Source organism: Bartonella eidoli (genome assembly GCF_036576145.1).
Classification (GTDB): Bacteria; Pseudomonadota; Alphaproteobacteria; order Rhizobiales; family Rhizobiaceae; genus Bartonella.
Window position 1 is genome coordinate 1 of sequence record NZ_JBAFWX010000006.1, and the last position, 115,343, is coordinate 115,343.

Annotated in this window: 94 protein-coding genes and 5 pseudogenes (1 of these 99 running past the window's edge); 58 read left to right on the forward strand and 41 right to left on the reverse strand. The window is 36.1% G+C overall.

Annotated features, from left to right (window positions below; translation table 11 throughout):
• Positions 1-342 precede the first annotated feature (342 nt).
• Positions 343-1,182 (forward strand): outer membrane protein, encoded by an 840-nt coding sequence (locus V5N68_RS04835; RefSeq protein ID WP_332066057.1) that lies wholly within the window; start codon positions 343-345, stop codon positions 1,180-1,182.
• A 271-nt stretch (positions 1,183-1,453) separates the two neighbouring features.
• On the opposite strand, the gene V5N68_RS04840 is transcribed toward V5N68_RS04835, so the two are convergent.
• From V5N68_RS04840 to thiC, 9 genes are all read right to left on the reverse strand, one after another.
• Positions 1,454-3,781: a PAS domain-containing sensor histidine kinase gene (locus tag V5N68_RS04840; protein WP_332066058.1), complete on the reverse strand. Its 2,328-nt coding sequence runs from the start codon at positions 3,779-3,781 to the stop codon at positions 1,454-1,456.
• 257 nt (positions 3,782-4,038) lie between these two features.
• Positions 4,039-6,666, reverse strand: coding sequence for an aminopeptidase N (gene pepN, locus V5N68_RS04845; protein WP_332066059.1), 2,628 nt, complete (start codon positions 6,664-6,666; stop codon positions 4,039-4,041).
• A 70-nt stretch (positions 6,667-6,736) separates the two neighbouring features.
• Complete coding sequence (locus V5N68_RS04850) at positions 6,737-7,558, reverse strand: uracil-DNA glycosylase (protein ID WP_332066060.1); 822 nt, start codon at positions 7,556-7,558, stop codon at positions 6,737-6,739.
• A 123-nt stretch (positions 7,559-7,681) separates the two neighbouring features.
• Positions 7,682-8,431 carry a hydroxymethylpyrimidine/phosphomethylpyrimidine kinase gene (locus V5N68_RS04855; RefSeq protein ID WP_332066061.1) on the reverse strand — a complete coding sequence of 250 codons (750 nt, stop codon included), beginning with the start codon at positions 8,429-8,431 and terminating at the stop codon, positions 7,682-7,684.
• On the reverse strand, positions 8,422-9,027 hold the full coding sequence (locus V5N68_RS04860) for a thiamine phosphate synthase (RefSeq protein WP_332066062.1): 606 nt from the start codon (positions 9,025-9,027) through the stop codon (positions 8,422-8,424). Before V5N68_RS04860 ends, V5N68_RS04855 begins: the two co-directional genes overlap by 10 nt.
• Positions 9,024-9,797 carry a thiazole synthase gene (locus V5N68_RS04865; protein ID WP_332066063.1) on the reverse strand — a complete coding sequence of 258 codons (774 nt, stop codon included), beginning with the start codon at positions 9,795-9,797 and terminating at the stop codon, positions 9,024-9,026. Before V5N68_RS04865 ends, V5N68_RS04860 begins: the two co-directional genes overlap by 4 nt.
• A gap of 4 nt (positions 9,798-9,801) precedes the next feature.
• A complete protein-coding gene (thiS, locus tag V5N68_RS04870; protein ID WP_332066064.1) occupies positions 9,802-9,999 on the reverse strand; it encodes a sulfur carrier protein ThiS in 198 nt (65 codons plus the stop codon).
• 3 nt (positions 10,000-10,002) lie between these two features.
• Positions 10,003-10,953 (reverse strand): FAD-dependent oxidoreductase, encoded by a 951-nt coding sequence (locus tag V5N68_RS04875; RefSeq protein WP_332066065.1) that lies wholly within the window; start codon positions 10,951-10,953, stop codon positions 10,003-10,005.
• Positions 10,950-12,785, reverse strand: coding sequence for a phosphomethylpyrimidine synthase ThiC (thiC, locus tag V5N68_RS04880; RefSeq protein WP_332066066.1), 1,836 nt, complete (start codon positions 12,783-12,785; stop codon positions 10,950-10,952). Before thiC ends, V5N68_RS04875 begins: the two co-directional genes overlap by 4 nt.
• Before the next feature lie 2,092 nt (positions 12,786-14,877).
• Between thiC and bgtC the strand changes: the two genes are divergently transcribed.
• Positions 14,878-15,858, forward strand: a complete 981-nt coding sequence (bgtC, locus tag V5N68_RS04885) for a gene transfer agent tail collar protein BgtC (protein WP_332066067.1) — start codon at positions 14,878-14,880, stop codon at positions 15,856-15,858.
• Positions 15,859-16,225: 367 nt separating this feature from the next.
• On the opposite strand, the gene V5N68_RS04890 is transcribed toward bgtC, so the two are convergent.
• The 5 genes from V5N68_RS04890 to V5N68_RS04910 all read right to left on the reverse strand — a co-directional run bounded on the left by V5N68_RS04890 (position 16,226) and on the right by V5N68_RS04910 (position 22,524).
• A complete protein-coding gene (locus tag V5N68_RS04890) occupies positions 16,226-17,020 on the reverse strand; it encodes a heme ABC transporter ATP-binding protein (protein ID WP_332066068.1) in 795 nt (264 codons plus the stop codon).
• The gene (locus V5N68_RS04895; protein ID WP_332066069.1) at positions 17,017-18,114 is read right to left on the reverse strand and encodes a FecCD family ABC transporter permease; all 1,098 of its coding nucleotides are present in this window, start codon (positions 18,112-18,114) and stop codon (positions 17,017-17,019) included. Before V5N68_RS04895 ends, V5N68_RS04890 begins: the two co-directional genes overlap by 4 nt.
• Before the next feature lies 1 nt (position 18,115).
• On the reverse strand, positions 18,116-19,021 hold the full coding sequence (locus V5N68_RS04900) for a heme/hemin ABC transporter substrate-binding protein (protein ID WP_332066070.1): 906 nt from the start codon (positions 19,019-19,021) through the stop codon (positions 18,116-18,118).
• A gap of 15 nt (positions 19,022-19,036) precedes the next feature.
• Positions 19,037-20,083: a hemin-degrading factor gene (locus V5N68_RS04905; protein WP_332066071.1), complete on the reverse strand. Its 1,047-nt coding sequence runs from the start codon at positions 20,081-20,083 to the stop codon at positions 19,037-19,039.
• Between the two features lie 269 nt (positions 20,084-20,352).
• A complete protein-coding gene (locus V5N68_RS04910) occupies positions 20,353-22,524 on the reverse strand; it encodes a TonB-dependent hemoglobin/transferrin/lactoferrin family receptor (RefSeq protein WP_332066072.1) in 2,172 nt (723 codons plus the stop codon).
• A gap of 242 nt (positions 22,525-22,766) precedes the next feature.
• Between V5N68_RS04910 and V5N68_RS04915 the strand changes: the two genes are divergently transcribed.
• Positions 22,767-23,528 (forward strand): TonB family protein, encoded by a 762-nt coding sequence (locus V5N68_RS04915; protein WP_332066073.1) that lies wholly within the window; start codon positions 22,767-22,769, stop codon positions 23,526-23,528.
• 109 nt (positions 23,529-23,637) lie between these two features.
• Here V5N68_RS04915 and V5N68_RS04920 read toward each other — a convergent pair whose 3' ends face one another.
• The gene (locus V5N68_RS04920) at positions 23,638-25,743 is read right to left on the reverse strand and encodes a lytic transglycosylase domain-containing protein (RefSeq protein WP_332066074.1); all 2,106 of its coding nucleotides are present in this window, start codon (positions 25,741-25,743) and stop codon (positions 23,638-23,640) included.
• A 271-nt stretch (positions 25,744-26,014) separates the two neighbouring features.
• Here V5N68_RS04920 and dapA point away from each other — a divergent pair, with 271 nt between their 5' ends.
• Positions 26,015-26,899: a 4-hydroxy-tetrahydrodipicolinate synthase gene (dapA, locus tag V5N68_RS04925; protein WP_332066075.1), complete on the forward strand. Its 885-nt coding sequence runs from the start codon at positions 26,015-26,017 to the stop codon at positions 26,897-26,899.
• A 19-nt stretch (positions 26,900-26,918) separates the two neighbouring features.
• The gene (gene smpB, locus V5N68_RS04930) at positions 26,919-27,392 is read left to right on the forward strand and encodes an SsrA-binding protein SmpB (RefSeq protein ID WP_332066076.1); all 474 of its coding nucleotides are present in this window, start codon (positions 26,919-26,921) and stop codon (positions 27,390-27,392) included.
• A 35-nt stretch (positions 27,393-27,427) separates the two neighbouring features.
• On the opposite strand, the gene V5N68_RS04935 is transcribed toward smpB, so the two are convergent.
• Entirely contained in the window at positions 27,428-28,096 is a 669-nt protein-coding gene (locus V5N68_RS04935) for a uracil-DNA glycosylase (protein ID WP_332066077.1), read from the reverse strand.
• A 473-nt stretch (positions 28,097-28,569) separates the two neighbouring features.
• Here V5N68_RS04935 and rpoZ point away from each other — a divergent pair, with 473 nt between their 5' ends.
• The 11 genes from rpoZ to panB all read left to right on the forward strand — a co-directional run bounded on the left by rpoZ (position 28,570) and on the right by panB (position 37,956).
• Positions 28,570-28,968 (forward strand): DNA-directed RNA polymerase subunit omega, encoded by a 399-nt coding sequence (gene rpoZ, locus V5N68_RS04940; protein WP_332066078.1) that lies wholly within the window; start codon positions 28,570-28,572, stop codon positions 28,966-28,968.
• 130 nt (positions 28,969-29,098) lie between these two features.
• Positions 29,099-31,324 (forward strand): RelA/SpoT family protein, encoded by a 2,226-nt coding sequence (locus tag V5N68_RS04945; RefSeq protein ID WP_332066079.1) that lies wholly within the window; start codon positions 29,099-29,101, stop codon positions 31,322-31,324.
• A gap of 15 nt (positions 31,325-31,339) precedes the next feature.
• Positions 31,340-31,918: an orotate phosphoribosyltransferase gene (gene pyrE, locus V5N68_RS04950; RefSeq protein WP_332066080.1), complete on the forward strand. Its 579-nt coding sequence runs from the start codon at positions 31,340-31,342 to the stop codon at positions 31,916-31,918.
• A 107-nt stretch (positions 31,919-32,025) separates the two neighbouring features.
• Positions 32,026-32,628 carry a DUF2062 domain-containing protein gene (locus V5N68_RS04955; protein WP_332066081.1) on the forward strand — a complete coding sequence of 201 codons (603 nt, stop codon included), beginning with the start codon at positions 32,026-32,028 and terminating at the stop codon, positions 32,626-32,628.
• The gene (gene acpS / locus V5N68_RS04960; RefSeq protein WP_332066082.1) at positions 32,625-33,026 is read left to right on the forward strand and encodes a holo-ACP synthase; all 402 of its coding nucleotides are present in this window, start codon (positions 32,625-32,627) and stop codon (positions 33,024-33,026) included. The genes V5N68_RS04955 and acpS overlap by 4 nt, the downstream gene beginning before the upstream one ends.
• 79 nt (positions 33,027-33,105) lie before the next feature.
• Positions 33,106-33,918 (forward strand): signal peptidase I, encoded by an 813-nt coding sequence (gene lepB, locus V5N68_RS04965; protein ID WP_332066083.1) that lies wholly within the window; start codon positions 33,106-33,108, stop codon positions 33,916-33,918.
• A complete protein-coding gene (gene rnc / locus V5N68_RS04970) occupies positions 33,899-34,606 on the forward strand; it encodes a ribonuclease III (protein WP_332066084.1) in 708 nt (235 codons plus the stop codon). The genes lepB and rnc overlap by 20 nt, the downstream gene beginning before the upstream one ends.
• Positions 34,599-35,513, forward strand: coding sequence for a GTPase Era (era, locus tag V5N68_RS04975; RefSeq protein WP_332066085.1), 915 nt, complete (start codon positions 34,599-34,601; stop codon positions 35,511-35,513). The genes rnc and era overlap by 8 nt, the downstream gene beginning before the upstream one ends.
• On the forward strand, positions 35,510-36,241 hold the full coding sequence (gene recO / locus V5N68_RS04980; protein WP_332066086.1) for a DNA repair protein RecO: 732 nt from the start codon (positions 35,510-35,512) through the stop codon (positions 36,239-36,241). The genes era and recO overlap by 4 nt, the downstream gene beginning before the upstream one ends.
• Before the next feature lie 41 nt (positions 36,242-36,282).
• Positions 36,283-37,128, forward strand: a complete 846-nt coding sequence (gene panC, locus V5N68_RS04985; RefSeq protein WP_332066087.1) for a pantoate--beta-alanine ligase — start codon at positions 36,283-36,285, stop codon at positions 37,126-37,128.
• 12 nt (positions 37,129-37,140) lie between these two features.
• Positions 37,141-37,956, forward strand: coding sequence for a 3-methyl-2-oxobutanoate hydroxymethyltransferase (panB, locus tag V5N68_RS04990; protein ID WP_332066088.1), 816 nt, complete (start codon positions 37,141-37,143; stop codon positions 37,954-37,956).
• Positions 37,957-38,297: 341 nt separating this feature from the next.
• On the opposite strand, the gene V5N68_RS04995 is transcribed toward panB, so the two are convergent.
• Together V5N68_RS04995 and ygfZ are read right to left on the reverse strand one after the other, a co-directional pair.
• A complete protein-coding gene (locus V5N68_RS04995; protein WP_332066089.1) occupies positions 38,298-38,921 on the reverse strand; it encodes a YfbR-like 5'-deoxynucleotidase in 624 nt (207 codons plus the stop codon).
• The gene (gene ygfZ / locus V5N68_RS05000) at positions 38,921-39,787 is read right to left on the reverse strand and encodes a CAF17-like 4Fe-4S cluster assembly/insertion protein YgfZ (RefSeq protein WP_332066090.1); all 867 of its coding nucleotides are present in this window, start codon (positions 39,785-39,787) and stop codon (positions 38,921-38,923) included. The genes V5N68_RS04995 and ygfZ overlap by 1 nt, the downstream gene beginning before the upstream one ends.
• 64 nt (positions 39,788-39,851) lie before the next feature.
• Here ygfZ and V5N68_RS05005 point away from each other — a divergent pair, with 64 nt between their 5' ends.
• On the forward strand, positions 39,852-41,180 hold the full coding sequence (locus V5N68_RS05005) for a dihydroorotase (RefSeq protein WP_332066091.1): 1,329 nt from the start codon (positions 39,852-39,854) through the stop codon (positions 41,178-41,180).
• A 172-nt stretch (positions 41,181-41,352) separates the two neighbouring features.
• Here V5N68_RS05005 and V5N68_RS05010 read toward each other — a convergent pair whose 3' ends face one another.
• Positions 41,353-41,727 (reverse strand): TIGR02301 family protein, encoded by a 375-nt coding sequence (locus V5N68_RS05010; protein ID WP_442879694.1) that lies wholly within the window; start codon positions 41,725-41,727, stop codon positions 41,353-41,355.
• Between the two features lie 526 nt (positions 41,728-42,253).
• Here V5N68_RS05010 and cysS point away from each other — a divergent pair.
• The 4 genes from cysS (at position 42,254) to pssA (ending at position 48,116) form a co-directional block, all read left to right on the forward strand.
• On the forward strand, positions 42,254-43,762 hold the full coding sequence (gene cysS, locus V5N68_RS05015) for a cysteine--tRNA ligase (RefSeq protein WP_332066092.1): 1,509 nt from the start codon (positions 42,254-42,256) through the stop codon (positions 43,760-43,762).
• A gap of 810 nt (positions 43,763-44,572) precedes the next feature.
• Entirely contained in the window at positions 44,573-46,456 is a 1,884-nt protein-coding gene (locus V5N68_RS05020) for an ABCB family ABC transporter ATP-binding protein/permease (protein WP_332066093.1), read from the forward strand.
• Between the two features lie 113 nt (positions 46,457-46,569).
• Positions 46,570-47,268: a phosphatidylserine decarboxylase gene (locus V5N68_RS05025; protein ID WP_332066094.1), complete on the forward strand. Its 699-nt coding sequence runs from the start codon at positions 46,570-46,572 to the stop codon at positions 47,266-47,268.
• Between the two features lie 8 nt (positions 47,269-47,276).
• A complete protein-coding gene (gene pssA, locus V5N68_RS05030) occupies positions 47,277-48,116 on the forward strand; it encodes a CDP-diacylglycerol--serine O-phosphatidyltransferase (RefSeq protein WP_332066095.1) in 840 nt (279 codons plus the stop codon).
• A 68-nt stretch (positions 48,117-48,184) separates the two neighbouring features.
• Here the strand turns inward: pssA and V5N68_RS05035 are convergent, their stop codons facing one another.
• From V5N68_RS05035 to rpsF, 9 genes are all read right to left on the reverse strand, one after another.
• Positions 48,185-48,937: an SDR family NAD(P)-dependent oxidoreductase gene (locus V5N68_RS05035; RefSeq protein WP_332066096.1), complete on the reverse strand. Its 753-nt coding sequence runs from the start codon at positions 48,935-48,937 to the stop codon at positions 48,185-48,187.
• Between the two features lie 3 nt (positions 48,938-48,940).
• Positions 48,941-50,431, reverse strand: coding sequence for an amidophosphoribosyltransferase (purF, locus tag V5N68_RS05040; protein ID WP_332066097.1), 1,491 nt, complete (start codon positions 50,429-50,431; stop codon positions 48,941-48,943).
• Positions 50,432-50,502: 71 nt separating this feature from the next.
• The gene (locus V5N68_RS05045) at positions 50,503-51,084 is read right to left on the reverse strand and encodes a CvpA family protein (RefSeq protein ID WP_332066098.1); all 582 of its coding nucleotides are present in this window, start codon (positions 51,082-51,084) and stop codon (positions 50,503-50,505) included.
• Positions 51,085-51,225: 141 nt separating this feature from the next.
• Positions 51,226-52,602 (reverse strand): DNA repair protein RadA, encoded by a 1,377-nt coding sequence (radA, locus tag V5N68_RS05050; RefSeq protein WP_332066099.1) that lies wholly within the window; start codon positions 52,600-52,602, stop codon positions 51,226-51,228.
• A gap of 7 nt (positions 52,603-52,609) precedes the next feature.
• Positions 52,610-54,115, reverse strand: a complete 1,506-nt coding sequence (locus V5N68_RS05055; protein ID WP_332066100.1) for a replicative DNA helicase — start codon at positions 54,113-54,115, stop codon at positions 52,610-52,612.
• A gap of 392 nt (positions 54,116-54,507) precedes the next feature.
• Positions 54,508-55,104 (reverse strand): 50S ribosomal protein L9, encoded by a 597-nt coding sequence (gene rplI, locus V5N68_RS05060; RefSeq protein ID WP_332066101.1) that lies wholly within the window; start codon positions 55,102-55,104, stop codon positions 54,508-54,510.
• A gap of 23 nt (positions 55,105-55,127) precedes the next feature.
• A complete protein-coding gene (locus V5N68_RS05065; RefSeq protein ID WP_332066102.1) occupies positions 55,128-56,102 on the reverse strand; it encodes a hypothetical protein in 975 nt (324 codons plus the stop codon).
• Between the two features lie 150 nt (positions 56,103-56,252).
• A complete protein-coding gene (rpsR, locus tag V5N68_RS05070; RefSeq protein ID WP_332066162.1) occupies positions 56,253-56,501 on the reverse strand; it encodes a 30S ribosomal protein S18 in 249 nt (82 codons plus the stop codon).
• Complete coding sequence (rpsF, locus tag V5N68_RS05075; RefSeq protein ID WP_332066103.1) at positions 56,501-56,908, reverse strand: 30S ribosomal protein S6; 408 nt, start codon at positions 56,906-56,908, stop codon at positions 56,501-56,503. Before rpsF ends, rpsR begins: the two co-directional genes overlap by 1 nt.
• Before the next feature lie 350 nt (positions 56,909-57,258).
• Here rpsF and V5N68_RS05080 point away from each other — a divergent pair, with 350 nt between their 5' ends.
• The 7 genes and pseudogenes from V5N68_RS05080 to gmk all read left to right on the forward strand — a co-directional run bounded on the left by V5N68_RS05080 (position 57,259) and on the right by gmk (position 63,403).
• A complete protein-coding gene (locus tag V5N68_RS05080; RefSeq protein ID WP_332066104.1) occupies positions 57,259-57,846 on the forward strand; it encodes an undecaprenyl-diphosphatase in 588 nt (195 codons plus the stop codon).
• 71 nt (positions 57,847-57,917) lie between these two features.
• Positions 57,918-58,862: an ACP S-malonyltransferase gene (gene fabD, locus V5N68_RS05085; RefSeq protein ID WP_332066105.1), complete on the forward strand. Its 945-nt coding sequence runs from the start codon at positions 57,918-57,920 to the stop codon at positions 58,860-58,862.
• 18 nt (positions 58,863-58,880) lie between these two features.
• On the forward strand, positions 58,881-59,618 hold the full coding sequence (fabG, locus tag V5N68_RS05090; RefSeq protein ID WP_332066106.1) for a 3-oxoacyl-[acyl-carrier-protein] reductase: 738 nt from the start codon (positions 58,881-58,883) through the stop codon (positions 59,616-59,618).
• Positions 59,619-59,881: 263 nt separating this feature from the next.
• A complete protein-coding gene (locus tag V5N68_RS05095; protein WP_317993046.1) occupies positions 59,882-60,118 on the forward strand; it encodes an acyl carrier protein in 237 nt (78 codons plus the stop codon).
• Positions 60,119-60,221: 103 nt separating this feature from the next.
• Positions 60,222-61,487, forward strand: coding sequence for a beta-ketoacyl-ACP synthase II (gene fabF, locus V5N68_RS05100; RefSeq protein WP_332066107.1), 1,266 nt, complete (start codon positions 60,222-60,224; stop codon positions 61,485-61,487).
• Between the two features lie 135 nt (positions 61,488-61,622).
• Positions 61,623-62,669 (forward strand): annotated as a pseudogene (mltG, locus tag V5N68_RS05105) (endolytic transglycosylase MltG); the annotation flags it as partial.
• A 68-nt stretch (positions 62,670-62,737) separates the two neighbouring features.
• The gene (gene gmk / locus V5N68_RS05110; protein WP_332066108.1) at positions 62,738-63,403 is read left to right on the forward strand and encodes a guanylate kinase; all 666 of its coding nucleotides are present in this window, start codon (positions 62,738-62,740) and stop codon (positions 63,401-63,403) included.
• Between the two features lie 43 nt (positions 63,404-63,446).
• Here gmk and rsmA read toward each other — a convergent pair whose 3' ends face one another.
• The 6 genes from rsmA to lptF form a co-directional block, all read right to left on the reverse strand.
• Positions 63,447-64,277: a 16S rRNA (adenine(1518)-N(6)/adenine(1519)-N(6))-dimethyltransferase RsmA gene (rsmA, locus tag V5N68_RS05115; protein ID WP_332066109.1), complete on the reverse strand. Its 831-nt coding sequence runs from the start codon at positions 64,275-64,277 to the stop codon at positions 63,447-63,449.
• Entirely contained in the window at positions 64,268-65,284 is a 1,017-nt protein-coding gene (pdxA, locus tag V5N68_RS05120; RefSeq protein ID WP_332066110.1) for a 4-hydroxythreonine-4-phosphate dehydrogenase PdxA, read from the reverse strand. Before pdxA ends, rsmA begins: the two co-directional genes overlap by 10 nt.
• Complete coding sequence (locus V5N68_RS05125) at positions 65,284-66,240, reverse strand: SurA N-terminal domain-containing protein (RefSeq protein ID WP_332066111.1); 957 nt, start codon at positions 66,238-66,240, stop codon at positions 65,284-65,286. The genes pdxA and V5N68_RS05125 overlap by 1 nt, the downstream gene beginning before the upstream one ends.
• A gap of 80 nt (positions 66,241-66,320) precedes the next feature.
• Positions 66,321-68,699, reverse strand: a complete 2,379-nt coding sequence (locus tag V5N68_RS05130; RefSeq protein ID WP_332066112.1) for an LPS-assembly protein LptD — start codon at positions 68,697-68,699, stop codon at positions 66,321-66,323.
• Positions 68,700-69,791, reverse strand: a complete 1,092-nt coding sequence (lptG, locus tag V5N68_RS05135; protein ID WP_332066113.1) for an LPS export ABC transporter permease LptG — start codon at positions 69,789-69,791, stop codon at positions 68,700-68,702.
• Positions 69,788-70,966, reverse strand: coding sequence for an LPS export ABC transporter permease LptF (gene lptF, locus V5N68_RS05140; RefSeq protein WP_332066114.1), 1,179 nt, complete (start codon positions 70,964-70,966; stop codon positions 69,788-69,790). Before lptF ends, lptG begins: the two co-directional genes overlap by 4 nt.
• A gap of 352 nt (positions 70,967-71,318) precedes the next feature.
• Here lptF and V5N68_RS05145 point away from each other — a divergent pair, with 352 nt between their 5' ends.
• Positions 71,319-71,768: a DNA polymerase III subunit chi gene (locus V5N68_RS05145; RefSeq protein WP_332066115.1), complete on the forward strand. Its 450-nt coding sequence runs from the start codon at positions 71,319-71,321 to the stop codon at positions 71,766-71,768.
• Between the two features lie 157 nt (positions 71,769-71,925).
• On the forward strand, positions 71,926-72,189 hold the full coding sequence (locus V5N68_RS05150) for a hypothetical protein (RefSeq protein ID WP_332066116.1): 264 nt from the start codon (positions 71,926-71,928) through the stop codon (positions 72,187-72,189).
• On the opposite strand, the gene V5N68_RS05155 is transcribed toward V5N68_RS05150, so the two are convergent.
• Positions 72,186-73,475 carry an MFS transporter gene (locus V5N68_RS05155; protein WP_332066117.1) on the reverse strand — a complete coding sequence of 430 codons (1,290 nt, stop codon included), beginning with the start codon at positions 73,473-73,475 and terminating at the stop codon, positions 72,186-72,188. The two genes, V5N68_RS05150 and V5N68_RS05155, sit on opposite strands and share 4 nt — an antisense overlap.
• 964 nt (positions 73,476-74,439) lie before the next feature.
• On the opposite strand from V5N68_RS05155, the pseudogene V5N68_RS05160 reads away from it, so the two are divergent.
• From V5N68_RS05160 to ndk, 4 genes and pseudogenes are all read left to right on the forward strand, one after another.
• A pseudogene (locus V5N68_RS05160) lies at positions 74,440-75,204 on the forward strand (autotransporter outer membrane beta-barrel domain-containing protein); the annotation flags it as partial.
• A gap of 642 nt (positions 75,205-75,846) precedes the next feature.
• Positions 75,847-77,472, forward strand: a pseudogene (gene bafA, locus V5N68_RS05165) (BafA family autotransporter); the annotation flags it as partial.
• A 387-nt stretch (positions 77,473-77,859) separates the two neighbouring features.
• The gene (gene bafA / locus V5N68_RS05170) at positions 77,860-80,466 is read left to right on the forward strand and encodes a BafA family autotransporter (protein ID WP_332066119.1); all 2,607 of its coding nucleotides are present in this window, start codon (positions 77,860-77,862) and stop codon (positions 80,464-80,466) included.
• A 368-nt stretch (positions 80,467-80,834) separates the two neighbouring features.
• Complete coding sequence (ndk, locus tag V5N68_RS05175; RefSeq protein WP_332066120.1) at positions 80,835-81,257, forward strand: nucleoside-diphosphate kinase; 423 nt, start codon at positions 80,835-80,837, stop codon at positions 81,255-81,257.
• 100 nt (positions 81,258-81,357) lie between these two features.
• On the opposite strand, the gene pgsA is transcribed toward ndk, so the two are convergent.
• Complete coding sequence (pgsA, locus tag V5N68_RS05180; protein WP_332066121.1) at positions 81,358-81,939, reverse strand: CDP-diacylglycerol--glycerol-3-phosphate 3-phosphatidyltransferase; 582 nt, start codon at positions 81,937-81,939, stop codon at positions 81,358-81,360.
• A gap of 74 nt (positions 81,940-82,013) precedes the next feature.
• Complete coding sequence (gene uvrC, locus V5N68_RS05185) at positions 82,014-84,011, reverse strand: excinuclease ABC subunit UvrC (protein WP_332066122.1); 1,998 nt, start codon at positions 84,009-84,011, stop codon at positions 82,014-82,016.
• Positions 84,012-85,047: 1,036 nt separating this feature from the next.
• Here uvrC and V5N68_RS05190 point away from each other — a divergent pair.
• From V5N68_RS05190 to V5N68_RS05235, 10 genes and pseudogenes are all read left to right on the forward strand, one after another.
• Positions 85,048-86,075, forward strand: a pseudogene (locus V5N68_RS05190) (glycoside hydrolase family 3 N-terminal domain-containing protein).
• A gap of 111 nt (positions 86,076-86,186) precedes the next feature.
• The gene (locus V5N68_RS05195; protein WP_332066123.1) at positions 86,187-86,450 is read left to right on the forward strand and encodes a twin-arginine translocase TatA/TatE family subunit; all 264 of its coding nucleotides are present in this window, start codon (positions 86,187-86,189) and stop codon (positions 86,448-86,450) included.
• A gap of 70 nt (positions 86,451-86,520) precedes the next feature.
• Positions 86,521-86,961 carry a Sec-independent protein translocase protein TatB gene (gene tatB, locus V5N68_RS05200; RefSeq protein ID WP_332066124.1) on the forward strand — a complete coding sequence of 147 codons (441 nt, stop codon included), beginning with the start codon at positions 86,521-86,523 and terminating at the stop codon, positions 86,959-86,961.
• Positions 86,958-87,749: a twin-arginine translocase subunit TatC gene (tatC, locus tag V5N68_RS05205; protein ID WP_332066125.1), complete on the forward strand. Its 792-nt coding sequence runs from the start codon at positions 86,958-86,960 to the stop codon at positions 87,747-87,749. Before tatB ends, tatC begins: the two co-directional genes overlap by 4 nt.
• A 50-nt stretch (positions 87,750-87,799) precedes the next feature.
• Positions 87,800-89,077, forward strand: coding sequence for a serine--tRNA ligase (gene serS, locus V5N68_RS05210; protein ID WP_332066126.1), 1,278 nt, complete (start codon positions 87,800-87,802; stop codon positions 89,075-89,077).
• A 129-nt stretch (positions 89,078-89,206) separates the two neighbouring features.
• Positions 89,207-89,866, forward strand: a complete 660-nt coding sequence (locus V5N68_RS05215) for a protein-L-isoaspartate(D-aspartate) O-methyltransferase (protein WP_332066127.1) — start codon at positions 89,207-89,209, stop codon at positions 89,864-89,866.
• Positions 89,867-90,023: 157 nt separating this feature from the next.
• Positions 90,024-91,181: a peptidoglycan DD-metalloendopeptidase family protein gene (locus tag V5N68_RS05220; RefSeq protein ID WP_332066128.1), complete on the forward strand. Its 1,158-nt coding sequence runs from the start codon at positions 90,024-90,026 to the stop codon at positions 91,179-91,181.
• Positions 91,182-91,559: 378 nt separating this feature from the next.
• A complete protein-coding gene (yajC, locus tag V5N68_RS05225; RefSeq protein ID WP_332066129.1) occupies positions 91,560-91,922 on the forward strand; it encodes a preprotein translocase subunit YajC in 363 nt (120 codons plus the stop codon).
• Positions 91,923-92,570: 648 nt separating this feature from the next.
• Positions 92,571-92,957 (forward strand): Mth938-like domain-containing protein, encoded by a 387-nt coding sequence (locus tag V5N68_RS05230; protein WP_332066130.1) that lies wholly within the window; start codon positions 92,571-92,573, stop codon positions 92,955-92,957.
• Positions 92,954-93,835, forward strand: coding sequence for a phytoene/squalene synthase family protein (locus V5N68_RS05235; protein ID WP_332066131.1), 882 nt, complete (start codon positions 92,954-92,956; stop codon positions 93,833-93,835). The genes V5N68_RS05230 and V5N68_RS05235 overlap by 4 nt, the downstream gene beginning before the upstream one ends.
• Positions 93,836-94,281: 446 nt before the next feature.
• Here V5N68_RS05235 and V5N68_RS05240 read toward each other — a convergent pair whose 3' ends face one another.
• Positions 94,282-96,171, reverse strand: coding sequence for a peptidylprolyl isomerase (locus V5N68_RS05240; RefSeq protein WP_332066132.1), 1,890 nt, complete (start codon positions 96,169-96,171; stop codon positions 94,282-94,284).
• A gap of 139 nt (positions 96,172-96,310) precedes the next feature.
• Between V5N68_RS05240 and tpiA the strand changes: the two genes are divergently transcribed.
• From tpiA to V5N68_RS05305, 13 genes and pseudogenes are all read left to right on the forward strand, one after another.
• A complete protein-coding gene (gene tpiA / locus V5N68_RS05245; protein WP_332066133.1) occupies positions 96,311-97,078 on the forward strand; it encodes a triose-phosphate isomerase in 768 nt (255 codons plus the stop codon).
• Positions 97,079-97,156: 78 nt separating this feature from the next.
• Positions 97,157-97,591 (forward strand): annotated as a pseudogene (gene secG, locus V5N68_RS05250) (preprotein translocase subunit SecG); the annotation flags it as partial.
• A 284-nt stretch (positions 97,592-97,875) separates the two neighbouring features.
• Positions 97,876-99,504, forward strand: a complete 1,629-nt coding sequence (pyrG, locus tag V5N68_RS05255) for a CTP synthase (RefSeq protein WP_332066135.1) — start codon at positions 97,876-97,878, stop codon at positions 99,502-99,504.
• 33 nt (positions 99,505-99,537) lie between these two features.
• On the forward strand, positions 99,538-100,404 hold the full coding sequence (gene kdsA / locus V5N68_RS05260; protein ID WP_332066136.1) for a 3-deoxy-8-phosphooctulonate synthase: 867 nt from the start codon (positions 99,538-99,540) through the stop codon (positions 100,402-100,404).
• A 36-nt stretch (positions 100,405-100,440) separates the two neighbouring features.
• On the forward strand, positions 100,441-101,709 hold the full coding sequence (gene eno, locus V5N68_RS05265) for a phosphopyruvate hydratase (RefSeq protein ID WP_332066137.1): 1,269 nt from the start codon (positions 100,441-100,443) through the stop codon (positions 101,707-101,709).
• 148 nt (positions 101,710-101,857) lie between these two features.
• Positions 101,858-102,265 carry a TM2 domain-containing protein gene (locus V5N68_RS05270; protein WP_332066138.1) on the forward strand — a complete coding sequence of 136 codons (408 nt, stop codon included), beginning with the start codon at positions 101,858-101,860 and terminating at the stop codon, positions 102,263-102,265.
• A gap of 128 nt (positions 102,266-102,393) precedes the next feature.
• Complete coding sequence (locus V5N68_RS05275; protein WP_332066139.1) at positions 102,394-102,717, forward strand: FtsB family cell division protein; 324 nt, start codon at positions 102,394-102,396, stop codon at positions 102,715-102,717.
• Between the two features lie 118 nt (positions 102,718-102,835).
• Entirely contained in the window at positions 102,836-103,876 is a 1,041-nt protein-coding gene (gene pdhA, locus V5N68_RS05280) for a pyruvate dehydrogenase (acetyl-transferring) E1 component subunit alpha (RefSeq protein WP_332066140.1), read from the forward strand.
• A gap of 16 nt (positions 103,877-103,892) precedes the next feature.
• Positions 103,893-105,272 (forward strand): pyruvate dehydrogenase complex E1 component subunit beta, encoded by a 1,380-nt coding sequence (locus V5N68_RS05285; protein ID WP_332066141.1) that lies wholly within the window; start codon positions 103,893-103,895, stop codon positions 105,270-105,272.
• Positions 105,273-105,286: 14 nt separating this feature from the next.
• Positions 105,287-106,615: a pyruvate dehydrogenase complex dihydrolipoamide acetyltransferase gene (locus V5N68_RS05290; protein ID WP_332066142.1), complete on the forward strand. Its 1,329-nt coding sequence runs from the start codon at positions 105,287-105,289 to the stop codon at positions 106,613-106,615.
• A gap of 204 nt (positions 106,616-106,819) precedes the next feature.
• Entirely contained in the window at positions 106,820-108,280 is a 1,461-nt protein-coding gene (lpdA, locus tag V5N68_RS05295; RefSeq protein ID WP_332066143.1) for a dihydrolipoyl dehydrogenase, read from the forward strand.
• 73 nt (positions 108,281-108,353) lie between these two features.
• Positions 108,354-109,316: a lipoyl synthase gene (gene lipA / locus V5N68_RS05300; protein ID WP_332066144.1), complete on the forward strand. Its 963-nt coding sequence runs from the start codon at positions 108,354-108,356 to the stop codon at positions 109,314-109,316.
• 2 nt (positions 109,317-109,318) lie between these two features.
• Positions 109,319-109,780, forward strand: coding sequence for a type II toxin-antitoxin system RatA family toxin (locus tag V5N68_RS05305; RefSeq protein ID WP_332066145.1), 462 nt, complete (start codon positions 109,319-109,321; stop codon positions 109,778-109,780).
• Between the two features lie 1,176 nt (positions 109,781-110,956).
• Here the strand turns inward: V5N68_RS05305 and V5N68_RS05310 are convergent.
• From V5N68_RS05310 to rirA, 3 genes are read right to left on the reverse strand one after another with little or no spacing between them, the layout of a single operon-like run.
• Positions 110,957-111,445 carry a CinA family protein gene (locus V5N68_RS05310; RefSeq protein ID WP_332066146.1) on the reverse strand — a complete coding sequence of 163 codons (489 nt, stop codon included), beginning with the start codon at positions 111,443-111,445 and terminating at the stop codon, positions 110,957-110,959.
• Positions 111,442-112,635: a bifunctional 2-C-methyl-D-erythritol 4-phosphate cytidylyltransferase/2-C-methyl-D-erythritol 2,4-cyclodiphosphate synthase gene (locus tag V5N68_RS05315; RefSeq protein ID WP_332066163.1), complete on the reverse strand. Its 1,194-nt coding sequence runs from the start codon at positions 112,633-112,635 to the stop codon at positions 111,442-111,444. Before V5N68_RS05315 ends, V5N68_RS05310 begins: the two co-directional genes overlap by 4 nt.
• Positions 112,636-112,665: 30 nt before the next feature.
• Positions 112,666-113,094: an iron-responsive transcriptional regulator RirA gene (gene rirA, locus V5N68_RS05320; protein WP_332066147.1), complete on the reverse strand. Its 429-nt coding sequence runs from the start codon at positions 113,092-113,094 to the stop codon at positions 112,666-112,668.
• Positions 113,095-113,265: 171 nt separating this feature from the next.
• Between rirA and V5N68_RS05325 the strand changes: the two genes are divergently transcribed.
• Positions 113,266-115,343 carry the 5' portion of a sensor histidine kinase NtrY-like gene (locus V5N68_RS05325; RefSeq protein WP_332066148.1) on the forward strand. 187 nt of this gene lie beyond the right edge of the window, so the window shows 2,078 of its 2,265 coding nt (coding positions 1-2,078); the start codon lies at positions 113,266-113,268; its stop codon lies beyond the right edge, outside the window.

Below are 115,343 nucleotides of genomic sequence, written 5' to 3' on the forward strand. Positions count from 1 at the left end.
GTAATAAAATATATTACTAATGTGATTACATAGTATATTATTTTTACAATATTAAATTATATTGTTTTTTATAAATTTTATTTATTATAATACTTAATAAAAATAACACGATAGCTATTTTTATATAATATTATTAAATGATTATAAATATAAAATATTATAAAAATTGATAAGGTAATTATTGATTTAGAAAGTTAAATAATCAGCAATGCCTATTAAAATCTATTTTGGATTTTAATTATATTTTATTTTTTTCATAACTGTACCATTTTTGCTACAGATTTTTTATAAAATATGATTTATTCTTTTAACGTTTATTAGCTATGCTATTGGGGAGCAGTTATGATAAAATACTTAATCACAACATCTATTTTTTCTTTATTTGTAGTTTCTGCAGCACAAGCAGCGGATATTGCGGTTCCTGAACGGTCAGCGCCTGTATCAGCGCCTGTATCAGCGCCTGTGGTTGTGGCTCCAAATTTTTCTTGGACAGGGTTTTATCTTGGGGGTCAATTTGGTGGTTTTTCAAGTAGGACTGCTATAAATTACTTAGATAATGATGAAAAATGGCATCAAGCAAAAAAGGGAGTTGTACCTAAACCTTCCGGTGTCATAGGTGGTATTTATGCAGGGTCTAATATTGATATAGATAACGGATTTATTATAGGTGTCGATACAGATATAATATGGTCCGATAAAAAAGATACAAAAGATATTAATTTTTTTGAAAGAAACGTAATGGTGCGAGAAGGTGAGGGGGATGACAATCCAGGAGAAGGACCTAGTACTGCTGAAGTACCAGCTGCTACAGTAAATTTAGGAGCTGTGCATCATACTTTAAAACAAAAATGGTTCGGTGCAACACGGGTACGGCTTGGCTTTGTTGCTGATCGTATGATGCCTTATCTTGCAGGCGGTGTTACTTATGCGCAGCTTCAGAATATTTATGAAGCTAAGTTTGATGCAGTACACGATGATTTCTCTGACTTATTGCAGGATGAGAATAAAACAATGGTAGGTTATACTATTGGAGGGGGTATTGATTTTGCAATGACTGATAATGTCATTTTACGTGCGGAATATCGTTACTCAGACCTTGGTAAGAAAAAATTTGCGCATGAAAAAGTAAAAATTGGCTATAAAACTAACGATTTTCGTCTTGGTGTAGCTTATAAATTTTAATTATTTTTGCGATTAAGCTTTTTAAAAGCCTCATTTTAAAATGAGGCTTTTATTTTGGGAGTCATATTTATTAAGCATCATTTTTTGAAGTTGTAAAAAGATGTTGAACTTTTTATAAAAAAGTTAATTTTTCTTTTATTTACAATGTATAATGAGTATTCCAAGTACACTTTTAAAATAAATAGAAATTTTGAATAAGTTAACTCAATATAAATTATCATTTTGACGTTAAGATAATAGATATTATTATGGTGAAAGTGCAGTATATTTTTTAAGATTTATTTTGTCGAATTGGCATTGTAATGGTTACAGTTGTACCTTTCATTTCTTTAGAGGTAATTTCAAGATTTCCTTTGTGTAATTCTAACAGAGAGCGTGAGATTGCTAGACCAAGACCTGAACCGGTATGAGTTTTAGTAAACTGATTTTCAACTTGCTCAAAAGGCTGTCCAAGCTTTTTGATTGCTGATTGAGGGATGCCAACACCTGTATCTTTAATTATAAAAATAAGATCATTTTCTTTTTGGAACGCACAAACATCAATACTACCACCGGAAGGTGTAAATTTAACAGCATTAGAAATGAGGTTGAGGAAAATTTGTCTTATAGCGCGGTTGTCAACTTCAGCATGCAGTTCTGAAGTAATATTGGTTGTGATCGCAATATTTTTATCTTGAGCTTGAGGCATAAGTGTTCGCACTGTTTCACTAATGATAGGTTCAATATCGGTATTTTTACAATCAAGAGTAAATCTTCCCGCTTCTATTTTTGACATATCAAGAATATCATTTATTAGAGTTAAAAGGTGGGTTCCCGAACTGTAAATATCATGTACATATTCTTTATAACGTTGTGAGCCAAGAGGACCAAAAGTGGATTGTAACATGATGTCTGAAAAACCAAGAATAGCATTAAGTGGGGTACGTAATTCATGGGACATATTAGCTAAAAATTCTGATTTTGCTTTGTTAGCACTTTCTGCACGCTCTTTTTCTTCTTTCAAACTTTTGTTAAGCTTTTCTACTTCTGTTGCACGTTGCTGAGCGTTTCCTCTTGCACGTTTGAGCTCTTGAATAAAAGAAAAAAGACGTTTTTCACTGTCTTCAAATTTTTCTTGTTGTTGTTTTAACTCAGAAATATCAGTTCCAATACAAACAAGTCCCCCATCTTGGGTACGCCGTTCATTAATTTTGAGCCAATAACCATCTGCTGTTTGGCGAATACTGGTTAAATTCCCTGCGCCATCATCTTTAAGGAGGTGCTCACTGATTGCAGGGCGTGCCATAGCTTCAACAGTTGCACGTTGGATGCCTGATTGTAAATTCTGTTTAGGGATAGAGGCATATTCGCAAAATTTGCTATTGGACATGACTAAACGTCTTTCTGAATCCCATAATACAAAAGATTCTGAAATATTTTCAATGGCATCACGAATACGAAGGTCAGCTTGTGCTGTTTGTTCGGCTAATTGACGTTGTTCACTAATATCAAAGGAAATTCCAACTAAATGTGGTTCTTCTTCTTCAGTAACTTCTGCACGAATGCGCATCCATACATAATGGCCGTCAGCATGACGCATGGGGACGTTAATATCGATATGTCTTTTTTTACCACTCATTAATTCTTGAGCAAGGTCAAAAAAGTCAGCATCATTTGGATCAATAATGGCGGTAATTTGGGATATTGAAAGTAGCGCATCTTGAGGAACATAACCAAGCATTTCATACATTGCTCTAGACCAGTAGACACGCCCACTTGCCATATTCCAATCCCACAGTCCACAGCGGCCACGCATCATTGCCATGTCAATACGGTTTTGAATTTTTTCTGAAATTGTGTCTGTATTGCGTGCTCGCACAATTTGATTATAGTAAGCATAAAGGAGTGATAAAATAATACCAGCAGTCGCTATGAACAGAGTCATGTTTAATGAAAAAGCTTTCTGCCATTCCATATAGGTATGTTGCATCTTTTCACTAACTAATACACCGTATTGTCCGTTGTTTGTTTGGCTGAATGAGGCGAAGGCTGGGTCGTCTCTACCTACTGTGATTTTCAGTATACCAGCATTCTTTTTCAGAGGGTGTAAAGTAATATTCTCAGATATAAAATTTTGTAAAGGTTTTCCTACTGTGATCTCTGAATTTGATGATGCTAAAACGATTCCTTGTTTATCTACTATAGTGATAGTAATGCTGGAATTAATAAGACCTTGATTATAAAAATTGGTAAGGATATTTTGTAAATGACCATGAGAAAGAGAAGCCGTTTTTTCTAATCGAGTAGAAGCAAGTAAATCACTGTCGATTATATTTGCAACATGGGTGGTTAAGAGAGTAATCGTCGAATGCGTATTTTTATCAATGGTATGGCGCCAATCGTAGATTAGAACGAAACGAATAGCTGCCAATACAATGAGGAATATAATAATTATAATTGGAATAGAACGCCGCAGCCAAGGTTCAACAAATAAAAGCTTTTTATAAACTGAACCAAAAAGCATAGCGACATACGTTGTCCGCGTCTTGCGGCCTTGATAATTTAATTTTGAAGCGGCATACATTTCTGTTGGCGCATTATATGCGTCCAATTTCGCCATTTCAGGTTCCTCTAATTATGAAATAATGTGACTAAAGACTGCTTCAACATTTGTAGTAACTCCACAAACATAATGAATCAAAACAGGAGTCTTCTGTCCAGTCTTTTTTTTGAAAAATGATTCTACTCTTATGGATATGCTACATAAACGATAGAAATAAATATTAATAAACGATAGAAATAAATATTAATTCACCCATAAACAGGTTTTAAATTCCTGTTTATGGGTAAGGGCTTTCAAATCATATTATAATATTTTTAAGCAAGTATGCGGCTTACTATATCTGAAACATCACTTGATAATTGAGAAGATTCCGCAATTGTTTTTAATGCATCTTCAAGTTTTTGTCGCCGAATAGGTTCTAATTTCTTCCAAGAGCGTACTGTTGTTAACAGTCGTGAAGAAAGTTGTGGATTTTTTTTATCAATTTCTAAAATTATTTGGCAAAGAAATTGATAAGAGGCACCATCAATTCTATTAAATCCTGTTAAATTATTAGACGCAAAGACACCGATTAAAGCGCGCACGCGATTAGGGTTGTCCTTTGAAAAGAGTGGATGCTGCATAAGTTGTTTAACACGATCAAGAGTTGATTCTTCAGAAACCATTGCTTGAATGGAGAACCATTTATCCATAACCAAAGGGTCGTGTCGATAGCGATTCTCAAAGTCATTTAAAGCATTTTGTGCTTGCTCACTTGCATTAAAATGTTTCACTAAAGTGGTTATACTGGCCATACGGTCAGTCATATTATCAGCCATTTCATATTGTGCGGCAGCACGATCCGGTTTAGCTTCAGCAATAGAAAGGTAGTTTAGTACAATATTCCGTAATGCTCGTTTCCCGGCTTGCTCAGTATGTGGTGAATAGGGTTCTTGAACCTTCATACGTGTATAAATTTTTGTAAAAAGCTCCTGATGGGTATGTGCGATGGAAGCTAAAAACTGATTGCGCACATAATGAATGCGGTCTGGGTCAATATTTTCATCAATTAAGTTGGCAAGCTCAACTTCACTAGGTAAGTTTAAACAAAATGCGCGAAATTCTGGTTCTAGGTTTTCATCTGTTATGATGGTTTCAATTACTTTTAGCAAAGTAGAGGACATGGATACTGTTGCTGGTGTTTTATCTTGAATAGCTTGAATTAACGCATGCGTCATTAAACGATTAAGTGACTGCCAGCGATTGATTTGATTACTATCATTTTGAGTGAGAAAAATCAGCTCGTCTTCATTGAATGGTGTTTGTAGAATGATAGGTGCTGAAAAGTCTCTAAGTAAGGATAATACAGGCTTTTCACGTAGTCCTTTTAATGTGAATGTTTGGTTTTCCTTAGAAATAAGCATAACATTTGATTGAATATTAGCATCAGATTCATAAGTTAATGCTTCTCCGTTACTTCCTAAGAGACCAAACGCGATAGGGATAAGCATAGGTTTTTTTATACTTTGTTTAGGTGTGGCTGGTATATGTTGCTGTGCCTGAATTGTTAAGACACCATCATTATAATGACTGTCAATTTTCACATTGGGTGTACCAGCTTGCTCATACCACAACATAAACTGTGAAAAATCTTTTCCAGAGACTTCAGCAAAACAGGCAATAAAATCTTCGATTGTGCATGCTTGCCCATCATGGCGTTGAAAGTAAAGATCCGTACCTTTACGAAATAAAGCAGAGCCCAAGATCGTGTGTATCATACGGACTACTTCTGCTCCTTTTTCATAGACAGTTGTTGTATAAAAATTATTGATTTGGCTATATTGACGAGGACGTACAGGGTGAGCCAATGGGCCTGCATCTTCAGAAAATTGTGTAGCTTTTAATGTTTTGATATTTTCAATTCTTTGTAGACTACGTACATTTTGATCTGAGGAAAATTCTTGGTCACGATAAACCGTTAATCCTTCTTTTAAACAGAGTTGAAACCAATCACGGCAAGTAATGCGGTTCCCAGTCCAATTATGGAAGTATTCATGCGCAATGACACGTTCAACATTTCTATAATCATGATCAGTTGCCGTTTCAGGATCTACAAGAACATATTTGTCATTAAAGACGTTAAGTCCTTTATTTTCCATTGCTCCCATATTAAAGTCCGATACAGCAACGATATTAAAAACATCAAGATCATATTCGCGTCCAAAGCATTGTTCATCCCAACGCATGGAACGTTTGAGTGCATCCATTGCATAGGTTGCTCGCTCAGTTTTTCCCTTTTCTACGTAGATACCAAGCGTGATACGTCGGCCAGATACAGTGGTAAAATGATCTTCTAATTTATCAAGGTTTCCACCAACTATTGCAAAAAGGTAGGATGGTTTAGGAAAAGGGTCCTCCCAAACAGCAAAGTGGCGATTACCATCAATAGTTCCTGTTTGGATGAGATTGCCATTGGAAAGTAAGATAGGTGTTGTTTTAGAATCTGCTTCAATTTTTACTGTATAGCTGGAAAGAATATCTGGGCGGTCATAAAAATAAGTAATACGACGAAATCCTTCCGACTCGCATTGGGTACAGTAAACACCGTTTGAAAGATAGAGCCCCATGAGCTTACGGTTGCGTTCAGGGTTTAGTTCTGTAACTAATTGCAATGTAAAAGGAGTTTGCGGTGGAGATATAATTTCTAAATGAGAAGGGGTATTTTTATAAGAACTTTTGTCTAGTGTTTCGCCATTAATAGCAACAGAAATTAGTGTAAGATCATCACCAGAAAGGACAAGAGGCTTGACCTCCTTTGTATCTTGACGGGCTTCAATTAGCAATGTTGCAGTTACACAAGTTTTTGTTGGTTCTAAGCAGAAGTGAAGATTTGTTTTAGGGATAATATAAGGAGTCGGTTGATAATCTTCTAAATGATAAATAGGCATTCTTGACTGTTCCATAATTTTTCCTAACTGTTGTAAATATAAATAAAAGGGTAATCTATTTTTGAGGTAAAGTAAGATTAAAGAATTATGAAAGATTATTTAAATAGTTTTTAACTTCTAAAAAATCTATCCAGGTGAGCTTTTTTTGACTAGGCATTCGTAAAAGATAGGCTGGGTGAAAGGTTGGCATGACGGGAATTTCTTTTTCTCTTACATAGGTAAGCCACTTTCCCCGTGTTCGAATAATTCCTTTTTGATATCCAGTGAGAAATTGCGTAGCGATTCCCCCCAGTGCCATAAGGACACGAGGATTAGCAAGGTGAATATGTCGTTCAACAAAAGGACTGCATAAAGCGACTTCTCTTGGTGTTGGTGTACGGTTTCCTGGTGGGCGCCATGGAATAGTGTTTATTATATAAACATTTTGTCTTGTTAAGCCAATTGATGCTAGTATTTTATTGAGTAATATACCCGCTTTCCCGACGAAAGGAATGCCTTGTATGTCTTCTTCTCGCCCAGGCGCTTCTCCGATGAGCATAAGTGGGCTTCCTACTTTCCCATCTGAAAAACAGGTATTTTTAGCTGTTAATTTTAATGAGCATCCATTAAAAGAAAGGAGCGCAGATTTCAATTCATCAAGCGTATTTGCATTGTTTGCCATCTCTATAGCTGAAAGAATGTCTTGCTTGATATCGGGTTTATGCGGTGGAGAATGGTGCTGTTTCCTGATTGACGGTTCTCTCTGATGTTGAGAGATATCAATGGCAGGTTTTAGTTTTTTTTCCGGGAAAACAGTTTGATCAAAACGATTAATGGGTGTATCAGCTAGGATGACATCAACACCACTTTCTTTGTAAAAGTCTAAAAGTTCTTCATAGGAGATTGTGTATTGCGTTTGATTTAACATTTCATTATTGAATAAACTAGATTGAATTACTCTTCAAGTTTTATGATGGTTTATTGTCAATCTTTATATTAAAATTTTTATAAAGTGCGTGTTAAGAAGCGATATGATGCTAACTTAAAACTTTTAAAAACAGTTGTTCAAAAGTAATGTGTGGACATATGTTTTTGCTTTCTTTACGGCTTCAACCATAGACTCATTTAATGCTAAATGTGCTGCAATGGCACTTGATAAGATACAACCGGTTCCGCGCATTGTTCCTGCTAAGCGTGGAGCAGAGATGTTTTTTATTTCAATTTTATCAATTAAACTATCAATTGCAAAGGGACCATTTGTATGCCCACCTTTTATCAATATATAGCGTGAACCAAATGATAGAAGTTGTTTGGCTTGTTGTATTGCTTCTTCATGATGAGACGCCAGTGCATTTTGACTGAGAAGAGCCAGCTCTCCTATATTAGGTGTTAAAAGATCAACGTGAGGCAGTAGTTTATCGATTATAGTATCTTTGATTGTTTCAGTTGTTAGTTTTCCCCCTGATGAGGCAACAAGCACAGGATCAAAAATAACTGGAATGTGAGGATAATCTTTTAATACATTACAGATTGCTTCTATAATCTCTTTAGTCCCCGTCATACCGATTTTTATCGCACTGATTTGTTTGGATTCTAGGGCTATATGCATTTGCGCGGTGATGAGTTCCCCATTCATTGGAACAATTTTAGCAACATGATTATCATCTTGTACGTTAACGGAAGTTATGGCCAAATTTGCTTTTATTTGAAAATGTGTGGTTGTTTCTATATCACGAATGATACCAGCTCCCCCGGTTGGGTCGGTTCCCGCAATAATAAGAATAGAAGGTATTAACGCCATGCTTGCGTTACCTTTATCCATTGTAGGACACGTTCTTCGGGTTTTTTATGAAGGATAACATCGGTTACAACAGCGGCACTATCCGCTTCTGCTTGTAAAACAGAAACTGCACGTTCTGGTGTTAAACCACCAATACCAACCAAAGGTAACACACCAATTTGTTTCCTCCATTGTTTAATTCTTTCCAGACCTTGTGGCATCCACTTCATTTTTTTTAAGATTGTTGGATAAATAGGACCAAGTGCAATATATGCTGGATTGACAGATATTGCAGTATCCAATTCATGCTCATCGTGCGTGCTAAGACCAAATTCTATACCATTTTTACGAATTGCAGGCAGATCAGCATTGCTTAGGTCTTCCTGTCCGAGATGAATAAATTTGCATTTTTCATCAATTGCTATAGTCCAATAGTCATTAATAATTAATTGTGCTCCGAATTTATCACATATATTTTTAGCTCGTCTGACATGTTGGCTAATAATTTTTGGACTTTCATTTTTCATACGTAATTGTACAAGTTTAATTCCAAGAGGAACTAAACGTTCAATCCAATCAGCAGTATCAACGATAAGGTAAAACGGATCCAGTTTCATGAAAATACCGCTTTTCCAATGATTGGCGTTGAAGGAACTGCTACATTACGCGCTTCAAGAATACCTGCTTTGTATCCCATATGCCCTGCTTGAATAGCTTTAGAAAAGGCTTCAGCCATTAAAACAGGATCATTTGCTTTAGCAATTGCAGTATTTAGGAGGACAGCATCATAACCGAGTTCCATAGCAATAGCAGCATGTGATGGGCGTCCAATGCCAGCGTCAATAACAAGGGTAATATCAGGAAGGTAAGCGCGGATAGAACGTAGTCCATCTGTATTCTGGGGACCTTTGGCAGAGCCAATTGGAGCACACCAAGGCATAATAACACGACAGCCAACATCTAAAAGTTTTTCAGCAACGATGAGATCATCTGTCGTATAAGCAAAAACTTTAAAACCATCATTCTTTAAGATTTGCGCTGCTTCTATTAACAAAAAAACATTAGGCTGTAAAGTATCTGAGTTCCCTATAATTTCAAGTTTAATCCAAGATGTTTTAAAAATATCTCGCGCTAACTGGGCAGTTGTAACGGCTTCTTTAACACTGAAGCAACCAGCAGTATTGGGAAGTATTTTTACATTAAGCTCTGTAAGAAATTGCCAAAATTGTCCACTTTGTTTTCCTCCTACAGTTTCTCGACGCAATGAGACTGTCACAATTTCTGTTCCGGACACATGGATAGCTTCACGAAGAATTTTTAGCGAGGGATATTGAGCTGTACCTAACATAAGACGAGAAGAAAATTTGCATCCATAAATATCCAGCATAATTTTAGCCTCCTTGCATTGGACTTAAAATTTCAATTTTATCTCCTTCATGCAAGATAAATTGACTCCGTTTATTAATGGAAATAACTTCAGCATTAACGGCGGTTGCTAGCCAATTTCCGTTATAACCCAATTCTTCTAACAATAAATCCAGATAGAGGACTTCTGTTTGAACTGCTTCGCCATTGACCAATATTTCCATGTTTCATTCCAGTGCTAATTTCATTGCTCGCTTTGCCATTTCTGGAGATAAAAGAAAGCCATGTCTATAAAATCCATTAATAAAAATATGATTACCACGTTTATAGACACAAGGAAAGTTATCAGGATAGCATGGCCGTATACCAACTCCCGTTTCAATGATTTCTGCTTCACTAAAAGCTGGATGTAAGGTATAGGCTGCATTAAGTAGCTCCATCATTGATCTCACTGAAATAGCACCATTGAAGTCACTTTCAATCATTGTAGCTCCAATCATAAAAACATTATTTTGTCGAGGAACAATATAAAGAGGAATACGTGGATGGAGAAGGCGAATTGGACGAGAAAGTTTAATATCTGTGCTTCGCACAAGCAACATTTCACCACGAACGCCTCGCATGTTTTTATCTTTCTTTAAACGCGCTATTCCTGTTGCATCAATGATAATATCAAAGTTTTTTTCAGATATATCTACGTCAACAAAACAGGCTTTATTTTGGATAAGCTTTTCCTTTAGAGTTATAAGTGCATTGCGAGGATCCATATGTGCTTCATCTTCATAAAAAAGAGCATAATGAAAGCGTTCCGCTATATCTGGCTCAAGATGAGCTATTTCTGCATTTTTTACAATTTTGTAATTATGTGTGCGTTCGGAGAAACGTTCAAGTTCTATAATATCTCGTGTTGGAGCAACAACTAAAGTACCTTTTTGCTCTACAAGATTGGGCAGTATTTTGCGCCACCATCGTATAGCTTTGATACCAATATCTTCAATGGTTTGTCCAGTATTTTCTCTTTCACAATAAGGCGCCAGCATTCCTCCTGCATACCAACTTGCAGTTCTTATGGGAGAATGAGGTGGGGCTGATACAGTAACAGAAACGCCTTTTTGTTGTAACATAAAGGCAACTGTTAAACCGCCTATGCCCGCACCTTTGATAAGGACCTTTTTCAATTCTTTACCAGCTCTTCTTTTTGAGTAGGGATAACTTCTACATAAAGCTCACCATTCTTTTTATATTCTTTTGCCATTGCAATCATTCCTTCGTCTTTTGTTTTTTTTGCTGCTGCATCACGAATATCGTGGGAAATGCGCATAGAACAGAATTTTGGTCCACACATAGAACAAAAATGTACCAGTTTATGAGCTTCTTTAGGCATTGTTTCATCATGAAAAGCGCAGGCTGTATCTGGATCAAGAGAAAGATTAAATTGGTCGTGCCATCGAAAGTCAAATCGTGCACGTGAGAGGGCATCATCGCGCAATTGTGCCCTAGGTAAGCCTTTTGCTAAATCCGCAACATGGGCAGCAATTTTATAAGTGATGACACCAGTTTTGACATCATTCTTATCAGGAAGTCCTAAATGTTCCTTGGGCGTCACATAACAGAGCATGGCGGTACCAAACCATCCAATCATAGCGGCACCAATTGCTGATGTAATGTGGTCATATCCAGGAGCTATATCAGTTGTAAGAGGTCCCAAAGTATAAAAAGGAGCTTCGTGACAAATATCCAGTTGTTTGTCCATGTTTTCTTTAATTTTGTGCATCGCTACATGGCCCGGTCCTTCAATCATAACTTGTACATCTTTTTCCCATGCAATTTTTGTTAATTCTCCTAAAGTCTTAAGTTCTGCAAATTGAGCTTCATCATTGGCATCAGCAATAGAACCGGGGCGCAGCCCATCTCCTAATGAAAGAGAAATATCATACATACGTGCAATATCACAAATTTCATCAAAATATTCATATAGAAAATTTTCTTTATGATGGTGTAGGCACCATTTTGCCATAATAGAACCACCTCGTGAAACGATACCTGTTGTGCGATTAATAGTTAAAGGAATAAAAGGTAATCTTAATCCTGCATGAATAGTAAAATAATCAACACCCTGTTCTGCTTGTTCAATGAGGGTATCACGAAAGATATCCCATGTTAAATTTTCAGCAATACCATGTACTTTTTCAAGTGCTTGGTAAATTGGCACAGTTCCAATGGGAACAGGAGAATTTCTAATAATCCACTCACGAATATTATGAATTCCTCGACCTGTTGAAAGATCCATAACTGTATCTGCTCCCCAACGGATGGCCCAAACCATTTTGTCAACTTCATTTGCCATAGATGAAGTAACTGCTGAATTTCCAATGTTTGCATTAATTTTAACACGAAAATTGCGTCCAATAATCATTGGTTCACATTCTGGATGGTTAATATTGTGAGGAATGATAGCACGCCCACAAGCAATTTCATTGCGGACAAATTCGGCTGTGTAAAATTCTGGAAGTGATCCATTCAGCGTATTATTGTGTTTATCTCTTTTTGGGTCTTTTATTGCCATTCCTTCATTTTCTCGGATAGCTACATATTCCATTTCTGCGGTAATAATGCCTGCACGTGCATAAGCCATTTGTGTAACAGATTTTCCATTTTTGGCTCGCAAAACGGGCCGTTTTTGTTCAAAGGTTTGTGTATGGTTTTTATCATAGGAAAATCCATTATCCTCCGGTTTAATTGAACGAGCAGGATAAGACTCAGTATCAGCACGTTTGGAGAGCCAAGATGAGCTGATTTCTGGTAAGCCTTTTCTAATATCAATGATCATGTCTTTGTCGGTGTAGGGCCCAGAAGTATCGTAAACATTTAAAGGTTTCTCACCACTGCCATCGGTTAATGAAATTTCACGGAATGGTACGCGTACATCAGAAAACAGAAGACTTTGTTGATAAATTTTGCGTGAAGCGGGAAAAGGGCTGCAATTGATTGATGGAGTATTTTTTTGCACAAATTTTTTCCTTATAGATACATGTAGATACATGGTTCAAAAACAGATTACTATATTAGCGGGGAATATATTAGATTATTAATTATTTGTTCTTGAGTTTAGAGGTGACTAAATGTTGCTTTATACAAGGCAATGTTTGATAAAGTCTAAGAACTTTTAATGTAACTAGATGCAAAAGATTTGATAATATTTGCATAATCTCCCCCCTTTAAAACGCTTTTGTTGACAAAGGTATGTTTGGCTCAAATATCTATATTGTCAATCGTAAAGATACATTTTTAATGATTTTGATGTTTTTTTTATAAGTGGTTTGTATAACTTAAAAGATACGTATGAAGTTTTAAAAGAAACTTTTATCTTTTGACATAGGGGGGTGATGAAGCTAAAGGAGGGGGGAAATCACTCATTTTTTTAAGACAGCAACATAACCAAATATCATAATTTTATTGTTGAGCGAAGTTTTTAACTTAAAACATAAAATTAATGTAATTGATTTAATGATATTTCATTACGATTTTAATAATTATTAATAGAAAATAAAAATGTGAAATAAAAGCTCTGAGTAAAAAGGTAAAAAATATGACACAACAATTTTATTTGTTATCTTTTTTAATAAGAGTTTAGTTTTCGATCAGTGTTTGGTCGTTGTTCTAAAAGTTTTCTTTTAATAGAAAAAGAGAGCAGCGCTATTAAAAATGATACAGCGTATTAAAATCATACATAATAGGATATATCAGATACAGTGATAACACGATCAATTTAAATGGTTTTAGCATTCATTTTTGTAGAAAAGACAGCCAATGTTTTTTGATGTATGGGCAAAACAATATCCTCCATTGATAGCTCTTTATAAATAGCGCATGAAATATACAGTAGAGAGTAGCTTTTACTCTGTTATGATCATAAATTTAAAATTTTTTTTGAAACTTACATAAAGAATTATGAAATATAGTTTCAAAAAGATATTTATCAAATTAAGTGAATCGTTGATTAAGTGGTTAGGTGATTACATTTTTACAGCTTGAGTATCTTGATAGAAGCATACGAGAATATTTGGTGAAGTACGCTTCATAAATAGAAATACTATTGGTAAATATCTATTTCAAAGATATTTTATTGTTCTTGCAAAAAAACTCTACATATAGTAAACTATCAGCTAAATATTGGGGGGAATTGCTTGAAGTACGCTTTTTAGGGTATGCTATGCTTTCTTTGTAAAAATGGCAAAGAAGGTAAGCGTTTTATTAGCATAAATAGCATAAAATTGAGATGAACTTTGATTTGAGAAAGGATATGAAAGAGATATCCTTGGTATGTCGAGTGCGTTATTTCATAAGTCGGGGCATTTTGAGGTAAAGATTATCTTTAGTAGTGGTTTAGATCGAGGATAAAAATGCTCAAAAAGGATAATCGCTTAGCAAGATACATTTAGCAGAATTAGCAGAAGATAAGGCGTTTGAAAAAGCATTCTGTGTGCAGAAAAAGAAAACGTGTGGGTGATACAAAAAGTTTGTAGAAGTTTTTTGGCTTATTTAATCTAAATGACTATTAAAAAGAAATGTAAGTTATTTTGATAAAATAACTTATGAAGTCTTTGTATTACAAGGTAAAAGATGGAAGCTACTGTATAAATTTCAAAATGTATATAAACCTATATAAGGTGTAAAAACAGACAGTGCAAATGTTATTGAGTAAATCATTTTGAAACGTTGGTAATATCAGAAAGTGCAAGAAAGCTTTATTCAGGTTATACCAATTGCCTAAGAATTTTCTATTAAGGTTATAGGAGAGTAAACGCATTGCTGTATGTTCATACAGCAAGGTGTTTTTATGAATAATATTTATAAGTCCTATGATTTGGTTTTATTAATAATAAAAAGAGGAGGGTAGTGTATATTAAATCGAGGGGAAATAAAATAAGAAAACAAACGCTGTATAAAATATAAAAGTAAGTGAGATATATAAAATCGATAATAATAGAGGTTTCTGTACTTTTGTGCACATACCCTAGGTTATTTAATTTATCAAAAAGGCAATTGGATTGCCTCATTAAAATCAAAAGAGTTATTAAAGAAGAACAGGGGGACTTATAATGTCTAATATTTACGATTGGTCGTTAACAGCTGATGAAAACGCAAACTCAGATGATATCGTTAATTGGGCAGAAGGTCAACCACCTAGTTCTGTCAATGATAGTGCACGTGCGATGATGCAGCGTGTGCGCGAATATCTTGCAGATAGTGGTGGTTCTATTGATTCAAAATTTATGATTAATGCAAAAGAGAAAACAACATCAATTCTGCTGAAAACGGTTTCACCTATAACTCAATATAAGAATGATATTATTGTGCGTTTTAAAGCACGCGGAGAAAATATTGGTGTAACGACAGTCGTTGTTAATAATTTAGAAGAGAAGCTTATATATAAAGCAACTGATATAGGTATTATACCATTAAAAGGGGGTGAGCTACAGTCAGGTGGTATTTATGAAATGGTATATAATGATGATGTTTCAGCAAAAGATCAGGATGGTTGGTATTTATTAAATCCTACGCCAATTCCACCCCCAAAAATAGAAACTTTTCCTCCAGGATTTATTGCAACATTCGCGATGCGAGAAGTGCCAAGTGGTTGGCTTTTATGTAATGGTGCTACCTATGAACGTAAAGATTATCCGCGGTTATTTCAAGCAATAGGTGATCAATGGGGAAAAAAAAGCGCTACAACCTTTAAAGTTCCCGATTTTAGAGGGATGTTTTTACGTGGTTTTGATGATGGTCGGGGTTTAGATCAAAACAGAAGTTTTGCAGATGAGCAGAAAGACAGTATAAAAGCTCATACACATGCTTGTACCATTGAAGAGGCAGGAGAGCATAATCACACATTCCAATATGATACAATGAAATATCGTCCTATTGGTCTTGGTGGTAAAGTTGCTATGATTAATTTTATAAAAAACGACGGTGAAACAGATCCTTCTGGTATACACACGCATGAAGTGACCATTTCTTCTACGGGTGAAGCAGAAACACGACCTGTTAATGCAACGGTTGTTTACGCTATAAAATCATGAGTTTTTTGGATAATTAGTAATTTATCTGCTGTTTATAATGTTGCGGACACGGAAAAAATCCGTGTTCTTTTTTATACAAATAGCAAGTGATTTTTAAAACTAGAAATTTGGAGTATTTATAATAACAAAGTTATTTTCTTTTTAAGTTACGATATAATATAACAAACACCTATCTTAAGTCCTTTTCATACTAAAATATATCCTTAGGAAGAATATATTATAAATCTATGATAAAAAAAGGTAGTGATTTGCTATGATGTATAGTGCTCTTACCCAGTCAGAAAATAGTTAAGTTAATAACCTATTAATATATTTTTTCTCTTAAAAATTATTTTTTGATTACATCAAATAGATTTTCATGCTGCTTTCATAGGGAGGATGCTGTTTGTGGTAAAATAAAAGGAATATCTCCTTTAGGCAATTCAGAAACTGTTAAGGAGCAATGATAAGCATCACGCAAATTTTTGGTTGTTAAAACATCATAGACATTGCCTTCACAATAAATTTCTCCTTGTTTTAATAGTATCATTTTATCTGCATAATGTGCAGCTAAGTTAAGATCATGTAAAACAGCAAGAACACCACCGCCACGACGAGCAAAATCTTTAGCAATATCCATAACAACGAGCTGGTGTTGGATATCTAGATTAGCAATAGGTTCATCTAATATCATCCAACGAGGAATCCCACTATAAACAGGTTTCCATATCTGACAAAGTACACGGGCAAGCTGTACTCTAGCTTGTTCTCCACCTGATAATTTGTGATAGTATTGGTTACTATAGTGCGACAGCCCAACATATTCTAAAGCTTTTTGGGGAAGATTCTGTAATTCGGTTTTTTCCATAGTTAATTGATTTATGGAAAGACCGAGTTCTACTACTTCATACACTAAAAAAGGAAATGCCAATGTTGTTGATTGTGGTAAAACTGCACGCATCATTGCCATTTTATAAGCTTTTGTTTGAGCGATATCGAGACCATTTAAAGTCATTTTTCCACTATAAGGAATTTCTCCACTGAGTGCTTTGATAAAAGTACTTTTACCGGAGCCATTAGGACCAATGATAACGGTAAGAGCACCACTCTTAGCGTGAATATTAACATGGTTAAGAATCTGTTTTTTTCCGCGTTGAACGCAAATATTAATTGCTTCGATCATGGAGAGTTTGTCTTCCGTTTACGTATAAGTATCCAAAGGAAAAAAGGTGCTCCAAAGAGCGCTGTTACAATTCCAATTGGCAATTCTGCAGGAGCGACGATTAAGCGCGCAAAAGTATCAGCAAAAATAAGTAATGATGCTCCTAAGAGAGCAGAACAGGGAATAAGATAGCGATGATCAGGACCAATCACTTGACGAAGAATATGTGGCACAACAATTCCTATAAAACCAATGCCACCACTGACGGCCACGGCGCTACCACACATAAGTGCGACAAGAAAGATAGAAATATTTTTAACACGTTGAATATGGAAACCAATATGGCCAGCAACAGATTCCCCAAGAGAAAGGGCGTTAAGTGCTCGTGATAAAAAAGGAGAAAAAAGAAGGCCGATGCAAATAAAAGGCAAAGCAAGCCAAACTTTCAACCATGTAGTGCCTGCAAGAGAGCCAAGACTCCAAAAAGTAATATCACGTAACTGTTGATCATTGGCAATAAAAATTAATACTCCAACGATAGCACTGCTTAAAGAACCAAGAGCAATACCTGCAAGAAGCATTGTTGCAATAGAGGTGCAGCCATGACCCGTTGCTATGACATAGAGAGTAATGGTTGATAGAAGTCCACCTAAAAAAGCACCTATGACTATTTTATAGGATTCTAGAAAAGGTAAAAATGAAGAGGGAAAAGCAATACCAACAACAATTGCCAAAACAGCTCCAAGACTTGCTCCTGCTGATACACCTACAATTCCAGGGTCTGCAAGAGGATTACGAAAAAGTCCCTGCATGAGAACACCAGAGACAGCCAGGGCTGCTCCAACTAACACACCTAAAATAATACGGGGAAGTCTTATCTCGATAAGTATGAGGTAATCATGAGTTTTACTACTTACTGCAAAATCTTGAGTGAGCATCATATTGATGAGGTCAAGAAAAGAAGCATTTGATGCGCCATTTAAGAGGCCACCCCAAATGCTGAAAGCAAGAAATAATATTAAGCTTAATAATACAATTTTTCCCGAATTTGCTCGGTTTTCTCTTTTATTTTCTTTTGTTTCAGGTGTATGTATCATAAACGTATTGTCTACCATTTTACCAGCTTGTATTGTTTTTCTTTGCACCATAAAGTATATTAATAACTTCTTTTGATGCGCTTGCAGCACGTGGACCAAACCCTAAAAGATACATGGCATCCATCTGTTTAATGGCGCGGTTTTTTGCTGCAGTTGTTGCTTGAATTGCTGGTATCGCTAATATTTTATCAATATTAGCAGATTTCCCACTATGGTGTATAAGCAAAATAACGTCAGGATTTGATTTCAATAATGCTTCATTATTTAAGAGTTTATATCCCTTATAGTCCGATATGGCATTGATACCACCTGAAAGTTTTATCATACCATCAGCGGCTGTCCCCGTTCCAGACGCCATAACACGCCCATTTTGTACAGATAAAACAAAGAGAACACGTTTTGGTTTGCTTATTTTTGCTAAAAGAGCATCATTCTCTAAAAAGTCATGATTGACTTTTTCAATTAATGCGGCTGCTTGCACTTCTCGATGAATTGCTTTGCCAACGAGACGAATTTTTTCTATTACACTTTCACGGGAATAATTTTCCGGTATAATTACCATGGGGATAGATGCTTTTTTGAGAATTTCGATTGTTGAAGGAGGTCCGCTTCCTTCTACAAGCAATATTCCTTCTGGAGCAAGCGATAAAACGCCCTCAGGGGAAAGAGTGCGCATGTAGCCAAGTACAGGAAGTTTGAGTGCTTCCTGTGGGTAGACACTTGTACTATCACGTGCAATTAGCTGATCTTGCCCTCCTAGCGCATAAACAATTTCTGTAAGTGCTCCACCAATAGAAACGATGCGCGCATGTTCGGGAAAATGAGTTGTAGGTTCAGCAACAACTTGTTTCAAAAAGCATGTAGAAAAAAGAAGGGTACAAACAAAAAAAATGTTCGAGAATCTATGCAAAAAAGATGCGAACATATCCGATTTCCTTTTCTAAGTTATTGCTATTTCTTGGTTTTGGGAAAAACTTTTTAATAAAGAGCGCCAATCTTGACGTTCTTTTTGACCTTCCTTACGTACACCAAAAAATTGAATAACCATGTCATTATTTTTGTTGAAAACTTCAAGTGAGCTAACATAACCATCGCTCGTAGGTTTACGAACACACCATACCTTTTCAACTCCAGACATTAATAAATGTAGATGAAATTTTTGATCTAGAACATTAATCCAAGGCCCCATTGCCTTAATGTTTTTTATTTTTCCACTAAAAATTTGGATACATCCTTTGTTTCCAACAAAGCACATAATCGGTATTTCTTGTTGAACAACCCGATTAAGCATCATTTCAATAGCGTCTATTTTTAATTCATTGGCAAATTCATTTCCAGCATATTTTACAGCATCATGCCTATTAATTTTTAGTTCAGAAATAATTTGATGAAGCTGATGTACGTCTGTCATATTGCGCCAATGTTCTTGAAATTTATCAATATCAATATCTGTTATATCATGTTCTGCTTGAGGGGGGGGAGTAGTAGAGATATCAAGAATAGATGATTGCTCTTTATGAAGCAATTTGTTAACAAGGTTATCCCATTCCTCCATATTCGTTGCGTCTTTGGAATAGAGTTTGAAAACGGCAACACCATATTGATCAAAAAATTGCAAGCTTTTTGTAGGTTGCCCTAAGATAACCATTTCATATTCAAAACCGAATTTCCATTGTTTTGCAAAAATACGCAAATCAATTTCACCAAGCGTGAGAGGAACATGTTGGCTTTGAACAACTTTTTCAAAACATCCTGTTATTTCGTGTACTGCTTCTTCATTGCGCGTTAATGCCATAACTGTTCCAAGTTTAGGAGCATGTTCCAAAAAAGTTTTGACATCAGCTTCTAATCTTTTTGCTTTTTCAGTTGTACAATAGGCTGCAATAAGCTCCGCTTCAGATATGCCAATCGATATTGCAAAGTCACGGTTACGCATTTCTTGCTTCTCTTCGTGTAGGCTAATGATTTTCTCAGCTGTATATAACATGAATTTTCCTTACGTTTGTTACAAGAGTAGCTTTTAAATTTTATAACTCAAAAGCAACAAGTTGAACTATTATAGACTAACAGTTCAACCTATCACAAAAACCAATCACTACTATCAATAGCAGAGAAATTCAAAAAACGATAAATCACGAATAATCAAAGTCTTTATTTCAATCTTCTTGAAAAAACTAAAGCGCAAATACAATAACCTAACAACCCATTTTTTATCGATATGATTTCTAAAAATAATCAACTGTTTAATAGAAAAGATTAAAATTTCTGCACAAATGATACCCTCAAATTACGACCAGGTTGAGTATAATAATCCAGTGGTATTGTACCTTTACTGGTAGGAATATCTGATACCTCCCAATATTTTGTATTAAACAGGTTATAAACGCCAGCTTTTATAACAAGTCCTTTTTCGCCGAATGGTTTCCACCAACCTGAAATATCAACTACTTTATACCCCGGAATTTTTTGGTGATCAGCTTCTTTTGCGACTTTATCCCGTTTAGCCGCTATGGTAAAGACAACATTGGTTCCCCAAAGTTTCTTTGAATATCCTAAGTCGATAACTGCTTTTAAGGGTGGAATTGAGTTTAGATACTCATCTTTGTCAATATCTTTTCCTTGTAAATATGCAATGGAAAACTTGCTATGAAAGTCGTTATTAAGAATCAAATGCGCCTTTGTTTCGATACCCCAAATATGTACTTTTGAACGATTTATATAGTGACGACGTGAAAATTTAAATTCTTCTGATGGTCCTTTATCTATAGTATCTATAAAATCTTTATATTGATTTGTAAAAGCACTAATAGAACCACCAAAGTCTACATTTCCATACTTTATACCAATATCATATCCATTACTCGTTTCTGGCCTAAGGTCAGAATTTCCCTTGACATAATAAAGACCGGGTTTGATGTAAGAAAGATAAAGCTCAGAAACACGTGGTGCGCGGAAAGCGTGAGACCATTGGGCAAAAAATGTCACTTGATCACGAGCATCCCATTCCATACGTAATTTAGGAGAAAAATGTGATCCACTTTTCTCTGGAGGATATCCATCAGTAACGAGCGCTTTTTCATAAGATGCTGTTTTTTGAGGGGTATGCTTATACCAATCATAACGAATTCCAGGTGTTACACGGAAGTGGTTATCAGCAAAGCCCATCTCATCTTCCAAAGCTAAACCAAAAATATAGCTATCGGTATCTGGCGATTCTGATTGATTTGCTGGCAAGAAAGCACAACCTTGGGCATTTTCTGGTAAATGACAACTATCTTTACCTAACATATAATGGTGAAATTTAGATAATGAAGCATTTGTAGCGAGTTTTGTTGTATGGCTTACACTACCAATATTCGTTTTTTTTAGAATATTAGCATTAAAACCGTAATTGGTATCATGAACAACATTATCTCTAAGGTATGCTCCCTTTGGGGCTCTAACACGATGCCCACTCATGATATGATTAGTTAGTTGCTTTTGCCAATAAAGTTGCCCATGAAATGCATCAAAAATAGTGTCACCATGGCCATTATAATCATAAGAAAGAGAAAAACGTTCACGATGTTTCTTCTCTTGATCATAAACGGATCCTGGAGAATATCTCGTAGAAGCATTCAATGTATGGGTGTTATTGTGACGGTGAAAGCGCTCTGCTGTAAAACCAAGTTTATGTTCGTCACCGAAGTATTGATGAATTTTAAAAAGTAAATTATTTTGGTCAAAATTAGCAGGGTTTTTGCGTGTGCGGTTTTCATAACCCTCTATTGTTCCCATATTTTTGCGCTCATGACCCTCTGAACGAGACCCTTGAAAAAGCAAAAACGTTTGGTGATTACGTATTGCGATAGCTTGATCTAAACGCCAACTATTATCAACGGAATTATAACCACCTTTTATAAGACCTCCCCAATTTTTTTCTTTAGTAATTAGGTCTTCAGGATTAAGGGTGCGCAAAGAAACAACCCCTCCCAATGCGCCAGATCCATAGATACTTGAATCTGCTCCTTGAATAATATCAAGGGTGGATAGTGCACCAAAGTCAAATGTTGTATTACCACCTTTTCCACGAACTATATCTTCAAACCATGGTAGAGCAATACCATCTATCGTTGTAAGAACACGGTCTGCATCTAAACCGCGAATCGCTATGCTATTCTTTTTTGGGTTGTAGGACACAGACGGATCAAGACGGCTAACATCATAGATATCGCTTATTTGCTTCGCATTAATATCCTTAGAAGTTATACGATTGGTTAAAATGGTAGCCGAATCCAAAGCGTCTTTTTTTCCTTTAATAACAATTGGTTGGAGCTCAGTTATAGAATCTTTATCATTATTTTGTGCAAAAACAAATGAAGGTATACAGACCGATAGAGCACTTAAAATTAGGCAGTTTCTGTAGATATTTTTTCGTCTCACTAGCATAACACGTCATAACCTTTTCTTAATTGCCCCCCTCCGCAGGCTTAAAATTTAGACATTAAAACATTTGACCCGCTGATAATAAATTAGCCAGCCAAGTAGGGAATGATTTGAAATTAATACAAAACCACACAAAAACCATATTAAACATGAGTAAATCAATCAAGAAAAAAATTGCAATTTTTCAATTGCCTGTTTTAATAGTTTTGAACACTAGTTTCATCTTAAGTTAACGGTGAAAAACTATGAATTTTATAAATATTAAGCGATCATTAATCCTTTGGGTTAGCGCGTTTATTGGTGCTTTTTCTTTGCATGTAGGATTAGGAGCGCAGTTTTATTCTCGTGATACTGGTATAAGCAATGGCATGCTTTCACAGACAGTTATGTTGACTTTTGAACAAGATCAAGAGGTAGCATATTCAGATATGAACATGTATGAAGAAAATATTGATACAGAAGATACATCGAATACCAATACAGTTTCAGAAACGTTACACTCTGATTTATTAGAGCCATCAGAATCAGTGGAAGAGATTCAGCCAGAAGAATCTCAAAATATTGTAGAAAAAAATGATTTTACAGTATCTATCCCCCAAATAGAGCAAAAAGTGCATGTCAAAAAAGCTTTGCAGAAGCCAAAGTCGATAGTAAAGCAGCAATCCAGTGCAAAAATGAAAAACAAATCTGCCGCTCGTCGTAATGGCGATATGGCGGCTTTTGAGAATGCGTTGTTAGCCGAATGGTTGGCAAAGGTACAAGCACAATTAGAGAAACAAAAAAAATATGTTATGCGACAATATACTAGTCGTGCAAAAGGAACTGTGCAGTTAGAATTTAGAGTGCATGAACAGGGGGATATTTTTTCTAGTCGTATTGTAACTTCTTCAGGTAATATAGAACTTGATCAATTAGCTATGTCAGCATTAAAACGTGTAGGTAGCTTTCCATTTCCACCTCCATCAAAGGTGAATAAAATCATGAGAGTATCGTTGATATTTAGTTGATTTTGCAAGACTTCTAAGATTAATTTTTACATTGCTCATTTGGGTAATAGTATAATGCTTTGATTATGAATAATGAATTGTTTTTCAGTAAGTAAGATGTTTTATTATTTTACCTTCCAGCGATAAGATCAGCTTTTATATCTGTTGTTCCTGTAAGTCGTGCTTTGTAAACTTCATAATTTTCCATGACACGCATTACATAATTACGTGTTTCTGAATAAGGGATGCGTTCAATCCAGTCGATGACCGTGTCAAGAGATTGTCCACGAGGATCACCGTAACGCTTTATCCATTCATTAGCTCGACGGGGACCCGCATTATAACCTATAAGGGTTAGTATATAGGATCCGCCAAAACGTTCTAATTGTTCTTCTAAAAAATGAGCACTTAAGACAACATTATAACTAGTGTCATTACTAAATTTTGTAGGTGACCATGTAATAGAATGCTTCTTTGCAAGCGCTTTTGCTGTTGTGGGGAGTAATTGGAGCATACCTTGTGCTCCTGCTTTTGATATAGCCGTTGGATTAAATTCGCTTTCTTGGCGTGCAATGGCGTAGACAAGAGCTCGTTCTATTGTAGAAATATTGGTAGATGCTGGAATAGCACCGATCGGATGAGAAAGTGCACCAACATTTTTACCTTGGAAGATAGCAGTTTTTCCAATTTTAAGACTAGTATAATAGTCGCCATTTTTTTCTGCCATGACGGCTAGAAGAGCTAATTCTCCAGGACTTGTTATTTTTTTCCCCAGTTCTTTATAGAAAAGCTTAGCAAGATTATTATAGCCCACTAATTCAAGTCGTTGAATTACTTGAACGCTCTTCCGTGCATAAAAACGTTGTCGTTCAACGGTTGTTGGTTTAGGAAAAGCAATATTGAGTCTTTTTCTATTAAGCCGTGAAGCTGCTAATTGCCCATAGTAAGTTGCATTAAAATGGGCTGCGTGATGAAAGTAATGCTGAGCATTTTTATGTTCTCCTAAAACTTCCGCTGTTTTTCCCATCCAATAATATCCGCGAGACGCTGAAATAGGAGACGAAGATAATTGGGGGATTCGCGAAAAATGATGCATAGCTAATTTAGCATTGTGTAGAAATCGCAGTGCATACCATCCTGCATGAAACTCAACATCAACAGCCAATGAAGATGTTATACCGGTATGGGTGGCAACAAGTTGATAGGCAATTTGAGGTTTATTCAAATCAAGCATTTCGCGAGAAAGGACACGCCGTTCTATCCACCATGCATCAGGGTTAATCAGGTGTGATACATCTTTTGGGGCCTTCATCATAAGTGCTGCTGCATTACTATATTGCCCAGATCTTCGAAGATAGCGAATTTGAGCAAACTGTAAAAGAGGGCTTTTTTGCCACGATCGATCAACAGATCGTAATTTTTGAGCAGCTTTAGGATCATTTCTTTCAACGGCAGAAAATGCATCAAAAAGAGATTGGGCATGAGCTAATTTGGCAACTCTTGCAGCTGAATCTATCCTATGTGCGTAAAGCATAAATTGCATGCGTTTTAGATGATCTATAGGCTTTAATACAGTACTTACATTTTTAAGAATAAGCTCTTCTTCTTGTTCATTGAGTTTCGTTGTATGCCACCATGGAGCGATAACTTGTTGTGCACGGGTGAATTGTTTAGTAATGATAAGAGCTTTAATGAAAGCAGCCATGCCTTCAGCTGTAAGAGGAGGGTGATGAGAAAATTTTTGAATAATTAAATGCGTAGCATAAATCTCATTGACAAAAGCGCGTTCAGCATTACGTTGCATGATGTTTATGCCAGGCCACCCTTGAAGTTCATTAATTGCATTGAATATTTCAGAACTTGGTATGTTTGCTTTGTTTGATAAACTGATTGCCCATGTCAAGATATGACGGTCAAGACTATCTTTTTTCAATGAATTACGAAGGGTTATTGTTTGTGAAATATTGTTATTTGAAAGTGCGTCTAAACCAGATTTAAGCTGAGTAAGTGCAGTTATATCTCTGACAGCAGGGGTGTTATGAGTTATCTCATAGATATGTTTCAGTGGTACTTTATGTTGTGTATTCGTGGTAGATATACTAGGCTTAGTTAGAGGGATTGGAGCTTTTTTGTGCAAAGGAATTGCTTTTGCAAATGTATTTGCAAACAAAGCTTTTATTGCAAGTATGAGTATAGTAAAAGTTAACACGAAAAAGGAGTTAGAGAATGTACGCATAGAAAAAGACCTTGAGACCTTGCTTTTTGTGGACACTCTAAAACTTTTAAAATATAAGCGTGAAGAACGTGTTAATGTACAAATGATACTTTTGAATTAGAGTTTAATGGTATGAGCTAATCTTGTTGAATCTTTTGTGAAATTCATCTTGCTTCAATAATAGAGCGGGATTATGTTCTATCGTTTATTATTTATATCGGGATTATGTTCTATCGTTTATTATTTATATAAAGCAGTTTTTAAATAAGCTTAACATTACAGGGAGTTCATTATGCTCAAAGGAGCCGTGACCGCGCTTATTACACCATTTGATCGCAATGGAGTTATTGATGAGCAGGCATTTTGCAACTTTATTGATTGGCAGATTGCAGAAGGTATCAACGGTGTAAGTCCTGTTGGCACAACGGGTGAGTCGGCGACTTTAAGCCATGCAGAACATAAGCGGATTATAGAGTTATGTGTTGAGAGGGTTGCCAAACGCGTTCCTGTTGTTGCTGGAATTGGATCAAACAGTACAAGTGAAGCTGTAGAGCTCGCGCAGCATGCAGAAAGAGCTGGTGCGGATATGGTTTTAGCTGTAACCCCTTATTATAATAAACCTAACCAATGTGGTTTATATACGCATTTTTCTTCAATTGCTAAGGCTATTTCTATTCCTATTATAATTTATAATATTCCTGGACGCTCTATTATCGATTTAGCTGTAGAAACTATGCAAGATCTTTACAGGGACTTTAAAAATATTATTGGCGTTAAAGATGCGACAAGTAAAATTGAGCGTGTTAGTGAACAACGTGAAAAATGTGGTAAAGATTTTATACAGCTTTCTGGTGATGATAGTACTGCGTTAGGTTTTAACGCACATGGGGGTGTGGGATGTATTTCGGTTTCTTCTAATGTTGCTCCAAAGTTGTGTGCAGAGCTTTATGCTGCTTGTTCTCATGGGGATTATAAAACAGCGTTAGAATTAAACGATCGTTTGATGCCTCTCAATCGTGCAGTATTTATTGAGCCAAGTCCTGCAGGTATTAAATATGCTGCTGCAAAATTAGGTCTTTGTGGTGATACTGTTCGTTCACCGATTGTACCATTAACAGATGCTACAAAGAAGACTATTGATTTAGCTTTACAGCATGCGGGTCTTATTAAAAAGTAAATAATATTATAATGTAGTCATGAATAAGAAGAATGCTTCAATACGGAAGATAATCGCTGATAACCGTAAGGCTCGTTTCAATTTTGAAATTCTTGATGATATTGAAGCTGGTCTTGTTCTTCAGGGTGCGGAGGTAAAATCTTTACGTTCCAATCGTGCTAATATTGCTGAAAGTTACGCTAGCTTCGAAAATGGAGAGTTATGGTTAGTTAATAGTTATATTTCTGAATATACACAAGCTAATCGTTTTAATCATGAGCCACGCCGTTTGCGTAAATTATTAATTACAAAGCGTGAAATGGCTCGTTTTTTTAATGCAACTTCTCGCGAAGGAATGACCCTTGTTCCGCTCAAACTTTACTTTAATGAGCGAGGTCGTGCTAAATTAGAGATTGCTCTTGCTCGCGGAAAGAAGCTTCATGATAAGCGAGAAACGGAAAAGAAGCGTGATTGGGGACGTGAAAAAGAACGACTTTTAAAAAGATATAGATAATCATATATCTTGTTCTATAGGGTTTAAAAAATGTTTTAGCATTGATCTAGATATGTTCTTGCGGCTTGAAAGATTTTATGGAACATGATGTCTGTCAGTCGACCGGTATTGGTATTATAGCGTGAACAATGATAACTTGAGAAAATGCGCAATCTACCTATATCACTTATTTTCCCATGTCCAAAGGGATGTGCTAGAATTTTTTCATTTAAGGCACGTATGGTTGAATGATGGGCTATGGTGCCAAGAGTGATAACGGCTTTAAGCTCGGGAAGGTTTGTTAAAAGGGGCGAAAAAAAATATCGGCAAGTATTGATTTCAGTTCCAGTGGGTTTATTTTCTGGAGGAACACAACGGACTGAGTTTACAATTGCTGCGTCAATTAATTCGAGATTGTCATCTGCTTTTTCTTCAAAGGTGCCTCGGGCAAAACCGAAATTTTTTAAAGTAGAATAAAGTAAGTGTCCTGCATAGTCGCCGGTGAAGGGACGGCCGGTTCGGTTTGCTCCGCGTAATCCAGGAGCAAGACCAATAATCAAAAGACGTGTCGTAGCTGCGCCATTATAGGGGAAAAATGGATTGACTGGTGCATTATGCCAAGTCGGCTCTTTTATACGCCAGTCAGCGATAAATTTGTTTAAACGGGGGCATAAGTTACAATTTTGAGGAGGTTCTGGGTAAGGTGACATTAATTGGTTATTCATAGTCGCAAATATTAATCATTTTTTGTAAAAAACTCTTAAAGCTATGTATAAGATATCATATTTGTAAACAATTTCATGATTATTATAAATAAGCTGTTTATAATATAATGGCTAAACACAAAGTTATTGTTGACTGTTTGTGTAGAGGTGCAATTTTAGAAATTCTTTAACTAAAGAAAACGTTGACTAATTATTTTATGCGATAGGATTAAAATTTTTCCAAGTGTTATAAAAATTCATATCACTTTAGAATAATATTTTGTAGAGAGGAATTTCGTTCGTGGGCACAATATTTAAATCGTTCATTTTGAAAAAGCATTCGTAGCTTATTTGAGTAAGTTGTTTAGACTTTTATAAATTAAGATGTTTTTACAAAAAAATATTGATGCTTGTGTTTTCTTCTGATTGTTGTATATTGTTATACAATATTTTTTAAAAACCATATAGAACAACCTTTAAGAAAAGAGGTATAAATGGCCCGCGTAACTGCAGAGGACTGTATTGATAAAGTTGATAATCGCTTTGAGTTAGTGCTTTTAGCGGGGCATCGAGCGCGTCAGATTTCACAGGGTGGGCAAATTACAGTTGATCGTGATAATGATAAGAATCCGGTTGTTGCATTGCGTGAAATAGCTGAAGAAACGTTATCTCCTGCTGATTTAAAAGAAGATCTTATTCATTCGCTGCAGAAACATGTGGAAGTAGATGAGCCGGAAGTATCGAGCGAATTTATTTCTCTCTCGAGTGAATCTGAAAGTGTTTTGGGAACTTCATCAGAGGATGAGGGGTCTTCATTTGATTATATGTCGGAAGAGGATCTTTTGGCGGGCATTGAAGGTTTAGTTGTTCCTGAGAAAAGTGATGATTATTAACTTTTGAAGTCCACTGTTATAAAGTTAATATAGGTTGTTGGGTGCGGAGCTGTTGCTTTTTGTGCTTAACGGTGGTGAGAGATCAATGTGCAATAGAGTTGGGGTTTGGTAGTATAAGGGATATGCTGATATGATGCGTCAGTGTGAACTTGTCGAGCGTGTTCAGCGTTACAAGTCTGACGTAGATAGGGATTTATTAAGTAAGGCTTATGATTATGCGATGCGAAAGCATGCTCATCAGAAGCGTGCTTCAGGAGATCTTTACTTTTCCCATCCTTTGGAGGTAGCCGCTATTTTAACAGATATGCGGTTAGATGAGGCGACAATTGCTGTTGCTCTTCTGCATGATACGATTGAAGATACAAGTGCTACACGGGTAGAAATTGACCATCTTTTTGGGTCTGAAATTGGGAAATTGGTTGAAGGGCTTACAAAGCTTAATAAGCTTGATTTTGTATCGAAAAAAGCAGTACAGGCAGAGAATCTTCGTAAGCTTTTAATTGCGATTTCTGATGATGTTCGTGTTCTTTTAGTCAAACTTGCAGATCGTCTTCACAATATGCGTACTCTCGCGGTTATGCGTGATGATAAACGTCGTCGAATCGCTGAGGAAACAATGGATATTTATGCGCCACTTGCTGGTCGTATGGGTATGCAGGATATGCGTGAAGAATTAGAAGATCTATCTTTTTTCTATTTAAATCCAGAAGGTTATCGTGCTATTACGAATCGACTTTCTGAATTATCAAAGCGCAATCGTGATTTACTTTCTACGATTGAAAATGAATTGACAAAACTTTTTCTTCAACATGATATTAAAGCTCACGTTAAAAGTCGCCAAAAAAAATCATATTCAGTTTTTCGTAAAATGGAAAGTAAGGCGTTATCTTTTGAACAATTATCTGATATCTTTGGATTTCGTGTGATTGTTGAAACAGTAGATGACTGTTATCGTGTTCTTGGTGTCATTCATACTACATGGCCGATGGTTCCTGGTCGTTTTAAAGATTATATTTCTATCCCAAAACAAAATGGTTACCGTTCCATTCATACAACAATTGTAGGTCCTTCAGGACAACGCGTTGAGCTACAGATTAGAACTGCTGCTATGGATGAAGTTTCTGAATACGGTGTTGCTGCACATTCTATTTATAAAGATCGCGGTTCTAATTATTCAACTTTGAAGCTATCAAATGAAACTGATGCGTATGCTTGGTTGCGTCAGACAATTCAATCTTTGGCAGATGGGGATAATCCTGAAGAATTTTTAGAGCATACAAAGCTTGAGCTTTTTCAAGATCAAGTTTTTTGTTTTACACCCAAAGGTCGGCTAATTGCTTTCCCTAAAGGAGCTACCCCTATTGATTTTGCTTATGCGGTTCATACAGATATTGGAAATTCTTGTGTGGGAGTAAAAATTAATGGTCGCATTATGCCTTTAGTAACCAAATTAAAAAATGGTGATGAAGTTGATATTATACGCTCTCAAGCTCAGATTCCGCCAGCTGCGTGGGAGTTATTGGTTGTAACTGGAAAGGCTCGTTCAGCTATTCGTAAAGCAAGCCGTACAGAAGTGCGTAAGCAATATTCTGGTTTGGGATATCGTATCCTTGAACGTTCGTTTGAATATATAGGAAAGCAGTTTTCAAAAGATATTCTTGAACAAGTTTTGCCACGTTTGGCACGTAAAGATGTAGAAGACGTGTTGGCGGCTGTTGGTCGTGGTGAGCTGCCTTCAGCAGATGTAATTAGAGCTATTGATCCTGAATATCAAGATCATCGCGTGGTACATAAATTATCTTTTGAAGTTAAAGAAAGCTGGGTGAATATTGAAGATTCTCAAGGTATGACTTTTAAAACTCCAGAAAATGAAAAAAATGCAATTTCAAATAGCAAACAGCAATATAAAGCAATACCTATTAGAGGAATTCGAGGAGATGTTTCAGTGCGATTTTCTCCTGAAGGGACTGTTCCAGGAGATCGAATTGTTGGTATTATGCAACCAGGAGAAGGGATTGTTATTTATCCGATACAGTCTTCAGCTTTGATGGCGTATGATGATCAGCCAGAAAGGTGGGTTGATGTGCGCTGGGATAGTGACGCTCAAATGAATGAACGTTTTCCTGCGCGGATAAATGTTTTGGCTATTAATAGTCCTGGTTCACTGGCTAAAATTACTCAGATCATTTCAGTAAATGATGCCAATATTCAAAATTTATCTTTTATATGTACTGCACCGGATTTTACAGAAATTATAATTGATTTGGAAGTTTGGGATTTAAAACATTTGAATTGTATTTTTTCTCAGCTAAAAGAAGTAGATTCGGTTAGTGCAGTGTGTAGGGTTTATGGGTAGATTGAGAGTTTTGCAATGAATACACAAGATGTAATTGATATTTTTAAAAAAGCGGATGCTATTATGAAAGGGCACTTTATTTTGACGTCAGGTCGCCATAGTGCTGCTTATATACAAAAAGCGAAAGTATTTATGCATGCTGACTTGACAGAAAAGTTATGTCGTGGATTGGCTGAAAAAATTAAGAAATGTGTTATGGGCAAAATTGATTACGTTATTGGTCCTGCAGTTGGCGGTCTTATCCCATCGTACGAAACTTCACGTCATCTTGGTGTTCCTTCTCTTTGGGTGGAACGTGTAAATGGTGTATTTCAATTACGCCGTTTTAAAATTGAGAAAGGTGCGCAGGTTGTGGTGGTTGAGGATATTGTGACGACAGGCCTTTCAATTCGTGAGACAATCGAGGCTTTAACCGCAGTAGAAGCGAATGTAGTAGCAAGTGCGTGTATTCTGGATCGTTCTAACGGCAAGGTTGATGTTGGAGTTCCATTGATTGCACTTGCTGAATATGAGATAGCATCTTATGCTAGTGATGCGCTTCCTGCCGAGCTTGCTATGATCCCAGCGATTAAGCCGGGAAGTCGAAATATTTGAAATTCTTAATTAACTTTATAATTGTCTGTTTTAATGCCAGAACTCGGTATGATTAATGTGAATTACACGAATTATTTTGTTTTTATAAGGTGTGTATTGAGAATTATATGCTTTTTCGTCGTTTAAAATCAGTAGGTTTTATAAATCGTATGCAACTTTTGTTGTGGCCACGTTGTTCATTTTCTCGCTCATTTTGTTATATGCGTAAGCGTATTTTACGGATATCAGCAACGCCGCATAAAGTGGCGTTGGGTTTTGCTATCGGAATTTTTTTAGCTTGTTCTCCTCTCCTTGGGGTACATATGATTTTGGCGGTATTTTTTTCTTGGGTATTAAGAGGAAATTTTGCGGCAGCAATTCTTGGGACTATTTTTTCTAATCCACTTACGTTTTTACTTATTGTTATGGTAGATTATAAAATAGGCTATTTATGTTTATCTTTCTTTAGTAATGTGGATGAAATTTCTCTTTCGCAAATTCGTGCTCTCTTTAGTAGTTTAACATTTTCAAATATGCCTTTGCTTTTTAGGGATACGTGGAACTCAATTATGAGGCCAATGATTGTAGGAGGCGTTATTTTAGGTGCTATTTTAAGCAGTTTATCTTATATAGGTGTTTATAGGGCAATAGCTCGTTTTCAACAAAAACGACGACAAAAAATTATGAAAAAAAGACATTTACAACAAGAAAGTTCAGGTCATATCTTATGATTGTGGGTATTGGGAACGATCTAATTGATGTAAGACGCATTGAAAAAATGTTAATTCGTCATGGTGATCGATTTGTTCGGCGTGTTTTTACGGACGTTGAACGGAGTGAATCTGAAAATCTCAAAAAAAAATCGTCTTTTTACGCTAAAAGATTTGCCGCTAAAGAAGCATGTGCTAAGGCTTTAGGCACAGGAATCGCCCGTGGTATAAATTGGAGAGACATAGGGGTGGTTAATTTACCTTCTGGGAAACCAATTATGAAATTAACAAATTGTGCACAAATTCAATTACAAAAATTGTTACCTCCTCATCATTATTCTGTTATCCATCTCAGTTTAACGGATGATTTTCCTTGGGCGCAGGCATTTATTGTTATTGAAGCACTTCCACATGGATAAATATTATGGGAGAATGCATTCCTATATTAAAATATTATGATGAGAAGCTGGTTGTATCTATGATAGAAGGTAGTCTGTAATGATTCAAAAAGAAGAAATACATAAGCAGGAAAAAAAAGGTGGAATTCTTGAATTTTTTTTCGTCTTGATACAGGCTTTGTTTTTGGCTGCACTTATTCGCACGCTTTTTTTTCAGCCTTTTAGTATCCCTTCTGGCTCAATGCGCCCTACTTTGTTAGTAGGGGATTATCTATTTGTTTCTAAGTACTCATACGGATATTCTCATTTTTCCATACCATTTTCTCCTCCTATCTTTTCTGGGCGTATTTGGTCATCTCAACCTCAGCGTGGAGATGTTGTAGTTTTTCGTTTGCCGAGTAATCCAGAGATTGATTATATAAAGCGTGTTATTGGTTTACCAGGAGATCGTATTCAAGTTCGTCAAGGTGTTTTATATATTAATGATGAAGCTGTACCGCGTCGCTTTATGGGACAGGTTGATAACCCTGATATAACAGAAGTTAATCGACCTGTTGATGTTTATCGTGAGATAATGCCTAATGGTGTTAGTTATGATACACTTGATTTAGGCTTTTTTCCACAAGTTGATGAGACAAAAGTTTTTGAAGTTCCTCTAGGACATTATTTTATGATGGGTGATAATCGCGATAATTCAGATGATAGCCGTTTGGATGTGGGTTATGTTCCAGAAGAAAATCTTATTGGTCGTGCAAGCTTAATTTTTTTCTCTATCAGTAATGGTTCAAGTGCTTGGCAGCTTTGGCGTTGGCCATTTGATGTACGTTGGAATCGCTTATTTTCTTTTATTAATACTGTTCACGATTTACCGCTTAATAAGCAGGAGATCATCGATGAATCGTTCAATCATTGATCAGCTTGAAAAACTGACTGAGCATCATTTTAAGGATGAAGATAGATTAAAAAGAGCATTAACGCATTCTAGTGTGCAAGACTTTGAGCAGGGAAATTATGAACGGTTGGAATTTTTAGGGGATCGAGTTCTTGGGCTTTTGGTTGCAGAAATGCTATATAAAATTTTCCCTGAAGCAAGTGAAGGTGAACTATCGGTGCGTTTAAATGGGTTGGTAAATGCACAGACATGTGCTGATATAGCCTTAGAAATGGGTTTACCTGATATGATTCAAGTTGGCTTCGAAGTAAAGAATTTAGAAGGGCGTCGACTTACGAATATGCACGCTGATGTAGTTGAAGCCTTGATTGCTGTGATGTATCTTGATGGAGGGGTGGAGAGCGTTAAGCCCTTTATTCAAAAATATTGGCAAGGTAGAGCAAAAAAGACAGAAGCTGGTCGTCGTGATGCTAAGACAGAGCTGCAGGAGTGGGCTCACGTACAAGGTAGTGCACAACCGTATTATCAAGTTATAAATCGTTATGGCCCAGATCATGACCCTGTTTTTATGGTAGAGGTTAGTATTTCTGGTTTTGCGTCAGAGGTTGGGCAGGGTAGTTCTAAGCGGTATGCTGAAAGAATGGCAGCTGAGAAAGTTTTACGACGAGAAGGTGTATGGGAAACTACAGGGGAAAGTGGTAATGGATGATGTTATCAAGACACGCTCTGGGTTTGTTGCGCTCATTGGGATGCCTAATGCTGGAAAGTCGACGTTAGTTAATCAGTTGGTTGGAGCAAAGGTCTCAATTGTAACACATAAGGTACAGACAACACGCACTTTGATTCGTGGGATTGTCATTCATAATAATACGCAAATTATTTTAATTGATACACCAGGTGTTTTTCGTCCCCATAAACAGTTAGAGCGTGCTATGGTATCTGCAGCTTGGGGTGGGGCTAAGAATGCTGATGTTCTTTTGGTTTTGGTTGATGCTCAGCGTGGTCTTTCTGATGAGATTTATACGATGTTGGATATTATAAAAAATATCAAGCATGATAAAATCCTCGTGCTTAATAAAATTGATGCAGTAGCTAAATCATCTCTTTTGGCAATAACCGCTAAAATTAATGAGCGGGTACATTTTTTGCAAACATTTATGATTTCTGCTTTAAACGGATCTGGTTGTAAGGATTTACTTTATGCGTTAAGTGCAATGATGCGGGATGGTCCATGGTACTATCCGGAAGATCAAATTTCAGATATGCCTATGCGCCAGCTTGCTGCTGAAATTACACGCGAAAAACTTTTTCTTCGTCTTCATGATGAACTCCCTTATTCTTCAACGGTTGAAACAGAAAATTGGGAAGAACGCCCAGATGGTTCGGTTAAAATTAATCAAGTTATATATGTAGAGCGTTGTAGTCAGAAAAAAATTGTTTTAGGAGCAAAGGGTAACACAATTAAAACAATTGGTCAGGAAGCGCGTAAAGAACTAATGGAAATGATGGGCCAGAAGATACATCTTTTTTTATTCGTTAAAGTACGTGATAATTGGGATTCTGATCCAGAACGTTATCGCGAAATCGGGTTAGATTTTTCACATAAAACAAAATGAAATGGAAAGAACAGGCTATTATTCTTGGTACACGCCAACATGGTGAAACGAGTGTTGTTCTTGAAATCATGACTCGTCAACATGGCCGTTATATGGGCATGGTAAAAGGAGGGCGCTCGCGTCGTATGGCGGCTCTTCTTCAGCCTGGGAATTATGTTGAAGTTGAGTGGTGGGCTCGTTTAGATGAACATTTGGGGCTTTTTAGGGTTGAAGCGCTTGATTTGCACGCTGCACGATTAATTCTCATTCCAGAGGCACTTTATACTTTGCAATTGCTAGCGTTTCATTTACGTTTACTTCCTGAGCGTGATCCACATCCTATTTTATACGATATTTTGCATCTTTTTACACAGAATTTTAATGAGCCGTTTGAAAATGCGGTATTACTTGTGCGTTTTGAAATGCGGCTTCTTGAAGAACTTGGCTTTGGCCTTGATTTATCTCGTTGTGCTGCGACAGGTAGTCAGGATAAGCTTTATTATGTGTCACCAAAGTCAGGGCGGGCTGTATGTGAGGAAGCTGGGCGCCCTTGGAAAAAAAAGCTTTTGGTTTTGCCGCAATTTCTTGTGCAAAAAAGTGATTATCATATTGATTTTAATGATATAATGAACGGTTTTCTTTTAACAGGTTTTTTTTTGATGCGTTATGTTTGGGAGCCACGTAATATAAAGCAACCATCGGTGCGTATTAATTTGATGCAACTATTTGAACGACGATTTTGTATGTAAAAACCCAATGTAGGTTTAACTGAAATAAACAGAATGTAAAAATGAAAGTTTTAAAAACAATTACGGAAGTGCGTCAGTATATTGCAAAAGAACGATGTTCGGGATACTCGATTGGTTTTGTACCAACTATGGGAGCATTGCATGATGGTCATCTCGCTTTAGTACAAAAAGCGAGGGAAATGTGTGATCGAATATTGGTTTCTATTTTTGTTAATCCGAAGCAATTTGGCCCTCATGAAGATTTTAATAAATATCCCAGAAATTTGATAGGAGATTGTGCCTTATTGAAAGAGGCAGGTGTTGAATATGTTTTTGCACCTTCTACAGAGGAAATATGGCCATCAGGAAATGAGACAATTGTGAAAGTAGAAAAATTGTCACGTACTTTAATGGGAAGATTACGGCCAGGTCATTTTTGTGGTGTAACCAGTGTCGTTGCTAAGCTTTTTAATATTGTTCAGCCAGATAGGGCTTTTTTTGGGGAAAAGGATTTTCAACAGCTTTTAATTATTCGCCGTATGGTGAAAGATCTAGCTTTTCCTATTGAAGTCATTGGAGTGCCCATTTTACGTGAAGCAGATGGTGTAGCGAGCTCTTCACGCAATCAGTTTTTAACATTAGAAGATCGTAAAGCTGCTAGAATTATTTTTGAAAGTGGTAAGGCTGCTGAAAAACTTTATTGTCAAGGGGAGCGGTCGGTTGATAAATTATGCAAGATTGTTCGTGATATCTTAAGACAAGAAACACGAGCGATTATTGAATCCGTAGATTTACGAGATGTAAAAACTTTATGTGTGGTCAAAGGAAAACTGACTCAACCTGCAGTTTTGTTATTAACTGTACGCTTTGGTGAAGTTCGACTTATTGATCAATATATATTGCAATAAGAAAGGTTGAGGATGAGTGTTCATGAAACTATAAAGCGTACTACTGCTTCTGAAATACGATTAAGAAAAGGACAGGAACCGATCGTTTCTTTAACAGCATACCATGCTTATACTGCACGGATTGCTGATCCATATTGCGATTTACTTTTGGTTGGCGATAGCGTTGGTATGGTTGCTTATGGGTTTGATACAACACTTCCTGTTAATTTAGATATGATGATTTTGCATGGGAAGGCAGTTATGCGTGGATCTCAGAAGGCACTTGTCGTTGTTGATATGCCTTTTGGTTCTTATGAAGAAAGTCCAGAAAAAGCTTTTTCTAATGCGTCGCGAATTTTAGTCGAAACTGGATGTGGTGCAGTTAAACTCGAAGGAGGGACTTATATAGCAAAAACAGTTGATTTTTTATGTAGACGCGGTATCCCAGTTTTGGGACATATTGGTCTCACTCCACAGGCAGTGAATTGTTTTGGTGGTTTCAAAATACAAGGGCGAAAGGAAAATGATTGGCAAAAGATTGAAAATGATGGGATAGCGCTTGAAGAAGCAGGTGCTTTTGCTGTTGTTGTAGAAGGGATTGTAGAACCTTTAGCAGTAAGAATTACAGAAAAGCTTTCTATTCCAACTATTGGTATTGGTGCGTCTAATAAGTGTGATGGACAAGTATTGGTTATGGAAGATATGCTGGGTTATGGCACCTATGTACCTAAATTCGTACGCCGTTATGGTGCTCTTGAACAAGCTGCACATGCAGCTATCAAGAATTATGCTAATGATGTTAAATCACGTTCTTTTCCAGCAGATGCAGAAACTTATAAGCTTAAATAAAATTTAGTAAACATACAATGTAATAAAAAAAAGATAATGTTCATTACTCAGTCATGTTAATTTGGTATATTCTTTTGTAGAAATTTTTTAGACTATTTAAAATAGCAAGCTATAAATAATACTTTTTCAATTATGAGATGTGCCTTTATATTCTAAGTTATAACTTCTTGTAAAAGGAATGGTTGCTAAATATCAATATCTTACGATTTCTATTTTTAAATATATATTTGCTGTATTTTTTATGACTATGTTTAAATAGGTATAAATGATAAAAAGCATATAAAATTCAAATATATTTATTATTTTGGGGTGCAATGATAAATAGTAGGCAATGAGGGAAGTTAGTATGATCTTTCAGCATCAAGATCATAAAATCGGTTTAAAAAATCGTTTTCAATTTGCTGTGTAGAATGTGGTTTCAGATTAAGCTGATCAAATGAAGTACTACTAGAAGGACCAAAATAACGGAGAGCTTCTTCTGGATTAAAACCAGCAAGGGCGATAGATTCATGGAATGCAGCAATGCGATCGGCCTGTTTTATTTTTTTTAAAATTTTTTGAGAAGGGTTAATCGGTAAAGAAAAACGTATATGTATAGCATCTTGTATGCGCTTTTCAATAAGCTTATACTTTTTTCCTATGACAGCTTTAAAAGGCGAAATCATATCACCAATAACGTATTCTGGTGCATCATGGAGGAGAGCATAAAGGCATTCATTGTTGTTCGGCGATTGCGGAAAAAGTTTTTGAAATATTTGTTCTACCAAAAGTGAGTGCTGAGCGACAGAATAAGCATATTTTCCTACAGTTTGGCCATTCCAACGTGCAACGCGGGCAAGTCCATGGGCAATATCTTTAATTTCTATATCAAAAGGTGAGGGGTTTAATAGATCAAGTCGCCGGCCAGAAAGCATTCTTTGCCAAGCGCGTACTTCTCCATTTTGTGATAATTCAGTTTTAGCCATTAGTTATTTTCTGCAGTAGTTTCAGGAAAGGTAAAATTCATATTTTCAGTAATGCTTATTGTGACAGGAGTATTCCCTACTGTAAATGTGATATCGTTATCCATCGCATCTTTCACATGATCAATACGCATGAGAGCTAAAGCTTCATTTTCAACACACGTTCCTAATTTCCCAAGTACTTTTGATCCTGCTTGAATATTAAATTCTGGATTTAATATATCTTCCCCCTTTACTATCAAAACACGGCGACGTGCTGCACGACGGTGATGCATCCGTGAAACAACTTCTTGTCCAATATAGCACCCTTTGTTAAATACTAATCCATTAATTTGGTCATAATTAATATCGTGAGGGAATACTTTGCCTATTTCATAGTCTTGATCACTTTCTACAATTGCATAACGGATACGCAGCCGATTCCAATTGTCATTATGTTCAGGAGCAAAAAAAGGTATTTCTCCGTATGATCGTAATATTTTTTCTTTTTGTGGAAATCGCTTATCAATAAAAACTAAATTATCATTGAAGATACTTGTTTCATTGTGCCAAGAAATCGTTATGATTTCTTTTAGTGGTTGTGTAATTTCTACGTTTTTATGTAATTTATAGAGAAGAAGGCGCTTTTGTAGGCTATCTGCCAAAGAAGAGGTGATATCAATTAGATAGCCATCATTTATTTTACTTATTAAAAAGTCAAAAATAACTTTTCCTTGTGGGGATAAGAGAGCTCCAGGAAAAGTTTCTTGTGGTGCAATTTTTTTTACATCTGTGGTTATAAGGCCTTGTAAGAAATGTGTTGCATCTTCACCTGTAACTTTAATCATTTTACGATTTTTTAAGCAAATAGCATTTTGTTTTTCATTCATAGTTATTGCCTTTCTGCTCAAAGTTACATAATCGGTAAAAAGGAGATATGTAAGGAGCACGGTTATGTTTAAAACATTTGATACAATTTTAAAAGGCGCAATACTTGTGAATCATGATGGAAGTAGCAAGCGTGATGTTGCTATCATGAATGGTCGTATTGCTGAAATTGGTGATCTTACATGTGCATCTGCAGGTGAAGTGATTGATTGTACAGGGCTTCATATTTTGCCTGGTATTATTGATAGTCAAGTTCATTTTCGTGAGCCAGGTCATGAACATAAGGAAGATTTGGAAAGTGGTTCATATTCTGCGGTTTTAGGGGGTGTTACAGCAGTATTTGAAATGCCTAACACGAATCCACTGACTACATCAGAAGAAACATTGACTGATAAAGTTAAACGGGGATTTCATCGGATGCATTGTGATTTTGCATTTTGGGTTGGAGGAACGCGTGAAAATATACACAAACTGGCTGAGTTAGAAAAGCTTCCTGGCGTTGCAGGGATTAAAGTCTTCATGGGATCTTCTACTGGTGATCTTTTGGTGGATGATGATGAAAGTGTCCGTCTTATTTTGCAGAATACACGCCGTCGTGTTGCTTTTCACTCTGAAGATGAAGCAAGACTTAATGAACGTAAAATATTGCGTGTTGAAGGGGATGTATCATCACATCCAGTTTGGCGTGATGAAGTTACAGCATTAAAATGTACACAGCGTTTGGTTAAAATAGCGCATGAAACGAAGGCACGCATTCATGTTTTGCATCTTTCTACAGCGCAAGAAGTTGATTTTTTAAAAAATTATAAGGATATAGCAACGATTGAAGTTACTCACCATCATTTGACTTTTACTTCTGATGATTACCAGCGTTGTGGTACGTTGATTCAGATGAATCCACCTATCCGTGAAAGCTGCCACCGAGAAGCTCTTTGGTATGGTGTTCAGCAAGGTATTATTGATGTTTTAGGCTCTGATCATGCCCCTCATACCTTAGAAGAAAAGCATAAGCCTTACTTTTTTTCACCTTCAGGGATGACAGGTGTGCAAACAACAGCAGCAATTATGTTAACACATGTAAACGCAGGAAAATTGTCTCTTGAACGTTTTGTTGACCTTACTTCGCATGGTCCTAGTCGGATTTTTGGTATAAGTCGTAAAGGACGTATTGCTGTAGGATATGATGCTGATTTAACTATTGTTGATCTTAAGCGGGAAGGTGTTATTACAAATGCATTGGTTGGCTCACGTGCAGGTTGGACACCGTATAATGGTAAAAAGGTTAAAGGATGGCCTGTAGGGACTATTATTCGTGGTATGCGGGTTATGTGGGAAGGTGAAGTTGTTACACCTTCACAGGGTGAGCCTATTAAGTTTATAGAATCTTTAGCGTAACCTGCATGAAAATGTCTCATTTAAAAATGATTTTGTGAGAAAGAAGAGGCTATAGCTCTATCATATATGAATATAGGCTATTTTGTTTCTTATTCTTTAATAACTGGAGTAAGTTAAGTGAGATTTTCATGATTAGCTCATTCAGGATGTAATATTTTTAATAGGCTATAGGCTAATTGTTAAAATGTATGAGAAGGTTTTCGGATAATGATTTGCCTTCTTTAATATACTCTTTCTTTGCTTCAATTGCTGATTGTGTACAATAATGATAATTTTCTGAAAAAGCACGATAAGTGCCGTTAAACGCTTCATAAAAATAAGCACGTCTTTGTGGCGTTGGTTTTTCTGCTTCAATTAATTTAATCATATAATCGTACCATCGGCTTGTTGGAGCATTGCAAAGGTTTTGTAAAAAGTGCAAGGAACCTAAAATTTCTGCCAATCGTAATAACTTTGTATCGTATGGTGGGTATTGCTGTGCAAAAGTTGGTGTTGAAGTTAAGAAAAATATTAAGATATTGATTTTCATTATTTTATGATACAGCATTTTATTGCTTTCTTTGATTTTAGTAAATTTTATGAGATTGGTTATTCTTGATAAAGTAATTTTACTATTGAGCATAGTTAATAAAGAGTATGACAAAAAAGGCTTACGTATTAGTGATTAAAATAGCGAATATATTACAAAATTTAGAGCATAAGGGGCAGGACAAAAGTTATAAATGGGAGAATTTTTGTTCAGCATTGTTGAATTGAAAATTTCAAATTTTTTGCATGTCGTTCATTTTGTGCATAAATTTACGTTGCATTTTAGTATTGAAGATTCCTTTCTTAACTAATTCTGTCGTTTTGAAAAAGGAATATGGAGCTTTTACTAATGAAATTTTTTATTCAATAAAGAAAATAGAATTTTTTTGTAAAATAGGGGAATAAATACAACATCGATAAAATTGAAATGGTTATGAAAATTTACAAAGATATATAGATTTTTAATCTCAACCCATATAATCCGACAGTTTTAGATGATCTTTACTTAGAAAAGTAGCGAATAATATCGCTAATGGAGTATAACTATGAAAGAGCTGCGATTTTATAATACGCTTACACGCAAAAAGGAAAGCTTTATACCAATAGATACTACAAAGGTACGTCTTTATGTGTGTGGCCCAACATTATATGATTATGCTCACATAGGCAATGCACGCCCTATAATTGTATTTGATGTTTTGTTTCGCTTATTACGTCATGTTTATGGAGATGATCATGTTATATATGTCCGCAATATTACGGATGTAGATGATAAAATTAATGCGCGAGCAGCTTATGAATATCCAGAATTATCTCTTAATGATGCTATTCGTAAATTAACTGAACGTACATATTCTCAATTTCAAAAAGATACAATAGCGCTTGGTTGTTTATTGCCAAGCAGTCAACCGCGTGCAACTGATCATTTAGAGGAAATGCGCTCTTTGATTGATAGATTGCTTGAAAAAGGACATGCTTATAAAGCAGAAAATCATGTATTATTTTCTGTAAGTAGTATAAAAAAGCGTCCCTATTATGGGGAGTTTGCGAAACGCTCATTAGATGAGATGAGAGCGGGTGCACGTGTTGATGTAGCTTCTTATAAAAGGGAGGAAATGGATTTTGTGTTATGGAAGCCGTCTGAAAAGGGAGAACCAGGCTGGGAATCACCAGCGGGAATTCCTGTTTTGGGTCGGCCAGGCTGGCATATTGAGTGTTCCGCAATGTCGATGGCAAAGCTATTAACTCCATATGGTGGTGGTTTGATGTTTGATAATCCAACAGCAAATATTTTTGATATTCATGGTGGTGGAATTGATTTGACTTTTCCTCATCATGAAAATGAAATTGCTCAAAGTTGTTCAGCTTTTGGGACTGAACGAATGGCAAATTTTTGGATCCATAACGGTTTTTTACAGGTGGAAGGCAAGAAAATGTCAAAAAGCCTTGGTAATTTCATCACTATTCGTTCTATTTTAGAGAGTAATTTTTTCGAATTTAATGATGACATACCAGATGAGATAAAACAAAATTGGGCTGGTTTATCTATGCGGTTTGCGATGCTACAAACTCATTATCGTGAACCGTTAAATTGGACAGCTCATCGTTTAACACAATCTAGTAGTGAGTTGTATCATTGGTATGAGTTTTTGCGTTGTAAAAAAGAGTGTTTAAAGCAGGATGAGATTTTTGATAACTCTTTTATAAAGGCATTAAGTAATGATCTTAATACTCCGAATACAATTTCTCTTTTGAGAAAATTTTATAAAGGAGGGGATGCTTTAGCTCTCCTCAATGGGATGAAATTACTTGGATTATTGCGGGAAGAGTGGATTAAAGAAGTAAAATGCCCATTATTTATAAAGAAAGCTTTATTAGATACAAAATTTATTGATCAACGGATTTTTGAAAGATTACAGCTTATCCGTAATAGAGAATGGACAGCTGCAGATGCAATTCGTGATGAACTTGAGGTTAAGGGGATATCGTTAAAAGACAGTAAAGATCCAAAAACTGGTGAGCGTATAACAGTGTGGGAAATGAAACGGTTCTAATTTTTGTATTTGATGACTTTTTAATACAGAAGAAAGCTTTAACAGAATTTGTATATATCACAAATATGTTTCGCTTAAATGAGCTGTAAGTTTTATTGTTTTCTTCTTAACTTTAAAAACCTGTAGTCTTGGTAATTTCTATTAGAATAGAAGAGATTAATTTAGTGGGTTTTTTGATGAATAATTTATGAGGAAAAATTATTTATAGCCAAAATATGAAAAGCATTTAATTGTTTGTATAAGTTATTTGTTTAGTCAAAATTTGACGATATCTTCTACATTTTTTAGTTGCCTCTCTCTCATTGCAGTAGAGAAAAATATTGATTATTTTTAGGCGCTTTATTTTCAAATATTCAGATTAAAAATTTGGGTTGGCATGAAGGGTATGAATAGGAGATAAGACGTTTAACCGTCATAATTTACATGAGTTTTTTTCTTGCTTAGAGAAAAATGGCAATCGCTTTGTTAATAAAATAAAACTGACTGCTTTAGTACAAAACAAGAAAAATTTTCACAAATATTTAAAGGAAATTTTTAAATCAACGAAGTTATTTTGAGAAAAATTGAAAGGGCGTATAAAAATGGAAATTTATTTGTGACAAATAGTACAGAATATGGGTACGAATAGTAAGTCTTATGTGAAGATTATTTCTTGTTCCTTTTTTTAAAACAGTCTAACCTGAAGCGTTGGTACTATAGACCTATAGCACGGGTTACTAAGAATGTATAAAAAGTGATCCGATCTGTGAAGGGCTATAGGGGAAGGCACAGTGGTGTCTGTTGAGTGTATGATAAAGAAGTAAGGATTTTATGAAACAGGATAAAATGATAAAAACTGTATCGTCAGATACAGGTCAGACTTTGCGCACAATTTACAACTTATGGCCTTATATGTGGCCGAAAGATCGGTATGATTTGAAAATGCGTGTTATGTGGGCGATGTTTTACCTTGTTTTAGCTAAGCTGACTCTTATATCTGTCCCGTACTTTTTTAAATATGCTACGGATACACTCGATACACGATATAATTTATTGATGTGGTCGTCATTTAGTTGGGTTGTTCCCATTATGCTTGTTTTAGCATATAATATTGCACGTATTGTTCAAGCTGGATTTGATCAGTTGCGCGATTCCCTTTTTGCTACTGTTGGTCAACATGCTATTCGTCGCTTAGCTTATAAGACTTTCGTGCATATTCATGAACTTTCTCTACGATTTCATGTCGAAAGACGAACTGGTGGGCTTTCTCGTGTGATTGAACGTGGTACGAAAGGAATTGAAGCTATTGTTAGATTTTCAATTCTTAATACTGTACCAACAGTTTTGGAATTCATGCTAACAGCATTCGTATTTTACATAAACTACGGATGGAGTTATTTTCTCGTAATTATAGCGACGGTTGGTTTATATACTTTGTTTACCGTCAAGGCGAGTGATTGGCGCATTGGCATCAGAAAAAGAATGAATACCGCAGATACAGAGGCTAATACACGTGCTGTTGATTCTCTTTTGAATTTTGAGACAGTAAAATATTTTGGGAATGAAACTTTAGAAGCGCGTCGATTTGACTCTGCCATGGCAGATTATGAAAAAGCTGCTACTAGGGTTTGGACATCATTAAGCTGGCTTAATTTTGGTCAGTCACTTATTTTAGGCATTGGAATGACTATTTTAATGTTGATGTCGACTTATGCAGTTTTTCATGAAACGCAAACATTAGGGGATTTTGTTTTTATCAATGCACTGTTAATGCAGCTTTCTATACCATTGAATTTTATTGGGTCCATTTATCGTGAAGTTAGACAAGGTTTAACTGATATTGAAGCTATGTTTGATCTGTTAGATGTTAAGCAAGAAATTGTTGATAAAACAGGTGCAAAGCCATTAGTGGTGGGGGCTGGTACCATTCGGTTTAATAAAGTACAATTTTCTTATGATTCGGCACGTCAAATTTTAAAAGATATCGATTTTGAAGTTCCTGGAGGAAAAACAGTTGCAATTGTTGGTCCATCAGGTGCAGGTAAATCCACTATTTCTCGATTACTTTTTCGGTTTTACGATGTTGATGCGGGGGTAATCACAATTGATGGACAGGATATTCGTGATGTTACTCAGAAAAGTTTGCGTGAAACTATCGGTATGGTACCACAAGATACAGTTTTATTTAACGATACGATCGCATATAATATTCGTTATGGACGCCCAAGTGCTACAGATGAAGAAATGTATCGAGCTGCTGAGATGGCACAGATATCAAAGTTTATTGAAACGCTCCCAGAAGGCTTTGAGTCTATGGTGGGGGAGCGTGGCCTTAAACTTTCAGGTGGTGAAAAACAACGCGTGGCTATTGCGAGGACATTATTAAAGGCTCCGCCTCTTCTTATTTTAGATGAAGCAACTGCAGCTCTTGATACGGCTACAGAACAAGAGATTCAGCATGCATTAGATATAGTAAGCCGTGGACGTACGACATTGATTATTGCACATCGACTTTCTACTGTTATTAATGCTGATGAAATTTTGGTTCTTAAAAATGGTCGTATCATTGAAAATGGAACGCATGATGATCTTTTATATAAGAAAGGTTTGTATGCTTCGATGTGGAATAAACAACTTGAGGCATCGCAGGTTGAAGAAAAATTACGTAGAATGCGTGAAGAAGATGAGTTAGGTGTTGTTAAGCGTAAAAAATAAACCACTTAAAATGTTCTACAACTTTAGATAGAGTAGTTAATTTATTATATAGCTAAAGAGGGGAAAAGAAAAATTTATTACCTGTTAGGTTATATCTATGAATAGGAAATTATATGAGTATTTTACAGTCTATCCATAATAGTTTTGTGCCAATTCATAAAGAAGGTTATCCTTTTATTGTAGTGTTTTTTGTTGTTTCGCTTGTCCTTGGCTTGGTATGGGGCCCGTTGTTTTGGTTTGGTCTTGTTTTAACAGTATGGTGTATATATTTTTTTCGTGATCCAGATCGTGTAATACCTCTGAACTCAGATTGGGTTATGTCTCCTGCAGATGGACGTATTTCATTTGTTGGGCCATCCACTCCACCTGAAGAATTAGGATTAGGCAATGAAGAAATGATCCGTATTTCCATATTTATGGATATTTTTTCATGTCATATAAACCGTATCCCTATGAGTGGTACAGTGGAGTCTATTGTTTATCGCCCAGGTAAATTTGCTAATGTAGAGCTTGATAAGACCAGTCAATTTAATGAACGTAATGGAGTAGTGATTAATAGCAAGCATGGTACAATTGCTGTAGTACAAATAGCAGGAATGATTGCGCGACGAATTGTTTGTTGGTCAAAAGAAAGTGATTCAGTAATGACGGGGCAACGTTTTGGATTAATTCGTTTTGGTTCTCGCCTTGATATTTATATGCCAGTAGACGTTAAACTTTATGTTGCAGTCGGTCAAACGGCAATTGCTGGAGAAACTGTTCTAGGATCCTTTAGTGATAAGAGTGCTATAACCAATTTCAGATTTGATTAGGATGAATAATGAAAAATTTTTCGCCATTTTCTTCATTTAATCCTGAAGGGCATCATGATGATATTGCAAATCGTTGGCGTTCGCCCACGTCAATGCGGTATGTTATTCCCAATATTATTACGATTTTGGCCATTTGTGCAGGAATGAGCAGTATTCGGTTGGCTTTTGAACATCGCTATGAAGCCGCTATCTTAATGGTACTTTTAGCGGCAATTTTAGATGGAGCTGATGGTCGCATCGCTCGTTTAATGGATGGTAGTTCATCTTTTGGAGCGCAGATGGATTCTCTTGCTGATGTTGTAAATTTTGGTGTTGCTCCTGCACTTATTGTTTATTCATTTATTTTGACTCAGGTTCACCACGTAGGTTGGATTGCAGCACTCGTTTATTGTGTTGCTTGTTGTCTGAGATTAGCACGTTTTAATGTGATGTTGGATAATTCTGATACACCAAAATGGCAAAGCAATTATTTTGTTGGGGTACCTGCGCCAGCAGGGGCATTATTGCTGTTATTTCCTGTTTATTTAGGCGCCCTTGGTTTAGCACCAAGTTGGAGCTGGGCATTATTTTTTAGCTTTTATACTGTGGTTATTGCTTTTCTTTTAGTCAGTCGTTTGCCTGTATGGAATGCAAAAACGATTGATCAAAGTTTGAGGCGTGATATCGTTATACCTTGCATGTTGATCATTGTTATTTACGTAGGTTTTCTCGCAACCTATACATGGTATACTTTGTTAATTACGGCTATTAGCTATATGATTTTTCTGCCTTGTAGTGTTGTTGCTTATAATAAACGGGCTGCCTTGGAAGAAAAAAAGACTAGCGTTAAAGTTATTCCAAAGTCATAAAAGCTTGATATTTTTTGTTAGAGTGACGGTTTTAGAATCATTTAAAGTGGTAGTTTTAATGGCCATAATTAATCGGGAATACGATAATTCATAAATCGATTTTTTGGAACATCGAAGAGTTTGCCAGTTTCTTTTAAATTAGGTGATAATAAATGAACTATCTTTGCTGCAACGTCTTGTGGTGAAGGTAGAGTCAGAGGGTCTTCATCAGGAACAGCCTGTGCACGCATAGCAGTACGTGTTGCTCCTGGGTTAACGCAGTTGATTTTGATCTGAGTTTTTTTTAGTTCTTCCGCCCAGCAGCGAGCTATAATTTCTAAAGCAGCTTTAGAAGCTGCATAAGATCCCCAGAATGCGCGGACACGATGAGCAACACTTGAAGATAATAAAATAACCCGTCCAGCATCTGATTGATGCAATAATGGTTCAACGGCTTTCATTAAGCGCCATTGGCTGAGAAGATTTATTTGAAAAATATTTTCAAATACTGTGTTTTCAATATGAGTTATTGGTGCAAGCGTTCCAAGAATTCCCGCATTTGCAACCATAATATCAAGTTTTTTCCAGCGTTCAGTAATAAATATACCGAGAGAATCGATATCTTCTATGTTTTTATGTAAGTCTAGAGGGACGAGTGTTACAGAAGAACCCATTTCCCGTATTTGATTATTAAGCTCAGTTAACGCTTCGGTTGTTCTTGCAAGGGCTATGATATGAGCACCACGTGCCGCGAGCTCTAGAGCTAAATGATAGCCAATTCCTCTTGAAGCACCGGTAACAAGTGCAACACGCCCATGAAGATTAAAGTCAAATTTTACCATCAATTAATCTCTTGTTTTAAGAACAGGCGATTGACGAATTGGAGGAATATTCTCTTGATCAACCAGATGTGTAGGATAGTGTCCAGTAAAATAATGGTCAGTAAATTGTGGGTCGGAATTATTTCGTTTTTGTCCCGCTACAGCGAGATACAGGCCATCTGTCGAAAGAAACTCTAATGAATTAGCACCAACAAAATTGCACATGGATTTTAAGTCCGGATATCGATTAGCCAACAGACCTTCCATTTGCGGTGTATCAATACCGTAGAAGTCGGGATAAAAAATCATAGGACTAGCAATACGCATATGAACTTCTTTAGCTCCTGCTTCTCGGAGCATTTGCACAATTTTGACAGACGTTGTTCCACGTACAATAGAATCATCAATCAGAATAACACGCTTTCCTTCTATAACTGGGCGATTGGCAGAGTGTTTTAATTTAACTCCAAAAGCACGAATTTGTTGTGTTGGTTCAATAAAAGTACGACCTACATAATGATTACGAATAATTCCTAATTCAAAGGGAATTCCAATTTCTTGCGCGTAACCAATTGCTGCAGGAGTTCCACCATCAGGAATAGGAACCACAACATCACCTTCACAGGGTGCTTCTTGTGCTAAATAAATTCCCATATTTTTGCGTACTGTATAAACACTACGTCCTCCAACGATTGAGTCAGGACGAGCAAAATAAACATACTCAAAAATGCAGATTTTTTCTGGCTTTTCTATTTCTGGTTTTATAACTTTTGTAGAAATTTCCCCATTTTTTTGTATTTCACATATGATAATTTCTCCATTTTCAACATCACGAACATATTTAGCTCCAATGATATCAAGAGCACAAGTTTCAGAGCAAAAGATTGGTTTACCATCGAGTTCACCCATGACAAGTGGTCGAATTCCTGTTGGATCACGTGCAGCAATAAGTTTCGTGCGTGTTAATGCTAGCATGGCATATCCACCTTCTACTTGCCGAATAGCATCAACAAAACGATCAGATGATGATTCATAACGTGATCGAGCAATGAGATGGAGGAAAACCTCAGAGTCTGAAGTTGATTGACATATAGCTCCAGATTCAATGAGTCTGCGACGCAACGTAAGACCATTTGTAAGGTTACCATTATGAGCAATAGCGATACCCCCAGCTTTTAATTCAGCAAAAAGAGGTTGTACATTACGTAATGCTACTTCTCCAGTTGTAGAATAACGAGTATGTCCGATAGCGCGATTTCCTGGCAAGCGGGCAAGAGTCGTTGTATTTGTATAGTGATCGCCTACAAGACCTAAATGCTTTTCTTGATGAAACATTTTATTATGATAAGAGACAATTCCCGCTGCTTCTTGCCCACGATGCTGAAGTGCATGGAGCCCGAGAGCTGTTAATGTGGCTGCATCTTCATGTCCAAGAATACCAAAAACCCCACATTCTTCATGAAGAGTATCGTCATTTAATGAAAACTCCTGAAAGGGAATATCGATTTTTTTCATTATATTCTTTCTGTTGTAATATGGTAAATGGTTAATATCATACGTCGTATATTATCTTTCCAAATAACAAACTATTTTCCGTTTTGCAGGGACATATTTTCACGAAAGTTTCGATCATTTGTGTTTGCATTGTTCCTTTTAAAAAGTTTTTCAGCTTTTTCTAAAGCATAGTCAATATTTTGGGGCAGTATATTCAAAACTTTTGAACCAAGTGAATCTAGAATGGGCTTTGTTTTTGCATTTTTTAACCAATCAGATTGCTGTTCAGGTTGGATAAGTGCATTAATGAGTAATATGCCAATAACCACAATTAATAAACCACGGAAGGCTCCAAAAATAAAACCAATAATACGGTCAAGTATGCCAATTCGGCTATCAATGATAAAGTCAGAAATTTTCATTGCAATGATAGAAGTAATAATCAAGATAATAACGAAAATCGTGACTAATGTTGTTACTAACGCAACCATTTTATTAGAGAGATATTGCTCAAAGAAGGGTAATATGGGTTTAAATAAAAAGAGTGTTGCAACAGCTGCAATTGCCCAAGAAATCAGCGATAATATTTCGCGCGAAAATCCTCGAATCATGGCAAGAAAAGCAGATAACAGGATGATTGTTACGACAATTCCGTCAAGGACTGTTATAATCATTTGTTTTTTCCTTATTCATAAAATTGCATTCTGTTCAAATAGCATGATAATGGGTTTGGGGTTATGCCATTTTTTACTCTTATAACAAGTATCTCTTATATAGGTAAAATTTTTTCGGTATTATTATGTGTAGAGCTCAGGTCATTTTTTACTTGTGGCAACGGTTGCAACAAGATCAACAAGGTTAGAGAATGTTTTTTGTTGAAAAGATGGTGAGTTTACTGCTTGAGTCGTTGTAGTTGGTTGGATGGATCCTTGAAAGCCCAGTTTTTGTGCTTCATATATACGTTGTCCTGAATGTACAACAGTTCGAATAGCTCCCGAAAGACCTATTTCACCAAAATATACATAATCGGTTGGCAGAGGAATATTTGCAAGAGAAGATACCAAAGCCGCTGCAGCAGCTAAGTCAGCAGCAGGTTCTGATATGCGGTATCCGCCCGCAACATTAAGATAAACATCATGCTGCCCAAAGCGAACACCGCAATGAGCTTCTAAGACAGCTAAAATCATTGAAAGGCGATTTCCATCCCATCCAACAACAGCGCGTCGTGGTGTTCCTAGAGATGAGGGGGAAACAAGCGCTTGAATTTCTACTAATATCGGACGCGTTCCTTCCATTCCTGCGAAAACAGCAGCTCCTGGTGCTTTTTCGTTACGTTCACCCAAAAAAAGTTCTGATGGATTAGTTACTTCTCGTAGTCCTTTATCAGACATTTCGAAGACACCAATTTCATTAGTTGGTCCAAAGCGGTTTTTTACAGTTCTAAGGATTCGATAATTATGGGCGCCTTCACCTTCAAAATAAAAAACACCATCAACCATATGTTCTACAACGCGAGGACCAGCAATTTGCCCATCTTTTGTAACGTGCCCAACAAGGACAACGGCTGCCCCTGTTTTTTTAGCAAATCGGATCATTGATTGAGCACTAATACGCACTTGTGTGACAGTACCTGGCGCTGAATCTGCAGCATCTGACCATAGGGTTTGAATTGAATCTATAATAACCATATCAAGTTTTTTATGTTCGCTTAAGGTTGCAAGAATATCTTCAACATTTGTTTCAGCTGCAAGTTTTATCTCTGAATTTACAACACCAAGCCTTTGTGCACGCAAGCAGATTTGTGCAATAGCTTCTTCTCCTGAAACATAGATAACGTGATGTCCCTTTTGAGATAAGGCGGCAGCAGTTTGTGTTAGCAGTGTTGATTTTCCAATACCTGGATCACCACCAATAAGCAGCGCTGATCCACGGACAAAACCACCTCCAGTAACACGGTCAAGTTCAGTAATACCAGAACGAATACGTGGAACATCCTCAATATTTTCAGAAAGGGATGTGAGGGTGATTATACGTCCCTTACGAACATTTTGTGCAGGGCCACTGCCTATACCATTATTTGCACTTTCTTCGATAAGGGAATTCCATTCTCCGCAGGAATTACATTTTCCAGCCCATCGAGAGTGAATGGTACCACAATTTTGGCAGATAAATTGAATTCGGATGCGTGCCATAATAATTTTAACCAATTTGTTCTGGAAGATATTTACTATCTGCCAAATCGCTAAAACGTGTAAAGTCAGGTTGAAAGGCGAGCTTAATCAATCCTGTTGGTCCATGACGTTGTTTGGCGATAATAATTTCAGCCTGTCCTATAAGAGTATCCATTTTATCCTGCCACGCTACATGTTTCGCTGTCTCTTCTGTTTTGGGTTCTTCATTTTTAGCATAATATGCTTCACGATATACGAAAAGAACAACATCAGCATCTTGTTCGATTGAACCAGATTCTCGCAAATCTGAGAGTTGTGGCCGTTTATCAGTTCGATTTTCAACTTGACGTGAAAGCTGAGAGAGCGCGATGATAGGGATATTTAATTCTTTTGCCAACGCTTTGAGACTTGTAGTAATTTCTGTAATTTCTTGAACACGATTTTCATATGAACGTTTAGATCTACTTGTCATTAATTGTATATAGTCAATAATTAATACATCTAAGCCATGTTGTCGTTTTAGGCGCCGTGCACGTGCTGCCAGCTGTCCGATCGATATACCTCCTGTTTGATCAATATAAAGTGGTGCTTTTTGCAAGTGGTGCATTGCGCGTATTATTTTTGAGAATTGTTCTTCTGAAATATTGCCGCGTCGGATATCAGAAGAAGAAACCTCTATTTGTTCAGAAATAATGCGTGTTGCAAGTTGTTCTGATGACATTTCAAGTGAAAAGAATCCAACTACTCCTCCTTCGTTTTTTGGGGAAGAGTCTTTTGTTTGAGTGTCGTGATTATAAGCATTGGCAATATTAAAGGCAATATTGGTAGCAAGTGACGTTTTCCCCATACCAGGGCGTCCAGCTAAGATAATTAAATCAGATGGTTGTAACCCTCCCATTTGTTCATCAAGCGTCTTAATATGGGTAGCTATACCTGATAACCGTGAAGAACGTTTTTTGGCAGAATCTGCCATGTCAATGGCTTTTTTGATAGCTTCATCAAAGTTTTCAAATCCTCCACCATATTTTCCTTTTTCTGCTAATTCAAACAAATCATGTTCAATTGTTTCAATTTGTTGGGCTGTCGAGAGTTCTGTAGAAGTATCAAAGGCTGTACTGACGACTTTATTGCCAATATTAATCAGAGACCGTCGAATAAAAAGATCATAGATAACACGCCCATAATCTTCAGCGTTAATAACCGTTACTGCTTCTTTAGCTAGACGAATAATATAATTAAATACAGTAATATTTCCAATTTTTTCTGCAGCTGGAATAAAGGGCTTGATGGTAATCGGATTTGCAAGCTTTCCTTTTTCAATAATTTTTGATAAAATATCATAGATTTTTTGGTGTAATGGTTCAAAAAAATGTATTGGCTTTAGAAAATCTGAAACAGCGTCAAGTGCATCATTATTTATAAGAAGCGCACCAAGCAATGCTTGTTCAGCTTCAATGTTATGTGGAAGTTGTGGGAAAGAGGGGGTATCTTCTTTTTGTGAAGAGTTTAAATTGATGGCATTTGTTTCTTCCATAAGGGTCTTCCACTATTAGTATTAAAAGGGTAGGACATTAAAAGTCTTCGTTTGAAATTAAAATTTCAAATAGTTTTACATTCAGGTTTCCAATTAATAATGTAACATACTTTTCATATTTTACAGATTGATTTTCAAAATTATGTTTTCAGTTTCTTGAAGAATGTTATATCGCATTTTAATCTTGTGCAGTCTTAAATTTTCAATATCAGCGTTAATAAGACTTGTAATTTAAGCTTAATTCTTTGATTTTTAAAAATGGATTAATTTTTTACAAAATTTAATCTTATGCTTGTGATAATAAAAAATACTCAGCTTTAGAGAGCCGAGTACTTGTGATATGTTAGGAAGAAGACAGCAAAAAGTGAAAAACAGGTTTTTAAAAACAGAAATTAAGGATTTTCACTAACGCTAGTTGCATTATTTTCATTTATTTTTTCTGAAGATAATTCTTCTTGGTGTTCGGATAATAGATATTCTTGAGCATCATATATTGCTTCAGAAGAGGTAAGAGTTTCACCTTTTTCTTGGCGTTGTGCTTCACTGGCTGAACGTGCAACATTGATTATAACAGAAATTTGCACTTCAGGATGTAAGCGAATAGCAATGCTATGGAGACCAATAGTCTTTATGGGTTGATTCAATTCAATCTGAGTACGTCCAACAGAAAATCCTTCAGTTGTTATAGTTTCAGAAATATCACGTGTCGATACGGATCCGTACAGTTGTCCTGTTTCACCAGCTGAACGAACGACAATAAATGATTTACCATTAAGTTTTTCAGCAATCCCCTGTGCTTCATTTTTGCGCTCAAGGTTACGAGTTTCAAGCTGTACACGTTGTGTTTCAAAATGTTTTTTATTAGCTTCATTAGCACGTAAAGCTTTTCCTTGAGGCAAAAGAAAATTACGTGCATAACCATCCTTAACAGAAACAATATCTCCCATCTGACCGAGACGAGGAATGCGCTCAAGTAAAATAATATCCATAACTTTTCCTTTCGAATATATATTTAGCGAAATTTGCCAAATAATTGGAATTTAGACTGAACCGTTGCCCAAATCCCCATCAGTAGCAGCATGAAAGCAATAGGTGGAGCAAAAACAACGGTTAAGACAGCAATGTATAAAAGTATAATGATTCGACCATTGATCCCTTTTGTAATATCGTGGAGATATGCTAAACCGCTAATTGATATTACAATAGTATATGCGATGGTAAAAACTTGTGCGCTCAAATTAAGAGTAAATCCTAACTCAACCATTGATGCTATACAAACAACAATGAAAACAATAAGCCCAGAAATTGGAAGGCGGAAAGTTTTCCCCCAATCATCACGTGGTCTTTTCAACCATTTCATATATCGCGCCACTATCATGGAAAAGTAGAGATTACCAATAAGGGAAATTATACTATAAATAGCTAGAGGAATAGCTATTAAAGCTGCTGTGTGCGTCATCAAAAGTTCACTCAAAGCATGCATATCAGTTTCTTTTATAGATTGCGATTGCTGCATAGTTTGCACTATGTTTGCAATGACCTTTTTTGCAATCATCAATGTGGATGGGTTTGTTTGAACATAGAGTCCCATAAGGCTCGATATAAGGGCGATAAAATTTGTTAAATGAAAAATGACTGAGGGTAATGGATACCATATCAATAAACTTCCTTTTTGAGAAGGTCGCGCTAACCCAAGAAGCCAAGAAGCATAGAATGCAGGAAGAAAAAATAAAAATGTCAAGGAAAGACTGATATAAACACCAGTAGTTATGATGAGGATTACAGCAGCACTGATTAAAGAAATGAAGCTAGTTAGAGTTCCCCAACCAAATGCAACAATAAAAATCGGAAGTGAAAGAAAACAACCAAGAAAAAAGGAAAAATCAGGGGCAATATTTGCAATACTAAGAATTGCTATACTGACAACAACAGTAAATAGCCCAGCTAAAATACCGCTCATTATCTTATATGCACTAAAACTTTCCATTTATCGCTGTCCTGCTTGTTGCAGTTAGAGGTGTTTAATACCTCAACTTTAAAACACAACTTCATACTTCTGAATGTATATGCAACTAATTGATATATTTTGAACTACGAAAAAAACAGATCAAACGCACTTAGTTGCACAATATTCAGCTTATTTTATAACATACGGAAGCAAACCAAGAAAACGAGCACGCTTGATAGCATTAGCTAACTCACGCTGTTTCTTTTGACTGATAGCTGTAATCCGCGAAGGAACAATTTTCCCCCGCTCCGAAATATAACGCTGTAGTAATTTGATATCTTTATAATCGATTTTTGGAGCATTTGCACCAGAAAAAGGACATATCTTACGACGACGATGAAAAGGACGACGCACTGAAGTTTGATTAGTATCAGTCATCATTCTACTCCTTTTACGGTATTCTCACGTTGATTACGTGAATAACGAGATCTTTCTTCATCTTGAATAACATGATTATTACGGTCAATACGGGAAAGCATAGCAGACTTTTCTTTTTCATGCTTTTCCACACGAATAGTCATGTAACGCAAAATATCTTCATTAATGCGCATTTGCCGCTCAACCTCAAAAATTGCCGCAGCTGGTGCATCAATATTAATTAATACATAATAAGCTTTACGATTTTTACGAATACGATAAGCGAGAGATCGAAGACCCCAATTTTCTATACGCCCAACCTTTCCACCATGCGCTTCAATGACACCTTTGTACATATTCAAAAGTTCATCAACTTGTTGCGGTGCAATATCTTGTCGGGCAAGAAACATGTGTTCATAAAGAGCCATTATTTATTTTGCCTTTCTTCAATTAAATTTTACCGAGTTCAGCGCAAAGCCTCTGCGACTTGTCTTTTTGGCTACCCAAAGAAGAAAGGACGCTTTTGCAATTCGAAACATTCGAGAGCGGAGACACAGGAGGTCGGAAATAACATATCTCCTACTGCATTTTCGCAATCCTCCGTTCAACCCCCAGCTAAAACACCGGTAACGAACATTTGGTATTTACAGCTTATCTTTTTAAATAGCAAGTTCATGCTGATAAAAAATGTGATTTATTGACTTGAAGTATTTTTATACGCTTTACACTTGCACATAGGAGAGTTGCGATATAATTTTTAAAAATTAAGGAGATAAGGATGGAATTTTTAAACCAGATTGATATCACACTTTTTGAAGTTCTTTCTGGTAATCATAGATCATGGTCAGTTTTGGTTCTTTTTGGCATTTTTTGCGCAAAATTTTTGATTTATATCATTCCTATGCACCTTTGCATATTGTGGTTTTGTGGAAGTGTTATGGAACGGCACATAGTATTGAGTATTTGCACGAGTATTGGTATGGCTCTTTTCGTAGGTTATCTGATTTCCCTTATTTATTTTCATCCACGTCCATTTGTTGTAGGTTTGACATCACCATTAATTAAGCATCGTGCGACAGCTTCTTTTCCTAGTAATCATGCTTTGACTATTGCGTCGTATATGGCAAATCTTTATGTATATCGATATAAGGTTTCCTCTAAGTTTGCCGTGATATCTTTATGCTTGATTTGTTGGGGGCGTATTTTTGTTGGTGTACATTATCCGTTTGATGTTTTAGCCGGCGTAGTTTTAGGAATTGTCATAAGTTTGGGGATTGTCCGATTTATAGCGCCATATTTCCCAAAGTTTTTGTATAAAGTTCCTCCGTTGAAGTATAATTTCAAGATAGATATCGGTTTCAAATAATTTGTTTTGTCTGAGTTGGTATTTATGAATTAAAGGGTAAATAATTTAATGTACGATTTGGGAGATTATTGATGGCCGCAGCATTTACTTTTCCAGGGCAGGGGAGTCAGCTAGTTGGTATGGGAAAAGTGCTTGCAGAGCAATTTACTGCAGCGCGTATGGTTTTTGAGGAAGTGGATGATGCTTTGGGTGAGAAATTATCAGATATTATCTTTGAAGGACCTGAAGATATATTGACATTGACAGCAAACGCGCAACCAGCACTGATGACCGTATCTATAGCGATTATTCGTGTGATGGAAAATTTAGGGCTTAATCTAGAATCAAGAGTGAAGTTTGTTGCTGGTCATTCTTTAGGGGAATATTCGGCTCTCTGTGCTGCTGGCACATTTAGTCTTGCTGATACAGCGAAGCTTTTGCGGATTCGTGGAAATGCTATGCAAAAGGCTGTTGCTATTGGTAAAGGAGCTATGGCAGCACTTATCGGTTTAGATGAACAAGACGTTGAAGAAATTTGCAAAACTGTCCTGGGCAATGGATTATGTCAAATTGCTAACGATAATGGTGGTGGACAAATTGTTATTTCCGGTGAAAAAGAGGCGGTAGAGGCAGCTATGAAAATTGCATCACAACAAGGCGCTAAGCGTGTGCTTCTTCTTCCAGTTTCTGCACCTTTCCATTCATCCTTAATGCAGCCTGCTGCTGATATCATGAAAGATGCACTTTTGACTGTTAACAAAGCAGCTCCTGTTGTGCCTTTAGTTGCAAATGTCTCTGCTGCGCCAGAAAGTGATCCAGATCGTATTGCTACACTTTTGGTTCATCAAGTAACGGGAAGAGTGCGTTGGTGTGAAACGGTAAAGTGGATTAGTGCCAATGGAGTTGATACACTTTTTGAAGTCGGTTCAGGAAAAGTGCTAACAGGTTTAGCGCGTCGTATTAATAGAGAGATTAAAGGATTGACAATTAGTACAGCTGAAGAAATAGAAGAGGCGTTGCGAGCGCTTGGCGTTTAATCTTTAAGGAGTCAAAAAATGTTTAAATTAACAGGTCGTAAAGTGCTCGTGACGGGAGCATCGGGGGGAATTGGTCAGGCGATTGCACGCTGTTTTCATGCGCAAGGAGCAATCGTTGGGCTCCATGGAACGCAAGAAAACAAGCTTAAAGAAATAGCTGCAGATTTGGGTAAAAATGTTTTTGTTTTTTCTGCTAATCTTTCGGAGCGCGAGTCCATTAAAAAATTAGCTGAAAAAGCAGAAGAAAAAATGGGTGGTGTTGATATTCTTGTTAACAATGCTGGAATTACTCGAGATAGCCTCTTTATGCGTATGCAAGATAAAGATTGGGATGATGTTTTAGCGATCAATTTGACGGCCGCTTCTATTTTGACACGTGAATTGGTAAATTTTATGATGCGTCGTCGTTATGGGCGAATTATTAACATAACATCAATTGTAGGTGTTATTGGAAATCATGGACAAACAAATTATTGTGCTACAAAAGCTGGTTTGATAGGATTTTCGAAGGCGTTAGCGAAAGAGATTGCATCACGAAATATTACCGTTAATTGTATTGCTCCGGGGTTTATTAAATCTGCTATGACCGATAAACTTAATGAAAAGCAAAAAGAACATATTATGGCAGCAATTCCAATGAAGCGTATGGGCGAAGGGCAAGATATAGCTTCTGTTGCTGTTTATTTAGCAAGTGATGAAGCGGGGTATGTGACTGGTCAAACAGTGCATGTTAACGGTGGTATGGCAATGATTTAAGTATTTACTCTATTGCACATTGATTTATAGGTTTTATTATTTTAGTAATAACAAATGAAATGGAAGGGCATCTGTTCCTTTAGCATGATGGTTGATCAATTTATGTCAGAAGAGAATCAAGTTGATTAATTTTGTGGTGGATATCTATAAGGAGTGTTTCGAAGTACCACTAAAGATTTAAAAGTGATGCATCTATACTTGATTACATGATTCGATGTAGCTAACAAATTGTAAGAAGATAAAATAAATTTGAGGATTTCAACATGAGTGATACAGAAGAGCGCGTTAAAAAGATTATCGTGGAGCATCTTGGAGTTGATGCAGATAAGGTAGTGGAAAATGCAAGCTTTATTGATGATCTAGGAGCAGATAGCCTTGATACGGTTGAGCTCGTTATGGCTTTTGAAGAAGAATTCGGTGTAGAAATCCCAGATGAAGCTGCTGAAACAATTTTCACAGTTGGTGATGCAGTAAAGTTTATTGATAAAGCCTCTGCGTAATTATTGAAAGGCAAAAGTATAAAATACTTTTGCCTGTATTTGGAGAAGTTATTTCTCAAAAGCAGATTTGAGAATTTTTGGCTCTCGATTCAAGGTTGAAAGCATGAGACGTGTTGTTGTTACTGGTTTGGGGTTAGTATCTCCGTTAGCTGGTGATGTTGAGTGTAGTTGGAAAAGATTGCTTGATGGGAAAAGTGGTGTTCGGCGTATTACTGAATTTGATGTGTCGGATTTGCCATGTCAGATTGCTGCGCGTGTTCCTTTTGGGGATGGAACAAATGGTACATATAATGCTGATTTGTATATGGACCCGAAGGAACAACGTAAAGTTGATCCGTTTATTATTTATGCAATGGCTGCTTCTGATCAAGCGCTTGCAGATGCTGAATGGTATCCAAAAAACGATGAAGATCAGATTCGTACAGGTGTATTGATTGGTTCAGGTATTGGAGGTATTGAGGGTATTGTTGAGGCTGGTTATACCCTTCGGGATAAAGGGCCACGTCGTGTTTCTCCTTTTTTTATTCCTGGACGTTTAATTAACCTTGCTTCTGGTTATGTTTCTATTAAATATGGTTTGCGTGGTCCTAATCATTCGGTCGTGACAGCTTGTTCGACAGGCACGCATGCAATTGGTGATGCAGCACGTTTGATTGCGCTAGGTGATGCGGACGTAATGGTTGCAGGGGGTACGGAATCCCCGATAAACCGTATATCACTTGCTGGTTTTTCTGCGTGTCGAGCTCTTTCTACTAGCCGTAACGATGATCCTGAAAAAGCATCTCGTCCCTATGATATTGATCGCGATGGGTTTGTCATGGGGGAGGGGGCAGGAGTTGTTGTTTTAGAAGAGCTTGAGCATGCAAGAAAACGGGGAGCACGTATTTATGCTGAAATTATCGGCTATGGTTTATCTGGTGATGCTTATCACATTACAGCTCCTTCAAAGAGTGGTGAGGGTGCGATACGCAGTATGATAGCGGCTCTTGAGCGCGCACAAGTCAATGCGAGTGATATTGATTATATTAATGCTCATGGTACTTCAACCATGGCTGATACTATAGAGCTTGCTGCCGTTGAAAGTATTTTGGGACAATATGTATCACAAGTGTCCATGTCATCGACGAAGTCATCTGTAGGTCATTTACTTGGCGCAGCTGGTGCGGCTGAAGCTATTTTTTGTATTTTGGCTATAAGGGATAATGTAGCTCCGGCAACACTTAATTTAGATAATCCGTCGATTGAAACAAAAATTGATCTTGTTCCGCATGAACCGCGACAAAGAAAAATTGATACGATTCTTTCTAATTCTTTTGGATTTGGTGGGACCAATGCATCATTAGTGATTCGACGTTTTGGGGAGAATTAAATATTTGAGTTTTTTTTTATTATTAGTTTTTGTATAATTATAGTGTGATACCTAGAAGTTGTTGGGGCTGATGGTTATTAATATAAAAATGGACAGCCGTCAAAATCCGCAGATAATAGCTATTCGGAGTATTGAGTAGATAATAACGATATGTTGGCGCATAAAAAGAAAAAAAAATCATATATAGTACGCAATCCTTTGGTCATTATTGGTCATTTTTTTCTGATGCTGATCATGGTTTTAGTTTTAGCCATAAGTATTCCTCTTTATATTGGAAAAAATATCTTTGAAAGAGAAGGTAAAGGTGAAAAAGAACAAGTTGTTTTTATTTATCCAGGAACAGGAATCCGTAAAATAGCTTCAATTCTTGAAAAGCGAGGGCTTATTCAATCATCGGATATTTTTGTTTATGGAGTTGGTTATTATCAGCAAACAACAAATTTTAAAGCAGGTGAATATTTAATCCCAGCACACGCTTCAATGCGGGATATCATGGATATTTTTGTAAAGGGAAAGTCCATTGAATATACATTTACAGTCCCTGAAGGTTTAACAGTTCAACAGGTTTTTGATAGGTTAGCTACTAATCAAATTCTGGTTGGAGATCTTCCAGAAGTTTTACCTCCGGAAGGCAGTTTGATGACTGATACTGTGCGTTTTATTCGGGGGACAACGCGTAAAGAAATTATTAAGAGGCTAAGTGAAGGGCAAGAGAAGTTAATTAATGCAATATGGGCTACTCGCTCACCTGATTTGCCAATTAAGTCTATTGATGAGTTCGTTATATTGGCATCAATTGTAGAAAAAGAAACGGGAATTGCATCTGAGAGAGAAAAAGTTGCTGCAGTGTTTTATAATCGATTGGCTAAACATATGCGTCTTCAATCTGATCCGACGGTGATTTATGGCCTTTTTGGTGGGAAAGGAAAGCCGTCAGGTCGCGCAATTTATCGCTCAGACCTTGAGAAAGTAACGCCATATAATACTTATAAAATTAATGGTTTGCCTCCCACAGCGATTGCAAATCCAGGTCGAGATTCTTTGAAAGCAGTGGCACATTCGCCAAGGATTGATGCGCTCTATTTTGTCGCAGATGGTTCGGGGGGGCATGTTTTTTCTAACACTTTGGAAGAGCATAATACGAATGTTCGCAAATGGCGTGCGTTAAAGCGAGCAAATTAAATGTAAAAAATGTAGAAAGTTATAAGTGAAGTTACGGTATACAGTTTTGAAAAGGTAGAGTGGAGATTATGACTTTCTTGGAAAGTGAACTGAATGTAAGAAAAATAAATCAGCGTCGGGGTTTTTTATTTATTCTTTCTTCTCCTTCAGGAGCTGGTAAATCAACTCTTTCTCGGTTACTTTTAAAAAATGGGGAATTAGAGCTTTCTATAAGTATAACGACACGGAAAAGACGTCCTAGTGAAGTTGATGGTCTTCATTACCACTTTGTTTCAAAGAAAGAATTTGAACGGAGACGTAATGGAGATGAGTTGATTGAGTGGGCAGAAGTGCATGGAAATTATTATGGAACTTTACGTGAAAGCGTTGAAAATGCTTTAGATGCTGGTCAGGATGTATTATTTGATATTGATTATCAAGGGGCTGAACAGCTTCAAAAAAAGATGCCAGGGGATACTGTATCTGTTTTTATTCTTCCTCCATCAATGAAAGAACTTACTTCTCGTTTGTATCGTCGAGCAGAAGATAGTCAAGATACCATTAATTTGCGATTAAAAAATGCACGAACAGAGATGCAGCATTGGAATTCTTATGATTATGTTGTGATCAATGAAGATTTAAATCTATCCGTATCACTTATTAAATCAATTTATGTGGCAGAAACAATGAAGCGTGAGCGATGTTTTTTTCTTAAGTCTTTTGTGAATGATCTTATTTCTGAAAAGCTTGATTAATGTTTCCATTATCAAATTACAAACTAATAAAAAATATTAAACTTTAAATCAATAGGTTAGCGAGAGTTACAAATTCGGAAATGGATAATGTTTCAGCTCGGCGTTTTCCATCAATACCAGCTTTTTCCAAAAGTTTTTCACCTCCGATAGTTTTAAGATTTTGGCGAAGCATTTTTCGTCTTTGTCCAAAAGCAATTTTTGTTATAAAACTTAACTTCTGTGTAGAGCAGGAGAGGGGTTGAGTACGTGGAATGATGTGTACGACGGAAGAAGTTACTTTAGGAGATGGTATAAAGGCTTGGGGAGGGATATCAAAAGCAATTTTTGCGATAGTACGCCAGCCAGCTAAAACGCCAAGACGTCCGTAATGCGGAGATCGAGGTGTAGCGATAATGCGGTTTGCAACTTCTCGTTGGAACATCAGCGTCATTGATTCATAAAAAGGGGGCCATGGTTCAACCAAAAGCCAGTTTAGTAAAAGTTGTGTTCCGATATTATAAGGGAGATTTGCAATAATGTGCGGTTTTTCTGGATATGTTTTAAAGAGCTGGGAGAAGTCTTGTTTTAGTGCATCATCGCAAATAATTTTTAGTTTTGTAGGATAGTGTTTTTCTATATCTGATAAAGCTGGTAAACAGCGTTCATCACGCTCTATTGCTGTTACAATAGCACCTTTTGCTAGTAGGGCACGTGTGAGGCCTCCAGGCCCAGGGCCAACTTCAATAACAGGTTTTCCTTCTATATTACCTGCCTGCTGAGCAATTTTAGATGTTAAGTTAAGGTCAAAAAGAAAGTTTTGTCCCAAAGATTTATTAGCTCGCAATCCATATATATTAATTACTTCACGGAGAGGTGGAAGATTATTTATTGGCATGGCATTAAATTATTTTCTGCAAGTCGATTTGCAAGCTTTAAAGCAGAAATGAAACTATTGGGAGAAGCTATTCCTTTGCGCGCAATATCAAAAGCAGTTCCGTGATCAGGAGAAGTTCGAATAAAAGGTAATCCTAAAGTGATATTGACAGCGGTATCAAAATTTAATGTCTTAACAGGGATAAGAGCTTGATCATGATACATGCAAAGAGCAGCATCATATTTTTTTCTTGCGCAATCATGGAACATTGTATCAGAAGGTAGTGGACCTATAATATTTAGTCCTTTACTTTTAAGATATTCAATAGCAGGGGTGATCACTTCTATATCTTCTTTTCCTATTGCACCTTCTTCTCCAGCATGGGGATTAAGACCGGCAACAGCTAAACGTGGAGAGATAATTTTAAATCGTGTTTTTAAGTCTTTTTCAACAGTAAGTGCAGTTTGAACGATTAGGTGACTAGTAAGATTTGAAGGAACTTTACTGAATGGAATATGAACGGTAATTGGTACTGTTTTCAATTGAGGTCCCGCTAACATCATGACAGGATGATAATATTGACCATAGTTTTTTTGAGCCAAATGAGCTAAAAATTCTGTATGTCCAGGAAATTCAAATCCAGCCTCATAAAGGCTTTTTTTAGAAATAGGACAGGTAACAAGTGCGCACGCACGGCCATTTCTAATTAATTGAACGCCGCGTTCAATTGACTCAATAATTCCAGGAGCATTTTCTGGAGAAAATAAGCCTAATTGATTATGTTGCCGGTTTTTTAGTGGTATTATAGGAAGAGCCTTTTGAAAAATTTTTACAGGGTTGTCTGTAAAAACAGATAACTCTATTTCAACATGGATTTTTAAAAACTGAGCACGCGAATGAATAATATCCGGATCAGCTAAAAGAACAAAAGGTGGAACTTGACATGAAGTACGCAAGTTCCAAGCTCTTAGAGCTATTTCAGGACCTATACCAGAAGGGTCACCACCACTAACTACAAGAACAGCCATTATAAACTTTGAATATATGCCTCTTGCCGCAATTCTTTTAAATATTTTTCGCTTAAATTTTCAAGTTCTTGCGGGCCTTTTTCTTTATTGTCTTGAATTGAGAATATAAGTTGAGCGACATGGTCATTAGAAACTCTTTTTATTTTACAGATCGCTAGTGCTTCAATACCATATGCTGTTTCCCGTAATTTTGTCATTTTTCCAGTGGCTGTTGCTCGGATATCTTGTTCCCATTCTGTGGGTAATTGCGGCTCCAAAAATCTTCCTAAATTGCGAATAGTAACATCTAGAATATTTTTAGCCTGTTTTTTAACATTTTCACATCCTTGAAAATGTTCGCGAAAATCATTTGCTTCTTTTTTGCGTTTTTCAAAGATTTGCGAGCGTCGATGTGCTGGAATAACAAAAATAATTCTTTGTAATGTATATTCATTTGTTGATGGCTTTACACCGCCATTTTTTAAAATTCTGCGTACAGCTTCTTGTTCAGTAATCATACCAACTTCTGCTTGATAGCGAGCACTAACAAGGCGCCCCCATCCTAATTGCCCACGAATATAATTTTTAAAGTGCTGTACTGTAATATCATTTTGGATCAAAATTTGGTTAAGTTGGTCAATGGTCATATGATTTTGTGTTGCGAAGTTTTCAAAAGCACTATCAACTTCATTATCACTAACATCCATGTTGCGACGCTTCACTTCCATGCTTTTAAGGACTTCATCAATGAGCTCATTCTTGGCTTGTGTTGCGAGGTTACCTTGTTTTTGTTGCAACTTTAAAAAAGAAATGCGTCTTTGGATATCATAATTTGTGATGGGATTGCCATTAACTGTAGTAACAACTGTAATTTGAGCAGAGATTGGTAAAATAAAAAGTCCATTTATCAATATGCAGCTTACGCTAACAGAAACAATCCAAAATAAAGCAAGCATACGTTTTTTTAATTTGATCATGTGAGTAAACCTTTGCAGTGTTTATCAATTCCCATCGATTATTTTAAATATATTTTTTTTTGTATAAAAACAATGATAAGTTAAAGTACTTTATAATTCTCTTTCCATAAACCTGATTTTATTCCTTTTCCGATATCTGAAACTGTATGCAATGAAAGAGAAAAGTTAAGATTTTGCAAAGGTGCGGTTTTATTTGGATTAGTTATTTGCTGATAACTTAATGTTAAAGTAAAACATTCATCTCTATAATTAACACTAATGCCTCTTTTGACGAAAGTACCAGATACTAAATCATATGCAGCATTGCCACCAACAGACCAGTAATCAGCTAATTTAAAACCAGTTTGAAAAGAAATTTCTTGCCGATTTTTAGTATATTCATGACCATTCTCTTTGGGAATATAAGCATATTGCGCAGAGGCCCAAATATTTTTCCATTTTTGCAATGCCTCAATTTCACTATGGCGAATTTTCCCTGTTTTTTGATCAAAACGTCCACGAAATTCCATATAAAAATTGTTTTTATGATTAGCGCTAAGCGCTGCAACATAGTCTGAACGTGTTGCTTCAAGACCAGAATTATTAAGATTTCCTTCTGAAAAAGAATTTTTTCCTGCAAGATGAAAAGATTGCCCAATAAGGCCATTAAGAAACCAATTATCATTCAAATTTCCAGAATATCTTATCCCTATGTTTGCTCTTGTTCCTCCTTCTACACGGTCATAACCAGAAAATTTATTACGTTGAAAAAGAGTGGTGGCATCAAATATAAAGCTTTGTGCGTCTTCATTGGAAATTTGTTCGATATATCGCTCATTATTACGCATAAAAAACTGTACTATTGGTTCCATAATATATGTAGAGTTGCCAGATGTTATGGAGAAAGGATAACGTAACTCTAAACCTGCAGTCGCTATCCCTCGGATAGCTGGTGAGGTATCATTTGTTATATAATTATCGTGTTTTTTTTGCGCATTTTGTTTTTTTTGCGCATTTATTGTAAGAATATCAGTACGCAAGGAAAGGATAGGAGTTAATATTAATCCGTTACGCATATTAAATCGCTTTTTCCATTCTAGTTCATTTGTTAAACGAAAATTATTTCCAGCGATACCAGGCGGCTGAGTGGCATTAATCGGGTGGTTATTCCAGTAAGTAGAGTTGAAATCAGTATGACGGCGATGAACTAATTGCATATTGCTATGAAAAGTAAGTAATCCAGTATAAATCGATTCATTAGGACTAAAGGAATAGTTTATACGGGGCAAAACCCATGCTTGCTCAGAGGCATGTTCATTATAGTTATTATTAAACATATTTTGAACCTTGAAATGGTAAAAGCGCATATCAAAGTAATTTTTACCAGCAAGACCATTTAAATAAAGCTGAGAAAGCTGCACAGGATTACTGTAGTTTTCAAGTTTATATGTTCGGCTAAAGTTTTGATCGGACTGTGTAAAAATATCCCATCCATAGGTCCATCGTGTATTAAGACGGAAATCGCCTTTTGTTGCGAACATGTAACGGTTCGTACGTTGTGCATCAATTGTGTTTTTGTCAAAATTGTAAGGTTTAAATTGGTATATATGAGCAAAACGAAGGTTGTAATTTCCTGTTTTAAAACGTTGACGCCATTCACCTTCCGTTAAAACTCCTTGTTGTGTATAAAGTGTAGAAAAAAGCGTAAAGTCGTAGTGGGGAGCTAGATTCCAAAAATAAGAATTTTTCACACCCGTGCCAAGATGATCAGAATAAAAAAAATGAGGGACAAGAAGACCGCTAATACGTTTTACAGTTGGATCATAAAGCTCAAAAGTTGGGAGCTTTATAAGTGGTATACCAAAAAATTCAAAACGACTATTTTCAAGTCGGATTTTTTTGATAGCGCTGTTCCATATAATTTTTTTTGCTTTAATTTTCCATAAGATTTTCTTGTCTGATTTATATAAGCAAGGTTCACATGCTGTGTAGGCAGCATTATTGAAGATTGTTATCTGATTATTACTACGTGTAGCACTGTCTGCTGCAAAGTGAATATTATCAGCTGTATCAATGCGTAAAGAATTTATAAATCCTTCACCAAAATCTTTTGTTATATTAATATGATTAGAGTGAATTTTATTTCCATTTTTCTGAATAATTTCAACATTTCCTTGCGCTATGATACGTCCTGTTTTTTTATTATAAATCATTTTTTTAGCGACAACTTTATTCCCATCATATTCGACTTGAACATTTCCTTGTAAAGAAATAATATTGGTATCATGATTGTAGATGAGCTCATCTGCGGATAGCAGAATAGGGCTTATCGAATTTGAGATGAAGTTTTGAGCAAGGGAAGTAGAATTTTGTACAAGTGCATAACAAAAACAGAATATGCTTAAGAGACAACCAGTAAAACTCTTTATTATTAGGATACTTAGTTTTTTTATGGTTTGTTTATTCAGAAGCAACTTCATCTAGCCATCCTCTTTATGAAGTAAAAAGGATATTCCTAAAAACAATGCAATAACAACTGGGGACCATGCAGCTATAACTGGTGGAATGTACCCAGCATTTCCAAAAGCTTGAACAAGTCTAGAAACAACATAAAGAGCAAATCCTGCTATTATTCCGCTTAGGATCAATAGTCCAGATTGTCCAAAGCGCGTAAAATTCAAAGATATAGTTGCTGCAATGAGAGTCATTGCGACAAGTAATGCTGGTAATGCAATCAATGATTGTAAATACATGTTAAAATGATTAGCAGAGTGGCCAAATGAGCGCGCAATCATAATTTGAGTTGGTAATTTATAAAATGGAATTGTTGCAGGATCCGCTAAGTATTCAGTTAAAAATTCTGGTTTGATGTTTGTTTGTATTTGAAACTCAGTAAATTTTTTAGGGTTATGACCTGTTTTGTAGATTGTTCCGTTCGTTAATAGCCAAGCTCCATTTGTTAGTGTTGCTTTTTTGGCATTAATCCAATTTTTGATTGCTGCATTATTATTGTATTGTACAAAGGTTGCATCGATTAAAGAAAGGCCTCGATCTGTAATGTATCTAGCACCAATGGTTGTTCTATCGGAACCGATACGTTGCGTTAACCATGGGATGTGTATGTTGTTGACAGATGTTAATGCATTATTGCCACGTAATTGAGCCATCGTTTTTTCTACTTGAGAATATCCCCATGCGGCAAGTGGGTTAAGAAGAAAAATTGAGAGTAATCCAAAAAGAAAAGCTCCAAAACAGGCGGGCATGAGAAATTGCCATGCAGAAATACCGATTGCACGAGTCACAACAATTTCAAATGCCCGATTAAATGAGATCAGCGTTGCCATTGCGGAAAATAGTGCAATAAAGGGGATGATTTGTTGCATGATAAAAGGGATGCGCAAAAGTGAGATAAAAAATGCGTTTTTTGCTGTATAGTGAGGAAGGTAGGCCAGTCGGTTAGAGTTTTCTGTGAAATCGATTAAAAAAGCTATAATAAAAGTGCTTAAGAAAAAACAGCAAGTCATTTTGAAATAACGTATAAAAAAATACAGCCCAAGTGTCCATCCCATCATGATTGATCACTCGATGGATGTTGAGATTTTTTATTTTTAAGGTTTTTCATTATTATTCGAATAATTTCGATAGAATTTGTGAAGAAATCAATTTTACGATTTGTTAAGAGCATGAAAAAAACGATTACACTCACGACTACTGGAATCATATAAAGAAAAGGAATATACGCAAGATTATTTTTAGCTTTTTCAGCAAAAAAATAATTCATCCAATATACAAAAAAAGAAAAAGAAATAGCAGAAAAATTTGCAGATATACGTGCTTGGCGATATGAAGATGCATCTCCTACAGCTGCCATTGCAATCAATGCAAAAACAATTGGATAAAGCCATTCTGTAAATCTACGATGAAGTTCAGCTCTATATCGGAGTGGATTTTTCTGATAATAAGGGTCTCTTGGATCAGGATGTAGCAAGTAAGAAAGAGGCCTATCTTTAGGGTAAATAGTCATAGTTTTGTCGTTGGGGATGAACTCATCTAAATTAAAGATATAGGAGCTAAATTGAATGATAGAAGCTTTATCATTGTGATAATTGATTCTCTCTATTTCACCGTTATTGAGAAGTAAAAAGTTGCCGTTTTTATTACTAAGAATGGAGGCTTTTGTTGCATAATAAAAGATACTAATCTTAGGATCGCGCTGGTCAGCAATAAAAAGGCGGCTGATAGTTCCATTCGGATTTTGTTCACCAACTTCTATGTAAAGGTTATTCGTTAACTTTTGAAAGCTGCCTTCACGAATAAAAAGATTAATAAAATCAGAATGAGCGCTTGCTAGCATTTGTCGCATATTAAAACGTGCTTGAGGAGCAATAAAATTTACTATAGTAAATGATATACATGATGTAATGATAGCAAGAAAAAAAATTGGTTTCCAAACAGTACTGTTCGGTAGTCCAGAGGTACTGATAATCGCAAGCTCTGAATTTTGATTCATTGTTGAAAGGGTTGTTGTGACTGCAATTACCAGTGCAAATGGGATCACAAGAAAAATAACAGAGGGAACTAATGAAAGAGAAAAGTGTAAAACTGTTAGAAATGTTTGTCTGCTTGTTGTAAGAAAATCAATTCGTGCAAGAATTTGAACAGTCCAACTAATGGCTACTGCCACGATCATGACAGAACTAAATAGTATAAAAACACGCTTCAGGATGTATAACTCAATAATACGCATGGACTATAGGTAATATCCTCAATTAAAAAAACAATATTCTACACTGTTTTGAGTTCAAAAGTAGAATAAATTAAAAACTGCTTTCATACATGTGTGTATTTACACTAAAAAATAATAAAGGAGAGCCCCAGCGGATTATAATTCAGTTTGCCATATATTATATTGTATTTTCAAGTGTGATTAAAAAAAAGCCTTAAAAAAACTGTTTTATTAACTTTTAAGTGATTATTTTTTTCTTTAACGCTCATAAAGTAAAAGTTGGTGATAAAAACGGTCATAAAAAGAAGAAATTATTCCTATTTAAAACCACTTTTTGTATGGAAGTACGGTAAAAATTAATAAGGGCTAAAAGGTGGATATTCTTTTTTATCATATGGTACAGTCACAGTTGGAAGATGTTTTGCCAACACTTGTGGAACGAGCATTGGCACGGTTTGGTCAGGTAACAATACAATGTGTGAGTGAAGAACAGCGAGATGCTATAGATGCCCATTTATGGGTTTATGATGAGGCAGCATTTATTGGGCATGGAACTGAGTATCATCAATACCCCAATTTGCAGCCTGTATTTATTACCACAAGACAGGACAATCCTAATAATTCAAAGATACGTTTTTTAGTTGAAGGAGCAATATGTTCAGATATTAATGCATATCAACGGCTTGTGGTGATATTCGATGATCGAAATGATAAGCAATTAAGTTTGGTTCGTACTCAATGGAAAAATTATAAAATGAAAAATTATAATTTAACTTATTGGAAACAAGATGAAGAACGTTGTTGGAAAAAACAACAAGCTTGATATACATAACATCTGTTATTTTTATAAAGCTTTGGAAAAAATGATTCAAGATTCTTCATTACTGAAAAAGAAAGAGCAGTGTTGGTCTTTGTTATTATTTTTTGAAAAAATGGAATAAAGATATGATCTACAATCAAAGCATTTGAATGGAACAATAATGATAGTTGATCGAATTTTGCTTATTTCATGGTCTGTTATGTTAGCTTTTTTTTGTGTGTTATTGTTGGGTGAAACACATATTTTGTCACGATTTTTCTCTGTTACGTATATTAGCAGTATCGCGGATATTTTATTCTTTTTTTTGAGCACATTGTTTGCTGCACTTTTGTGGTTGAGTATACCTCAACCCATGTCTCTAAAAATGAGGCTGACAGCATTTTTGCTGCCAGCATTTATTTTATTTTTATTTATTGCATTTTAGTTAGATATTTCATCATCTGTAAATCCAACAAAGCAAATAAGCGAAATAAAGGAAGAAAGGAACAAATAATAGCCAATATAGGAGGCATCAAAATGTTGTACTAGATATTCCGCAATATACGGTGCAAGAGATGCTCCTACAATGCCAGATAAATTAAATGTTATAGAGGAGCCAGTATACCGGACATGTGTTGGGTACGGTGAGGCTAAAACAGCACCAAGAGGGCTATATACTATACCCATAATTGATAAACCTATAATAGACATTGCAAGGACTCCAGTGATGCCAGAGCTCAAAAAGTAAGGAATTATGAAAGAATAGAGACCAGTGATTATTGTAACCCCAATCATCAAAGTTCTTCGTCTAATACGATCGGCGAGTTTTCCGGTTATGATGGTAAAAATCGCACAAAAAATAGCACCTATCCCTTCTGCTTGAAGAGCCTTATCAAACGGCAATTTTAAATGGTTTGTTGCATAACTTAGCAAATATGCAGTGACAAGGTAAAATAAAATAAATGTTGTCATACCGGCAAATGTACCAAGAAATAAGGTGCGAGAATGCTTAAAAAAGACATCTATTATAGGTAAATTAACGCGTTCTTCTCGTATAATAGCTTTTTTAAATTCAGCGGTTTCATTTATTGAAAGACGAACCCATAATCCCACCATCATAAGAACAATTGAAAAAATAAAAGGTATACGCCATCCCCATGCTAAAAGTTCATCATGGCTGAGGAAGTATAGGAGACCTAAATACACTATAATAGATAAAAACAAGCCTATTGGAACGCCTAATTGAGGAAACATTGCGTACCAACCGCGCTTTTCTGGAGGAGCGTTTTCTGTTGCAAGAAGAACAGCACCACCCCATTCACCTCCTAATCCCACTCCTTGACCGATACGGCATAACGTTAAAAGAAAGGGAGCCCACCAACCAGCTGTTTCATAAGTAGGAAGAATACCAATTACAACTGTTGATATCCCCATTGTAAGAAGAGCTGCAATAAGGGTTTTCTTTCGTCCAATCTTGTCTCCAAAATGTCCAAAAATAATCGATCCAAGTGGGCGTGAGAAAAAAGCTGTTCCAAAGATCAAGAAAGATTGCAAAATAGCAAATTGATTATTTTGATCTGGAAAAAATAAATAGGGAAATATGAGAGCTGCCGCGGTCCCAAAAACATAAAAATCAAAATATTCAATTGTTGGACCAATAAGGCTTGCAAACAAAATTCGATAAGGAGAATTTTTTTTGTTTATGTCTTGTCTTTCTGAGTTTGTAGACATGAATATAATGTCCCTTTAAATGTATAACAAATCAAATTACGAAACTGACATCTTAACTATAAAAATTTCAGATTAGTGTCGAGTCAATATTATCATGTTTCCAACGCATTAAAGCAATTAATACAATATACTAAGCGCAGGTGATTATGTTATAGATGTTATAAGATTTGAATGCAAAAAAGATGCTATTTTAAATATAATAACAAAAAAAATAAATAAATAGCTTCTATAAAAATATTTTCTATAAAGGATAAAAAAAACGTATTTGATATAATATTATTTTCTTATTTAATACAAGATACTATGATATTAAAAGTTCTATACGTATAATTAAGATATCCTTAATTGTCTGTTTTTATATTTATGATTTACAGCATATATTGCAATTTGCACTATTTTTTTTATGCGACTTTTTTAAAAATAAATTTAAATACGCTAAATTTTTATTAAAAATGTGAAGTGATAAAGCATGGGCTTTGGGGTATTAATGATAGAAGGGGAAAAAGGTAGTTCATGCTTATAACATGATGATTTGCAATAAAACAGAGAATAGTATAACAATGGGGTGTCTCTTGGGGGTGGATATTATGAGTGCGAAATGTAAAATCTTTTTAAGTTTGGTTTATAGATGATATAAGTTGTCTTATAAGAGAAAAGAGCGAATGAATATAATACATATGATATTTTTTTAGAAATTCATGTAGAAATTAAATAACTAAACTTAAGATCGATGTATATATTTTATTTATCCTATTCGTATATTAAAAAAATACGATTTATGATTTATGATTTATGATTTATGATTTGGGATATCTTTGCTTTATGGAGATGGGGGTAATTGTCAAATTACAAAGATATTAATTGGAATGATTAAGAGCTCTCATCATTATACTTCCTTCATGTTAGTACGACAGAAAAGGCTATTTAGTTTCAAAGTAATCATTCGTGGTAGTCTCAAACGTTTAAGCATAAAGGGCATATAGCTACAGGCCATATAGATTTTAAGCTTGAGCAGACAGGAATAATCTTAGGTATTAATGGCTTAAGTGAATTCATCAGTGGAGAGTTTCATATTGGTGGTTTTGGTAGCTATGACCAAGCGCGTGTAATTCATGCACGAGGTGGTACAAGCGATGTGAAAAGCTATGGTGTAGGGGCTTATGCGACTTATTTTGATCAGAGTGGGTGGTATTTAGACAGCGTTTTTAAATATAATTATTTTAACAATGATCTACAGGCTGTTTCTACGAATGGTTCATCTATTAAAGGAGATTATAATCAGTGGGTATTTGGTACATCATTTGAAACAGGTTATCGCTTTAAGATGGCAGAGGGTAGTTGGATGCAGCCTTATGCTCAGTTAACGTGGCTACAAGCTGAAGGTAAGGAGATAAAGCTTTCTAATAAAATGTTGGGTGATATGAGCCGGTTAACTTCGCTACGTAGTGAGGTTGGATTTTCTATAGGCTATGAATTTAGCACAACTACTCCATCAATGGCTTATGTTACGGCAGCTTGGTTGCGTGAAAATATAGATAAAAATCATACGACGATTAATAAAGAGCATAAATTTATCACGGATTTATCTGGAAATGCGGGTAAATTAGGGATTGGTTTAAGTAGCTTTATCAATGATAAATTAATGTTTTATGTAGAAGCTAATTATTCGAAAGGCCATAAGATTAAGCAGTCACTGCAAGGTAGTTTGGGTATACGCTATAGTTTTTAGGTCTATGCTTTCTTTTTAAATTATAGCTGAGCATAGGGGATTTAAGAGTGTGATATCGGGATAGTCTTTTGTGGGATAGCCGTTTGATTTATGCGCTTATATCTTTTCTTTTGCCTTATTTATTAATCCATTTAAATTTGGGGAAAATTAATAAAAATAACATACATTACTGCTTTGAAACGCAATGGCCAGAAGTAATTTTTTAAATTTTAATAATGAGTTATGGGGGATTTTTAAAATTTTAGATTGACAATGGACTCTACAGAGCTAATTGCATTTTAGCTAGATATAAAGGGGAAAATTATAATTATGCAACATAAATGGAAGTTAAATTGTTGGGCTTTGATGCTCAGCACTTGTTTTGTGCAAGATGTAGTTGCAGATAATGCTCATACACAGCTTTTTTGCCAACCTTCAAGACATATCGCTTCTAAGAAAGAGTTTTATGATAAAAAAAGCTTGAAAACAATGCTAAGTGCAAATGCGAGCTCATCTAAAAGTAATAAGCTTATAGAGGCGGACGATGAATCGTGCTTTTTAAGAAAGTCTATCGAGGTCGCTACAAATAAAAATATTGAAACATTCTTCAGAAAAGGTAATGCTAAAGCACAGCTTAAAGATAATGTTCCCCATGATGTTGTGATTTATGGTCAAGTAGAAGACTTAACTATTAATAGTGAAGAAAAATCATTAGTACGCGCTGGTGCAACATTAAAAGGCACTACAATGGTGAGTAATTCCGGAGAGCTTCATCTTGATGCTGGAGATGATCATGATCGTACTTCAGTCGAAGAAGTTATTTTAAATGGGCAAAATACAAAACTGTATTCTATCACAGCCTTATCCGATGAAAAAGGTTCTTCCATAAAGAAATTAAGTGGTCAAGGTAGTGTTATTTTTTCATTTAATGGATCTGATCCATATTATTCTCAGCTTTATGTTAACAGTCTTTCAGGGAATTTACACTTCAGTTTCAACACAACTATTGCTCATGATCGTGGTGATTATCTTTTTATTAAGAAGGGTGAAGGTCATCACACAGTGAGTGTTACAGATTCTGGAGTTGAAATTACAGACGCTACTTCAAAACAGCGTGACTTAATTACTGATCAAAGCGGTGAAGCACATTTTATTTTAACAGATCTTACAGGTGAAAAAATTAATGCTATTGATGGTGGAGCTTATCTGTACAGTTTGAAAAATAGAGAAGATGAGAATGGAAAAACTTGGTTTTTATCTGCGGACCATATCAAACAGTCACAGTTTTTGCCTTCTACCTCTGTAAGTTCATCGTTTTTTGAGGATTTATTAACGACACCTTCCACGGATGCAGTATTGTCTACAGCGGTATCTCCTGGGATTATTTTTAATAATGAGCTTCAAGTCGTTCGTATGGGAAGAGGGTTTTTAGATAAAAGGAAAGAAAATACTCATCGTTTTGGTAAAGGCTTTCAGAATGAGAATGGGATAGATACTTCTTTGTGGACATCAGCCATTATGAGTAAACAGCATGTTGCTACAGGCCATACAAATTTTAAGCTTGAACAGACAGGTATAATATTGGGAGCTGATCAATTAAATGAATTGATGTATGGAAAGTTATATATTGGGGGTTTTGGCAGTTATGATCAAGCTCGTATTGCACATGCACGGGGTGGGGACAGCAATTTAGATACTTATAGTGTTGGAGCTTATGCGGCTTATTTTGACAATTACGGATGGTATATAGATGGTGTTTTAAAATTAAATCATTATCAAAATGGCTTGCAGGCTATTTCAACAAATGGTTCAGTTATTCAAGGAGATTATAACCAGTGGGCATTTGGTACATCATTTGAAACAGGTTACCGCTTTATGGCGGCTCAAAATAGCTGGATGCAGCCTTATGCTCAAATAGTAGGAGTACAGGTTGAAGGTAAAAAAATTAATCTTTCCAATGGAATGGTAGGTGATATAAGTCCATTTACTTCGTTTCATAGCGAAGTCGGGTTATTGGCTGGACATGAATTTATTGTTGGTACAGATATTCCGTTAACGGCTTATATCAGTGCGGCTTTTTTACGTGAAAATATCAATAATAATTACACGATTATTAATAGAAAGAATCAATTTATTACTGATTTATCTGGAAATGCAGGAAAGTTAGGAATTGGTTTGAATAGTTTTATAAATGATAAATTGACTCTTCATACAGAAGCTAATTATCTGAAAGGACAAAAAATTAAACAATCGCTTCAAGGAATTTTGGGTGTGCGCTATAGTTTTTAATTACGTTTTATTTTTTTAACTTGAGCATATAGCTTTTGCGGGCTAAAAGATAAGAATGCAATGCTTTTAAAAGTACATAGATGTAGAAGATAGTATCACATTTCCATTCTTTATCGGCAGTCTATTTCCTCATTTAATATTTTAATATTTGCAAATTATGCTTTGAATAGAAAGCATAATTTGCATTTTTATTTAATTTTATTTTTTGTGTTTAGGTTGCTAAATACATATTTTATATCTGCTGATTAAAGTTTATTACCTTTAGTAAAATCCATTATAAATAAACTTATATAACGGGACATAAATAAAACACATTATGAAAGAAACTAGTTGTATTACCTGTAGAGTTGCAGGATTCTTATCTTTATTAGCAATGGAGTGTGGATTATGCGGCGTGAATACAAATTAGGTTTTTCAATATTGATGTTTAGCAGTTGTTTAGTGCAAGGAACGGGTGCTGTTGAAAACGGTAATAAGCAACTAAAGAATATGTCGAATAATGGCTTGTTTCTTGAGGGTATAGTGGTGCCAGAGGGGTCAGCATTGATCAGTAAGATTTTTGGGAAGAATGTGAAGATTTCGAACGGTGCTGCTGAGATTGTTGAGGGAAATTCAATGGGAGCTTTTATTGAGGAGGGGGGTATTCAGGTGATTACACGTGGAGGATCTTCAGTAAATGCTGCCGTTCAAGGGGGATGGCAGTTCATCTTTGAGGAAAAAGGTGATAATAATTTAGATAAGTCTGTACGGAGAAGTAGCGCTTCTGAGGCTGAAATTTCTTCTAGTTCCAATGGAATTAGGGGGCAGCAGAATGTGTATGATGGTGGGCAATCTTGGTCTACGAAAATTAAGAAAGGAGGGGAACAAAACATTTATAAAGGTAATCGAAAAGAGGGTGGTTTTGCATCAGGGACTACGGTTTTTGGTGGTGGGAGGCAAAACGTTTTAGACGGGGGAGTAGCTAAAGATACTGTCTTGCAGAGTGGAGCTACGCAGGTAGTATATCCTGGGGGGGTAGTTAATGGTCTCACAATTGAAGGTGGTGCAAGCTCTTGGATGCATCAGGGTGCGAATTTATCTCATGGGACAATAACAGTTAAAGATGGTGGGCATCTATATTTGTATGCTGGAGATGATGCAAATCGCATTACAAAAGGACAGCTTTCTGTGGAGAGCCGGAGCGGTGAAGAATTATTTTTTGTCGGTGTGCAGGATAGTAAACATAAATCTTGGTTTAATATTGAAAATTTAAGTGGTAGTGAAGGACATGTAAGTTTTGGTTCTGTTCCGTACGATGAGCGGCATTTAATGCTTCGTGTTGAGAACCTTTCAGGTCGTTTGCACTTTCATTTAGACGTTAATATGAAAAATAATCAGCGTAGGAATTATTTATTAATTGGCAGTAATGGGAGTGGTAATCATACAATAAGCGTTGCCGATTCTGGTGTTGAACTTACAGAGTTACAGCATGATCTTATTTTAGTCACTGATAGAAGTAAAAATGGGGATGCTCGCTTTTCTCTAGAAAACTCTGTTGGTAAAGGAGCTACTTTCGTTGATGGTGGAGCTTATATGTATGGTTTGTATAGTAAAGATGAGAAGGTTAAAAGTGGAAAAGGGAGGGGGAGTCGATATAAAATTTGGTATTTGAGCAGAAATGGTGATACGTATCCTTTAGATTCTCGTTCTGAGGCCGTTAATACAGGAGAGAGGGCTATACCGGACTTTCTTTCTGGTGCAGATAAGGGTAAGAAAGCATCTTCTAAAAAAAAATCTCTCCAGACAGGGAATGGTTCTGGTGGTCATTATGGTAGCGAGCAAAAGCCTCGTGAACGTCCTCCACGTCATTTAAGAGCTGATCGTCCATCTTCTGTTTCTTCGGTAGTTCTTCCTCCGCAAGGTCAGATTGATGGAGTATCACATTTGGGTGGGTATTCTGGCCATTCTCCATCTTCTAATAGACAGCCACAGCATCCGTCTCCAGATTCTTCATCTTTGTCTGGTGAAGTTTCTAAGCGTCTAGAAGGCGGTGATCAGAAGCCTCATCCCCCAAAAGCAAAGGAGGAGATACAAGGCTCAGGTTTCTTAACAACTCCTTCCACAGATGCTGTGTTATCGATGTCTGTAAGTCCTGGCCTTATTTTTTATAATGAGTTGCAAGCTTTGCGTGTTGGAAGAGGAGTTTTAACTGGAAGCAAGAAAGACTCTGCTTTATGGGCGCAGGCGATTAAGCATAAAGGGCATATAGCTACAGGTCATATAGATTTTAAGCTTGAGCAGACAGGAATAGTCTTAGGTATTAATGGTTTAAGTGAATTCATCAGTGGAGAATTCTATATTGGTGGTTTTGGTAGCTATGACCAAGCGCGTGTAATTCATGCACGAGGTGGTACAAGTGATGTAAAAAGCTATGGTGTAGGGGCTTATGCGACTTATTTTGATCAGAGTGGGTGGTATTTAGACAGCGTTTTTAAATATAATTATTTTAACAATGATCTACAGGCTGTTTCTACGAATGGTTCATCTATTAAAGGAGATTATAATCAGTGGGTATTTGGTACATCATTTGAAACAGGTTATCGCTTTAAGATGGCAGAGGGTAGTTGGATGCAGCCTTATGCTCAGTTAACGTGGCTACAAGCTGAAGGTAAGGAGATAAAGCTTTCTAATAAAATGTTGGGTGATATGAGCCGGTTAACTTCGCTACGTAGTGAGGTTGGATTTTCTATAGGCTATGAATTTAGCACAACTACTCCATCAATGGCTTATGTTACGGCAGCTTGGTTGCGTGAAAATATAGATAAAAATCATACGACGATTAATAAAGAGCATAAATTTATCACGGATTTATCTGGAAATGCGGGTAAATTAGGGATTGGTTTAAGTAGCTTTATCAATGATAAATTAATGTTTTATGTAGAAGCTAATTATTCGAAAGGCCATAAGATTAAGCAGTCACTGCAAGGTAGTTTGGGTATACGCTATAGTTTTTAGGTCTATGCTTTCTTTTTAAATTATAGCTGAGCATAGGGGATTTAAGAGTGTGATATCGGGATAGTCTTTTGTGGGATAGCCGTTTGATTTATGCGCTTATATCTTTTCTTTTGTCTTATTTATTAAGACACTTAAATTTGGGAAAAATTAACAAAAATAATATACATCACTGCTTTGAAGAAAATAGAGTCAATGATATAGTTACGGTAGTGTCAATAATTATAGGTGTTTGGCGCTAAAGTTTTTTTTGTAATCTATTATACAATTTTAACATTGGCACGGATTTTTCATTTCAATCACTTGGCAAAGGACTTCTTGCTCTTTATAGAATAGCCAGAAATAATTATAAATAGAATAAAGGTAGTCAAATGGCTATAGAACGTACTTTTTCAATGATTAAACCAGATGCAACACGTCGTAATTTAACAGGAGAAATTACAAAAATGCTTGAGGATGCGGGACTGCGTGTTGTTGCATCTAAGCGTGTATGGATGAATGAACGTGAGGCTGAGAAGTTTTATGCTGTTCATCGAGACCGTCCATTTTTTAGTGAGTTGGTTCAGTTTATGGCTTCTGGCCCGACTATTGTACAAGTTTTAGAAGGCGAGAATGCAATAGCTAAAAACCGTGAAGTAATGGGCGATACAAATCCTATGAATGCAAAGGATGGCACAATTCGTAAAGTGCATGCTTTATCGATAGGTGAAAACTCTGTTCATGGTTCAGATAGTTCTGAAACTGCAAAAGAAGAAATTGCTTTTTGGTTTTCTGAGATGGAAATTGTTGGTTAATAAAAAGCAATTAGCAAAAAAGTCCCGCAATATAATAAATGTACTGTTCGGGATTTTTTTATTGAGTTACAAAATGCTTTGAAAAGTTATATGAATATATTTATGGGATAACGTGTTTCAAGCCTGCACGAAAGTAATCCCATCCTGTCCATAAGGTAAGAAGGGCTGCAATCCATAGCATAGTGATACCAAATTCTATTGTATAAGGAATAATTTTATTACCAGCTGGTCCTGCTAAAAGAAAGGTAATAGCCACCATTTGTACGAAAGTTTTCCATTTTGCAAGGCGGGAGACAGGGACGCTGACTTTTAATTCAGCTAAATATTCACGTAATCCTGATACAAGAATTTCTCTACAAAGAATAATAATAGCTGCCCATAGTGCCCATCCAGCAATAGTACTGTCTGCGGCAAGTAATAGCAAGCAGGCTGATACGAGAAGTTTATCTGCAATTGGATCTAACATGCGACCTATATTGGATGTTTGTTCCCAAATACGGGCAAGGTAACCATCAAAAAAATCAGTAATGGATGCGATTACAAAAATAGAAACAGCAATCCAGCGTGCAATATCACTTGATTGTAATCGCCCTTCTAAAAAAAAGCATGCAACAACCATTGGTACTGCAACAATTCGAGCATAGGTTAAAATATTAGGAAAAGAAAAAGTATGATTTTTCATAGAGCTATTTTCAACTTTTTGTGAAATACAATTTATTTTATAAACGTAACAATGCAAAGATTATGAAACAAGCCCTATTTTTCATTAAAATAGTTATGAATTTGTTGTGCTATTCTGGAAGAAATTCCTGTAACTTTCGTTAAATCTTCAATGGAAGCTCCTGCAACCATTTTAGCACTTCCAAAATGGTGAAGAAGTGCTTGCTTTCTTGTTGGGCCAATATTTTTTATTCCATTAAGTGGATTTTTAAAAGCTTCTTTTTTTCTTTTAGTTCTGTGTGTTCCAATTGCAAAACGATGAGCTTCATCGCGTAAACGTTGTAGGAAATACAAGACAGGATCACGTGGAGGAAGTTTAAAGGATGGTCTACCTTTTATAAAAAAACTTTCACATCCAGCTCTACGATTGGCACCTTTGGCTATTCCAACGATTGTGATAAAGCTATTTAGTTTTAATTCAGATAATACTGAATGCACGCTTTTTACTTGTCCTTCACCTCCGTCAATTAGCATGAGATCAGGCCAAATGGGAAATGAGTTATCACTATTATCTTTTATGTTGTTTTTTGTATTAGGCATGCCATGCTCTTTAATAAGACGGGAAAACCTTCGTTTAATGACTTCTTTCATCATGCCAAAATCATCTCCAGGTGTAATATCGATTGAGCGAATATTAAATTTGCGATATTGATTTTTTATAAATCCTGTTTGTCCTACAACAATCATTGCACCTACCGCGTTTGTACCCATAATATGAGAATTGTCATAAACTTCTATTCTATATGGAGTATGAGGTAATTGAAATATTTCGGCAATGCTTTTAAGCATTTTTTTATAGGTGGTTGTTTCAGCAAGTTTACGTTCAAGTGCTTCATAAGCATTGGTGTAGGCATGATTAACAAGAGCTTTACGTTCGCCTTGTTTGGGTAAAGATAGAAATATTTTGCGATTTGCTTTTAGGCTGAACGCTTCTGTAAGAAGTGTTTTTTCTTCAATTGCTTCAGATAAAAGGATAAGCTTTGGAATAGGTTTATTATCGTAAAATTGCGCAAGAAAACTCGTTAAAATTTCAGCGCTTGAAAAAGATGAATCTGCTTTAGGAAAATAGGCTCGATTTCCCCAATTTTGTTGCATACGAAAAAAGAATACTTGAATGCAGGTTATTCCTTCTTTCTGCGCAATTGCAAATACATCTGCTTCTTTCACTGTTTGAGGATTAATATCTTGGTGACTTTGTATGTGAGATAAAGCTGATAAGCGATCGCGATAGGTTGCTGCTTGTTCAAAATCAAGATTTTCTGCAGCTTTATTCATAGCTTGTACCATATCATTTTTAACTGATTGGCTTTTCCCTGAAAGAAAGGATTTAGCGTCTTTAACCAGCTCCATATAGTCACTGTTGTTAATTTGATGTGTGCAGGGTGCAGAGCAGCGCTTGATTTGATAAAGTAAACAAGGGCGGGTACGATTTTCAAGTACTGAATCAGTACAGGTTCGTAATAAAAAAGCTCTCTGTAAAACATTGATTGTCTGTGTGACTGCATTTGAAGAAGCAAAAGGACCAAAATAATGAGCTTTTCGTGATCGAGCACCACGATGTTTATAAAGTGCAGGTGTTTGATGATCATCCGTAATAATAATATAAGGAAAGCTTTTATCATCACGCATTAAGACATTAAAGCGTGGATGTAATTTTTTAATAAGGTTTGCTTCCAAAAGTAGTGCTTCTGTTTCTGTGTGGGTGATAACAAACTCCATATGATATGTTGCACGAATCATGCGGGTGATGCGGTTGTTATGTCCCTGTTCACGAGCATAGCTAGAAACGCGTTTTTTTATATTACGTGCTTTGCCAACATAGAGAACGTCGCCATTTTCATCACACATCCGATAAACTCCTGGTTTATGCGGAAGATGTTTAACAAATTCTTGTATTAGTTTAGAGCCTTTTAGTTTATTTTCATCTTTTCTTTGATTTGCATTATCCCATACAATATCAGCAAGAAAAGGCAGATCTTCTTTTTTAGGATAAACCATACTATTTTTAAAATCACTTAGTTGGTTACGAAGCATTTTGTGTTTTTCATATAAAGTGTCTTTTCCCTCAAATACTATTTTATGTGTTTATACTTTTTATAAAAAGTATAAATGTGGTTCTTTAAAGCATAATTTATGAGGCGTTCATCTTTGCTTTTAAGAGAGTGTTTTGTGTATCTTAAGCATAGATTCCTTTTTTAAATTTTCTAGTAATTTCCGGCAATGTTAACAGTTATAGGCATTCTTATACAATGCAATTTAAATTATAATGTACAATTCTTTGACTGCTTTAAAGAGTATTTTTTATGAAATTATAAAGATTTACATTAACGTGGCTCTTTTTATCTTTCTATTGTGATCTTGCTATGAGCGTGCATATTCTTTTATGCGGTTTTATCAATGATTCTTTAACAAATCTTTTTGGGAGTTAAGTCAATTCGTATAAGGTTTTACGATATTGAAAGCTAAGTAAAATATATATGATAAAAATCATTTTAATAGATTAAGTGCTATTATAGAATATTATGTTTGTTCTTAATGAATAAAGTGATATCTTTTTTTACATATCAAATGCGATCGTAAAATTAATACAATTTTTATATTATTAAGTAATTTGATTAAAGCACATCAACTGTAAAGAGACGTCCATTAACTCATAATATACATGTGCCCAATTTCCTTTGTTATGGGATAGAAGCATTGTTCTAAATACTTATAGTTTAGAGATAATTAGCTGTATACAATAGTTTTTCTAGATTGTGTGTAGATGGTATTTTAGAAGTTTAAATCTTTTTTTAATACAGATGTAGAACCAAGAAAACGTTTTAATTGATTAGTTTTTTTTAGAGAATTGTTATATAATCCATAAATGTACGCTATACGAAATGGGCAAGAGATGAAAATAGGTTTGCACTAAGATCGATCATTGAAGTAAGGGCGCAAGTTTTAATTTTTATATGCTTAAACACATACAGCAGTTATTATAATATAAAAAATACAGCTTTTAAAAGTTCATGTGATATATACGAGCTATAAGAGCATTCATTAACATGAAAAGCAAGGTATTGCAGTAATGTCAGAAATAAAGACTATGGTTACAGGTATTCCTGGTCTTTTCCTACAAGATGATGAAAAGTCATTTATCGTTGATCATAAGCCTTGGGCTTTTATTTTATTTGCACGTAATATTGGTGAAGCAGATGATGTTAAGGCGCTTACCGCCTCTTTACGTGATGTAAGTGAGCGTGATGATATCTTTATTTTTATTAATCAAGAAGGTGGGAAGGTGCAGCGTTTGCTTCCACCTTTAGTTTCTCGTTATAGGCTGAAGTTTTGGGGAGTTTTTATAAAAAAGATATAGAGAAGGATATTCGTGCTGCATGGATTATGTCTCGACTTCATGCTTTTGATTTAATGAAATTTGGCATAAATGCAAATTGTCTTCCTGTTTTAGATATTCCGATGCTAGCAGCGCATGATATTATTGGAATGCGTGCTTATGCAAAGGAACGCGAAACAGTTATAGCTTTAGGGCGTGCGGTTGCTAAGGGTCTTTTAGATGGAGGTGTTTTACCGGTGATGAAACATATTCTTGGACATGGTCAAGCGCTTTCTAATACTCATTGTGAGTTAGCGCATGTTGATGTATCGTTAAATATTTTAGAAAAATATGATTTTATTCCTTTTAAAAATTTGGCTGATTTACCTGCTGCTATGATTGCCTATATTGTCTATGAAGCAACTGATGATAAGGTTCCTGCAACGTTGTTTAAGATGGTTGTTGAAAATATTATTCGTAAAAATATAGGTTTTGATGGTCTTTTAATGTCAGATAATGTATTAATGAAAGCTTTCTCAGAGAGCGATCTTTCGGCAAGTTTTTCGGATTTAATGCGTAAAGTTTTTGTAGCAGGCTGTGATGTTGTTCTTCACTTTAATGGCAATTTGGATGAGATGTTTACTGTTGCACATGCAACTCTGTTTTTAGAAGGAAAAGCATTGGAACGTGCATATAATGCTTGCATTAGAGTTTCTAAATTAGATAATTCAGATGAGGTTGCTTTAAGAGAAGAGTTTTTAGATATTTTGGCTTTTGTGTAAATAAGTTGGTCATTATTGACTCATTTAAGTTTTAGGTTTTGGTTGTATTTTCTATATTTCTTGCAAAGTCAAATATGAGAAAATAAAATGTAAACGCATAGAGAGAGAGTAATGGGTAATATTTTTTCACCAACACATTTAGTTGTAATTTTATTGGTTATTCTTGTGCTTTTTGGGCGTGGTAAAGTTTCTGAATTAATGGGAGATGTTGCTAAGGGTATTAAAGCTTTCAAAAAGACCATGCAGGAGGAAGATGCTAGTACTGAAGGTAAGCTTGAAAGGGATGATTATTCAAAAGAAATTGATGTTAAATCTCAGCCATTATCGGAAAAGCGTGCAGTAACGCGTAAGAAAGGCTCTTCTTCTCCAGAATAGATGAGATACTTGCTAAATAAGGCATCTGAAGTAATAAAAATGCAATAAAGTGAGGAAATGGATATGAGCAATGTTTGGGATTGATGGATCAGAGTTTTTCGTAATCTTACTTGTTCTCATTGTTGTCGTTGGACCAAAAGATTTACCCAAGATGTTGAAAACAATGGCTAAGACGATAGCGTATGTCCGTTCAACAACAAATGAATTTCGCCATCAGTTTGATAATGCTATGAAACAAGTTGAGTTTGATGATTTGCAAAAGACATTGTCGGAGGGAAAAAATATTAATCCGTGCAAGGAATTAACGGAGGTTTTAAATCCAATTCACGGCGTAGTGGGAGATATGTACGACAGTTTGAATACAGACAAAATTAATCATAAGTTAGAAAAAGATACAGAAGCTTTGAGATATAATAAAAGACAAATCATTGAAGATTTTAAAGTATCTGTTGATTCTCATCAGTCTGGGAGATTTTCCATAACTTCTAAACGTAGAAAAAATACGTTATGAGCTCTGAAAAAGATGAAATTGATGCTAATATGGCACCGCTTTTAGAACACTTAATTGAGCTGCGTCAAAGAATTATTGCTGCTTTGATTGTGTTTTTTATAGCATTCATTTTATGCTTTTTTGTGAAGGATTATATCTTAAATTTTTTAATATGGCCTTATCAGTGGGCAATCAAAATATCGGGGGGTGATCCTGAAAGTGTTCGTTTGCAGTCAACACAAGTGTGGGAAACTTTTTTGACAAAAATGAATCTTTCTGCATTTGGAGCAGCTATTTTATCATTTCCCTATACGGCTTTTCAGTTGTATAGCTTTATTGCACCTGGGCTTTATAAAAAGGAGCGGATGGCGTTTATACCATTTCTTATTGGGGGCCCTGTTCTATTTTTTGTTGGGGGTATGTTTGTCTATACTCTTTTAGCACCTATAATACTTTGGTTTAGTCTTTCTCAACAATTTCTTCCAGGTGATCATTTTAAAATAGAATTTATAGTTCGTATTTCTGACTATTTAAGCTTTATGGCATCATTTATATTGATTTTTGGTTTGATTTTTCAACTTCCTCTTGTGACTAGTCTTTTAACTAAAGTTGGTCTTGTAACATCTCATATGTTGGTGTCTGTACGAAAGTGGGCTATTCTTATCTCCTTTATAGTTGCAGCAGTAGTAACTCCATCAGATTTAGTCACTATGTTTGCAGTTGCCTTACCAACGATAGTTCTGTATGAGATCTCAATTTTAATTGCTTGTTACATAGAAAATAGAAAAATTCCTGTTCATAAAAATTGATATTTTGTGTGATAGAGAATTAACAAACACGATATAAATGAGGAATTTTTATGCTTGATATTAAGTGGATTCGTGATAATCCAGAGAAATTAGATAAAGCACTGAAAAGCAGAGGTATGGAGCCGCAAGCTAACAAGTTAATACAATTTGATCTTGAGCGTCGGTCATATGTTTCTAAAGTGCAATTTGCGCAAGAGCGTCGTAACGCTGCTTCAAAGGAAATTGGACAGGCTTTTGCTGCAGGTGATACAAAAATGGCTGAAAGTCTTAGAGCTGAAGTTGAAGAAATTAAAGTTTTTCTTTCTTCTGCTACAGCGGAAGAAAAGCGGTTAACTAAGCGCCTTGAAGATGCTCTTTCTAGGCTTCCAAATATTCCGTTGGATGATGTTCCAGAAGGCGAGAATGAAAACGATAATGTTGTCGTTCGACATTTTGGTAAACCTCCGGTATTTAGTTTTACACCAAAGGAACATTTTGATCTTGGAAAAAATCTTAAGAAGATGGATTTTGAGCGAGCAAGTCGTTTGTCAGGAGCGCGATTCACAATTCTTTCAGGTGCATTGGCTTTGCTGGAACGTGCATTAGGTCAATTTATGCTTGATTTACATGTTGATGAGCACGGTTATACAGAGGTTACAGTGCCTTTTCTTGTCCGTGATGAAATTGTCTATGGAGCAGCGCAGTTGCCTAAATTTGCTGATGATCTCTTTCGGACAACAGATGGTCGATGGTTGATTTCTACAGGAGAAGTTCCATTAACTAATTTAGTAAACAATGAAATTCTTGACGTATCAGAGTTGCCATTGCGTTTTTCTTCATTAACACCTTGTTTTCGGTTAGAGGCAGGGGCAGCAGGTCGTGATACACACGGTATGCTGCGTCAACACCAGTTTTGGAAAGTTGAAATGGTATCTATTACCACTGAAGAACAGTCTTTAATTGAGCTGGAGCGTATGACAGAGTGTGCAGAAGATGTATTGAAACGGCTTAATTTACCTTTTCGTACGGTGGTTCTTTCAACCGGTGATATGGGATTTGCTGCACGTAAAACTTACGATATTGAGGTTTGGCTTCCTGGTCAGGGTCGTTATCGTGAAATTTCCAGTTGTTCAGTTTGTGGAGATTTTCAAGGAAGACGCATGAATGCTCGGTATCGTAAAAAAGGTGATAAAACATTACATTTCGTTCATAGTCTTAATGGTTCTGGTACAGCGGTTGGTCGTTGTTTAATCGCTGTTTTAGAAAATTATCAGCAAGCTGATGGATCAATCATTGTTCCAGATGTTTTACAACCCTATATGAAGGGCATGCGTTGTATTACTGCTTAATTTTGTAAAAGAATAGATATGCATTTATTGGAGAGATGTAAGCATAGAGCTGTAGGTTTTTGCTATTTTTAAAAAATCGTGTGAGTCTGTATAACGGGATAGTGATTTCATTTAACTTCGAATAATATTATGGAGCAGAAGAGTATTTTACAATTTCGTGAGGAGTTGGCGGGTCTTGTGCTGAAAATGCGCAGTAGGGGAGTCGACGATATTCGTTTTTTTGCAGCGTTTGAAAAAATTCCGCGTCAACAATTTGTTCCTTCTGCTTGGCTTAATAGTGCTTATGATAACAAAGTTATTCCAATTGAGTGTGGTGAATATATTGAGCGTTTAGAAGAACAGCTTATGATTCTTTCCGCATTATCATTAAAAAAACAGCATCGTGTCTTAGAGATTGGTACAGGATCTGGTTTTTGTACTGCTATTATGGCGTGTTTGAGTGATCGTGTGATAACAGTTGATCGTTATAAAACACTTGTTGATTTGGCGCGTAGAAAATTTCAAACCTTGGGGATTGAAAATATTGTTGTAGATCAAATTGATGGAAGCCAGACTATTTCAGGTTTTGGATTATTTGATCGCATTCTTATTTGGCCGTCGCGCTCTGATGAGCCGAAAAAAGCTTTGGAACTTTTAAGTGAAAATGGGATTCTGATTCAGGCTATAGGACCGGATGAAGGAGTACAAGTGATTACACGTTATGTAAAAATTGGCAGCGAACTTCAATATTCAAAATTGTTTCAAGTACGTTATCAACCCTTCATTAAAGGCATTGCAAAAGTGCTTTGATTTTTAGGTTAAGGCATTGAACAAAATGTTTTATCCTTTTTATCGGGTGGGTAATATTAATTTTATTGGAATGATATTTACGAGTAGAATTTTAACTCTTAGGTAATACTAACAAGCTTTAATGAAGTGAATTGAGTGTTGGTAAGTGAGCAAAACTATGTACTTAAAAGTTTTGGGTAATATTTTCAAATATAACTTTCTGGGAATAATTTTAGGGACTTTAATGTTCGTTCTTGTAGGATGTAGTTCCGGTACGCAGCGTTTCTCTAATATATTTTCTAACAGCCAAATTTCTGCTCAATCAAACTCTTCGATTACACCTTCTAATATGCAAACGCTATCATATAACGATGTGATACAAACTGCTGAGTTGCCTCCTGTCGAGTTGAGGCACAATCAACAGTATAATAATGTTCCATATGATTCTTCAAGACAAGATAGGATATCTTCTCCTGATGGGCGAGTTATGGGAGATCCGCCCCGCAATCTTGGAACGCTATCTCGTTCCCAGATGAGGGATTCTTCTGTTGTTCGACAAGGCTCTTATATTGTACAGAGTGGGGATACATTAGTAAGTATTGCACGACAAATAGGCGTTAGTGTTGATGCGATAAAATTAGCGAATGGCATCAGAGGCAGCTTCATTCATGTTGGTCAAGTACTTATCGTTCCAGATAAAAATGTAGGAAATACTCAAAATAATAGTTTTTTTGCATCGACAACAGAGTCTCCATTTCCATCTCAGGCTGCGTTTTCTATGAAACATAGAAAGGATTCATCTGTATATAAAGTTCCTGAAACAGTTGTACCTTCTGCAAAAATTAATAAGTTAAATATTGAAAAAAGTTCTTCTAGAGGGACAGTAAATCATGAAGTTCATTCATCCAGCAGAATGACTAATGCAGATAATAATGTACTTACTCCGCAGGCTACAGGAATTTCAAAAATGCGTTGGCCAGTACGAGGGCGCTTATTAAGCAGATTTGGCCAAAAAAAGGGAACAGCAACTAATCGGGGAGTAGATATTGCTGTACCTGAAGGCTCATCTGTAAAGGCGGCAGAAAATGGTGTTGTTATTTATGCGAGTGATGGTTTAAAAGAGCTCGGTAATGTTGTTATGATTCGACATGAAAACGATGTTGTTACTATTTATGGACATAACAGTAGGCTTGTTGTTGATAGGGGGCAAAGAATACGGCGTGGGGATGAAATTGCTAAGTCTGGGATTTCAGGGGTTGTCAAAACTCCGCGTGTTTATTTTGAGGTACGTAAAAATTCCAGACCTGTTGATCCTATAGAATATTTAGAAAAATAACTCAATAATAGCTTTATCAAAAGGGTATACAATTTTCATGCATATTATAATAAAAACAAACAATATAATTCAGTTTATATTGTTTGATATAGAAGTTTGATCAATTTTATGAGAACAGTGTTTTGACTAAGGTATAAATAATGTGGAATAGTTTTGTATCATTATTTATATAGAAAAAGAAAAATAAATCTGTTCTTTAGAAATTTTTGCCCGTTGCCTTTTGTCTTCTAAGGATTTATTGCTTTTATAAGGTTGTGACTACGTTATGTAGTTATTGTTATGTTATGATACTTCTAAGCAAAGCTTTTTTCTTTTGAGTCAAAAGTGTATTTTAGTAGAGTGGGAAATACCTCAAATTTAAACCTATAGGAGATAAAAATGTTTATTACCAACGCTTATGCTCAAGTTGCAGGCGGTGTTTCCAACGGGGGATCACTTGTTACATTTGTTCCTTTTATTTTAATTTTTGTAATTATGTATTTTTTTATTATTCGTCCACAACGTGTGCAAATGAAAAAGAGACAGGAAATGCTCAATGCTGTGCGTCGTGGTGATACGATTGTAACGGGTGGGGGTATTGTTGGTAAGGTTACGAAAGTTTATGACGAAAGTGGTGAATTAGAGGTTGATATTGGAGAGGGTATACATATTCGTGTTATCCGTTCTACATTGGCTGATGTCCGTGTTAAAGGGAAACCAGTTTCGGAAAAAAAATTAAAATCTAATGCTAAAATAAAATAATCTCAAAAATTTACAATTAAAGTGAAGGGAGATGCGGGTGAATCTGAAGAGCAAAAACTGCGCTCAAGAAAGATAAATCTTCAAGTATTATAGAGAAGTTTATTGGATGTTTTGCAAATGTGCTAGTTTGTAAGGCGAGTTTGTTTATATAACAAGATATGTTTATTATAAGTGTTGATTATGGATATGTGGTGGCTTTTGTATATAAAAGCCATTTTTTCAGGTGAGTGGTGTTATATAATTTATAATAGTGTTATAACTTGTTGTTTATTTCTGTAGAGTTTCTTTATTTTAAGATCCTTGAGCAGTTTTTGACACTAAAATGTTACTCTTTACGGTAACGGTCATTCTTTTTTTTGTGAGTGTAGTATTGGGTAAATTATCCTTTTTAGTAGAATTATATATTTTTGGAAGAACGTGATATTTTATCATGTTTTGTTATAGAATTTCATTATATTGTCTGAAGTTTTTTATACATTGCTTTTTCTATTATTAGGGCATGATCTTTTACGTGAAAGGTTTTGTATAAATGTTGCTATATTGGTTAATATCAATATATTAATTAATTGTTTTTGTTGACCCTTTTTTGATTTTCAGGGGAAGATAAGCAAAACGCAATTGGTTTTTAAAAATAAAGGACACTTCATTATGTTTCATGCGATTCAAATCCGTGAGGCTCATTTCCCAGGACGTGCGCCCATTGATGCTTATGGAAACGGTGGTTTTCGTTTTGCTGATATGTCTCATAAAGGTTCTATTATTTGTTTACCATCAGGGATTTACGGTATTAATATGGAAAGTCCTATTCCCTCTAAAGAGGATATATTTCGCGTTTTAGAAGAAGCAGATGAGATTGAAGTTTTTTTAATAGGTACAGGAGTTGAACTATTGCAGTTACCTGAAAAATTACGAATACTTTTACGAGAAAAGCATATTTCATCAGATACAATGAGCACGGGAGCAGCGGTGCGTACATTTAATGTTTTGTTAGCTGAGGATCGTGCAGTTGCTGCTTTATTATTTGCTGTAGCATGATTCATTCTCTTCCTTATTGTTTAAATGTTTTACGTGCTACAGATCGCGATCGCTATATATCAGTTTTATTTGCGCCCAAAGAAAAACGTAGAGCATTAGCTGCCCTTTATGCTTTTAACGCAGAGATTACCCGTGTTCGTGAAAGTGTTCATGATCCGTTTATTGGAGAGCTCAGATTGCGATGGTGGTATGATGCTATTGCTAATGGCGAAATGCATAATAGTACGAGTAATCCGATATTAAATGATTTATTTACAGCAATTACCTCTTTCAATTTACCTAAGACAGCTCTTTTACATTATTGTGACGCTCAGATTTTAGATATTTATCACAACCCGATAGCAACCATTGATGATCTCAAATCCTATTTTGTTAAAACGGCTAGTATAATTTTGCAACTTTCTTGTCAAATCTTAGATTCTAATGCGGCACAAAATTTTACAGATGCATGTAAACATGGTGGAATTGCTCAGGGATTAAGTGGTGTGTTACGCCTTGTGTCATTTATGCGCCCACGATATCAGTACTATTTTCCTATTGATATGTTAAAAGCATTAGGAGTGGATAGAGAAGAGTTAGAGTTTAATCGTGTTAACAGAGAGAAAAAACGTTGCATCATTGAAGCTATGGTGGCGTTATCGCGTGATCATTATATCAAGTTTTATAATCATTCTATTGCTTTACCTAAAACAGTGAGAACAGCATTCCTTCCATTGGTAATTATGCCGGCATCACTTGAAAAAGCAATAGAGTTAGGGGAAAAAGTTTTTCAGGAAAACGCAACTTTACCATTGCTTTATCGCTATTGGTTGATAACAAAAGCAGCGATGACCAAGAACTTTCCAAAATGTTATAAGGAAAAAAGAGAGTATCTTTAGAAATAGAGAAACTAATAAAATATGGATATATTTTTACATTAAGGTGGAAGGAATGTTATAATTCCAAAAATATTTACGTATTCATTTATTTTTTCTATTATGGATTAAGAGTAATATTACATTTATCCAATATTTTTGAATATATTCGTCGTAATTATTATTCAATAAGAAAGATATTTCTATTCTGATTTATAATAAAATTTTATAGACGGGGGGAAGTATTATCGTGAATTATCGGTGATAGTGTCCTTGTTACAAAGCAATATTGAGAAATTACTTTCAAAATTTTATGCACGATTTTAAAAGAATTTGCAAAACATCTAATATTTATATAGATAACATAAATATTAGTTATCTTTTCCATCGACAGAAATAATTTTTTATTACGACTTTTGTAGCAAGGAAACACTCATCACAACTCAATTAAGCAGATACCCTTTCAGCTTTTACTGAAATGCATTGAAGATTTTATCATAATTAGAGTTATTAATTTTTAAAGGATATTCTTTATTAGCAAATTTTAACATCTCTAACCTAATATCTTCTCTTATCAGTAAATCTAAATTGTTTCGAATGTCATGAGAAAGAGCGAGGGCAGTTATATCTTGAGGTCTGGTTACTGTCTTTACTTGATAAATAATGCGTCTTGTTGCATCTGGACTTTTGATTATACCGTAGTGACCTTTGGGTCCAGAAAATAATGCTTTAACTCCTTCAGTACCAAAAATTTCAAATGAATCTTGACGTCGAAGAGCTTGAGTTGTTTGTTTAGTTAAACTAAGTTCGTGAGCAAGAGAAGCAAGACTTTTTCCCTCAGAGAGCTTTTTAAAGGAAGCTTCAGCTTTTTCATCAAGAAGTCGTTGGATTTCTTCACTTTTCCACTGAGAAAGGACATCTTGCTCAGCTTCTTGGAAGGTTTTGTAACGAGATGGGATAATTTTATCTACCTTATACCAAAGATATCCACCTTCTTGAACAGGGAGCGGATCAAGAGCTGTTCCTTCATTTGTTTGATAGATAGAGCTTAATAAAGTATCTTTTTGGGGTAAATTTGTAAGTACTGTACCTTCAATTGTCTTTCCTGTTTTATCAATAGTAATTGTTTGCAGAGACAGTTTATATTGGTCAGCAATTTCTCTAAATGAATATCCTTCAAAACGAGCATTTTCAATTTTTGTATAATTATTACGTATATCATCTGCCGCACGTTTTTGAGCAAGTGTTTGACGAATATCATTCTTTACCTTTTCAAAGGGCGTGAGACTTGAAGGTACAATATGCGTAACTCGAATAATTACTGGTCCCTGTAAGTCATTGATTACGGCACTGATTTGTCCCTCCTTAAGTTCAAAAACCTCAGATGCTAAGTGATTAGGAAGTTCATTTTCTGCTAAAGGGCCTTTTTTAATTTCGTTTAGAGTTTTGTTTTCAGCTTTAATTAAGTCATCAAAACTTAATCCGTCAGCAATTTTTTTTGCAGCTTTATCGGCAGCCTCACGTGTAGGGAAGCGTAATTCCTCTATTGTACGTTTTTCAGGGATAATAAAGCGTGAAGAATTTTTTGTATAATAAGCTTTAACCTCATCCATTGAAATATCTTCTGGCTTTAAAAGTTCAGACAGTTTCATAGATAGTAAAGAGACAGTACGATATTCTGGGGTGCTGAAATTACTCTTATGGGCTTCAAACCATTTTTTTAATATTGTTTGATTGGGATCAGCAGTTATTTCTTTCCCTTTTATATCTATCACGAGATAATCTGCTGCACGAGTTTCTTCATGATAAAGAGAAAATGCTTTATAAAAGGTGTCCGGAGCTTTCATACCAGATAATGAAGCTGAAATAAGCTGGTTACGTTTTTTATCTTTAGTGTAATAATCAAGAAAACCATTTTCGCTGATACGTAATTGTTGCAGATAATTAAGAAACAAATCTTGATTAAAGATTCCATTTATTTGGAACATATTCTCAGAACTAATGCTATGAGCTATAGCATTTTTTGAAAGATTAATTTTCATTTTTCGTGCTTGTTCATCAAACAATACATTCTGTTGTATCTGATTAAAAACCACAGCAGGTATTTTGTATTTCTGTATTTCATTTGGTGTAAACATGCGTCCAATATGAGAAGAAAGCGCTAAGCGTGAGCTTTGATCATTGAGTGCAAGGTAATAATCATCGACGGTTATCTTAGACTTTCCAGAAGTTACAAGATCTCTTCCACTCTGTGTGTGTAATTGCGGTATACCCCATAAAAGGACGAAGCATAAGAGCAAAACTGCAAGAAAAAATCTAGCAATCCAAGAATTTGTAGCATTTCTTATGACGTCAAGCATCGTTCAATCCTGTTCTTTACAATAAAGATGCATAAGATGCAAGAAAGATGCATAAGATGCAAGCCTTAAAGGCTTGCTTTCGTTTTTTATTTGATATCTAAAGGTAGAAACGTATTGTAATGCCTTTGGGGATAAAAGTATGTATGCAAATATTAAGCCTTTGATTGCTGGAAATTGGAAAATGAATGGATCCGTTGAATCTTTACGGGAGTTACGTGCCATTGCTGCTGGCATTAGTGCTGATTTAAGTTGTTTATTAGATGGACTTGTTTGTGTTCCAGCAACGCTTTTATCACGTGCTTTTGAGATACTGGGAAAAGAAAACCTTCTTTTAGGTGGACAAAATTGTCACTTTGATGATAGTGGTCCTTATACTGGTGATATTTCTTCTTTTATGCTTAAAGAGGCAGGAGCAAGTCACGTCATTGTTGGGCACTCAGAGCGTCGCATAATTTATCATGAAAGTAATGAAATTGTTTGTGCTAAAGTGCAAGCGGCATGGCGAGCAGATCTTATAGCGCTTATTTGTATTGGTGAAACATTGGAGGACCGTAGAAATAATAAAGTATTAGATGTTCTTGCTCAGCAGCTTGAAGAATCCTTACCGGATGGTTCTACGGCACAGAACATCATTATTGCTTATGAACCTGTATGGGCTATAGGTACAGGAAATGCAGCGACTTCGTCGGATATTTCAGAAGTACATAATTTTATTCGTCAAAAGGTGTGCTCTCGCTTTGGTAATGATGGACGCAATATCCGCTTACTTTATGGCGGGTCAGTTAAGGTTTCTAATGCATTTGAGATTTTGAGTACCACTAATGTTAATGGTGCTTTAATAGGAGCAGCAAGCTTAAAAGCAACTGATTTTTTAACTATTTGTAATATTTATCGTAAATTATATTGAAGAATATTGGTTTCTCCTTGGATTCTACGTAATTTATGTGTAAATAGCCATAAAAATTATTTTAAAAGAGCAGAGTTTATGCAAACAGTACTCATCGTTATTCATTTTTTGGTTGTTATTGCTTTAGTTGGTGTTGTCTTGATCCAGCCCTCAGAGGGAGGTGGACTTGGTGTTAGTAGTGGTTCAGGACTTATGAGAACTCGTGGTACTAAAAATGCATTGACGCGTTTAACAGCTATTCTAGCCTTTTGTTTTTTTGCGATATCCATTGGGCTTATAGTCGTTGGGAATTTATCGAACTCCGACTCTGATATTCTCAAACGTATCAATTCAGAGCAAAGTAAAGGAACTTCAAAGAGTATACCATCATTGGATGATGGGGTTCAACCTTCTATTCTTGAACAGCTAGGCGGTACGGATCCTGAGCAAGAGCAAAGCAAGTCTGCGATTCCTGTTATTGAAAACCCTGTTCCTTCACTTCTTGAAAGTCCAGTTTCTGATAATAATACAAAGCCATCATTGGGAAATGGAGCTCAGCCTTCTATTATTGAGCAAAAGGGTAGCACGGTTTCTACTCAAAAACAAAATAATCTTGCAGCTCCTACTGCTGAAAATCCTGTTTCTCCAACGACTGAAAGTCCGATTTCTGATGGTAATACAGAATAGTTTTTTATCTTTTAAAAGATAAAATTTTTAAAAAGGTGATTTGTCACCTTTTTTATTTTTGCGAAGATTTTCTTTTTTTTTTATATTTTTTGCTGGAAAAATTATTACAAACTGCTTATCACCATAAGCCCATGGCACATTATGTTTTTATTACCGGTGGTGTAGTTTCCTCTCTTGGGAAAGGCATTACAGCAGCAGCGTTAGCTGCATTATTGCAGGCTCGTGGGTATCGTGTACGACTCCGCAAGCTTGATCCTTATTTAAATGTTGATCCAGGTACGATGTCTCCTTATCAACATGGCGAGGTGTTCGTAACCGATGATGGTGCTGAAACGGATTTGGACCTGGGTCATTACGAGCGCTTTACGGGCTGTTCAGCAAACAGCCAAGATAATATTACAACAGGGCGTATTTATCGTAATATCATTGAACGAGAACGACGTGGTGATTATTTGGGGAAAACCGTTCAGGTTATTCCTCATGTTACGGATGAGATTAAGCAATTCATTACTACAGGAAATGAAGAGTTTGATTTTGTTTTATGTGAAATAGGTGGAACGGTTGGTGATATTGAAGCAATGCCTTTCCTTGAAGCGATTCGTCAGCTTCAAAATGAGTTACCAATAAAAAGTGTTGTTTATATACATCTTACATTGATGCCTTATATTTCTTCAGCTGGTGAATTAAAAACTAAGCCGACACAGCATTCAGTAAAAGAGCTGCAGTCAATTGGTATTGCTCCCGATATTTTGTTGGTGCGTGTGGATCGACCTATACCAAAAACAGAGCGAGACAAATTATCACTTTTTTGTAATGTTCGTCCAAGCGCAGTGATTCAAGCATTGGATATGCCCACAATTTATGATGTTCCTATGGCGTATCATAAGGAGGGTTTAGATTCAGAAGTTCTTGCTGCATTTGGTATCGATCCAGCGCCAAAGCCTAAAATGGATCGTTGGAAAGATATTGCACATCGAATTCATCATCCTGAAGGAGAAGTGGTGATCGCAGTTGTTGGAAAATATACGGGTTTAAAAGACGCGTATAAATCACTTATTGAAGCGATTGCGCATGGTGGGTTAGCCAATAAAGTGAAAGTTAGTATTGAATGGATTGATGCGGAGCATTTGGAAAAGGAAGATCCTACACTTTATTTACGAAAAGTTCATGGGATTTTAGTTCCTGGTGCTTTTGGGGCGCGTGGTGCAGAAGGTAAAATTCAGGCAATACAATTTGCACGGGAACGTAAAGTTCCGTTTTTTGGTATTTGTTTTGGAATGCAGTTAGCTTGTATAGAGGTTGCACGTAATGTGGCATATATAGCAAATGCTTCATCAAGTGAATTTTGTGAGGTAAAATATCCAATTGTAGGTTTAATGACAGAGTGGGTCAAGGGAGATGTTCTTGAAAAACGTACAAAATATGAAGACCTCGGTGGAACAATGCGTCTTGGTTCTTTTGCTGCTGAGTTAAAAGAGGGCAGTCATATTGCTAAGATTTATGGAAGGACAAAAATTTGTGAACGGCATCGTCATCGTTATGAGGTAAATATTGATTATAAAGACGCATTGGAAAAATGTGGCTTGATTTTTTCAGGTCTATCTCCAGATGGTATTTTGCCAGAAACGATAGAATATGAAAATCATCCATGGTTTATTGGTGTACAATATCATCCAGAGTTAAAATCACGTCCATTTGATCCACATCCGCTTTTTTCTTCTTTTATTAAAGCTACTATAGAGCAGAGTAGGTTAGTTTAGTTTATTAATTGGGTTATTTTTTTGAGGGGCATAATGTTTAAACCAAATAGTATTGTAAAAGTTGGGAATACTGTTTTTGCGAATGAAGCGCCTCTTTCATTGATTGCAGGCCCATGTCAGATAGAAAGTCGGGATCATACTTTTGAAATGGCTGGTCGGATTAAGGAGATTGCAGATCAAGTAGGTATTGGGTTTGTTTACAAATCTAGTTATGATAAAGCCAATAGAACGTCTCTTAGTGCGGCTCGCGGTGTTGGTATTGAAAAGGCAATGGCTATTTTTTCTGATTTGAAGAAGGAATTTGGTTGTCCGATATTAACTGATGTGCATACAGAAGAGCAATGCACAGTTGTTGCTTCAACGGTGGATATTTTGCAAATACCTGCTTTTTTATGTCGTCAAACAGATCTTTTGGTTGCTGCTGCTAAAACAGGGTGTGTTGTTAATATTAAAAAAGGTCAATTTTTGGCTCCATGGGATATGGAAAATGTTTTGAAGAAGGTTACTCGAAGTGGTAATCTTAACGTTATGCTTTGTGAGCGTGGTACCTCATTTGGTTACAATCGGCTTATTTCTGATATGCGTTCGTTGCCTATCCTGCGTTCATTAGGAGCTCCTGTTATTTTTGATGCAACGCACTCTGTTCAGGAACCGGGGGGGAAAGGAGATTCATCTGGTGGACAACGCCAATTTGTTGAGGTTTTAGCGCGTGCTGCTTGTGCTGTTGGGGTTGCTGGTATTTTTTTAGAAACGCATCAAGATCCAGATAATGCACCTTCTGATGGGCCTAATATGGTCAAAATTGATAATTTACTGAGATTGCTTGAGACTTTAATAGAGTTTGATTCTGTGTCAAAAAAGCAAATGGATAATACAATGGCAGAGGGTGTTTCATCATGATGGAGTTAAAGCTTTTTATTAAATAAGGAAAATCATATGACTGTGATCGTCGATATTATTGGGCGTGAAGTAATCGATAGCCGAGGTAATCCAACAGTAGAGGTTGATGTTCATTTGGAGAATGGAGCTTTTGGTCGTGCTATTGTTCCTTCAGGGGCTTCAACCGGACGGTATGAAGCTGTCGAACTCCGTGACGGTGGTATGCGCTATCACGGTAAAGGGGTTGAAAAAGCGGTTGCGGCGGTAAATGGGGAAATTTTTGAAGAACTTAATGGGCGAGATGCAAGAAATCAATTGGCGATTGATAAAGCAATGATAGCCTTAGATGGAACACCAAATAAAGAGCGTCTTGGTGCTAATGCTATTCTTGGCGTCTCGTTGGCTGTTGCAAAAGCTTCAGCTGAATCAGTGCATTTGCCCTTATATCGCTATATTGGTGGTATACAAGCGCATATTCTTCCAACGCCAATGATGAATATCATTAATGGTGGTGCGCACGCCGATAATTCAATTGATTTTCAAGAATTTATGATCATCCCTGTCGGAGCTCCTACGTTTAAGGAGGCAGTTCGGTATGGTTCGGAAGTTTTTCATACATTGAAAAAACGTTTAAAAGATGCGGGTTATAATACCAATGTTGGTGATGAGGGTGGTTTTGCACCTCAATTTAAAAATGCTGAGCAAGCCATTGATTTTATTATAGAATCTATAATAGCATGTGGGTATAAGCCGGGTGAACAAATTGCTATTGGTCTAGATTGTGCGTCAACCGAATTTTATAAAAACGGTTTATATGTTTATAAAGGCGAAGGAAAGTCTCGTAATACTCAAGAGCAAGTAGATTATTTGTCTTCGCTTGTTCAAACTTATCCAATTATTACGATTGAAGATGGGATGGCTGAGGATGATTGGGAAGGTTGGAAATTACTTACCGATTCAATTCATAAAAAGTGTCAGCTTGTTGGTGATGATTTGTTCGTAACAAATTCAGCTCGTTTGTGTGATGGTATAAAAATGGGGGTTGCGAATTCTATTCTTATTAAAGTTAACCAGATAGGTACATTGAGTGAAACACTTGATGCTGTAGAAGTTGCGCATAAAGCTGGTTATCGTGCTATTATATCTCACCGTTCAGGTGAAACGGAGGATTCTTTCATTGCTGATCTTTCTGTTGCGACAAATTGCGGACAAATAAAAACTGGTTCACTTGCGCGTTCGGATAGATTATCGAAATATAATCAGCTTATTCGCATTGAAGAAATGTTAGGGCCTCAAGCGTTTTATGCTGGTAACTTTCGTTTTTGATGGATATAAGAATAATATTAATTTTTTATCTGTAACGATTTTGAATTAGTGATTATGGTGGGGTATTAAGTAAAATAATAAGCTTTTTAAATTGGACATTAGGCTGTGGCTTTTGTGATATTCTATAATGGTTTTTTAGGCGGTGGACATGAAGGGCGTGATTATTAGTAAAGATGAAGGGATTTATCTTGTTTCAGGTGATGATGGTAAACGCTATCAATTTGCGACTTGGGATTGGTTAGGAAAAAAAACACCTCAAATTGGTGATAGTGTTGATTTCATATATGAAGACGGTGTTGTTAGTTCAGTTTTTCCAATATTGAAACAAAGCTCAGGGCCATCGAGAGTAATGCTTGCTCTTATTTGTTGGTTTGCTGGTATATTTGGAGTTCACCGTTTTATGGTTGGTAAAATTAAAACTGGTATTGTAATGCTACTTTTATCTTTAACAATTTTCGGGTTAATTATTACTGGGGTTTGGGCGATTATTGATTTTATACTTATTGTTGCTGGAAAATTTTCAGATAAAAATGGGAATGGAATTACAGACTGGTAAATTAATCTAAGTTTAAAGAAGCGTATTAAATAAGGGTTGGTCAATGAGGGAATGTATTCTGGTAATAAAGTATTAATAGAAAATATGCATTGTTTAAAAAATATTAGAAAAAGACAGTGTGCTATTTTATGTGGACAAAGCAGAAACGCAGATCAACTAAAATTCGCTTTGTATTGCCGCTTATGACGGTGGGGGTTTTGAGTTATTTTAGTTATCATGTTTATCATGGTGAATACGGACTTTATTCTCTCAGTAAAGTTAATCAGCATATTGCCGAGTTGAAAGAGGAGCTTCATAGTATAGAAGTTGAGCGGGCGTTTATTGAAAAGCGCATCTCTCTTTTGCGTGATGGGTATATTGAAAAGGATATGCTGGATGAGTATGTTCGGAGGAATTTAAATTTTTCTAAGCCAAACGAATTGACAATTTTAAATTCTTTTGACGATATTTAAAACTAATAAAAGGCCGTTTTTTTAATAATTTCTTATGATATCATGAGAGATGATTGATAGTGCTTGTAACTTTTGTTCGTAAAGGTTATTCCTGGCTAATCATAAAAGGGAGTTTAATATGGCAGAAAAGCTTAAAAAAAATTCTGCATCGATAGCGCATTCCGCATTATCAAATACAACAAGAATAGCACAAGCAGCTAATTTGACTAAAGAAGAGGAAATTGATGCTTACCGCAAAATGCTCTTGATTCGTCGTTTTGAAGAAAAGGCGGGACAACTTTATGGCATGGGTCTTATTGGTGGGTTTTGTCATCTCTATATCGGGCAGGAAGCTGTTGTCGTTGGGACATTGAACGCAATAAAAGAAGGTGATCAGGTTATCACATCCTACCGTGATCATGGTCATATGTTAGCGGTTGGTATGAGCCCACGTGGGGTAATGGCAGAGTTAACAGGGCGTCGAGGAGGCTTTTCTAAAGGAAAGGGAGGCTCAATGCATATGTTCTCTAAAGAGAAACAATTTTATGGTGGGCATGGTATCGTTGGCGCTCAGGTTCCAATTGGCTCAGGTTTAGCATTTTCAAATCAGTATCTCGGTAAGGATAATGTGACATTAGTCTATTTTGGTGATGGTGCTGCAAATCAGGGGCAAGTTTACGAAAGTTTTAACATGGCTTCGCTTTGGAAGCTTCCTTGTATTTATATTATCGAAAATAACCAATATGCTATGGGCACATCAGTCGTGCGTGCATCTGCAGAGACAGATTTTTCTCGTCGTGGTCTTTCCTTTGAAATTCCAGGTATTGTCGTTGATGGAATGGATGTGCGAGCGGTAAAAGGAGCTGCTGATGAAGCAGTTTCTTGGACACGTTCAGGTAAAGGGCCAATTATTCTTGATATGCAGACTTATCGTTATCGAGGACATTCCATGTCTGATCCGGCAAAATATCGATCAAAGGAAGAAGTTCAGACAATGAAAGAGGCACATGATCCGATAGATCAGGTGAAGAATCGGATTCTTGGAGAAGGTTGGGTTAGCGAAGATGATTTAAAATCTATTGACAAGGAGGTGCGTGCGATTGTTTCTGATGCAGCAGACTTTGCACAAAGTGATCAAGAGCCAGATGTTTCTGAACTTTATACCGATATTTTAGTTTGATGCGAGGGGAGCAAGTATGTCTATTAATATTTTGATGCCGGCGCTTTCGCCAACGATGGAAGAAGGTACATTATCTAAATGGATTAAAAAAGAAGGCGATAAAGTTAGCTCTGGTGACGTAATTGCTGAAATAGAGACTGATAAGGCGATGATGGAAGTAGAAGCTGTTGATGAAGGTATTCTTGGTAAGATTATTGTGCCTGAAGGTTCTGAAAAAGTGAAGGTTAATAGTGTTATTGCGGTGTTATTGGAGGAAGATGAAAGTCTTGAAAATATTGTGCAGCCTTCTGATACTTTTGATTTTCATCACAAGCGCGAAGACAAGATATCTTCCTCTATTTCTTCTTCAATGTCGGAGCCTTCTATTGCTGGTGATGTTGTTCATGATTTTGATATTCCGGTGGGAACTAAAATGGTTACAATGACAGTGCGTGAAGCTCTCAATCAGGCTATGGCTGAAGAGATGCAACGTGATGAAATGGTCTTTCTATTGGGGGAAGAAGTCGCTGAATATCAAGGTGCATATAAAGTTAGCCAAGGCTTGTTGGAAAAATTCGGTGCACGGCGCGTTATTGACACACCGATAACAGAACACGGTTTTGCAGGATTAGCTGTTGGTGCTGCATTTGGAGGGTTGCGTCCCATTGTTGAGTTTATGACATTTAATTTTGCTATGCAAGCAATGGATCAAATTATAAACTCTGCAGCAAAGACTCGTTATATGTCTGGTGGACAAATGTCTGCTCCTATGGTTTTTCGTGGTCCTAACGGTGCGGCTGCACGCGTTGCTGCTCAGCACTCTCAGTGCTACGCTGCGTGGTATGGTCATATACCAGGGCTGAAAGTGGTGATGCCGTATAACGCTGCAGACGCAAAAGGTTTGTTAAAGGCTGCTATTCGTGATGATAATCCTGTTATTTTCCTTGAAAACGAGATTTTGTATGGCCATCAGTTTGATGTTCCTCAAATAGATGATTTTGTTTTACCTATCGGTAAGGCGCGTATTCATAAAGCTGGTCAAGATGCTACAATTGTTGCATGTGGAATTGGGATGCATTATGCGGTTCAAGCGTTACCAGAAATGGAAAAGCTTGGTATTGATGTTGAGTTGATTGATTTACGAACTATTCGTCCAATGGATATTCCGACAATTCTTTCTTCAGTCAAAAAAACAGGGCGTTTGGTGACAGTTGAAGAGGGGTATCCTCAGTCATCTGTTGGGACTGAAATAGCGACGCGAGTCATGCAGCAGGCTTTTGATTATCTTGATGCGCCAGTCGCTACAATCGCTAGTAAAGATGTTCCAATGCCTTATGCTGCTAATCTTGAGAAATTGGCTTTGCCTAGTGTTTCTGAGATTATTGAAGCTGTTAAGGCTGTGACCTATAAAGCGTAACGGAGGAAAGCACAATGCCTATTAAGATTACAATGCCTGCGCTTTCTCCTACTATGGAAGAAGGTAGTTTGTCGAAATGGAACATAAAGGAAGGAGACAAAGTTTCTCCAGGGGATGTTCTTGCTGAAATTGAAACAGATAAGGCAACAATGGAAGTTGAAGCTGTTGATGAGGGAACGGTTGCTAAAATTATTGTTCCTGCGGGAACACAGGGGGTTAAAGTCAATTCTTTAATAGCTATTTTAGCAGAAGAGGGAGAAGATTTAGCTAAAGCTGCGGAAGTTGTAAAAAAAGATTCTGCATCCTCAAAAATTAAAGAATCAGAAAACATGAAACACGCGGATTCAAAATTGGCACAGGAAACCAATTTATCACAAAATAAGGAATTAGTACAGAAAGATAAAAAAGATACACGCTTTTTTGCTTCTCCTTTAGCGCGGCGATTAGCGGCTCAGGCGGGTCTTAATTTATCCCTTATTTCTGGTAGTGGTCCACATGGACGTATTATAAAGCGTGATGTAGAAAAAGCTATGAACAACGGTATTTTAGGAGGAACTTATTCACAAAAAGTTGAAAAATCAACAGCTGCAGATACCTCTGATGGATATATATTAAAGCTTTTCAAAGAGAATGAATATACGCTTGTGCCTCATAATAATATGCGTAAAACGATTGCTAAACGTCTGGTTGAATCAAAGCAAAAAATTCCGCATTTTTATGTCACTGTAGATTGTGAGCTTAATGCATTATTAGAATTGCGTGCGCAATTGAATGCTGCTGTTCCAACAGTTAAGACTCAGGAAGGATTTAAACCTGCTTATAAGATTTCGGTTAATGATATGGTTATTAAGGCTGTAGCTCTTTCGTTAACAGCTGTGCCTGACGCTAATGTATCCTGGCTTGAAGAAGGGGTGCTTCATCATAAACACTGTGATATTGGGGTTGCTGTTTCTATTCCAGATGGATTAATTACACCAATTATTTTTCATGCAGAAGAAAAGTCTTTATCAGTTATTTCCAATGAAATGAAGTGTCTTATAAGTCGTGCACGTGAACGTAAATTAAAAATGGAGGAATATCAGGGGGGAACAACGGCTGTATCAAATATGGGGATGTACGGCGTTAAAAATTTTTCTGCTATTCTTAATCCACCACATGCAACAATTTTTGCGATTGGTGCTGGTGAAAAACGTGCGGTTGTTAAGGATGGTGCATTAACAGTAGGTACTGTCATGTCGGTAACAATTTCTGTTGATCATCGTGTTGTTGATGGTGCATTGGCGGCTGAATTAGCTCAGACATTTAAAAAGATGATTGAAAATCCATTAGCAATGTTGGTTTGAGCTGTTTTAAAATGCTTCACGTAATTATGTGTAATAGTGATATGTTAATATGATAAAAGCGAGTTTAAAGAGTTTAGATGGTGGTGTTTCTGCTCTTTTATTTTAAGTGTGCTGGATGTCGAAGGAGTGTGAAAGAGTTTTGCTATATCGATTTAAAGTCAAAGAATGCATATCCGTTTTGCGTGTGTCTATGGAGGAATCACTGTGGTAAATCTTTATGATGTAATTGTAATTGGCTCTGGGCCTGGCGGATATGTCTCTGCAATTCGTGCAGCGCAGTGTGGTTTTAAGACTGCAATTGTTGAGCGCGAACATTTGGGTGGAATTTGTTTGAATTGGGGTTGTATTCCAACCAAAGCGCTTTTGCGTTCGGCGGAAATGAAGAGTTTTGCTGAACATGCGAAAGATTATGGATTAAACTTGAATGGTTCGGTTGAGGCTAATATTAAAGATGTTGTAGCACGTTCACGTGGAATATCCGCGCGTTTAAATGCTGGTGTTGGGTTTCTTATGAAGAAAAACAAAATTGATGTTATTTGGGGAGAAGCAAAGATCACTAAGGGAGCTACAGGTAATCATTCTGTAGAAATTATGGTTTCTTCATCGTCTAAACCAATCATGCATCCACAAAATCCAGTGCCTAAAGAGACGTTAGGAGAGGGCATTTATCAAGCAAAGCATGTAATTGTTGCAACTGGTGCACGCCCTCGTTCTCTTCCTGGTATTGAACCAGATGGAAAGCTCATTTGGACCTATTTTGATGCTATGATCCCAAGTGTAATGCCAAAATCACTTTTGGTCATGGGTTCTGGTGCAATCGGCATTGAATTTGCTTCTTTTTATCATGATATGGGAGCCAAGGTAACTGTTGTTGAGATGATGCCTTACATTATGCCAGTCGAAGATGTTGAAATTTCCAAATTTTCTCGTAAGCAATTAGAGAAAAAAGGTATTCGTATTTTGACTGAAGCAAAAGTAATGAAGGTTGAAAAATCTTCTGATTCTGTCACTGCATATGTTGATGTTAAGGGGCAGACAGAAACGATCGTATCTGATCGATTGATTTCAGCTGTTGGGGTTCAGGGTAATATTGAAAATCTTGGGTTAGAAGCATTAGGTATACAAACTAATCGGGGGTGTATTGCAACCGATGAATGGAGTTGGACAGGCGTGGAAGGTATTTATGCTATTGGTGATGTGGCAGGTCCTCCTATGTTAGCTCATAAAGCCGAAGAAGAAGGTGTGATATGTATTGAACATCTTGCGGGTTTGACGAGTGCTCATCCACTTGATAAAAGAAAAATTCCAGGGTGCACATACTGCACACCGCAAGTTGCGTCTGTAGGACTTTCAGAGGCAGCAGCAAAAGATGCTGGTTATGATGTGCGTGTTGGTCGTTATTCTTTTTCAGCTAATGGTAAGGCTATTGCTTTAGGTGAAGACCAGGGATTAGTCAAAACTATTTTTGATAAAAAAACAGGGCAGCTTCTTGGTGCACATATGGTAGGTGCAGAAGTGACAGAATTGATTCAAGGTTTTGTTATTGCTATGAATCTTGAAACAACCGAGGAAGAATTGATGCGTACCGTCTTTCCACATCCAACATTGTCGGAAATGATGAAAGAAAGTGTATTGGATGCTTATGATCAGGTTTTAAATGCTTGACGGCTGGATTGCATGAAAAGCTTTGTATTTTGTGATTTCATTGGCGTTCCATATATACGGATCAGAGGCTTAAATGGTTACGGTTGTTGATAGAGTTACAAACAGACGCTTGCGTCACCCTGAAAAGGCGCATCGTCCGGATACAGATATTCAGAAAAAGCCGGATTGGATTCGTGTAAAAGCGCCAACGTCACAGGTATATAAGGAAACGCACAATATTGTACGTATCAATAAACTAGTGACCGTATGTGAGGAAGCGGGTTGCCCAAATATCGGTGAATGTTGGAGCCAGAGGCATGCCAGTTTTATGATTTTGGGTGAAATATGTACCAGAGCTTGCGCTTTTTGCAATGTTGCAACAGGTATCCCGCTTGCAGTTGATGATGAAGAGCCAGAGCGTGTGGCAGATGCTGTTGCGCAGATGAGATTAAAACATGTTGTGATTACGTCTGTTGATCGCGATGATCTTACTGATGGGGGAGCGCAGCATTTTGCGAAAGTTATTTATGCAATTCGTAAAAAGGCACCTACGACAACAATAGAAGTTCTTACCCCTGATTTTCGTCATAAAGATGGTGCGTTAGAAATTGTTGTTGCTGCAAAGCCTGATGTTTTTAACCATAACCTGGAAACAGTTCCATCTAAATATTTGAAGGTTCGTCCAGGGGCGCGCTATTTTCATTCAATTCGGTTATTACAACGCGTTAAAGAGCTTGACCCAACAATCTTTACAAAATCAGGAATTATGGTGGGTCTCGGAGAAGAGCGGAATGAAATTCTTCAATTAATGGATGATTTACGCTCTGCTGATGTTGATTTTATGACAATTGGACAGTATTTGCAGCCTACACGCAAGCATCATCCGGTTATTCGTTTTGTGTCTCCTGAAGAATTTGAATCTTTCGCCAAAATTGGTAAAGTAAAGGGCTTTTTGCATATGGCTTCTAATCCTCTGACGCGTTCATCTCATCATGCAGGGGATGACTTCAAAATTTTGCAAAAAGCGCGTGATGAAAAATTTGCTTTACAGAGATAACCATGCCGACTTTCTCAACACATCGGCAGATTGCCCATAGCGCCCATGAAATGTTTGATCTTGTTGCAGATATTGAACGCTATCCCGAATTTTTACCGATGTGTGAAGCTTTAACGGTGCGTTTTCGGAAAAAGTGTGAAGAAAAATCATTGCTTCTCGCTGATATGACAGTTGGATATAAAGTTATTCGAGAAACTTTTACAACTCAAGTAGTTCTTCAGCCCAAGGAAAATCTCATAGAGGTTCAATATATTGATGGTCCATTCAAATACCTTGAAAATCGTTGGATGTTTCACCACACTGAAGATAAAAATGCGTGTGATGTAGAATTTTTTATTGATTATGAATTCAAAAGCAAAATGCTTGGATTATTGATGGGGTCAATGTTTGATATTGCTTTTCGTAAATTTACTGACGCTTTTGAAATGCGTGCTCATCAAATTTATGGTTATCCAATAGTGTAATGTCTTCGGGTTAATATTGTTATATGAATAAAAGCATCCATAGTCTGTATAATTATATCTCACTATTTATCCTGCTAAAACACCAAGATTGATTCCTATCCAAAATATTAGGCATATTTGTCGTTACTGTATATGTGACACAGTGATGAGTTGACAAAACAACAATTTCTTTTTGTAATCTTGTATTAAAGTACTAGTTTATTATGCACTACTTATGTTGTTATTCACATAAAAGTTATGAATTGTATTTTTGTTGAATAATGAAAATCTATAAAGATTTTTATAAATTGCTGATATTTCTTAATTTATTTACCAAGAAACGTAAAAAAGTTCATTATCTCTTGAGCACTTAGCTTATGTATTATTTTGTGTTTTAATATGGAGATTATTGTAAATTCAGTTATCTATTTCATTGTTTTTGTATGCGAAATATATAAAAAATTAAAGAGAAAAAAATGATTATTTGCAGCTTGTTAATGATCATATGATTGATAAGTAAAGATGATCAAACTAATAATCAAGGTGATTAAAAATTAAATACATCTTAGTTGTTTGTAATTCTGCAAAGTCATTTATTTTTATACAGTATGTAAAACTTCTTCCTAAAAGTTTATTTGTTCTTTTAAAATTAGAGTTTGGAGGAAAAAAGTTGCTACTTTTGACATTCAGCTAAAACACATTAATCTTACTCCCCTAAAATACCTGGAAAGGGTGTTTGTGAGTTTGGCTTTTTGCTCATGAAACCTTTACAGGGAAGAGAATTCGCCCTTAAAATAGGGTTTGTAGATAAAGAAAAATTAAAACAGCAAACTCCTATTTACTTGATTGTAGAATATAATCATAAAATGATTCAGAGAGAACACTTAACGATAAGTTGATATTGGATTTTTTAGATGTGCTGATATTAGTTTTCTTAAGAGTTTTATGATGCAAGATGAAGAAGAAATAGAATCAGACTAGTATAATGATAAAGGTCATATTGCTTGCCTACATTTAGAATATTATTGCAGATTATAAAACTGAAAAGCTAAGAACTTACAATCCAATAAATTCGTTTGTAATACTAATAAACATTTCTGAGAAATTATTTAATTGTGATTTCTTTATAAATTAAAGGCAAATTTGAATTATAAGATTATGAGTTGAAATGAGGTTTGAAAATTGGATAAAAGGGATTTACTGAAGAGATGTTAGGATCATTTTTAAAGCATTTTCAACAGTTGCATAGCGAATAGCATTGCGTTCAAAATTTTTGAAGCGCATTTCTGTGTGCAGGCTTTCATAGTTTTTGCGAGCGACGGCAAAATGGACAAGCCCCACAGGCTTATCAGGACATGCTCCTTTCGGTCCTGCAATTCCTGTTACAGCAATTGCAATTTGAGCTTGTGAATATTTTAATCCACCCTCAGCCATTGCAATAGCAACTTCTCTTGAGACTGCACCATATATCTTTATAAGTTCAGCACACACACCAACAAGACGTGTTTTAGATTCATTAGAATACACAACAAATCCACAATCAAGTACATCTGATGATCCTGAAATACCAGTAAGGTTTGCAGCGATAAGTCCTCCTGTACATGATTCGACAGTTGTTAAAAGCAAGCCTTTTTGGCGACAAGCCTTAAGAACTGCATGTGCTTGTTGTTCACAAAAATGCATCATGTAAGAATTTCTCCTGGATAAAGAACGCTAGCAGATGCGAGAGCAGCAATGCCTTCTTCACGACCAATGAATCCAAGTTTTTCATTTGTTGTTGCTTTAATGGACACTCGATCAGATGAAACTGTGAGTATAGTCATGAGGTTTGTTACCATTGCATGGCGATATGGGACAATTTTAGGGTTTTCAGCTATCAGTGTGATATCAACATTGACAATACGACCACCTGCTTTCTTAATAATATTAATGGCATGACGCAGAAAAATTTCTGATGATGTATTTTTCCATTGAATATCAGAAGGAGGGAAGTGTGTGCCAATATCTCCAGCACCTTGAGTAGCGAGCAGAGCATCTGTGAGTGCGTGGAAAGCAACGTCGGCATCCGAATGCCCACTTAATTTTTTGTGAAAAGGAATTTTTATACCACATAATGTAATGAAAGTTCCTTCCTCGAAAGAATGAACATCATAGCCATTTCCAATGCGGATATCGGGAGACATTTGTAATTTCCTTTGTAGATATGAATATGCAATATCAAAATCTTCGTTCCATGTAATTTTTATATTATTAGGATCTCCAGGAATAGTACGCATAGGAATACCAAACCATTCAGCAACTGCTGAATCATCAGTAAATTCTTTATTGCAGGTTTGTTTTGCTTTTTCATGTGCGGTTAAGATACGCTCAAATGGGAAACATTGCGGAGTTTGTACACCATAAAGATTAGTTCGTGGAATTGTTTCTAAGACATGATGCTTTTCACTTATGCGTTTTATGGTATCAGAAATTGGAAGAACGGGAAGGATACCTTCTTGAAAATTTATGGTTGAATGAATTTTTTCAAGAAGTTTATTTTCAATAAAAGGGCGTACACCATCATGAATATGAACATATGTAGGGTTTATATTTTTTAATGCTTGAAGTCCACATAAAGTAGACATTTGACGTGATGCACCTCCCTCAACGATGATAAGATGCTCTTTAAAATCAGCGATGGCTTGTTCGCAAATTTTATAATCCTCTGGATGAATGACTAGAACAATTGTCTTAATTGCAGGATGTTGTAAAAAACATCGTACAGTATGACAAATGATAGGTTCTTTTCCTAAAAGTCTATATTGTTTTGGAATTTTTTGTAAACGTCCTGCTCTTTTACCGCGCCCAGCGGCTAATATTATAGCTGCAATAGAAATATTTAATCTCCTTTATAATATTTTAGCTGGTTATTCAGTTTTCAATTGACTTTGAACAGATGGTCTTTGCAAATCTGCAATAGATGTAACCGATAATACATCAAGAAAAGCATTTAGCGCTTTTTTTAGCGTGGTACTTAGATTGCAGAAATTGACTAACGGACAATCAGGTTCTGCAGTATCAAAACATTCTGCCATAGAAAAGTTATCTTCTGTTACTTTAACAACATCTGCTACTGAAATTTCTGTTGCAGGTTTTGCCAGCTTCACACCTCCGTTACGCCCTCGTACTGTCTGTATAAAGCCAGCTTCAATAAGGGGAGGAAGAATTTTAAATAAAAAAAGTTCAGAAATAGCATATGCTTTAGCAATTTCTGGAATACGATTCAGAGAATCTTGATTATCCGCACAGTACATCAACATCCGTAGGGCATAATTAGTCTGTTTGGTTAATCGCATTTGACCTCCTTTATAACTACTAAATGCACTTTACTTTGAATACTCTAAAAATAGAAAAAAATTCCTATTTGTCATTAGCTGTACTTAAATATGAAGGTATTGGTATTGTCAATTTTTATCATAAGAGATTATATGGGAACAATAAAGTAATATAAATAATGCAAGCTGATTATGGATGCGACATCTGCGATGAATTTCCAAGACATAACTCAAGATACTCATAGGGATGAGCAATATAGTTTAAGCAAGATGTATACATTGTTAGGTATTACAATTATTGCTTTAGCTTTGCTAACAGCTGCTGTTTCATTTATTATCCTTATTGGATTAACTCCTGTTATTCCCAGTAGGGTTGTAACACTGATCCTTATCGGGGTTAATAGTGTTTGGGTTTTAGGTCTTGTAATAATTGTCTTTTACGAGATGATCCCCATTATTCGTGCATGGCGATCAAAACGTGCTGGGGCACGCCTGCATGTTCGTCTTATTTCATTGTTTGCTCTTGTTGCAACAGTTCCCACTGTTGTTGTCGCTGTCGTGTCTGGTCCTGCCCTCAATGTAGGGCTTGATCGGTGGTTTGATACAACAACACGACAAATTGTGGGATCTTCGATTAATTTGGCGAATGCTTATGCAGATGAAATGCTTCAAAACCTAAAAAATTTATCTTATGCTATGGCATTTGCACTTGATAATAAAAAACTTTTAGAGCGCAATTTGGCAGAATATCGGGTGCAACTAACACGTCACGCTGCAGGGCGCAATCTTCGTGGTGCATTTCTATTAAGTTCGAGTGGAACTGTTTTTATATCAAGCGATCTTGGTGATGAAAATGAGCTGCCAATTCCACCCCCCAGTCTTATTGAGCGAGCAACCAATACGAGTCCTTTTTCTTTTCAGCCGGGAATTCATGATTATTTTGGTGTAATTTTAAAATTTACAAATATACCAAACACATTCTTGTATTTGGTACGTGATGTTGACAAAGATGTGTTATCTGCTTTGAGGTTAACAGAAATCAATACAGATCATTATAATGATTTAAATGCGAATCGTTTACCAACTCAAATTGCATTTGGTATGCTTTATTTATGCCTCTTTTTTAGTTTATTCTTATCGGCTATTTGGTCTGGTATTGCAGTTGCTGATCGTTTGGTGCGTCCTATTCGCCTCCTCATTAGTGCGGCCGATGATGTTGCTTCCGGGAATATGGAAGTTTTTGTGCCGGTTCGTGTGCGGGATGGCGATATCGGACAATTATCAAAAACTTTTAATTATATGGTAAGTGAACTGAAAAGTCGGCGTAATGAGTTGATTGCAGTTCGCGATCAAATTGATGAAAGGCGACGTTTTTCTGAAGCAGTTTTATCTGGTGTTACGGCCGGTGTCGCTGGAATTGATGATAATGGCGATATTACAATTATCAATCGATCTATTGAATCTATGTTTGGCATTTCTTCTAAACAGGTTATCGGATATAATCTTTTATCGTTAAGTACTGAAATTTGGCAAGTTTTCAAATTTGCACGTTCTTTAGGCCGTAAAAATCATAGAGAGCAAGTAACTTTAAGTGTTGCTGGGCAAGAGCGTTTTTGTAATGTGCAAATTACAATGGAAGAGGATGATGGGCAGGGGCAATCCTGGGTTTTAACGATTGATGATATTACTGATCTTGTTGAAGCGCAGCGTTCATCAGCTTGGGCGGATATTGCGCGTCGTATTGCACACGAAATTAAAAACCCCCTTACACCCATTCAATTATCTGCTGAACGTATTCGCAAACGTTACAACAAGTTCATTATACAAGATCGGGAAGTTTTTGAACGATGTATTGATACAATTATTAGACAAGTTGGGGACATCGGGCGCATGGTGGATGAATTTTCTTCTTTTGCACGTATGCCTAAACCACGAATGCGTACTTTAGATATACGAGAATTACTCCGTGAAGCATGTTTCTTGATAGAAGTTGCCCGACATGATATTTACTTTGAGCAAGATTTAGGAAATGTGCCACTTGTGGGTGCATTTGACAATCGTCTCATTGTGCAAGCTTTTTGCAATGTTATCAAAAATGCGAGTGAGTCTATTGATTCGATAGCGCGAGAGGAAAACATTAGTGGTCATATTCTTATATGTTCTTATCATCGAGAAGGATTCTTGATTGTGGATGTTATTGATAACGGGAAAGGGCTTCCTAAAGAGCAAAGGCAAAAAATATTAGAACCTTATATAACAACGCGAGAAAA

Coding starts and splice junctions, on each gene's coding strand:
- V5N68_RS04835 (WP_332066057.1), top strand. CDS start 343: ATGATAAAATACTTAATCACAACATCTATTTTTTCTTTATTTGTAGTT.
- V5N68_RS04840 (WP_332066058.1), bottom strand. CDS start 3,781: ATGGCGAAATTGGACGCATATAATGCGCCAACAGAAATGTATGCCGCT.
- pepN (WP_332066059.1), bottom strand. CDS start 6,666: ATGGAACAGTCAAGAATGCCTATTTATCATTTAGAAGATTATCAACCG.
- V5N68_RS04850 (WP_332066060.1), bottom strand. CDS start 7,558: ATGTTAAATCAAACGCAATACACAATCTCCTATGAAGAACTTTTAGAC.
- V5N68_RS04855 (WP_332066061.1), bottom strand. CDS start 8,431: ATGGCGTTAATACCTTCTATTCTTATTATTGCGGGAACCGACCCAACC.
- V5N68_RS04860 (WP_332066062.1), bottom strand. CDS start 9,027: ATGAAACTGGATCCGTTTTACCTTATCGTTGATACTGCTGATTGGATT.
- V5N68_RS04865 (WP_332066063.1), bottom strand. CDS start 9,797: ATGCTGGATATTTATGGATGCAAATTTTCTTCTCGTCTTATGTTAGGT.
- thiS (WP_332066064.1), bottom strand. CDS start 9,999: ATGGAAATATTGGTCAATGGCGAAGCAGTTCAAACAGAAGTCCTCTAT.
- bgtC (WP_332066067.1), top strand. CDS start 14,878: ATGTCTAATATTTACGATTGGTCGTTAACAGCTGATGAAAACGCAAAC.
- V5N68_RS04890 (WP_332066068.1), bottom strand. CDS start 17,020: ATGATCGAAGCAATTAATATTTGCGTTCAACGCGGAAAAAAACAGATT.
- V5N68_RS04895 (WP_332066069.1), bottom strand. CDS start 18,114: ATGGTAGACAATACGTTTATGATACATACACCTGAAACAAAAGAAAAT.
- V5N68_RS04900 (WP_332066070.1), bottom strand. CDS start 19,021: ATGTTCGCATCTTTTTTGCATAGATTCTCGAACATTTTTTTTGTTTGT.
- V5N68_RS04905 (WP_332066071.1), bottom strand. CDS start 20,083: ATGTTATATACAGCTGAGAAAATCATTAGCCTACACGAAGAGAAGCAA.
- V5N68_RS04910 (WP_332066072.1), bottom strand. CDS start 22,524: ATGCTAGTGAGACGAAAAAATATCTACAGAAACTGCCTAATTTTAAGT.
- V5N68_RS04915 (WP_332066073.1), top strand. CDS start 22,767: ATGAATTTTATAAATATTAAGCGATCATTAATCCTTTGGGTTAGCGCG.
- V5N68_RS04920 (WP_332066074.1), bottom strand. CDS start 25,743: ATGCGTACATTCTCTAACTCCTTTTTCGTGTTAACTTTTACTATACTC.
- dapA (WP_332066075.1), top strand. CDS start 26,015: ATGCTCAAAGGAGCCGTGACCGCGCTTATTACACCATTTGATCGCAAT.
- smpB (WP_332066076.1), top strand. CDS start 26,919: ATGAATAAGAAGAATGCTTCAATACGGAAGATAATCGCTGATAACCGT.
- V5N68_RS04935 (WP_332066077.1), bottom strand. CDS start 28,096: ATGAATAACCAATTAATGTCACCTTACCCAGAACCTCCTCAAAATTGT.
- rpoZ (WP_332066078.1), top strand. CDS start 28,570: ATGGCCCGCGTAACTGCAGAGGACTGTATTGATAAAGTTGATAATCGC.
- V5N68_RS04945 (WP_332066079.1), top strand. CDS start 29,099: ATGATGCGTCAGTGTGAACTTGTCGAGCGTGTTCAGCGTTACAAGTCT.
- pyrE (WP_332066080.1), top strand. CDS start 31,340: ATGAATACACAAGATGTAATTGATATTTTTAAAAAAGCGGATGCTATT.
- V5N68_RS04955 (WP_332066081.1), top strand. CDS start 32,026: ATGCTTTTTCGTCGTTTAAAATCAGTAGGTTTTATAAATCGTATGCAA.
- acpS (WP_332066082.1), top strand. CDS start 32,625: ATGATTGTGGGTATTGGGAACGATCTAATTGATGTAAGACGCATTGAA.
- lepB (WP_332066083.1), top strand. CDS start 33,106: ATGATTCAAAAAGAAGAAATACATAAGCAGGAAAAAAAAGGTGGAATT.
- rnc (WP_332066084.1), top strand. CDS start 33,899: ATGAATCGTTCAATCATTGATCAGCTTGAAAAACTGACTGAGCATCAT.
- era (WP_332066085.1), top strand. CDS start 34,599: ATGGATGATGTTATCAAGACACGCTCTGGGTTTGTTGCGCTCATTGGG.
- recO (WP_332066086.1), top strand. CDS start 35,510: ATGAAATGGAAAGAACAGGCTATTATTCTTGGTACACGCCAACATGGT.
- panC (WP_332066087.1), top strand. CDS start 36,283: ATGAAAGTTTTAAAAACAATTACGGAAGTGCGTCAGTATATTGCAAAA.
- panB (WP_332066088.1), top strand. CDS start 37,141: ATGAGTGTTCATGAAACTATAAAGCGTACTACTGCTTCTGAAATACGA.
- V5N68_RS04995 (WP_332066089.1), bottom strand. CDS start 38,921: ATGGCTAAAACTGAATTATCACAAAATGGAGAAGTACGCGCTTGGCAA.
- ygfZ (WP_332066090.1), bottom strand. CDS start 39,787: ATGAATGAAAAACAAAATGCTATTTGCTTAAAAAATCGTAAAATGATT.
- V5N68_RS05005 (WP_332066091.1), top strand. CDS start 39,852: ATGTTTAAAACATTTGATACAATTTTAAAAGGCGCAATACTTGTGAAT.
- V5N68_RS05010 (WP_442879694.1), bottom strand. CDS start 41,727: ATGCTGTATCATAAAATAATGAAAATCAATATCTTAATATTTTTCTTA.
- cysS (WP_332066092.1), top strand. CDS start 42,254: ATGAAAGAGCTGCGATTTTATAATACGCTTACACGCAAAAAGGAAAGC.
- V5N68_RS05020 (WP_332066093.1), top strand. CDS start 44,573: ATGAAACAGGATAAAATGATAAAAACTGTATCGTCAGATACAGGTCAG.
- V5N68_RS05025 (WP_332066094.1), top strand. CDS start 46,570: ATGAGTATTTTACAGTCTATCCATAATAGTTTTGTGCCAATTCATAAA.
- pssA (WP_332066095.1), top strand. CDS start 47,277: ATGAAAAATTTTTCGCCATTTTCTTCATTTAATCCTGAAGGGCATCAT.
- V5N68_RS05035 (WP_332066096.1), bottom strand. CDS start 48,937: ATGGTAAAATTTGACTTTAATCTTCATGGGCGTGTTGCACTTGTTACC.
- purF (WP_332066097.1), bottom strand. CDS start 50,431: ATGAAAAAAATCGATATTCCCTTTCAGGAGTTTTCATTAAATGACGAT.
- V5N68_RS05045 (WP_332066098.1), bottom strand. CDS start 51,084: ATGATTATAACAGTCCTTGACGGAATTGTCGTAACAATCATCCTGTTA.
- radA (WP_332066099.1), bottom strand. CDS start 52,602: ATGGCACGCATCCGAATTCAATTTATCTGCCAAAATTGTGGTACCATT.
- V5N68_RS05055 (WP_332066100.1), bottom strand. CDS start 54,115: ATGGAAGAAACAAATGCCATCAATTTAAACTCTTCACAAAAAGAAGAT.
- rplI (WP_332066101.1), bottom strand. CDS start 55,104: ATGGATATTATTTTACTTGAGCGCATTCCTCGTCTCGGTCAGATGGGA.
- V5N68_RS05065 (WP_332066102.1), bottom strand. CDS start 56,102: ATGGAAAGTTTTAGTGCATATAAGATAATGAGCGGTATTTTAGCTGGG.
- rpsR (WP_332066162.1), bottom strand. CDS start 56,501: ATGACTGATACTAATCAAACTTCAGTGCGTCGTCCTTTTCATCGTCGT.
- rpsF (WP_332066103.1), bottom strand. CDS start 56,908: ATGGCTCTTTATGAACACATGTTTCTTGCCCGACAAGATATTGCACCG.
- V5N68_RS05080 (WP_332066104.1), top strand. CDS start 57,259: ATGGAATTTTTAAACCAGATTGATATCACACTTTTTGAAGTTCTTTCT.
- fabD (WP_332066105.1), top strand. CDS start 57,918: ATGGCCGCAGCATTTACTTTTCCAGGGCAGGGGAGTCAGCTAGTTGGT.
- fabG (WP_332066106.1), top strand. CDS start 58,881: ATGTTTAAATTAACAGGTCGTAAAGTGCTCGTGACGGGAGCATCGGGG.
- V5N68_RS05095 (WP_317993046.1), top strand. CDS start 59,882: ATGAGTGATACAGAAGAGCGCGTTAAAAAGATTATCGTGGAGCATCTT.
- fabF (WP_332066107.1), top strand. CDS start 60,222: ATGAGACGTGTTGTTGTTACTGGTTTGGGGTTAGTATCTCCGTTAGCT.
- gmk (WP_332066108.1), top strand. CDS start 62,738: ATGACTTTCTTGGAAAGTGAACTGAATGTAAGAAAAATAAATCAGCGT.
- rsmA (WP_332066109.1), bottom strand. CDS start 64,277: ATGCCAATAAATAATCTTCCACCTCTCCGTGAAGTAATTAATATATAT.
- pdxA (WP_332066110.1), bottom strand. CDS start 65,284: ATGGCTGTTCTTGTAGTTAGTGGTGGTGACCCTTCTGGTATAGGTCCT.
- V5N68_RS05125 (WP_332066111.1), bottom strand. CDS start 66,240: ATGATCAAATTAAAAAAACGTATGCTTGCTTTATTTTGGATTGTTTCT.
- V5N68_RS05130 (WP_332066112.1), bottom strand. CDS start 68,699: ATGAAGTTGCTTCTGAATAAACAAACCATAAAAAAACTAAGTATCCTA.
- lptG (WP_332066113.1), bottom strand. CDS start 69,791: ATGATGGGATGGACACTTGGGCTGTATTTTTTTATACGTTATTTCAAA.
- lptF (WP_332066114.1), bottom strand. CDS start 70,966: ATGCGTATTATTGAGTTATACATCCTGAAGCGTGTTTTTATACTATTT.
- V5N68_RS05150 (WP_332066116.1), top strand. CDS start 71,926: ATGATAGTTGATCGAATTTTGCTTATTTCATGGTCTGTTATGTTAGCT.
- V5N68_RS05155 (WP_332066117.1), bottom strand. CDS start 73,475: ATGTCTACAAACTCAGAAAGACAAGACATAAACAAAAAAAATTCTCCT.
- bafA (WP_332066119.1), top strand. CDS start 77,860: ATGCGGCGTGAATACAAATTAGGTTTTTCAATATTGATGTTTAGCAGT.
- ndk (WP_332066120.1), top strand. CDS start 80,835: ATGGCTATAGAACGTACTTTTTCAATGATTAAACCAGATGCAACACGT.
- pgsA (WP_332066121.1), bottom strand. CDS start 81,939: ATGAAAAATCATACTTTTTCTTTTCCTAATATTTTAACCTATGCTCGA.
- uvrC (WP_332066122.1), bottom strand. CDS start 84,011: ATGCTTCGTAACCAACTAAGTGATTTTAAAAATAGTATGGTTTATCCT.
- V5N68_RS05195 (WP_332066123.1), top strand. CDS start 86,187: ATGGGTAATATTTTTTCACCAACACATTTAGTTGTAATTTTATTGGTT.
- tatB (WP_332066124.1), top strand. CDS start 86,521: ATGTTTGGGATTGATGGATCAGAGTTTTTCGTAATCTTACTTGTTCTC.
- tatC (WP_332066125.1), top strand. CDS start 86,958: ATGAGCTCTGAAAAAGATGAAATTGATGCTAATATGGCACCGCTTTTA.
- serS (WP_332066126.1), top strand. CDS start 87,800: ATGCTTGATATTAAGTGGATTCGTGATAATCCAGAGAAATTAGATAAA.
- V5N68_RS05215 (WP_332066127.1), top strand. CDS start 89,207: ATGGAGCAGAAGAGTATTTTACAATTTCGTGAGGAGTTGGCGGGTCTT.
- V5N68_RS05220 (WP_332066128.1), top strand. CDS start 90,024: ATGTACTTAAAAGTTTTGGGTAATATTTTCAAATATAACTTTCTGGGA.
- yajC (WP_332066129.1), top strand. CDS start 91,560: ATGTTTATTACCAACGCTTATGCTCAAGTTGCAGGCGGTGTTTCCAAC.
- V5N68_RS05230 (WP_332066130.1), top strand. CDS start 92,571: ATGTTTCATGCGATTCAAATCCGTGAGGCTCATTTCCCAGGACGTGCG.
- V5N68_RS05235 (WP_332066131.1), top strand. CDS start 92,954: ATGATTCATTCTCTTCCTTATTGTTTAAATGTTTTACGTGCTACAGAT.
- V5N68_RS05240 (WP_332066132.1), bottom strand. CDS start 96,171: ATGCTTGACGTCATAAGAAATGCTACAAATTCTTGGATTGCTAGATTT.
- tpiA (WP_332066133.1), top strand. CDS start 96,311: ATGTATGCAAATATTAAGCCTTTGATTGCTGGAAATTGGAAAATGAAT.
- pyrG (WP_332066135.1), top strand. CDS start 97,876: ATGGCACATTATGTTTTTATTACCGGTGGTGTAGTTTCCTCTCTTGGG.
- kdsA (WP_332066136.1), top strand. CDS start 99,538: ATGTTTAAACCAAATAGTATTGTAAAAGTTGGGAATACTGTTTTTGCG.
- eno (WP_332066137.1), top strand. CDS start 100,441: ATGACTGTGATCGTCGATATTATTGGGCGTGAAGTAATCGATAGCCGA.
- V5N68_RS05270 (WP_332066138.1), top strand. CDS start 101,858: ATGAAGGGCGTGATTATTAGTAAAGATGAAGGGATTTATCTTGTTTCA.
- V5N68_RS05275 (WP_332066139.1), top strand. CDS start 102,394: ATGTGGACAAAGCAGAAACGCAGATCAACTAAAATTCGCTTTGTATTG.
- pdhA (WP_332066140.1), top strand. CDS start 102,836: ATGGCAGAAAAGCTTAAAAAAAATTCTGCATCGATAGCGCATTCCGCA.
- V5N68_RS05285 (WP_332066141.1), top strand. CDS start 103,893: ATGTCTATTAATATTTTGATGCCGGCGCTTTCGCCAACGATGGAAGAA.
- V5N68_RS05290 (WP_332066142.1), top strand. CDS start 105,287: ATGCCTATTAAGATTACAATGCCTGCGCTTTCTCCTACTATGGAAGAA.
- lipA (WP_332066144.1), top strand. CDS start 108,354: ATGGTTACGGTTGTTGATAGAGTTACAAACAGACGCTTGCGTCACCCT.
- V5N68_RS05305 (WP_332066145.1), top strand. CDS start 109,319: ATGCCGACTTTCTCAACACATCGGCAGATTGCCCATAGCGCCCATGAA.
- V5N68_RS05310 (WP_332066146.1), bottom strand. CDS start 111,445: ATGATGCATTTTTGTGAACAACAAGCACATGCAGTTCTTAAGGCTTGT.
- rirA (WP_332066147.1), bottom strand. CDS start 113,094: ATGCGATTAACCAAACAGACTAATTATGCCCTACGGATGTTGATGTAC.